Annotated in this window: 87 protein-coding genes and 2 pseudogenes (2 of these 89 cut by a window edge); 25 read left to right on the forward strand and 64 right to left on the reverse strand. The window is 56.2% G+C overall.

All coding sequences use genetic code 11. The annotated features are described in order from the left end of the window. The 5 genes in view from PAE68_RS21420 to PAE68_RS21440 are tightly spaced (at most 30 nt apart) and all read left to right on the forward strand, a layout consistent with a single transcriptional unit that may run on beyond the window. Window positions 1-1,449 carry the 3' portion of a spore germination protein gene (locus PAE68_RS21420; protein WP_281890331.1) on the forward strand. Its footprint begins 66 nt before the window's first position, so only the last 1,449 of its 1,515 coding nucleotides appear in the window; its start codon lies off the left edge, out of view; its stop codon occupies window positions 1,447-1,449. 30 nt (window positions 1,450-1,479) lie between these two features. Further along, on the forward strand, window positions 1,480-1,920 hold the full coding sequence (locus tag PAE68_RS21425; protein ID WP_281890333.1) for a Ger(x)C family spore germination protein: 441 nt from the start codon (window positions 1,480-1,482) through the stop codon (window positions 1,918-1,920). Then, window positions 1,921-2,673, forward strand: coding sequence for a Ger(x)C family spore germination protein (locus PAE68_RS21430; protein ID WP_281890335.1), 753 nt, complete (start codon window positions 1,921-1,923; stop codon window positions 2,671-2,673). It abuts the gene before it with no gap. Window positions 2,674-2,691: 18 nt separating this feature from the next. Continuing rightward, window positions 2,692-2,937 (forward strand): hypothetical protein, encoded by a 246-nt coding sequence (locus tag PAE68_RS21435; protein WP_281890337.1) that lies wholly within the window; start codon window positions 2,692-2,694, stop codon window positions 2,935-2,937. Then, window positions 2,937-4,070, forward strand: a complete 1,134-nt coding sequence (locus PAE68_RS21440) for a GerAB/ArcD/ProY family transporter (RefSeq protein WP_281890339.1) — start codon at window positions 2,937-2,939, stop codon at window positions 4,068-4,070. The genes PAE68_RS21435 and PAE68_RS21440 overlap by 1 nt, the downstream gene beginning before the upstream one ends. Window positions 4,071-4,414: 344 nt before the next feature. Here the strand turns inward: PAE68_RS21440 and PAE68_RS21445 are convergent, their stop codons facing one another. From PAE68_RS21445 to PAE68_RS21455, 3 genes are all read right to left on the reverse strand, one after another. Further along, complete coding sequence (locus tag PAE68_RS21445; protein WP_281890341.1) at window positions 4,415-5,581, reverse strand: S8 family peptidase; 1,167 nt, start codon at window positions 5,579-5,581, stop codon at window positions 4,415-4,417. A gap of 119 nt (window positions 5,582-5,700) precedes the next feature. After that, the gene (locus PAE68_RS21450; protein WP_281890343.1) at window positions 5,701-6,657 is read right to left on the reverse strand and encodes a TRM11 family SAM-dependent methyltransferase; all 957 of its coding nucleotides are present in this window, start codon (window positions 6,655-6,657) and stop codon (window positions 5,701-5,703) included. A 266-nt stretch (window positions 6,658-6,923) separates the two neighbouring features. Continuing rightward, entirely contained in the window at window positions 6,924-7,097 is a 174-nt protein-coding gene (locus PAE68_RS21455) for a hypothetical protein (protein WP_281890345.1), read from the reverse strand. Window positions 7,098-7,254: 157 nt separating this feature from the next. Here PAE68_RS21455 and PAE68_RS21460 point away from each other — a divergent pair, with 157 nt between their 5' ends. Next, window positions 7,255-8,208, forward strand: coding sequence for a phosphatase PAP2 family protein (locus PAE68_RS21460; RefSeq protein WP_281890347.1), 954 nt, complete (start codon window positions 7,255-7,257; stop codon window positions 8,206-8,208). Between the two features lie 11 nt (window positions 8,209-8,219). On the opposite strand, the pseudogene PAE68_RS21465 reads toward PAE68_RS21460, so the two are convergent. Next, window positions 8,220-9,779: pseudogene (locus tag PAE68_RS21465) on the reverse strand (catalase); the annotation flags it as partial. 153 nt (window positions 9,780-9,932) lie between these two features. Here PAE68_RS21465 and PAE68_RS21470 point away from each other — a divergent pair. Further along, complete coding sequence (locus PAE68_RS21470; protein WP_281890351.1) at window positions 9,933-10,367, forward strand: Dps family protein; 435 nt, start codon at window positions 9,933-9,935, stop codon at window positions 10,365-10,367. 207 nt (window positions 10,368-10,574) lie between these two features. Here the strand turns inward: PAE68_RS21470 and PAE68_RS21475 are convergent, their stop codons facing one another. Beyond that, window positions 10,575-11,888 carry an ATP-binding protein gene (locus PAE68_RS21475; protein ID WP_281890353.1) on the reverse strand — a complete coding sequence of 438 codons (1,314 nt, stop codon included), beginning with the start codon at window positions 11,886-11,888 and terminating at the stop codon, window positions 10,575-10,577. Window positions 11,889-12,100: 212 nt separating this feature from the next. Between PAE68_RS21475 and PAE68_RS21480 the strand changes: the two genes are divergently transcribed. Further along, window positions 12,101-13,555 carry a PAS domain S-box protein gene (locus PAE68_RS21480; protein ID WP_281890355.1) on the forward strand — a complete coding sequence of 485 codons (1,455 nt, stop codon included), beginning with the start codon at window positions 12,101-12,103 and terminating at the stop codon, window positions 13,553-13,555. 37 nt (window positions 13,556-13,592) lie between these two features. Here the strand turns inward: PAE68_RS21480 and PAE68_RS21485 are convergent, their stop codons facing one another. From PAE68_RS21485 to PAE68_RS21535, 11 genes are all read right to left on the reverse strand, one after another. Beyond that, complete coding sequence (locus PAE68_RS21485) at window positions 13,593-16,079, reverse strand: S1C family serine protease (protein WP_281890357.1); 2,487 nt, start codon at window positions 16,077-16,079, stop codon at window positions 13,593-13,595. 263 nt (window positions 16,080-16,342) lie between these two features. Further along, a complete protein-coding gene (locus PAE68_RS21490; protein ID WP_281890359.1) occupies window positions 16,343-16,873 on the reverse strand; it encodes a DUF2179 domain-containing protein in 531 nt (176 codons plus the stop codon). Window positions 16,874-16,882: 9 nt separating this feature from the next. Further along, entirely contained in the window at window positions 16,883-17,785 is a 903-nt protein-coding gene (gene thpD / locus PAE68_RS21495) for an ectoine hydroxylase (RefSeq protein WP_281890361.1), read from the reverse strand. Window positions 17,786-17,827: 42 nt separating this feature from the next. Next, the gene (locus PAE68_RS21500; RefSeq protein WP_281890363.1) at window positions 17,828-18,226 is read right to left on the reverse strand and encodes an ectoine synthase; all 399 of its coding nucleotides are present in this window, start codon (window positions 18,224-18,226) and stop codon (window positions 17,828-17,830) included. A 2-nt stretch (window positions 18,227-18,228) separates the two neighbouring features. Next, complete coding sequence (gene ectB, locus PAE68_RS21505; protein ID WP_281890365.1) at window positions 18,229-19,524, reverse strand: diaminobutyrate--2-oxoglutarate transaminase; 1,296 nt, start codon at window positions 19,522-19,524, stop codon at window positions 18,229-18,231. Between the two features lie 118 nt (window positions 19,525-19,642). Further along, window positions 19,643-20,173 carry a diaminobutyrate acetyltransferase gene (ectA, locus tag PAE68_RS21510; protein ID WP_281890366.1) on the reverse strand — a complete coding sequence of 177 codons (531 nt, stop codon included), beginning with the start codon at window positions 20,171-20,173 and terminating at the stop codon, window positions 19,643-19,645. 195 nt (window positions 20,174-20,368) lie between these two features. After that, window positions 20,369-21,136: an ectoine/hydroxyectoine ABC transporter ATP-binding protein EhuA gene (ehuA, locus tag PAE68_RS21515; protein WP_281890367.1), complete on the reverse strand. Its 768-nt coding sequence runs from the start codon at window positions 21,134-21,136 to the stop codon at window positions 20,369-20,371. Between the two features lie 22 nt (window positions 21,137-21,158). After that, entirely contained in the window at window positions 21,159-21,866 is a 708-nt protein-coding gene (ehuD, locus tag PAE68_RS21520; RefSeq protein WP_281890369.1) for an ectoine/hydroxyectoine ABC transporter permease subunit EhuD, read from the reverse strand. Window positions 21,867-21,869: 3 nt separating this feature from the next. Then, complete coding sequence (gene ehuC, locus PAE68_RS21525; protein ID WP_281890371.1) at window positions 21,870-22,523, reverse strand: ectoine/hydroxyectoine ABC transporter permease subunit EhuC; 654 nt, start codon at window positions 22,521-22,523, stop codon at window positions 21,870-21,872. After that, window positions 22,523-23,437, reverse strand: a complete 915-nt coding sequence (ehuB, locus tag PAE68_RS21530) for an ectoine/hydroxyectoine ABC transporter substrate-binding protein EhuB (protein ID WP_281890373.1) — start codon at window positions 23,435-23,437, stop codon at window positions 22,523-22,525. The genes ehuC and ehuB overlap by 1 nt, the downstream gene beginning before the upstream one ends. Before the next feature lie 302 nt (window positions 23,438-23,739). Next, window positions 23,740-24,705: a helix-turn-helix transcriptional regulator gene (locus PAE68_RS21535; protein WP_281890375.1), complete on the reverse strand. Its 966-nt coding sequence runs from the start codon at window positions 24,703-24,705 to the stop codon at window positions 23,740-23,742. 110 nt (window positions 24,706-24,815) lie between these two features. Here PAE68_RS21535 and PAE68_RS21540 point away from each other — a divergent pair, with 110 nt between their 5' ends. Then, on the forward strand, window positions 24,816-25,487 hold the full coding sequence (locus tag PAE68_RS21540; RefSeq protein ID WP_281890376.1) for a hypothetical protein: 672 nt from the start codon (window positions 24,816-24,818) through the stop codon (window positions 25,485-25,487). Between the two features lie 159 nt (window positions 25,488-25,646). On the opposite strand, the gene PAE68_RS21545 is transcribed toward PAE68_RS21540, so the two are convergent. After that, a complete protein-coding gene (locus PAE68_RS21545; RefSeq protein ID WP_281890378.1) occupies window positions 25,647-26,165 on the reverse strand; it encodes a ferritin in 519 nt (172 codons plus the stop codon). Window positions 26,166-26,464: 299 nt separating this feature from the next. On the opposite strand from PAE68_RS21545, the gene PAE68_RS21550 reads away from it, so the two are divergent. Further along, window positions 26,465-27,562, forward strand: a complete 1,098-nt coding sequence (locus PAE68_RS21550; protein WP_281890379.1) for a GGDEF domain-containing protein — start codon at window positions 26,465-26,467, stop codon at window positions 27,560-27,562. Window positions 27,563-27,669: 107 nt separating this feature from the next. On the opposite strand, the gene PAE68_RS21555 is transcribed toward PAE68_RS21550, so the two are convergent. Next, a complete protein-coding gene (locus tag PAE68_RS21555; RefSeq protein WP_281890381.1) occupies window positions 27,670-28,758 on the reverse strand; it encodes an inorganic phosphate transporter in 1,089 nt (362 codons plus the stop codon). A 257-nt stretch (window positions 28,759-29,015) separates the two neighbouring features. On the opposite strand from PAE68_RS21555, the gene PAE68_RS21560 reads away from it, so the two are divergent. Next, entirely contained in the window at window positions 29,016-29,105 is a 90-nt protein-coding gene (locus PAE68_RS21560; protein ID WP_281890382.1) for a YjcZ family sporulation protein, read from the forward strand. Window positions 29,106-29,199: 94 nt separating this feature from the next. On the opposite strand, the gene PAE68_RS21565 is transcribed toward PAE68_RS21560, so the two are convergent. From PAE68_RS21565 to PAE68_RS21595, 7 genes are all read right to left on the reverse strand, one after another. Continuing rightward, window positions 29,200-30,786, reverse strand: a complete 1,587-nt coding sequence (locus tag PAE68_RS21565) for a methyl-accepting chemotaxis protein (protein WP_281890384.1) — start codon at window positions 30,784-30,786, stop codon at window positions 29,200-29,202. Between the two features lie 545 nt (window positions 30,787-31,331). Then, the gene (locus PAE68_RS21570) at window positions 31,332-32,192 is read right to left on the reverse strand and encodes an urease accessory protein UreD (protein ID WP_281891183.1); all 861 of its coding nucleotides are present in this window, start codon (window positions 32,190-32,192) and stop codon (window positions 31,332-31,334) included. Next, window positions 32,173-32,835: an urease accessory protein UreG gene (ureG, locus tag PAE68_RS21575; protein WP_281890386.1), complete on the reverse strand. Its 663-nt coding sequence runs from the start codon at window positions 32,833-32,835 to the stop codon at window positions 32,173-32,175. The genes PAE68_RS21570 and ureG overlap by 20 nt, the downstream gene beginning before the upstream one ends. A 73-nt stretch (window positions 32,836-32,908) precedes the next feature. Continuing rightward, window positions 32,909-33,700, reverse strand: coding sequence for an urease accessory protein UreF (locus tag PAE68_RS21580; RefSeq protein ID WP_281890387.1), 792 nt, complete (start codon window positions 33,698-33,700; stop codon window positions 32,909-32,911). A 79-nt stretch (window positions 33,701-33,779) separates the two neighbouring features. Beyond that, window positions 33,780-35,519: an urease subunit alpha gene (gene ureC / locus PAE68_RS21585; RefSeq protein WP_281890389.1), complete on the reverse strand. Its 1,740-nt coding sequence runs from the start codon at window positions 35,517-35,519 to the stop codon at window positions 33,780-33,782. Window positions 35,520-35,523: 4 nt separating this feature from the next. Then, entirely contained in the window at window positions 35,524-35,892 is a 369-nt protein-coding gene (locus tag PAE68_RS21590) for an urease subunit beta (protein ID WP_281890391.1), read from the reverse strand. A gap of 18 nt (window positions 35,893-35,910) precedes the next feature. Then, entirely contained in the window at window positions 35,911-36,219 is a 309-nt protein-coding gene (locus PAE68_RS21595) for an urease subunit gamma (protein ID WP_281890393.1), read from the reverse strand. A gap of 440 nt (window positions 36,220-36,659) precedes the next feature. On the opposite strand from PAE68_RS21595, the gene urtA reads away from it, so the two are divergent. The 5 genes from urtA to urtE all read left to right on the forward strand — a co-directional run bounded on the left by urtA (window position 36,660) and on the right by urtE (window position 41,581). After that, window positions 36,660-37,868, forward strand: a complete 1,209-nt coding sequence (gene urtA / locus PAE68_RS21600; RefSeq protein WP_397379545.1) for an urea ABC transporter substrate-binding protein — start codon at window positions 36,660-36,662, stop codon at window positions 37,866-37,868. A 103-nt stretch (window positions 37,869-37,971) separates the two neighbouring features. Continuing rightward, window positions 37,972-38,877, forward strand: a complete 906-nt coding sequence (gene urtB / locus PAE68_RS21605; protein WP_281890398.1) for an urea ABC transporter permease subunit UrtB — start codon at window positions 37,972-37,974, stop codon at window positions 38,875-38,877. Window positions 38,878-38,904: 27 nt separating this feature from the next. After that, window positions 38,905-40,035: an urea ABC transporter permease subunit UrtC gene (gene urtC, locus PAE68_RS21610; RefSeq protein WP_281890400.1), complete on the forward strand. Its 1,131-nt coding sequence runs from the start codon at window positions 38,905-38,907 to the stop codon at window positions 40,033-40,035. A 24-nt stretch (window positions 40,036-40,059) separates the two neighbouring features. Continuing rightward, a complete protein-coding gene (gene urtD / locus PAE68_RS21615; protein ID WP_397379220.1) occupies window positions 40,060-40,860 on the forward strand; it encodes an urea ABC transporter ATP-binding protein UrtD in 801 nt (266 codons plus the stop codon). Further along, window positions 40,853-41,581 carry an urea ABC transporter ATP-binding subunit UrtE gene (gene urtE / locus PAE68_RS21620; RefSeq protein WP_281890402.1) on the forward strand — a complete coding sequence of 243 codons (729 nt, stop codon included), beginning with the start codon at window positions 40,853-40,855 and terminating at the stop codon, window positions 41,579-41,581. The genes urtD and urtE overlap by 8 nt, the downstream gene beginning before the upstream one ends. Before the next feature lie 93 nt (window positions 41,582-41,674). Here the strand turns inward: urtE and PAE68_RS21625 are convergent, their stop codons facing one another. From PAE68_RS21625 to PAE68_RS21655, 7 genes are all read right to left on the reverse strand, one after another. After that, entirely contained in the window at window positions 41,675-41,944 is a 270-nt protein-coding gene (locus PAE68_RS21625; RefSeq protein ID WP_281890404.1) for a hypothetical protein, read from the reverse strand. 248 nt (window positions 41,945-42,192) lie between these two features. Continuing rightward, the gene (locus PAE68_RS21630; protein WP_281890406.1) at window positions 42,193-43,704 is read right to left on the reverse strand and encodes a methyl-accepting chemotaxis protein; all 1,512 of its coding nucleotides are present in this window, start codon (window positions 43,702-43,704) and stop codon (window positions 42,193-42,195) included. Between the two features lie 102 nt (window positions 43,705-43,806). After that, the gene (gene hprK, locus PAE68_RS21635) at window positions 43,807-44,718 is read right to left on the reverse strand and encodes an HPr(Ser) kinase/phosphatase (protein ID WP_281890410.1); all 912 of its coding nucleotides are present in this window, start codon (window positions 44,716-44,718) and stop codon (window positions 43,807-43,809) included. 72 nt (window positions 44,719-44,790) lie between these two features. Continuing rightward, window positions 44,791-46,113 carry an MEDS domain-containing protein gene (locus tag PAE68_RS21640; protein WP_281890411.1) on the reverse strand — a complete coding sequence of 441 codons (1,323 nt, stop codon included), beginning with the start codon at window positions 46,111-46,113 and terminating at the stop codon, window positions 44,791-44,793. Window positions 46,114-46,284: 171 nt separating this feature from the next. Next, window positions 46,285-46,917 (reverse strand): phosphatase PAP2 family protein, encoded by a 633-nt coding sequence (locus PAE68_RS21645; RefSeq protein WP_281890412.1) that lies wholly within the window; start codon window positions 46,915-46,917, stop codon window positions 46,285-46,287. A gap of 78 nt (window positions 46,918-46,995) precedes the next feature. Further along, a complete protein-coding gene (locus tag PAE68_RS21650) occupies window positions 46,996-47,610 on the reverse strand; it encodes a PH domain-containing protein (RefSeq protein ID WP_281890415.1) in 615 nt (204 codons plus the stop codon). Window positions 47,611-47,782: 172 nt separating this feature from the next. Further along, on the reverse strand, window positions 47,783-55,414 hold the full coding sequence (locus PAE68_RS21655; RefSeq protein WP_281890417.1) for an S-layer homology domain-containing protein: 7,632 nt from the start codon (window positions 55,412-55,414) through the stop codon (window positions 47,783-47,785). 224 nt (window positions 55,415-55,638) lie between these two features. Here PAE68_RS21655 and PAE68_RS21660 point away from each other — a divergent pair, with 224 nt between their 5' ends. The 4 genes from PAE68_RS21660 to PAE68_RS21675 all read left to right on the forward strand — a co-directional run bounded on the left by PAE68_RS21660 (window position 55,639) and on the right by PAE68_RS21675 (window position 58,585). Continuing rightward, the gene (locus tag PAE68_RS21660; RefSeq protein ID WP_281890418.1) at window positions 55,639-56,022 is read left to right on the forward strand and encodes a hypothetical protein; all 384 of its coding nucleotides are present in this window, start codon (window positions 55,639-55,641) and stop codon (window positions 56,020-56,022) included. Between the two features lie 157 nt (window positions 56,023-56,179). Next, entirely contained in the window at window positions 56,180-57,184 is a 1,005-nt protein-coding gene (locus PAE68_RS21665; RefSeq protein ID WP_281890420.1) for a peptidoglycan-binding protein, read from the forward strand. Between the two features lie 171 nt (window positions 57,185-57,355). After that, window positions 57,356-58,051, forward strand: coding sequence for a DUF421 domain-containing protein (locus tag PAE68_RS21670; RefSeq protein WP_281890424.1), 696 nt, complete (start codon window positions 57,356-57,358; stop codon window positions 58,049-58,051). Window positions 58,052-58,153: 102 nt separating this feature from the next. Next, on the forward strand, window positions 58,154-58,585 hold the full coding sequence (locus tag PAE68_RS21675; protein WP_281890429.1) for a YkvA family protein: 432 nt from the start codon (window positions 58,154-58,156) through the stop codon (window positions 58,583-58,585). 80 nt (window positions 58,586-58,665) lie between these two features. Here the strand turns inward: PAE68_RS21675 and PAE68_RS21680 are convergent, their stop codons facing one another. The 4 genes from PAE68_RS21680 to PAE68_RS21695 form a co-directional block, all read right to left on the reverse strand. Then, window positions 58,666-59,004 (reverse strand): hypothetical protein, encoded by a 339-nt coding sequence (locus PAE68_RS21680; protein ID WP_281890431.1) that lies wholly within the window; start codon window positions 59,002-59,004, stop codon window positions 58,666-58,668. Continuing rightward, window positions 59,001-59,474 carry a hypothetical protein gene (locus PAE68_RS21685; RefSeq protein WP_281890433.1) on the reverse strand — a complete coding sequence of 158 codons (474 nt, stop codon included), beginning with the start codon at window positions 59,472-59,474 and terminating at the stop codon, window positions 59,001-59,003. The genes PAE68_RS21680 and PAE68_RS21685 overlap by 4 nt, the downstream gene beginning before the upstream one ends. A gap of 111 nt (window positions 59,475-59,585) precedes the next feature. Then, window positions 59,586-60,704, reverse strand: coding sequence for an HD-GYP domain-containing protein (locus PAE68_RS21690; protein ID WP_281890435.1), 1,119 nt, complete (start codon window positions 60,702-60,704; stop codon window positions 59,586-59,588). A 389-nt stretch (window positions 60,705-61,093) separates the two neighbouring features. Further along, entirely contained in the window at window positions 61,094-62,821 is a 1,728-nt protein-coding gene (locus PAE68_RS21695) for a methyl-accepting chemotaxis protein (RefSeq protein WP_281890440.1), read from the reverse strand. A gap of 236 nt (window positions 62,822-63,057) precedes the next feature. Between PAE68_RS21695 and PAE68_RS21700 the strand changes: the two genes are divergently transcribed. The 3 genes from PAE68_RS21700 (at window position 63,058) to PAE68_RS21710 (ending at window position 68,396) form a co-directional block, all read left to right on the forward strand. Further along, entirely contained in the window at window positions 63,058-64,134 is a 1,077-nt protein-coding gene (locus tag PAE68_RS21700; protein ID WP_281890446.1) for a lamin tail domain-containing protein, read from the forward strand. A 108-nt stretch (window positions 64,135-64,242) separates the two neighbouring features. After that, a complete protein-coding gene (locus PAE68_RS21705) occupies window positions 64,243-64,638 on the forward strand; it encodes a VOC family protein (protein WP_281890448.1) in 396 nt (131 codons plus the stop codon). Window positions 64,639-64,796: 158 nt separating this feature from the next. Beyond that, window positions 64,797-68,396: an S-layer homology domain-containing protein gene (locus tag PAE68_RS21710; RefSeq protein WP_281890452.1), complete on the forward strand. Its 3,600-nt coding sequence runs from the start codon at window positions 64,797-64,799 to the stop codon at window positions 68,394-68,396. 198 nt (window positions 68,397-68,594) lie between these two features. Here PAE68_RS21710 and PAE68_RS21715 read toward each other — a convergent pair whose 3' ends face one another. The 11 genes and pseudogenes from PAE68_RS21715 to PAE68_RS21765 all read right to left on the reverse strand — a co-directional run bounded on the left by PAE68_RS21715 (window position 68,595) and on the right by PAE68_RS21765 (window position 91,025). Then, window positions 68,595-77,324, reverse strand: coding sequence for an InlB B-repeat-containing protein (locus PAE68_RS21715; RefSeq protein ID WP_281890457.1), 8,730 nt, complete (start codon window positions 77,322-77,324; stop codon window positions 68,595-68,597). 125 nt (window positions 77,325-77,449) lie between these two features. After that, a complete protein-coding gene (locus PAE68_RS21720; RefSeq protein WP_281891198.1) occupies window positions 77,450-77,827 on the reverse strand; it encodes a phage tail protein in 378 nt (125 codons plus the stop codon). Window positions 77,828-77,914: 87 nt separating this feature from the next. Continuing rightward, window positions 77,915-78,112: pseudogene (locus PAE68_RS21725) on the reverse strand (phage tail protein); the annotation flags it as partial. A gap of 25 nt (window positions 78,113-78,137) precedes the next feature. Continuing rightward, window positions 78,138-78,770 (reverse strand): phage tail protein, encoded by a 633-nt coding sequence (locus tag PAE68_RS21730; RefSeq protein WP_281890460.1) that lies wholly within the window; start codon window positions 78,768-78,770, stop codon window positions 78,138-78,140. 60 nt (window positions 78,771-78,830) lie between these two features. Then, window positions 78,831-79,322, reverse strand: a complete 492-nt coding sequence (locus PAE68_RS21735) for a GNAT family N-acetyltransferase (protein WP_281890464.1) — start codon at window positions 79,320-79,322, stop codon at window positions 78,831-78,833. Window positions 79,323-79,547: 225 nt separating this feature from the next. Next, the gene (locus PAE68_RS21740) at window positions 79,548-81,074 is read right to left on the reverse strand and encodes a TIGR02679 domain-containing protein (RefSeq protein ID WP_281890467.1); all 1,527 of its coding nucleotides are present in this window, start codon (window positions 81,072-81,074) and stop codon (window positions 79,548-79,550) included. Beyond that, window positions 81,071-85,255 (reverse strand): TIGR02680 family protein, encoded by a 4,185-nt coding sequence (locus PAE68_RS21745; protein ID WP_281890469.1) that lies wholly within the window; start codon window positions 85,253-85,255, stop codon window positions 81,071-81,073. The genes PAE68_RS21740 and PAE68_RS21745 overlap by 4 nt, the downstream gene beginning before the upstream one ends. Further along, on the reverse strand, window positions 85,255-86,508 hold the full coding sequence (locus PAE68_RS21750; protein WP_281890472.1) for a TIGR02678 family protein: 1,254 nt from the start codon (window positions 86,506-86,508) through the stop codon (window positions 85,255-85,257). Before PAE68_RS21750 ends, PAE68_RS21745 begins: the two co-directional genes overlap by 1 nt. Further along, window positions 86,501-88,009, reverse strand: a complete 1,509-nt coding sequence (locus tag PAE68_RS21755) for a TIGR02677 family protein (RefSeq protein ID WP_281890473.1) — start codon at window positions 88,007-88,009, stop codon at window positions 86,501-86,503. Before PAE68_RS21755 ends, PAE68_RS21750 begins: the two co-directional genes overlap by 8 nt. A gap of 153 nt (window positions 88,010-88,162) precedes the next feature. Then, window positions 88,163-88,804, reverse strand: a complete 642-nt coding sequence (locus PAE68_RS21760; RefSeq protein ID WP_281890477.1) for a response regulator transcription factor — start codon at window positions 88,802-88,804, stop codon at window positions 88,163-88,165. A gap of 82 nt (window positions 88,805-88,886) precedes the next feature. Further along, complete coding sequence (locus PAE68_RS21765; protein ID WP_281890480.1) at window positions 88,887-91,025, reverse strand: histidine kinase; 2,139 nt, start codon at window positions 91,023-91,025, stop codon at window positions 88,887-88,889. A gap of 244 nt (window positions 91,026-91,269) precedes the next feature. Here PAE68_RS21765 and PAE68_RS21770 point away from each other — a divergent pair, with 244 nt between their 5' ends. Next, window positions 91,270-91,842: a hypothetical protein gene (locus PAE68_RS21770; RefSeq protein WP_281890482.1), complete on the forward strand. Its 573-nt coding sequence runs from the start codon at window positions 91,270-91,272 to the stop codon at window positions 91,840-91,842. A gap of 130 nt (window positions 91,843-91,972) precedes the next feature. Here the strand turns inward: PAE68_RS21770 and PAE68_RS21775 are convergent, their stop codons facing one another. From PAE68_RS21775 to PAE68_RS21815, 9 genes are all read right to left on the reverse strand, one after another. Next, window positions 91,973-92,479, reverse strand: a complete 507-nt coding sequence (locus PAE68_RS21775) for a GNAT family N-acetyltransferase (protein ID WP_281890484.1) — start codon at window positions 92,477-92,479, stop codon at window positions 91,973-91,975. A gap of 95 nt (window positions 92,480-92,574) precedes the next feature. Beyond that, on the reverse strand, window positions 92,575-93,720 hold the full coding sequence (locus PAE68_RS21780; RefSeq protein WP_281890486.1) for a cysteine synthase family protein: 1,146 nt from the start codon (window positions 93,718-93,720) through the stop codon (window positions 92,575-92,577). A gap of 73 nt (window positions 93,721-93,793) precedes the next feature. Further along, a complete protein-coding gene (locus PAE68_RS21785; protein WP_281890487.1) occupies window positions 93,794-95,401 on the reverse strand; it encodes an ABC transporter ATP-binding protein in 1,608 nt (535 codons plus the stop codon). An 11-nt stretch (window positions 95,402-95,412) separates the two neighbouring features. After that, entirely contained in the window at window positions 95,413-96,240 is an 828-nt protein-coding gene (locus PAE68_RS21790; protein ID WP_281890489.1) for an ABC transporter permease, read from the reverse strand. Further along, window positions 96,233-97,204, reverse strand: a complete 972-nt coding sequence (locus tag PAE68_RS21795; protein WP_281890490.1) for an ABC transporter permease — start codon at window positions 97,202-97,204, stop codon at window positions 96,233-96,235. The genes PAE68_RS21790 and PAE68_RS21795 overlap by 8 nt, the downstream gene beginning before the upstream one ends. A 12-nt stretch (window positions 97,205-97,216) precedes the next feature. Continuing rightward, entirely contained in the window at window positions 97,217-98,827 is a 1,611-nt protein-coding gene (locus PAE68_RS21800; protein ID WP_281890491.1) for an ABC transporter substrate-binding protein, read from the reverse strand. Between the two features lie 45 nt (window positions 98,828-98,872). Then, entirely contained in the window at window positions 98,873-99,676 is an 804-nt protein-coding gene (locus tag PAE68_RS21805) for a class I SAM-dependent methyltransferase (RefSeq protein ID WP_281890494.1), read from the reverse strand. 4 nt (window positions 99,677-99,680) lie between these two features. Continuing rightward, window positions 99,681-100,502: a Rossmann-like domain-containing protein gene (locus PAE68_RS21810; protein WP_281890495.1), complete on the reverse strand. Its 822-nt coding sequence runs from the start codon at window positions 100,500-100,502 to the stop codon at window positions 99,681-99,683. Then, complete coding sequence (locus PAE68_RS21815; protein ID WP_281890497.1) at window positions 100,499-101,758, reverse strand: ATP-grasp domain-containing protein; 1,260 nt, start codon at window positions 101,756-101,758, stop codon at window positions 100,499-100,501. The genes PAE68_RS21810 and PAE68_RS21815 overlap by 4 nt, the downstream gene beginning before the upstream one ends. 232 nt (window positions 101,759-101,990) lie before the next feature. On the opposite strand from PAE68_RS21815, the gene PAE68_RS21820 reads away from it, so the two are divergent. After that, window positions 101,991-102,251, forward strand: a complete 261-nt coding sequence (locus PAE68_RS21820) for a hypothetical protein (protein WP_281890499.1) — start codon at window positions 101,991-101,993, stop codon at window positions 102,249-102,251. 179 nt (window positions 102,252-102,430) lie between these two features. Here the strand turns inward: PAE68_RS21820 and PAE68_RS21825 are convergent, their stop codons facing one another. From PAE68_RS21825 to PAE68_RS21860, 8 genes are all read right to left on the reverse strand, one after another. Next, window positions 102,431-103,303 (reverse strand): restriction endonuclease, encoded by an 873-nt coding sequence (locus tag PAE68_RS21825; RefSeq protein WP_281890501.1) that lies wholly within the window; start codon window positions 103,301-103,303, stop codon window positions 102,431-102,433. Between the two features lie 171 nt (window positions 103,304-103,474). Beyond that, the gene (locus PAE68_RS21830; protein WP_281890502.1) at window positions 103,475-105,580 is read right to left on the reverse strand and encodes a pectate lyase family protein; all 2,106 of its coding nucleotides are present in this window, start codon (window positions 105,578-105,580) and stop codon (window positions 103,475-103,477) included. Between the two features lie 341 nt (window positions 105,581-105,921). Then, complete coding sequence (locus PAE68_RS21835; RefSeq protein WP_281890503.1) at window positions 105,922-106,305, reverse strand: DUF6463 family protein; 384 nt, start codon at window positions 106,303-106,305, stop codon at window positions 105,922-105,924. A 58-nt stretch (window positions 106,306-106,363) separates the two neighbouring features. Next, the gene (locus PAE68_RS21840; protein WP_281890505.1) at window positions 106,364-107,197 is read right to left on the reverse strand and encodes a DUF6597 domain-containing transcriptional factor; all 834 of its coding nucleotides are present in this window, start codon (window positions 107,195-107,197) and stop codon (window positions 106,364-106,366) included. Window positions 107,198-107,471: 274 nt separating this feature from the next. Then, window positions 107,472-108,482, reverse strand: a complete 1,011-nt coding sequence (locus PAE68_RS21845; RefSeq protein ID WP_281890507.1) for a glycoside hydrolase family 130 protein — start codon at window positions 108,480-108,482, stop codon at window positions 107,472-107,474. Window positions 108,483-108,583: 101 nt separating this feature from the next. Then, window positions 108,584-112,486 (reverse strand): endo-1,4-beta-xylanase, encoded by a 3,903-nt coding sequence (locus tag PAE68_RS21850; RefSeq protein ID WP_281890509.1) that lies wholly within the window; start codon window positions 112,484-112,486, stop codon window positions 108,584-108,586. Between the two features lie 151 nt (window positions 112,487-112,637). Beyond that, window positions 112,638-114,761 (reverse strand): beta-galactosidase, encoded by a 2,124-nt coding sequence (locus PAE68_RS21855; protein WP_281890511.1) that lies wholly within the window; start codon window positions 114,759-114,761, stop codon window positions 112,638-112,640. 26 nt (window positions 114,762-114,787) lie between these two features. Further along, window positions 114,788-115,343: the final stretch of an extracellular solute-binding protein gene (locus PAE68_RS21860; RefSeq protein ID WP_281890514.1), read on the reverse strand. It continues 962 nt past the right edge of the window; 556 of the gene's 1,518 nt are visible here — the last part of the coding sequence; the start codon falls outside the window, past its right edge; it ends in the stop codon at window positions 114,788-114,790.

Here is a 115,343-nt window from a genome sequence, read left to right on the forward strand (position 1 = left end):
AGCAGCGATATCGTCATTAGAGAGTTCGAGCAGGGCGGCTACTTCGGAGGTGCCCTGGCGGTGCTCTACACCGATGGGCTGGTGGACACACAGCTCGTGCATGACCATATTCTTCAGGCGCTGATGCTTAGTGCTAGACCTGGGCTGTCGCCAGCTGAGCCTTCGGGAACGCCTGCCGAACGTTACCTTGCGATCCGCCAGCGACTGCTCCATATCGGAGATCTGAAGGAGCTGACGACGTTCGCCGAGCTGTACAAGGCCGTGCTGTCGGGCAACACGGTCATTCTAACGGATGGGATCGAGAAGGCACTTGTGGCCGGCACGCCCGGCTGGAGGGATCGCGGCGTAACGGAGACGACGGTCGAGAACGTCATACGTGGACCGAAGGAGAGCTTCACGGAGACGCTGCGAACTAATACAGCGCTCATCCGACGACGCATTCGCGACGAGCGGCTGCGTTGCGAGGAGCAATCGATCGGCAAGGTAACGATGACCGACGTTGCGGTAATGTATATAGAAGGAATCGCTCAACCGAGCATTGTCGAGGAGGTGCGGCGCAGGCTGTCGCGCATTGAGGCGGACTCCATCCTCGAGAGCGGCTACATCGAGGAGTACATTCAGGACAAGACGTACACCGTCTTCCCGACTATGTTTAACTCGGAGCGACCGGACGTAATTGCCGCAGGACTACTGGAAGGGCGTATCGCCATCCTCGTGGACGGAACGCCGGTCGTGCTGCTGGCCCCGTCGCTGTTCGGGGAGTTTTTCCAATCGGCGGAGGATTATTACCAGCGAAGCGATATTTCGAGTCTACTCCGCGTACTTCGGTACTTATGCTTCTTCATCTCTCTGCTCGCCCCGTCGCTATATATCGCCATCACGACGTTCCATCAGGAGATGCTCCCGACGCAGCTGCTGATCAGCCTAGCCTCGCAGCGGGAGGGCATTCCGTTCCCGGCGTTCGTCGAGGCGCTCATGATGGAGCTTGCCTTCGAAATCTTGCGCGAGGCCGGTATTCGCATGCCACGCTCCATCGGACAAGCAATCTCAGTCGTCGGGGCGCTCGTCATCGGACAAGCTGCGGTGGAAGCAGGCATTATATCAGCGGCGATGGTCATCGTCGTGTCGATGACCGCGATCTCGAACTTCGTCTTCCCGTCGTTCAGCATGGCCATATCGGTGCGAATCCTGCGCTTCAGCATGATGACACTGGCTGCTACGTTCGGACTGTTCGGCATTACGATCGGCCTGCTGGCGCTCGTCATTCATCTATGCTCGCTGCGTTCGTTCGGTGTTCCGTACATGACACCGTTCGCTCCATTTAACTCGGAGGGACAGAAGGATATGGTCATTCGGCTACCTCATTGGCTGCTCAATCAACGACCGACTTCCATCAGCCCGAGCAACCCGCATCGTGATCAGACACCACCGCCCAAGCCGAATGCGTGATAATCGATGCTGAAATTACAGGTGATAATGATGCTCAAACCGGTGATTACATGTGTCTTATGTCTGCTGCTCGCTATCCCGCTAACCGGCTGCTGGAACCGTAAGGAGCTGAACGACCTCGCCATCGCTGGAGGCCTTGCCATTGATCAGGCCGATGCGTCGCAATACAAGGTGACCGTACAGGTTGTCGATCCGAGCGAGGTCGCTTCGCGCAAGGGAGGCGGCGGTCGCAGTCCAGTCCTTACCTTTGAGGCGACCGCGCCGTCCGTGTTCGAGGCAATTCGCAAGCTGACGACCTCTTCTCCGCGCAAAATTTACTTGTCTCACCTACGCATCGTCGTGCTCGGTCAGCAGCTGGCTGAGCGTGGTATTGCGAAGCCGCTGGAGTTTTTATCCCGCGATCACGAGGTGCGCAGCGACTTCTTCGTCATTCTGGCGAAGGACGCGAAGGCGTCAGACATTCTCAAGTAGGTGTCTCCGCTGGAGAAGATTCCGTCGCAGCAGCTGTTCAAGTCACTCGATACGAGTGAAAAAGTATGGGCACCCACCTACACCACTGAGCTGGACCAGCTCATCACCGATATGTCGAGCCCGAGCACGTCTCCCGTTCTTACAGGTGTACAAATTATAGGCGACACACAGAAGGGTCAGAGCAAGGAGAACGTCACGGCCATTGACCCGCCCTCCAAGCTGAAATATGCATACTTAGCCGTCCTGAAGAAGGACAAGCTGGCGGGCTGGCTAACCGAGGAGGAAAGCAAAGGATTTAACTATATCCAAGGAACAGTCCAAAATACAGTCGGCCATATTACGTGCGGGAAGCAGGGGACAGCTGCCGTCGAGGTTATTCGTCCCGATGTGAAGGTGGAGGCAGTTCGACAGGATGGCGTTGTGCGCATTCGGATACGCGCCTTCGTCGAAGCGAATGTCGGAGAGCTGCAATGCGGACTCGACCTGAGGCAGACGGAATCCATTCAAGTGCTGGAGGGAGCCATAGCTGAACGAGTGGCGAGCATCATCAACAGCTCCGTCGTGAAGGCGAAGAAGCTGCGCGCCGATATATTCGGCTTCGGCCAGACGATCCGTCGCTCGATGCCGAAGGAATGGCGAACGATGAAGCAGCACTGGGACGATCGGTTCGCCGAGCTGCCCGTCGACATATCCGTTCAAGCCAAAATTCGTCGGACCGGAACGACGAACAATTCATTCATCCATGAGCTGTAATACGAAGGAGCACGACTTATGCTGACGATAGGCATTATCGCCATGTTTTCCATATTCGCGGCCGCTGCCGAGCTACCTGGCTTATGGCGCAACCGCTACCTGCGTGACGCTGTATTCTTCTCCGCGCTGCTCCTCGGTGCAGCGGGTATGGGCATTGTGTATGCGATGCGCCTTCCTTTGCCCAATCCGATGGACGGGCTGGTCACATTGTACGAGCCGCTTAGTCAGCTGGTTAATCGACTTCTCGGACAGGAGGACCTGTAATGGAGCGTGGACGCATCTCAACGCTCCAGCTGACGACGCTGCTGGTCATGTTCATCATCAGCAGCTCCACCCTGCTTATTCCTTCCCTGCTTACGATACATGCCAAGCAGGATGCATGGCTGTCCGTGCTGCTCGGACTCACTGCATCCACACCGCTTGTCTATATGTATGTCACACTTGGAAGCAAGCAAGCGGGGCTGTCGATCGTAGAGTACAGCGAGCGTGTTCTCGGCAGAACGGCAGGCTTCGTTGTGAATCTGCTGCTACTGATGTACTTCATTCTTCTCACCTCTGCGCTGCTGCGGCAGCTGGGCGATATGATCACGACGCTGGTGCTGCCGGAGACGCCGATTCAAGCCATTATTTTTCTGATGATGGTTGTCATTATATTTGCCGTAAGGACAGGGCTCGAGAGCTTTGCGCGGGCTTCGCAAATTTTTTTCCCTTGGGTGATGCTGTTCATCGTGCTGCTGCTCGTCTCGCTAGTGCCTGAAATCGAGCTCAAGCACATATTTCCTGTTCTGGAGGAAGGTCTGCCCCGTGTCATTAAGGGTGCCTGGAACCTCGTCGGCATTCCATTCCTCGATATGGTCATCTTCCTGATGGTCTGTCCCTATGTGAAGGAGCAGGCGCGAGTCGGGCAAGCGTTCCTGCAAGCATTCGTGGTCGGCGGCTTGATCGTCTTCCTCGTGACGACCTATGCCATTGTTGTCATCGGTCCGGAGAGCGCAGCACACGCCGTATATCCGGTGTTCAGTCTCGCACAGAAGGTGAGCATCGGCAACTTCATTCAGCGCATCGAGGTGCTGGTCGGCGGAGTCTGGTTCATCTCGCTGTTCTTCAAGATTACGGTATGCTTCTACGCCGCCACACTGGCGATGGCGCAAATGTTCAGGCTGCAAAGCCTGAACACGCCGGTCTATCCGCTTGCTCTGCTCGTCTGCGTGAACTCGCTCGTGCTGCTGCCTAGCTCCATCTACTTCTTGCATGTCGCTGCTGAGATCTGGACGCCGAGCGTGCTACTGTACGGCTTATTCATCCCGCTCGTGCTGCTGACCGTACAGAAGCTGCGGAGATTGCGGTCAGGCCGACGCAGCGGAGCGGCAGAAGGCACGGAGGGTGGAGCTGGATGAGGTCTTGTATAGGCTCAGCGCGAAAAGCCGGGGGCCGAAGCGAATGGCTTCGAGCCTAGCCGGCTTATTGCGGTGCATCTTGTGTCGTCGGCGTTAGGGCTGAGCGCGTTCATTGGTCGGCGTTAGAGCGCAGGGCGTATAGTCCTCGGCGTTACTGCACGGGCGTGCGGTGCTCGGCGTTACTGCACGGGCGTGCGGTGCTCGGCGTTACGACACGGGCGTGCGGTGCTCAGCGCTACTACACGGGCGTGCGGTGCTTGTGTTCGCCAACAGGCGTCTACACCGCGCACCGCACGCTGCCCGTTAGCTGCTTGGCGGCTGCAACGCTCGGGTGACGCTCCCTGTTAGCTATAAGGCGACTGTACCGCTCGAAGCGCAGAGACGCGCCCGTACTTCCAGTAGGTGCCAGTGCCGCGAATCGGCTCAGCCGTTCCGATGATCGCCGCGCGAATTTGATCGCGACTGCGTCCTTGTGATGCCAGCAGTGCGGCTACGCCTGCCACATGCGGCGCAGCCATCGACGTACCGCTCAAGTAGGCATAATAGCTCCCCGTGTAGGTGGACAGTATGTCCTCACCCGGTGCAGCCACCTCAACCCATGTGCCGTAGTTCGAGAAGGACGACTTGACGTCTGTCTCGTTCGTGGAAGCGACGGCGAGCACATTCGCATCGTTAGCCGGATAGCTCGGCACGCTGGAGCCGTCATTGCCAGCGGCCGCAACGATGACCGAGCCGCGGCTCCACGCATATTGAACCGCATTCTGCAGCGTCAAGGACGAATACGGAGAGCCGAGACTGAGGTTGACGACCTGCGCCCCTTGATTCGCCGCGTAGACGATGCCATCGGCTACAGCACTCAGCGAGCCGTTGCCGTCGTCACCGAGCACACGCACCGGGATGATCGACACGAGCGGCGCGACGCCTGCGATACCTCCACCGTTATTCGTCACAGCCGCCGCAATACCGGCGACATGGGTGCCGTGCCCGTTGCGGTCCTCAGGCTGGCTGTCTCCGTCCACGAAGTCATATCCATTCGTCAGCTTGCCCGCGAGGTCCGGGTGGTTCAGCTGCACGCCCGTATCGATGACGGCGATTCGCACCTCAGCAGCTCCAGCCGTGATGTCCCATGCTTCAGGCGCTTGAATGCGCTGCGGACCGTATTGATAATTAGAGAAATACGGGTCGTTCGGCATGGCGAACGACTTGAACGTATAGTTCGGCTCCGCATACTCGATCTCTGCGAGCTTCACGTAGGCTCGCAGCATATGGCGCATCTTCCGCTTGGAACGGACAATATGGGTCCCCAGCTCCTCGCAGCCTCCGACTCTCCGGCACTTGGCTAAGCCATGGAGCTCATCCATTCGGACCTCATTCGTCCCTTCGACAAACTTGACGATCAGCTCATTAGGCGCATGAGGACCATATTGCGCATCCGCACGACGCTCGGCGTACAGCCACAGAGCGAGGGCCACGCCCGCAAGCGCCACAAGCGCGACCATCCATAACCACATGGACGTTCCTCCTCATTATCTTGAAGTGAAATTGAAATCACTTTTCACTGTATGATGAAGGGAGGTCGCCCGCATGGACGCTCGCCTATATTGCAACGCTTGTACAGCGTGTCCGCGGCTCAGACACAGACCGCAACGTGCCGAACGAAGCTGCCCTTGCGGATGAGGCAGCGATCGATCGTCGTGAAGTCGGCTTGCTGCAGGACGTGCTCCAGCGGCTCCATGGAGACGAAGACCGCGCGGCTGGCCAGACGCCGCGCGCCCTGCACCAGCTCCAGCTGCTCGGCCTCCGGCAGCTTGGAGCATAGATTATACGGCATATCGACGATTGCCGTATCGTAGTGACCCGCTGCAGTGCGCATGTCCTGCAGCTGCACCAGCTTCGGCGACGTGTAGCCGAAGTGGACAAGATTGACCCGCGCTCCCCGCACCGCGAGCGGGTTCACGTCCATGCCAGCGATTTCGATCCCCATCGACATCGCTTCAATCAGCACCGTGCCGATGCCGCAGCACGGGTCCACGACGCGGGTGCCCTCGGGCTCGGGCACCGCAATGTTCACCAGCGCTCGCGCGGTGCGCGTCCCGAGCGCGGTCGAATACGGCTGCGGCTTGTCCTTGTGCCGCAGCCACAGCGCCTTGTTGTCCGCGGCTTCGCCCAGCGCCCAGCGCGCGCCGAGCCGCACGAGCCCGAGCGTGCGGTCCGGCGTGCGCATGTCCGCCTTGCCGCGGACCCGGCTGCCGACGAGCCGCTCGAGCTGGCGGCGCTCGTCGAATGTGTACGGATCGTCTGTCGGCACGAAGACGATCTTGAACGTGCAGCCAGCGAGCTCCAGCCGGCTCGCCTCCTCGGCCAGCGCCTCCGGGCTTGCGGCCGTAAGGCTCACCTCGACTCGCTGCTTCACGAACGGGCTGCGGCTCGCATCGACGCGCCGCGCGCTCACAAGCCAGCGCAGCGGCTCCTCGCTCGCCGCCGTCCCGAACAGCGCGCGCTGCTCCAGCGCGCACAGCTGCGCCTCATCCTCATGGCACGCGAACGTATAGACGTAGGTGGGAATTAGGTCACTTTGGGACTCCATGATGTACAGCTAACCTCCAGTTCGAACGATACATGTTCCTCCTATCGTAACGGAATGATGCGCGAGGCGCCAGTCGATGACCAACACAAGCCATAGCCCTATGCCAGCTGCCCGAAGCCTCAGCCTCATACGTGCTCACCTGCTGCATGGAGGTATCACCCACGCACTCGCCCAGCACGTGACACAGCACGCCCAGCTCATACCCACCTACGCCAAACAGACCTCCGCATGATCACGCAGAGGTCTGTCTCTTCATCGCCTATAGACTAGCTGTCCATAATCTCATCCAGCTGTGAATCGCGGCGGTTCGCCTCCGCCTGCACGCGGCGATCCGTCTCGCTCTGGCCCTGAATCTGTGCGGCTGCCTCTGCCTGACGGTTCAGCTGCTCCTCCGCTTGGCCGATGCCGTGTGCGCCTTGATGGTTTCTGCTTGAGGACATTCGTCTCACCTCCTGCCATATATACCGGGAACGCCCGCTTACTATGCGCCGTTTCCACAATCCGTATGCAGGTCAGGGGTTCCAGCCCGAATGCCGCTCGCTTATAATGAAAGCATATATGCACACTTCCACCATATCGAAATGAGGACTGCCTCTGATGAACAAGCCGTTCCCGCTTCGCCTCGCCATCCTGTTCACCGCAGTATGGGCCGGGCTCGCCGCCGTGTTCGCTGTAATCGACCTTCCGCTCGCCATCGCCGTCTACAATCCAGCCTCCGAATGGGGACTGTTCCTCCAGACGTACGGGGAGCATCCGACCGTATTCCTTGTGTGGCTGGCTGCACAGGTGCCGCTTAGCCTGTCGCGCTTCCTGACACCGCCGCTTCGACTCGCGAGCCGACTGCTACTGTACACCGTCTCCCTCGCAGCGGGCTATGCACTCGTGCTGATGACCGTCCAGCGCGCGATGCATGCTCATCTGTCCATCATAGGGGTGATACTTGTCCTGCTAGCCGTACTGACGCTCACTCTGCTCGTGCAAGCCGCCTTGACGCGTGTGCAGCCCGATCGCCTGAAGCAGCTTCACCGGGCCGCTTGGCTGACGCTGCTCCTCTTCGGCGCTGAGCTGGCGCTCGTTCACCTGCTGAAGCTCGGCTGGGGACGCATCCGCTTCCGCGATCTGCTGCCCGATCACTCGAACTTCACGAGCTGGTACGTGCCGATGGGACCGACAGGCGGCCGTTCATTCCCGTCCGCACATTCCTCGAACAGCTGGGCGCTGCTGACGCTGCCCGCAATGGTAGCTGCGCTCCACGCAAGCCTATCCTTCCGCTGGGCCGCTTGGATCTTCGCCATCGGCTGGGCGTCGCTCACCAGCCTCAGCCGCGTCGTCATCGGTGCTCACTTCGCCTCCGACGTCCTGTTCGGCGCCTGTATCACGATCACGCTGCTCGTCCTGCTGCAGCGCTGCCTGCCCCTGCATCGCGACCTTACGCCGACCAGCAAGCAGCGTTCCTCAGACGGACCACAGTCTGCGCACACCGCCGTATACGCAACAAGGCTAGAGACAACGGGGGGGAATCCCTCCGCTCCTCTAGCCTTCCGGCCTTAGTCCCTTCCCGATTAATACCCGTCCGTCTGTTGCCCGGACTTGCCCGCGATGTCTGCACCGTCACGGTTCGCCGACGAGCCGAGATGTCCCATGTCGGCCTTCGCCTCGACGAGCCCCTCAGACACACGGCGACCGTAGTCTGCATCGGCATTCGTCAAGTATTCAATCATCTTCTGTTGAATGTGCGGCTGGCATACCTTCAGCGCATCGACCAGATTCATAATGAGCTCGTCGCGCTCCCAAGCCTCGAGCTTGCGGTACGTATCACCCGCCTGTCCGAAGTCGTTCGTGCGGCTGAGCTTCTCCCGTACTAGCTTCGCGTTGTACATCGGCTCATGCGGCTTGCCGCCCGGAGCTGCCTCCTGCAAGCCTCCTAGCGAGGACGGCTCGTAGTTGACATGCGGGTTCTGACCTGGAGCGCGGTCCACCGTGAACTCCATCTGACCGCCGCGCTGATTCGTCGCGATGTGCGTCTTCGGCGCATTGATCGGCAGCTGCAGATAGTTCGTGCCGACGCGATAGCGCTGTGTATCCGAGTAGGAGAACGTCCGCCCCTGCAGCAGCTTGTCGTCGGAGAAGTCAAGGCCGTCCACCAACACGCCTGTACCGAATGCCACCTGCTCCACCTCGTTGAAGTAATCGGCCGGGTTGCGGTCGAGCACCATTTTACCGACGGGTAGGAACGGGAACTTCTCATGATCCCACAGCTTCGTCGGGTCGAGCGGGTCGAAGTCGAGCTCCGGATGCTCGTCATCGCTCATGATCTGTACACAGAGCTCCCACTCCGGATAGTCGCCGCGCTCGATCGACTCGTACAGATCCTGCGTTGCATGACTCGTGTTCTTCGCCTGAATCGCTTCAGCCTCCTGCTGCGTCAAGTTCTTAATGCCTTGCTTGATCGGCTCCCAGTGATACTTGACCAGCACCGCCTGACCGTCTGCATTGACCCACTTGTATGTATTGACGCCCGAGCCCTGCATCTGACGATAGTTGGCAGGAATGCCCCAGGGCGAGAACAGGAACGTCACCATATGCGTCGCCTCCGGCGTGTTCGACAGGAAGTCGAACATACGCTCTGGATTTTGCAGATTCGTCACCGGATCTGGCTTGAACGCATGCACCATGTCCGGGAACTTCAGCGGATCGCGGATGAAGAAGATCTTCAGATTGTTGCCGACCAGATCCCAGTTGCCGTCCTCGGTGTAGAACTTCGTCGCGAACCCGCGCGGGTCGCGGAACGTCTCGGGCGAATGACCGCCGTGTACGACCGTGGAGAAGCGAACGAATACCGGCGTGCGCTTGCCCGTCTCCTGGAACAGCTTCGCGCGCGTATACTTCGACACCGGCTCGCTGCCGACCTTGCCGTACGCCTCGAAGTAGCCGTGCGCCCCTGCGCCGCGTGCATGGACGACGCGCTCGGGAATGCGCTCACGGTCGAAGTGTGAAATTTTCTCAATATAATGATAATTCTCCAGCACAGACGGGCCCCGGTTGCCTACCGTGCGAATGTGCTGATTGTCCGAGATCGGGTGACCTTGCCGATTCGTTAAGGTCATCTCCTTCGTATCCTTCTCCATAGCTCGCTTCATCCCCCTTTAGCTTATCCTTAGTACGATTTACCAGTTGAGGAAAAAGTATTCGCATATGCACCCCTAATTTGTAATCCTCACACGAAACTATTAAAATGAAAGAGGGTTGCAAATTTTTTCCGTGAGGTGGTAACGATGAGTCCATTGCTGTCTGCACTTAACCAACAAATTGCAAACTGGTCCGTTCTGTACATCAAGCTGCACAATTACCACTGGTACGTGAAGGGCAATCAATTCTTTACTCTGCATGTCAAGTTCGAAGAGCTATATAATGAAGCCGCGCTTCATATCGACGAGCTAGCCGAGCGTATGCTGGCGCTTCGCGGTGAGCCTGTGGCAACGATGAAGGGCTGTCTGGAGCTTGCCTCCGTACAAGAGGCTGCTGGCGGCGAGGACGCGAACGGTATGGTCGCGAGCATCGTGAAGGACTTCGAGGTGCTTCTTGGCGAGCTGAAGGCCGGCATGGAGCTTGCAGACCAAGAGGGAGACGAGACGACTGGAGACATGTTCCTAGCGATCTACTCGTCCCTGGAGAAGCATACGTGGATGCTGTCCGCTTACCTCGGATAGCTTCATACGCGGTACAACGCCGAACAAGCTGATAAGTCGCCCGAACAGGTCGTCATAGCGATATAAGTTGAACAAGCCGCCGTCATCCCGAATCGGGAGACGGCGGCTTGCTCGTGTTGTATAGCTTGCGGAGTGCTTAGCTGCCTCGGCACGCCCCAGAGTAACAAGAAGCTCGTGAGCTGTCACGATCCCCTCGCCTTACGTATTCTAATGTAACGGCAACCGAACCGTGACCCGCGTCCCCGCTCCAAGCTCGCTCTGTACCTCGATGTCACCTTGATGATGCTCAACAAGCTGCTTGACCATGAACAGACCAATGCCTTGACCTCCACGCTGGTCGTTCGTCTTCTCATACTTCTGGAACAGTCTGACGAGTTGATCGTCCGACATGCCGCAGCCTTGGTCGATCGTCTCGAGTACAAGCTCCCCTCCTGCGCAATATGCCTTGAACTGAACCGTCCGGCCCTCGTCGCTATACTTGATCGCGTTGCTCAATATGTTCGAGATAATGAGCTTGAAGCCGGTCGCGTTGCTCATCAGCTTCTCCCAGCCTTGAAGCTGCACCTCGTGCAGCAGCTGAATATTTTGCGTACGCGCCTTAATCGACATGACCTCGATCACCTGCAGCACGAGCTCCTTCGGAAGCGTCAGCTTGCGCCTCCATAGCGCCTCTGTCGAGAGCATCTGCTCTGTGCTGATAATATGTGAAATCTCATTGTCGATCAGCTCCACATAGTCGCCGATCTGCTTCAGCCTCTCCTGGTCCTGCGGCTCGCTCACCTTGTTCATCAGCAGGCGGGAATACGCCTTAATGACAGTCAGCGGATTGCGCACCTCGTGAGAGACGACATGCACGAAGTCGAGCTTCTGCTTATAGAGGTCCATCTGCGATTCCAGCTCCGCTTGGGCCGACAGCTCCGGGAACAGGACGGAATGACTCAACGAGTGCTTATGCCGATACAGCGTAGAGAGCACCAGCGCATCGTCTGTCATTAAGTACGGATGCGTCTCCATACATGCCAGCTGGATCGAGGCTGACACATGGTTCGCATTGTAGCAGCATACGGTGATGAAGCCGAGCTCGCTGAGCGTAATATCGCACTTATCCTCATAGTGAGAGATCTTCTCAGCCATTCCCTCCTGATCCTGCCAGCCGACCTGTCCCCACATTCTCACTTCAATGCGCTTCTCCAGATACGGTGCAATGATGTCACCCAGATTGTTCAACACCCGTTCATATCGGAAGTCCTCGTATGTCTCATAAAATTCCACTTGATTAATATACCGAACATAGTGCGTGATCAGCTCAGGCTCTACCATCAATTCGAGCTTCTGTAGCATAATGGTGTACATGTCTATCGTCTCAATCACGATGATATAATGCTCTAATTCAATGCCCTTCACTATAAAATCAACCGCATGCTGAATATATTTGTCCACCTGCTTGAAAAAATACAAGACGTGTGAGCCATTCTGTACGTGCAGCTTGTTCGTCAAGGGGATGCTGGCCTGCAGAGCCATCGTTCGTCCTCCTCTGTCTTCATCTCATGATCCTCTAAATTATAGAGTAAATAAAGGAAAATTCAATTATTTTGTTCAGTTCTCCTTCCATACAACGTATCAACTCTGTGATCTCTCTCCAATTCTTCTATTATCTCGCAGTTATTTACTTGCTCATCCTGCTATTTATCAGCGATAATAGAAGGTAAAAAGAACTAGAGCAGGAGAACGGTATGGCTCCCATCGTCTACAACGAACTCGAATTGTACAGGAATGCATTCTTATATGACTCCGTAGGCAAGGCTATCGTCAATTACAACGGCGATTGGGTCAAGGTGAACGCTTCCTTCTGCCGTTTACTTGGATATTCGGAGAGGGAGCTTCAGGACACCAACTTCTACGAACTCTTCTTTAAGGAGCCGTCGGTAGGGCTCTTGAATGAAATATTCGAGAACGATAATGAATATATCGAGCTGGAGCTTCACTTTGAGCCAGTTACTGACAAGCCCATCTGGCTCATGATGGTCATTACACTGATCGGACTTGCCCATAAGCCGCATCACTTTATTGTGCAAATTATGGACATTACCGCGCGCAAAAGCTATGAACGTAAAATTCACCGCATGAATACCGAAATCAATCTTATCCTCGATTCGGTGAATGAAGGCATCTTCGGCTTCGATACGAATACAAGCTCGATATACTGGAACCAAGCAGCAGAGCGGATGACAGGCTTTCGCAAGGAGGAGATCTCATTCGATAGACTGCACGATCTCATTCACCATACGAATTGGGAAGGCGAGCACCTGGAGATGAAGGACTGTCCAATCTTCACGGCCATTCAGCAGGGCGATCGCCTCTACTTGCCTAACGAGCTATTCTGGCATAAGGACGGCTCCAGCTTCCCGGTAGAGGTTGCGGTCAATCCGATTATAGACAACGACGTGCACGTCGGGTCCGTCATTACGTTCACCGACATCTCCGAGCGTATGAAGTCGAAGGAGCTGCTCATTCGCTCTGAGAAGCTCTCCATTGCTGGTCAGCTCGCCGCAGGCATCGCACACGAAATCCGCAATCCGCTTACTTCCCTTAAAGGCTTCATCCGCTTAATCCAAAGCTCGGATTCGCCCTCCAAGCAACGCTTCTACTTAAATATTATGGACGAGGAGCTTCACCGCATCGAGCATATATTAAGTGAGCTGCTCATGCTGGCGAAGCCGCAATCTACCTGCTTCAGCTTCTCTGATCTGTCAGAGACGATTCAACAGGTCGTCTCCTTGCTTCAGCCGCAGGCGCTGCTCAAAAATATGGAGCTGATCTATTGCCCCCAGGCAGCTCGAAGCGAAATTTATTGCGACCCGAACCAGATCAAGCAAGTCATCATTAACTTGATCAAAAATGCGATGGAAGCATCGGCAGAGGATACAACGATTCGCATCACGCTATGCTCGGACGATACAAGCGTGTACGTCTCTGTTCAGGACGAAGGTCCTGGGATGACCCAAGAGCTGATGGACAAGCTGGGCGAGCCGTTCGTGACGACGAAGGAACGGGGTACTGGTCTTGGTCTCATGGTTAGCTACTCCATTATCCGCAACCACCAAGGCACCATAGACGTGTCCAGCACTGTCGGCGAAGGAACGACCTTCACCATATCGCTTCCGTTCGAGCAAGTAACCCAAGATTAAGAAGCCTCCGACCCGCAGGTCAGAGGCATGCTCATGATCATGATTTGTCTGTAAACGTCATCGATGCCAACGCGTCCTGAAGCTGCTTCCACCGCTCCTCCGTCCGGACCGCATCGTTAATCTCGATCGTTACACTATACACGACACCGTTCTTCTCGAACACATAATCGTTCTGGGTATATGGAACATTGCGGCTCTTGTAGTGGGTGACGAGCTTCGTCACCTTCGTACCGAACAGCTGCTCCTCGGTCTTCGTATATTTGTATTCCGCATCTGCTTCCGCGTTCTTCTTGTAGCTCTTCTCTACGCTGTTGATCTCCTCTTGCAGTCCGATCTGATCATCAGCCGCAATCGTCAGACTGCCGCCCTCGAAGCTGAACAGCTTCATGTACGTGTCGGTGTCATCATCCTCGTAATCGAACCACGCCTCCGGCGTCTTGATCGCGTATCGATACTTCGTATTGGTATAGGTCAGCGTACGGTTGGCATCGAGCAGATCGTCCTCGTCTTGAATATAACCAAGCGATCGGTTGTACGCCTCCTTCGGGAATCGGATCGAATCCCGAAGCTCGCCCAGCGCCTGATCCACCTCTTGCTCATCGGCATCCTCGGAGTAAGTAAGCGCGAGCTCATACTTGTACTTATCCTTCAAGATGTATAGCGTATGTACGTGCTGCCACTTGTCGCCCATCGAGTACGAATACCGGTTCTCAAGCGCGCTGCTATCCGCAATCTCACTCTTGACGATCCCCTTCACCTTGCGGTAAGCAGGAGCATACGTATCGGTGAACTGCTTCTGCTCACGCTCCGCCCACGCCTGCAGCGTGTCGCCGGACGCAGCGGACGTAATGCGAACAGTCAGCGACTGCTCGCCATCCTCGCTCTCGTAGGACAGCTCCTCGCCCCACTTATCCTCCGTCCACTGGTCGGGAGCGTCGAAGACTAGACCGTACTCCGTCTCCACCGTCTTACGGCTCTGATAGACCGAGATGTCCTTCAGCTGCTTGTTGTCTGCATCGTGCTCCATCACGAAGGAATCGAGCAGGTCGTTATAGCTGTTCAGCTTGAAGCTGTTCTGGTACAGATCCTCGCTCAGCACTGCAAGCGTGACGAAGTACAGCTTATCCCCCTTCTGATACAAGCGGGTCTGGTAATATTCCTCCCCATGGCCGCCCTGACCGACGAGCTTGGCATACGTGGCAGGCTGCCCGTTCACGACCTGCTTCTCCAGCACCGTACTCACATAGCTCGAATCCGTCAATCGACGCAGCAGTCCTAGAGGCGACATGTTCGGCGTCTGCTTCTCCTGCACCTCAATCTTAATCGCGAATTCACCCTTGGCATCGGCGAACGCGACCTTGTTGCCCTGCTCATCCTGAGCGACCTTAATGAGACCCGCAGGATACTTCATCGACCAGCCGTAATAGCTGTCCCCAATCTGGGTCTTGCCTTGATCGTCATCGATATAGGAGCCGTCCTCGGCCTGTGCCAGCGACGTCACGCCGGACTCATCCTCGCCGAGCACGAGCTCGACCGTCTTCTGCGCGCCGCCGGATTGCAGCGTCAGCTTCACCCGCTGCTCAGGCAAAAACTTCTTCAGCGCCTCGTTATACTGCACCAGCGTCGTCGTCGGCTGGGAGTCGATCGACAGCAGCACATCCCCTTGCTTCACGCCCGCAAGCGCAGCCGGTGATTCCGGTTCTACGTACGTCACCTCGAGACCCTTCGCGCTCGGAATGCCGACGACCGCCTCCCAGCTCTCTCCGAGCTCGGTGCCGATGTACGGACGCTTCACCTTGCCATACTTGAAGAAGTGGTCCAACACATGCTGCACCGTATCGACCGGAATCGCGAAGCCGAGACTGTCGACGCCGAACTCGACGAACTTCAGCGTATTGATACCGATCACTTCCCCGCTCATATTGACGAGCGCACCGCCGCTGTTGCCGGGATTAATCGCTGCATCGGTCTGAATGAGCTGATACTTGGACTGGACCGAGCGCTCCATACCGCTGACAATGCCGTACGTGACCGAGTTGCGGAGCGTGAACGACAGCGGTGTGCCGATCGCCATAACCGGCTCCCCTACCTTGATGTCCGACGCCTTCGCGAACGTCGCCGCGGCAAGCCCCGTCGCTTCAATCTTCACCAGAGCAAGGTCGCTCTCCTCATCGTAGTGCGTCGTCTTGCCGGAGTACGACTTCCCGTCCGACGTCACGACCGTAATATTATTCATATCCTTCACGACATGCGCATTGGTCAAAATGTACCCCTCACTCCGCACGATAACACCCGTGCCATGAGCAAGATTATATCGACTCGCCTCCCACAGCTTCACGTTGCCCGACGGCTTGCCGATAATCGCGACGACCGACGACGTCGTCTTGGCGACAACGTCAGGTATGACCCGGCGCTGCTCCTCCGCGCTCGCCGCATATACAGCCGGTACCGATAAGGTGGACGCGAGCAGTACGATTGCTGTTGCCTGAGCCGCCTTCTTGCTGATCCTGTTTAACATCTTCATCTGGTATTCTCCTGTCTCCTGTCACGAATCTTGTGGTCCATTGATTTCCATGTCCACTAGAATCTATCACACGGAGAGCGATTCTAGCAATATGTAATATACACTCAACGAAAAATAAATAAACCCTTAACACGGGCAGCCGACGCACTTGAAGGCGTAGACTGCCAGTTAAGGGGTGTTTCTTCATTATATATATGTGATCATACGCAGCTGCAGGCTGCCAGTTACAGCTAATGCCTACTGCCTACAGGCAAATACTGCTGCTATCGCCTCGACCCTCCGGTCAGCTTCACCCAGAAGCCGCCCTTGAAGTACTTCGGCTCATGCGAAAGGACGAACGCCTTCGGAGACAGCTGCTTCAGCTCCTCGAGAAGCCGTTTCTCGTTGCTCCGCTTCACGAGCACCTGCATCACGAGCCGCTTGCCGTCCCGGCCATCAGCAGGCCACGACGTCACGCCGTATCCTTGCTTGCGCAGCTGAATCGGCAGCTCCAGCTCGAGCGAGTCGACGATGACCTGGACGACCGAGTAGCCGAGCGCGAGATATTCCTCGATGCGGCTGCCGAGATAGACACCGAGGCCGAAGCCGAGGCAATAAGCCGCCATATTGAGCGGCTCGCTCATGTTCTGCAGGACGAGATTGAGGCCCATCAGGTAGATGAATACCTCGACCATCGCGAGCATGGAGGCAAGCGCCGTACGTCCCTTGATCATCAAGATGAGCCTCAGTGTGAAGGTAGAGACGTAGGCCATATTAATCGCGATAATCGAGCCGATCAATGTCCAGGCAGTCATCTGCCGGTCCTAGCTGCGGGTCGCAATATATTCCGGTCTTGGCTTCTGACCCGAATACGGCGCCTGGAGCTTGTTCGCCATACTATTGAACACCATGAATACATTGCTGCGCGGCATCGGTGTAATGTTGCTGTTCGAGCCATGCATAATGTTGCAGTCGAACAGGACGATCGAGCCGGCGCGGCCGACCGGCGTATCGATGCCGCCTTGGCGCACAAGCTCCGTCAGGCTGTCCGGGTCCGGCACGCCATACTCCTGCTTGCGCAGCGAGCTCTTGTAATGGTCGTCCGGCGTCTGGCCGACGCATGTGACGAATGTACGGTGCGAGCCTGGCACGACCATGAGTGGACCGTTGAACGCATAGTTGTCCTCGAGCGCGATCGAGCAGCTGAGCGCGCGCATCCGAGGCATACCATCCTCGACGTGCCACGTCTCGAAGTCGGAGTGCCAGTAGAACTCCTTCCCCTTGAAGCCGGGCTTGAAGTTAATGCGGGACTGATGAATGTACGTCTGTCCGCCGAGCAAGTAGTTGACAATGCTCGTCAGCTCGGGATGCTGCGACAGCTTCTCGAAGATCGGACTCAGCTTGTGCACCGCGAAGATCGAACGAACGTCCGTGCCACCCGGCTCGCGAACAATCTCCTCGTCCTCCGCATCACGAGCCGAAGCCCACATCCGCTTCAGCTCGCCCTTCAGCACCTCGACCTCAGCTTCGTTGAAGAAGTCTTCGAGGAACAAGTACCCGTTCTTCTCATAGAAGTCCGAATGCTCCTTCGTCAGCGGGCTGTCCGGCGTCCAGGTTGAATAGACGACCGGGTCCTTGCGCTCGATAAATTCCGGCTGCGCTGCTACCCGGGACGGGTATACGTCTTGCACCCCTTGCACCTCGGATGTTACTTTCACATTGCTCATGAATCATCTCTCCCTTCCATTATATAAAGCCGTAGAGCTTACTTACTTCTGGGCCGCTTCCGTCTCCAGCAGCGGGTACGTGCCTTCCTCGTCATGAACCTCCCGCCCAACGAGGGGCGGGTTGAAGACACAGATCATGCGCATCTGCTTCGTGGCGCGCAAGTAATGCTTCTCATGGCCATCGAGCGCATACAGCGTACCCGCCTGAATCGGGTACGTCTTGCCGCCGATGACCTCGATTTCGCCTTCGCCTTCGATGCAGTACACCGCTTCGAGATGGTTTTTGTACCAGATCATCGTCTCGGTGCCTTCCTTAATAATCGTATCGTGCATAGAGAAGCCCATGCCGTCCTTATGCAGCAGCAGTCTGCGGGAATTCCATGTCTGCGTATCAATATCGTCCTGTGAGCCTACAAGCTCATGCAATTGCTTCACAATCATGCTTATTGCTCCTTTCCTGCTGTAAGTGCCAGCTCCTTCATGCTCTCAGTCAGAATGCTGAGCCCCTTCTCCAGTACATCGAATTCAATCGTCAGCGGTGGCATCAGCTTCGCCACCTCACTGCGCGGGCCGCTCGTCTCCATAATGAGCCCCTTCGCGAACGCAAGACTGCACAGCTTGTCAGCCAGCTCCGGCTTGTCGAAGGCGATGCCCTGAATGAAGCCCTTGCCCTTCAGTCGACCCTTCAGCTCGGGATGCTGCTTCACCAGACGCTCCAGCGTGACGCGGATGAGCTCTGCCTTGCGCTTAATCTCCTGCTCAAGCTGTTCGTTCTCCCAGTAGTGAAGCGCCTCTGCTGCCGCGATGAACGCGAGGTTGTTGCCGCGGAACGTACCGTTGTGCTCGCCCGGCGCCCATGTGTCGAACTCCGGCTTAATGAGCGTTATCGCCATCGGCAGTCCGAGGCCACCGATCGACTTGGACAGGCAGACGATATCCGGCGCGAGGCCCGCCTCGTCGAAGCTGAAGAATGTGCCCGTACGGCCGCAGCCCATCTGAATATCGTCGACGATGAGCAGAATGCCACGCTTGCGACACAGACTCTCGACCTTGCGCAGCCATTCCTTGCTCGCTACGTTCAGACCGCCCTCGCCCTGCACCGTCTCGAGAATGATCGCCGCCGGCAGATCGACACCGCTGCCCGGATCGTCGAGCAGCTTCTCGATGTAGGCGGTCGTATCGACGCCTTCACCGAAGTAGCCGTCATACGGCATGAAGACCGACTGGCTCAGCGGCACGCCTGCCCCCATCCGCTTGAACGAGTTACCCGTTATCGACAGACTGCCGAGCGTCATGCCGTGGAACGCATTCGTGAAGCAGAGAATACCTGTTCGTCCGGTTACCTTGCGTGCGATCTTCATCGCGCTCTCCACCGCATTCGTCCCGGTCGGTCCGGGGAACATGACTTTATAAGACAAGCCTCTCGGCTTGAGTATGGTCTCCTGGAAGCGCAGCAGGAAGCTCTCCTTCGCCGCTGTCGCCATATCGAGACTGTGCGTCACGCCGTCGGCCAGCATATAGTCGACGACCTTGCCGCGCAAGCGGTCATTGTTATGTCCATAGTTCAGCGCACCGGCGCCAGCGAAGAAGTCAATGAACTCCCGACCGCTGACGTCCCAGATCTTCGCATTTTTCGCCTTGGCAAATACGGTCTCAAAGCTGCGGCAATAGCTGCGCACCTCGGATTCCAGCTTCTCAAACACCTGCAACGACGGTTTATCTTGCACGAGCGTTTTCAATATACTTCTCCTCCTTGGTGTTGACGGCTCTCACCGCCTGTAATCGTTGTTCTACTTCATTCGTCAAGTCATGCTATATCTCGAGCTCGCTCACACGCGAGCCTTCCTGCACCCAAATCTATACGTGTGCCGCTCTAGCCGGGAACGGCCCGACACGCAGCAATAGCTCATCCTCATGCGCCTTGCCTCCCGGAGCTGCCGGGAAGATCGACGCGCTGTAGCCCTGCGTCAGGCGGCAATCCGCCTCACGCGCTCTGCCGAACTTCGAGAACAGGCTTCGGGACGCGACATTGTCAGGTCCAACCGTCGCCTCGATATATTTCACCTTGCGGCACGCCTCGCGCTGCCACACCTCCTGCAGCAGTCGTTGGCCGAGGCCCTTGCGCCGCTGCGAGCTGTCTACCGCGATCTGCCAGACGAACAGCGTATCGGGCTTACTCGGATGAATGAATGCGGAGACGAAGCCGACGATGCGGCCGCCTGCCTCCGCCACTGCACACGTTTGACGGAATACGTCACAGAGCATGATGTAAGCATACGACGAGTTCAAGTCGAGCGTACCCGACCGACGTACCAGCTCCCACACGTCCGCTCCGTCTTCCTTCACGGGCGGCCTGAGTCTTACGAGGATCTCTTCCTTCGTCTTCATGCTGCTCCTCCTTTATCTCAAACCAGCGTTAGCTGATGCACAGTTGTATTTGTTCTTACGGTTACGTTCTATGATGCTGAACCTCTGTGCCTTGGCATTACTGTACCCCTCAGCTTCGCACCACTGTGCGTCTGTACCTCTATACCTCAGCACCTATACCTCCGTACCGCTCTCCGCGCCACTGGACCTTGGGCGCTACGAGCGGAACCGCTTCAGGAACGACTGCAGCCGCTCGCTCTGCGGATTGCCGAAGATGTCCTCTGGCGGTCCCTGCTCCACGATGCTGCCTTCTGCGCTGAAGATGACGCGATCCGCGACATCCCGCGCGAAGTCCATCTCATGCGTAATGAGCAGCATCGCCATGTCGCCCTGCTCGGCGATCTCCTTAATGACGGCGAGCACCTCGCCGACAAGCTCCGGATCAAGCGCCGACGTCACCTCGTCGAACACCATCACCTGCGGACGCATGACGAGCGCTCTCGCTATAGCCACACGCTGCTTCTGTCCACCAGATAGCTGGGACGGATACGCGTCGAGCTTCTCGCCGAGGCCGACCTTCTCAAGCATCGCCACCGCCTGCTCACGGGCCTCGTCCTTGGACAAGCCCAGCACAAGCCGGGGCGCCTCGGTCACGTTGCGCAGCACGCTCATGTGCGGGAACAGGTTGAAGTGCTGGAACACCATGCCGATGCTCCCGCGCATCCGGTGCAGATGCTTCTCATCGGCAGGGACGAGCTTGCCGTTCCTCGGCATGTGCCACAGATGCTCGCCGTTCACCTCAATCGTACCGCTGGTCGGCTGCTCGAGCGTCATCAGAAGACGACCAATCGTCGTCTTGCCTGAGCCGCTCGGCCCGATCAGCGCCACCTTTTCCCCCGGGGCAATCGTCAGATCCAGCTCGGACAGCACCTCTAGCTCCCCGAACCGCTTCGTCACCTTGCTGTACTTCACAATCGGCTCCATGCTTCCTCCTCCTTACGATCTATCAGCCGCTAATCGTCCCGCGCATGCGGCGTGCTGGCTTCTCCTTGCGCACCTTCGGCGTGAAGCTCATACGCTTCTCCAATGAGCGCACGAGCAGGGAGGCCGGATAGCTGATCAAGAGGAACAGCACCCCGACGATCGTATAAGGCTCGAATACCCGGTACGATTCGGACACGATATTTTTGGCTGTTAGCAGCATCTCCACGAGTGTAATCGCGGATAGAATCGGCGTCTCCTTGAACATCGTGATCAAGTAATTACCCATGACCGGAATGATCGGCGGCACCGCCTGAGGCAATATAACACGTGTCCATGTCTGAATTTTCGAAAAATTAAGCGCCGACGACGCCTCCCACTGCCCCTTCGGCACCGCCTCAATACCTGAACGGTACACCTCGGACAAGTACGTGCCGTAATGCAGCCCAAGGCCGAACACGCCAATCGCGAACGCCGAGAATGTGAGGCCGGTCAGCACCGGCAGCGTGTAATACAAGAAGAACACTTGAATCAGCAGCGGCGTATTGCGTATGAACTCCACGACCGCCCGGGTCGTCCAGGCGATCGGCCGCCAGCTCGATCGGCCCAGCAGCGCCAGCACCAGCCCGATGACACACGCCGCCGCGAAGCCGGCGAGCGTCGCCGCGACCGTCATCTGGAGTGCCTCCAGCAGCTGCGGCATAATTTCCCATACGTAGCTCCAGCTCCACATGAATTAAGCCCTCCCCGCTGTCATCTTACGCTCGAGCGCACGCATCCCGAAGGAGATCGCCGTCGCAAGGACAAAGTACATGACGAGGAGCATCAGTAAGATTTCCGGTGTGAATGAAACGTAGTTATTACGCAGCACCATCGCCTGGTACGTTAAGTCAGTCAATGTGATGAAATAAACGAGCGACGTCGACTTCAGCAGCTCGATCATCAGGTTGCCAAGAGGCGGAATCATCCGTGTGAACGCCTGCGGCAAAATGATTCGCACCATCCGCTGCATCGGTGATAGGTTCAGCGCCACCGACGCCTCCCATTGCCCCTTCGGTATCGCCTGAATCGTGCTGCGCACAATCTCGGAGCCGTACGCGCCGTAGTTCAGTCCGACGGCCAGCACAGCCGCCGCCAGCTTCGGCAGCTCAACACCGAGGAACGGCAGCGCATAATAGAGCCAGAACAGCTGGACGAGCAGCGAGCTGCCCCGGAACACCTCGACATACACCCCGGTCGCTCCCCGTACCAGCCGGTACGGGGACAGTCTGGCGAGACCCGCCAGCAGTGACACGACGAGCGTGACGACCGAGGCGAGCGCGGCGACGAGCACCGTCACCTGAAGGCCTTCACCGAAGAGCGGTATGAAGTCAAGCCACGATGTCGGCATTAGCCCTTACACAGAGCTTCGGCTGTCGCATCGCCCGGAAGCTCCTGCTCCGTAAATCCGAATTGCTGAAGAATCTTCAGCAGCTCGCCCGATTCCTTCAGCTTCTTCAGCTCAGCGTTGAACGCCTGCTGGAACGCTTCGTCCTCGAGGCGGAACGCCGTCGCGCCGTAGCCGCGCACACTCTTGCCATCGATGACCGGCTGGGTGAAGTCCATGACCCGCTCGATCTTATCATCCTTGGCCGATTCCAGCATTGCCTGCAGCGACGGACCGGTCATCGTCATCGCAGCCGCCCGTCCGGCCTGCAGCGCGCTCAGTGCGGACGCCTGATCCGGCACTAGCAGTATGCGATCCTTCGGAACGCCCGACTTCTCCAGATAGCCGATCTCGACCGCGCCGGTCATAACAGCAACCTTGGCATCCTTGTTCTTGGCGATATCCTCGTAGCTGTGCAGGTTAAGCGGATTGCCCTTCTGCACCGCGATCCCCTCACCGATGCTGTATTCCGGGTCTGCGAAGCGTACCGCCGCGCAGCGCTTCGGATTAATGAACATGCCCGCGGTAATGAGATCGAAGCGCTTCGCCTGCAAGCCGCCGATCAGGGAGCCGAACTCGGTCAACTCGCCCTTCATCTCGTTAATGCCGAGATTTTTCAAGACGACCCGTGCAATTTCCACCGCTTCTCCCGTCAATTGACCGTCGGACGTTTTGTAAGCGTACGGCTTCTCGTTGGCAAAGCCTACTGTGACGTAGCCTTGCTCCTTGGCCTTCGCCAGCGTCCCTTCCGCAGATGCCGATGCAGACTTCTGTCCGCCGTTCTCTGCCCCGCTGCCGCTTGTGACCTCCTCAACTTGACCGCAACCGACGACTGATGTGAATAGCGATAGAAACAGCACCATCGCGAATTTTCTCACGTGCTCCCACAACCTTTCCACTTTTTAGCTAATATGACTCGAACACTAATAATGCTAACACGAAAAAGGCCGAACCGTCATTGCGGCTCAGCTCGGTTAATCCCAGTTAATCCCACCTCTCTTGGGCTGAGGGGAGATTACCCGAGGCATTCTCCTTATTCCTCCCGTATCGTGCCAGATCCTTACCGATTCGTAGGTTTACCCTCAAGTGATATTATGGTATTGGCTTCTGGGTAGATAATATTAAATTACGTTTGTCTTTTCTCCATACCATTACTGTAATTCGTCAGTTATCTGAATAATCATTCATATTGTCGCAGCAGCTGATGAAGCTCCGAGCGCAGCTGCTCGCGAACGGAAGCAGGGGCAAGCACGTGCGCATCCGTCCCGAGCGAGAGCATGTACCGGACGACCCATGGACGGTATGAGGCTGGCATAGAGGCGCGAATCGTGCCGCGACCGTCCTTATGTACGTGCATGGCACGGGCGAGCCATAGGTCGGTCTCGCAGCGCTTCACGCCTGCAGACGTCAGCTCCACGACCAGCTCCTCAGCTTGAGACTCCCCTGCAGCATCAGCTGCTGTCTCCTCCGGCAAGATCCAGCTGTCGATCCTCGTATCGCTGAGGTCCATGCTGGCGCTCTGATCCGACTCAACGGTCAGCGCACCTACCCGATCCGCGCGGAATACCCGATAATCGCGGGCGGTCCAGCAGTACGCATGGAAGTACCACAGCCCGTTCATCGTATACAGCCCGATCGGCTGAACGGTGCGCTCCTTGCGGCTAGAGCTCGAAGCATAGTCGATCCGAATGAGCTGCTGTGCAAGCGCGGCCTCCAGCAGCTGCTCTAGGTACGGCACCTCAAGCTGGTGCGGCGGCACCCAGAACACGAGCCGCTGCTTCATGCGGCTTATTCGCTGTCTCATCTCACTGGACACGTACTGCATGAACTTCGTCAGCGCCATATCGACCTCGTTGCGGAACGGCAGCCAGCGGTAATTGCGTAACGACTGACACGCGAAGAAGAGCGCGAGCGCCTCGTTCTCCGTGAAGCTGATCGGTGGGAGCACCTTCTCACGGAGCACCCGGTAGCCGCCGCCTGCTCCGACCTCGGAGTAGAGCGGTACGCCCAGCTCGCCGAGCTCCATCAGGTCGCGGATCATCGTTCGTCGCGATACGCCGCATTCGTCTGCGAGCTCCTGGATCGTGAATCGCTGCCGTTCATTGACCAGCATGATGAGCTGGATGAGCCTTTGCGCCTTATGCATAACGACTCGACCTCCTGTTTACTGAACAGTGTATCGGATAAATGTGCCAGTAGTTGTCACTATTCGTATCGTATGCTAGATCTGTAAGCCAACACAAGGAGGAATATTCTATGAATCAACAGCAAGCGATTGAATTCGTCACGTTCCAGCTGCAACCATCCACGGAGCGCGAGTCGTTCCTGCAGGCTGCCCACCGCTCCCAGCAAGCAGTCCAGCACTACGCAGGCTACGAGAGCCGTACCTTGCTGCATGTCGAAGAAAGCGGAGAATGGCTCGATCTAGTCGGGTGGTCCAGCCTAGAAGCCGCCCAGCAGGCTGCCGCCGCATTCGGCAATGACCCTGCCGCCAGCGATCTCATCGCCGCGCTCGACGGACCTACCGTCAACATGAACCACTATATGCGACTGACGGAGCTGGAGGCGCTCGGGCTCGGAACGAGCAGCCAGGGAGAAGGAAGAGTAGAGGGAGCCTGCGTCGAGGTCGTGCGCTTCAAGCTGAAGGATGGGGCGAATCGAGCCGATTACGAGCAGGTCATTGTCGACATGACAGCCGAACTCCAGACGTCGCCGGGCTTCATCGCCCGCGAGGTCGGGTACAACGACACGACCGGTGAGTGGCTGGAGGTCATTCATTATACGAGCCGAGAAGCGGCCAATGCGTTGTTCGAGAAGCTGCAGCATAGCTCCTGCATGGCTCGTGGGATGGCGCTCATTGACGAGGCGACGCTCACGATGCAATTCGCCGCGCCGGTATCGCTAGAGCAAGCTGGGCAGCTCAGCTAAGCGGTCTATGAACTAGCATATTCAAGCATACAGCTCGATCTCCGGAACTAAATAAAGAGGACGGCTCCCCTTGACGCATTCTGTGCGTCTTGGGGAAGCCGTCCTCTTATCGTGTTCGAGCCTGCCATGCTCAGCTTCCGTCGATGCGCGATTGCCTGCTTACGCCTCGCCGCCAGCCGGCTCCGGCGTGAACGTGCGCTTCGCGAGCTCCGCATCGAGCATGTAGAACGCATTGCTATCCTTGTCAATGCGGCGCAGCTTCTGGATGATGCTGTCGAAGGTTGCTTCCTCCTCGACCTGCTCGTCGATGAACCACTTCAAGAAGTTCATCGTCGCATGCTCGCGCTCATCCCAAGCGAGGTCCGACAGCTCGTAGATCCGCTTCGTGACGGACTGCTCATGCTGGTACGCATGCTCGAACGCATCCAGCATCGACTCGTAGTTATTTTGCGGATCGCCCATACCCGTTACATGCGCCCGCTTACCTAGCGTGTTAATGAAGTGGAAGATCTTCATCGCGTGGAACTTCTCCTCTTCCGCCTGAACGATGAAGAAGTTAGCGAAGCCGTCGAAGCTCTCTGAGGAGCAATAACCAGCCATCGCCAAGTACACCTGGGAGGAGAAAAACTCATAGTTCATCTGTTCATTCAGCTTAGCAAGCAATTGTTCGCTCAGCATGCACTCACGCCCCTTGTATCGATTAGTCGCATATAATGAATATCCTCGAACGAGCCGTTAGCCAGCATCATTCGACGACATGTGCGCCAGTTATGGTGCTGCAGCTGCAAGCTGCGGCACTCAATCTTTGCTTCATTTTACCATGCGCTATCGTGAACCTCAACCGCTCGATATTCGCCAGATGACGATTCCCCTTACTCGATTGTCCAGTTATTTACCAAAGGATTGTGGGATGGAGCTGTCGAATATATACACTTCACGAAGTTGTGCGCAGCTGCATCAGGAAGGGGCACTTCTCCATGAAATACGCAAGCTCATCACTCTCAAATTCGGAGACATGGTCCAGAAAAATTGTAGCCTTACTATGGATCGCCCTGCTCATACTGTTAATCTGCCAATGGACGCTCTATTTCATACTTAACTACAGCTATGCCGACTTCGATGGACCGAGGTTTCTCATTTGGTATACCGCCGCTCCCGACGTCTTTCTCGTGCTCGCTATGGGTGTAATCGAGTTCATTCGACGCAAGTTCCCTGCAAGAACGGAGCTCGCCATTATTGTCATCGCTCACGTCGTGCTGATGGCGCTTGTCGCCCTGATCAGCGAGCGGCTCATCGTTCGATCCGTGCTGCTCATCCTGCCTATACTTGTAACGATGCTGTTCATGAAGCGGCAATATTTAGTCCTATCAGCTAGCATCTGCTTCCTATATATGATGGGACTTTACATGCTGACACCGCGGGTCGAGTTCTTCTCTATTACGACACAGGTCATCATCATGGGAACGTTCGCGGCCGTCGTGCTGACAGGCTTCGGCATGTATATGCGCGGCCGTGAGCTCGTCGAATCGCTGGAGAAGGCGATGAAGTCGGAGCAGGAGCTGCTCATTCGAAATATTATGATGGACCGTATGTCCAAGATTGATCCATTGACAGAGCTATACAATCACAAGACGTTTCATGAATATATCGAAAAATTCGTCGACCAACAAGCATCCTCTCCCTTCACCTTTCAGCTTGCTGTTCTGGACATCGACAATTTCAAGAAGGTCAACGATACGTACGGACACTCGGTTGGCGATATCGCACTGAAGCAGGTCGCCAGCTGCATCAGGCAGCATATCGGGAACGACGACTTCGCAGCGCGCTACGGCGGAGAGGAGTTCGTCATCCTGCTTACGGCTACCCATGCCGAGCACGCGCTCGAGAAGCTGGAGCTGATCCGCGAGAGCGTCGCCACCTCACCCGTTGCCGAGATGGATCACTTGCCGGTCACCGTCAGCGTCGGACTGCACCAGTTCGAGCCGGGCGATACGAAGAATTCGATATTCCACATTGCCGACAGTGCGCTCTACGAGGCGAAGCGGACAGGCAAGAACAAGACCATCGTGAGATAACGACACGAGATAAGCACCACGCCATCAAGTACGCTCGCTCGTGCAAAAAGAAGGATGCAGCCCCGTTGGGCGTGCATCCTTCTCTATTTTCAACCCTATTAACCGTATTAGATACCGCCACCATCCTCAATGGTCGTCCGCTTCTCCTCTTGAATCATCTGGTACAGGCTGCGCACGCCGAGCGTGGCAATCAGCAAAGCGGCCAGCACGACGATGGTATAGGGCGACGGCTCGAAGAACAGCTTAACGAGTGTGTAAGAAACGACGAGCGACAGCACAGGGGATACGATCCACACCTTCATAATCTTAGAGATGATCCCCTTCTGCCATAGTCGGAAGCCATGCTCGGCCGTGCCGATCCCCAGAATCGCGGTCGTAGTCACCTGAGTGAGCGGAACCGGAAGACCGAATATGGAGGCGACGATGACGAGCGCTCCGCCCGTGAACGATATAGTCGCTCCTTGCAGCAACGACATATTCGTAATCTTCTTCCCATTCGTCTCCAGCACTCGTCCGCCTAGAAATATGGCGCCCAGCGCCACGAACAGTCCGCCCCACAGCACGCCGCTGTCCGTCGACATAATGCCAGCACCTACGAGCGGCCCTACCGCATTGGCTACATTGTTCATCCCCGCCGAGAACGCTTCGATGAAGCCGGCAATAATTACAAGCGCAGTCAGCACGATGTGCAGCCTCCCGCTCCCTGTTCCCTTCCAGCGCGCATCGCGGCGCTCCAGCCAGCGGATGAAATATCCGGCTGACCAGGAGATCGCGAAGGCAACGAGTGGAACGATGACCCAGAACGAGACGATGACCGCCACGTTCTTCACGAACAGCTTCTCGTACGCCACCCCGACGCCGACGACGGCCCCGACTGTCACCTCGCTCGTCGATAGTGGGATGCCGAGCAGATTCGCACCGAACAGCGTCAGCGTCGCCGACAGCAAGATGATGATGACCAGATGTACGGTAAGTAAATTAGAAGGAATGATGCCCGAGCCGAGCGTCTTCACGACCTCGCCTCCGCCAAGATAAGCGCCAAGGAACACCCCGATCGCGACGAGCACGAGCGCAGTCCGCTTCTGCTTCACCGCTCCGCTCCCGTACGCAACACCCATCGCTGCAGCCGCGCCGCTCGCTCCGATATTCATGGCAAAAAACAATCCGATGGCCACAGCCACATAGGTGATCCACATTGCTTACCACACCTCTTTCTTCCTCCTGAATGGGCTTTAAGTCTTTATCCGACTAAATCCGTATGATTAATTATAATTCAACATTGTATAGGCGGTCTGCGATTCCGTCAATAGTCATTCTAGCGCAAGCTGCATGCCTATTTTGCACCAGCAACGGTCAGCTACCCAATCCGATCTGCTCTTCATCTAATATGTTGAATAAGGAAGCCGTAATCTTATCCCGCTTCCGAAAATTAAACGACGGAGGTTGATTGTACATGTCTTGTGCAGGCGCATGGACTTCGACAGCTACCATTCTCGTTTTGTTCATCCTTCTGGTCATTATCACACGTACGATCTGCTTGTAGTCGCAAGCGGAGCCTAACAAACAAACGAGCTCCTGCTTCACTTGTGGAAGCAGGAGCTCCTTGTATGGACATACGTAGACTCGTTCAGCTTGAGCTACAGCTTAAAGACAGCAATGGAATGATTAAGCTCATCCGCCAGCTGTGCCAGCGATTGACTCGTTGCCGCCGTCTCCTCGGATGCAGCCGCAGACTCCTCACTCGATGCTGCGATCATTTCCACGGAGCCCATCACCTCGGCGGCCTGAGCAGCCTCCTCCTCACAGGCAGCCGCGATATCAATCACGCGCTTGGAGGAATCATTCACCATCTGAATAATGTTCTGCAGCGCCTCACCGGTCTGACCGGACTTGTTGACGCTCTCCAGCACGGCCGTCACGCTGCCTTGCGTATTGTGCTGCATCACTTTAATAATGGAGCTAATCTGCTTGGTCGCTTCGCTGCTGCGCTCAGCCAGCTTGCGCACCTCATCCGCCACGACTGCGAAGCCTCTCCCTTGATCACCAGCCCGCGCCGCTTCGATCGCTGCGTTCAAGGCTAGCAAGTTCGTCTGGTCGGCAATGCCATCGATCACCTTAATAATATCTCCAATCTTCAGCGAGTCCTCCTGAAGCTTCGACATCGAGGCATTCACTTCCCTCATGCTCAGCATCGACGATTGAACGACCTTGTCTCCCTCCGTTGCCGTCTTGACCGTCTGACCTGAGAGCTCTGCCGCCTGCTCGGCACTTCGAGCGACCGATTGGATGACGATATTCAGCTCCTTGAACAGTTGGGTGATCGCCTGAGCCGATTGCGACTGAGTCGTGCTGCTCGAGGCGATTTCCTGCGTGCTGGCTGAGATTTGCTCGGAGGCGGCCGCGACACTTTGTGAAGAATGCTGAACGCCACCAATCAGCTGACGCAAATTATCGATCATCACATTAAGCGAGCAGGCCACTTGACCCACCTCGTCCTTCGTTGCAATATCCGACTTCTCCCGCAGGTCGCCCTGTGAGATCTTCGTCACCAGCGTCACGATCGACCCGAGCGGACGAGAGATGGTTCGAGATATCACCAAGCCCAGCACGATACAGATGAGGAATGTAACAACAATAACTGCAATCGTCCATTGACGTGCGCTTTCGTAATCTTCTGCAGCCTGCTTGTTCATCTCTTGAGCCAGCTTCACGTTCAATTCGATCAATCGATTCAAGCTATCTACTACCTTGCCGCCTGTCACATATAATTCAGTATCTTTAAACGTATTAAACTCGGTCTCGCTCTCCATCGAGGCTAGCGTGACCGCTTTATCGAGCGACTTCAAGTATGCAGCGAACACATCATCGAATACTTTAATCTCATCCTTCTCCGCCTGCGTCAGCGGAGTATTGCGGTACGAATTCAGCTCTTCCGTTATTTTCTTGGTTAGCGCTTCAAGCTCGGATTCACGCTTACGGTTACCATCCTTCGAGTCCGTCATGCTCAGGTCCCGGATGTTCACTCTCATTTCCTGATAATAGATGAGAGCCTGAGACAGATTTTGTACCGAGATCAAGTTGTTGCTGTACAGATGATTGATGTTCCGGTTCATCATTCCGAGATTTGACATGCCTTGCATACCGACACAAGCGAGGATCACAGCAACCATAATAAAAGAGGAAATCAGCTTAATTGCTACCTTTACATTCATGAACCATCTCATTGTTCGTCACCCTTATCCTCGTAGTGTACTCACTTGACCGCAATGCTCTTAACCTGCATAGTAGCGCGGGCGACTAATTACCCAGCTTCATATATGAACCTCCCATGGTTGATATGACCACAACTAACATTATTCGATTGTTTTCGATTATTTACGACAAATTGTACCACGTTATTCCTAGTATTAAAACGATTAATTCACTAAATTTTTCTTGATTTATATGTAAAGTCATTTTAGATGAATGATCTGTCAACCGAACTGCATAAATATTCACGAAGAAGGGCAGATCTTCAAACCCGAACGGAGCTGCACGCGGAGATACGCTGGCGAGTGGAGGAACGATTCACAGCGGCTTTCCATTATGCGGCGGTCGGCATGGCGCTCGTGAGTGTGAATGGCACGATCCAGCGGATGAGTGAGGGACGACGAAGGTTGTCCAATGTATTTTATTATTCAAATGCAGGATGTGAAGCACAATGAAGCGGCCTCCGTCCCATGTAGGGAAAGACGGAGGCCGCTTCTTCCTGTTCCTTCATTATAATAGCCTACTTCGCCAGCTTGAGCGGCGCCTTGCCGAACAGCTCCTGACGAAGCCAGTGCCACGCCGACGTCAGCACAGGCTCCACATCGAGCACGCGCATGCCAAGCACGCTAACAATAACTCCGTGCTTATAAGTATGGCTGACGCCCCAATATACACCGGACGTATCGCCGTACTGCTCAGCGAGCCACTCACGCAGCAGGGTGGACAGCTGACCGTCCGCCTTATCGGAGAACAATAACAGCGTACCCTGATGCGTATAACGGTCCCAGCTACCGATTCGCTGCGGCGCTCTAAGACCCGGTCTGACCAGCTGCCGGGCGCTGTAGATCAGCTCCCCGTCGTACGTCACATCCATCGCATTGCGATACGTGTCATACTGGAACAGCTCTCCCCGCTGATGCCTTCCCGGGCAGACGATCTCGCTCCAGAACAGATGCGACCCCGCAGCCATCGTCACCTCTGTCTCGCCCAGCAATACTGCATCCTTATAGAGCATAAGCGGCTCCGGCATATACTCGACGTACGCGCCCGTCTCCAGCACGAGCGAGACGCATTGCGCACTCGGATAGAGCGGGGCCTCCGGCGACGTGCGGGCCGGATGCACCTTCGTATACGACTGGTTCGTCACGAGCACGCTCGTCTGCTCGCCGAACGACCAGCTCAGCTCGTATCGATCTCCCGCCAAGACACCTGGCGAAGCATCCATCATGTATACGGCAAGCTGCTCGTCTTGACCAAGACGGAACGGCTTCGCCAGCTTGAGCGGGTACGACTGGTGATGCGTGCGCAGCTGTGTAACGCCGTCCTTCGCTGTGAATTGCGCAGCCAGATGACCGGTCAGCTTAAGAGCGGGCGCTCTCATGCTCAATCCAATCGATGATCGTATCTAGCCCTTGACCGCTGAACAGGTTGGTGAAAATATATGGTCGATCGCCGCGCATCCGCTTCGTATCGTCCTCCATCACCTGAAGGCTTGCGCCGACGTGCGGTGCAAGGTCGATTTTGTTAATGACGAGCATGTCAGAGCGCATAATGCCCGGTCCGCCCTTGCGCGGAATCTTCTCCCCTTGGGCCACGTCGATAATGTAGATGAACCGATCAACCAGCTCCGGACTGAACGCCGCTGCCAGGTTGTCGCCGCCACTCTCAATGAAGATGATGTCGAGGTTGGTGAACCTCCGCTCCAGCTCCTCGATCGCCTCGAAGTTCATCGAGGCATCCTCGCGAATCGCCGTATGCGGACAGCCGCCCGTCTCGACCCCAATAATGCGCTCTGCGGGAAGCGCCTCCGAGCGGATCAAGATGTTCGCATCTTCCTTCGTATAAATATCGTTCGTAATGACCGCCACGCTGTACCGTCCGTTCAACCTTCGCGCCAGCCGCTCAACGAGAGCCGTCTTGCCGGAGCCGACCGGACCTCCGATTCCGAACCGGATCGGCCGCTTCAAGCTCGCCACCTCGGTCTGTTCCCATTCATGATGATGATGCGCGCCACCTTGACACATATCTATTCCTCCTCTGTAATATATAGCCGCCGACCTCGGCGTGAAAATGACCCCCTGACGCTGCTCTGCAGCGTCAGGACATAAATAATCGTGAATAGAGTGCCTCATGACGCATCATAGCGATGTCCGTATACGGTGTGTTGCCAAAGCCAGCCTCCTGCGGGTCGAGCGCCGCTACCTCCCGCCAAGCGTCTCGGATGACCGGGAACAGCGCCGCGAACAGCCGCTGCCCCTCGGTCTGTCCCATCGACATGAGGCGCAGCCCACTGTTAATGCAAGTCATCGTGCAGGTGTACAGATAGCCCTCGGCCGCAGCCTCGAGCGGTGCACCGAGGCTGCGGCTCACCCAGCCGTGCAGCAGCGGATGCGTGCCGAGGCAACGGCCGCTCCGAAGCGCAGATGCTAGCGGCTCCCACTCGAAGCCGGGGTACACCGAGCTCGCCAGCTGATACAGCCTGCGGCCCATCTTGGCGACACCCTCCCTCGTCTCGAACGCCGCCCGCTGGACGTGTTGCCGCCGCTCAAGCTGCCACAGCTCCTCCCACGCCCCCTGCTGCGCGTACGTATACACAGCCTTCACGAGCAGCGCGTCAGACGGCGCCCAGCTGCTATGAAGCATCGTCACGATGTAGTCACGCAGCTGCTCCGGCTTGACGATCACCTCCTCCTGCACGAGCGTCTCCAGCCCGAAGGAATGGGAGAAGCCACCGATTGGAAGTGCCGAGTCGAGCCACTGGACATAGGATAGCCAAGAGAAATCCGCCTGCACATTCGATTCGGTCGGTCCGGTCGATTCATTACCGATATGTCGGCGTCCGACCTCCTCCAGTGGGCTTGCCGGACGGTTGTCCGTTCGCTGCTTCATGATCAGCCCCCTCCTTAGCTCGCGCATGCGAAGACTTGGCGGCAGCGAGCCGCCGCTTGAACCTTGGATACAGCCACCGCTAGAATAAGAAATACCGCTGCGCCATCGGCAGCTCCTTCGCTGGCTCACACGTGATCGGAACGCCGTCCACCTTCACCTCATACGTCTCCGGATTCACCTCGAGCTTCGGCGTCTCCCCGTTCAGAATCATACTCTTCTTCGTCACGCTGCGGCAGCCGCGAATCGGCTCGATACGCTTCTCGAGGCTCAGCTCCTGATGCACACCCAGATCGTATGCCGCCTGTGAGATGAAGGTGATGCTGCTCGTGAGCACCGCCTTGCCGAAGGCGCCGAACATCGGACGCCCGAATACCGGCTGCGGCGTCGGGATCGAAGCATTCGGATCGCCCATCTGGGCGAAGGCGATCATGCCGCTCTTGAGCACCATATCCGGCTTCACCCCGAAGAACGCTGGACTCCAGACGACCAGATCAGCCACCTTGCCGACCTCGACCGAGCCGACCAGATGAGAGACGCCGTGCGTAATCGCCGGATTAATCGTATATTTGGCAATGTAGCGCTTAATTCTGAAGTTATCTGTACCGGGAAGGTGCGCAGCAACTTCGTCTGCATTCACAGGCTCCAGCACGCCGCGCTGCTGCTTCATCTTATCTGCCGTCTGCCACGTGCGGATGATGACCTCGCCAACTCGTCCCATCGCCTGTGAATCCGAGCTGATCATGCTGAACACGCCCAGATCGTGCAGAATGTCTTCTGCCGCGATCGTCTCCGGACGAATACGCGAATCCGCGAAGGCAACATCCTCCGGAATGCGACTGTCCAAGTGGTGACATACCATCAGCATATCGAGATGCTCTTCCGCTGTATTAATGGTAAAAGGACGTGTCGGATTCGTCGATGACGGCAGCACGTTCAACTCCGACGCAATGCGAATAATGTCGGGCGCATGGCCGCCGCCCGCCCCTTCGGTATGATACGTATGGATCGTACGCCCGCCGATAGCACGGATCGTATCCTCTACGAAGCCCGCCTCATTCAGCGTATCCGTATGGATCGCCACCTGAACGTCATATTGGTCCGCGATCGCAAGACACGTATCGATCGACGCGGGGGTCGTCCCCCAGTCCTCATGCAGCTTCAGCCCGATCGCCCCGGCCTCGACCTGCTCGACCAGCGGCTCGGGGAACGAAGCGTTGCCCTTGCCCGTGAAGCCGAGGTTCATCGGGAACGCCTCGGCCGCCTCCAGCATCCGGCTCATGTGCCACTTGCCGGGCGTACACGTCGTTGCATTCGTGCCTGCAGCCGGACCCGTACCGCCGCCGATCATCGTCGTCACGCCGGACGACAGCGCCGTCTCGATCTGCTGCGGACATATATAATGAATGTGAGCGTCGATGCCGCCAGCGGTAATGATTTTACCTTCACCTGCAATAATCTCAGTTGAGGCCCCGACGATCATATTCGGATGAACGCCGTCCATAATGTCCGGGTTGCCCGCCTTGCCGATGCCGACGATGATTCCGTCCCGCAGACCGATATCGGCCTTCACAATACCGGTATAATCAATAATGAGCGCATTCGTAATGAGCGTATCGAGCACGCCATCCGCACGCGTGTGGTGGCTCGACTGCCCCATCCCGTCGCGGATAACCTTGCCGCCACCGAACTTGCATTCGTCGCCGTACACCGTATAATCGCGCTCGACGACCGCCCACAGGTCAGTATCCGCCAGACGCACCGCGTCCCCGACCGTCGGGCCGAACATCATCGCATATGCGCTTCGTTCCATCTCCGCCATCGCTCTAGCCCCCTTCCTCTTCCCAAGCCTCGAGCCTGCGACGCAGTTCGTCTGTCTGCTGCCCAGGCAGCGCTTCGCCCTTCGTCAAGCTGTTCAGTCCGTAGGAGACTCTGCTGCCGCCTAGCTCAGTTAGCGTAACCGCCTTCTCCTCGCCCGGCTCGAAGCGCACAGCCGTCCCGGCCGGAATATCGAGCCGTCTGCCGAACGCCAGCGCACGGTCGAACCGCAAGCCCCGATTCGTCTCATAGAAATGGTAGTGGGAACCGACCTGCACGGGACGGTCTCCCATGTTCGTCACGATCAGCTGTACCGTCGACTTGCCTGCATTTATTGAAATCGTCCCGGAGGCCGCTCTAATTTCGCCTGGTATCATCGTTATTCACCCCTTCAATTAGGCATGCCGAATCGGCTGATGCACCGTCACGAGCTTCGTCCCATCCGGGAACGTCGCCTCGACCTGCACCTCATGGATCATCTCCGGTATGCCCGTCATCACCTGATCCGCGGTCAATATCGTCGTCCCGTATTGCATCAGCTGGGCAACGGTCATCCCATCACGGGCGCCCTCCATAATCTCGGATGTAATCAGAGCAACGCTCTCCGGATAATTGAGCTTCACGCCCCGGTTCAGACGTCTTCTGGCGAGGTCGGCCGCCACCGTAATGAGCAGCTTCTCCTTCTCCCTTTCTGTCAGGTTCATGTCACACCCCCCAAACACGAATAATTAAGTTTCTTGACACTGATTATATTCGTCTTTAGACCAAAAGTAAATGTTTAATGTCAATATTTCTGACAGATAATCCATCGTTTTATGTATGTTTCACGCATCACACTACTTGAATATGTCTACTCAGTCCTTCCCCAACGTTCAACATCTCAAAAACCTAACACGAATTCAGGTGTGCTTAAAATTTATATGTTAAGTATATTGACACAACAGTGACATTTGAATATGATGAGTCATGTGAAGCTCAGTTCAACACCTGCAAGCCACAAGGCAACATGCCAGAAGCGTAAGCTTCCTTACCGCACATACCCTAGCGGCAGCAGGCACCCTTAGACAAAATTCGAGAGACAGGGAGTGGTCGTATGAACAGCACCAACAAGAAGAAGGGTCTCACCGCATTACTCGCCGTAAGCATGTCATTCACTGCACTATTGGCAGGCTGCGCTACAGAGAAGCCAGCATCAACAGGTGAAGCCACCTCCTCGCAAGCCGCACCGGAAGGCGACACCGTACCTGTAGGCGTCCTCCACTCGCTGACCGGCACGATGTCCATCAGTGAAGTATCTGTCCGCGACGCTTCGCTCATGGCGATTGAGGAGATCAACAAGGCAGGCGGCCTGCTCGGCAAGCAGCTGAAGCCAATCGTCGAGGATGGCGCATCCGACTGGCCGACGTTCGCTGAGAAGACGAAGAAGCTGCTGCAGAAGGATAAGGCTGTCGTCATCTTCGGTGGATGGACATCCGCAAGCCGTAAGGCGGTGCTGCCGGTCGTCGAGCAGAACAAGGGATTGTTCGTCTACCCGGTACAATATGAGGGTTTGGAATCATCTCCTAACATCTTCTACACGGGCGCAACAACGAACCAGCAGATCGTCCCTGCCGTAACATGGCTGCTCGAGAACAAGGGTAAGAAGTTCTTCCTGCTCGGCTCGGACTACGTCTTCCCTAGAACGGCGAACAAGATCATCAAGGAGCAGCTGAAGGCTGAAGGCGGTACCTTGATTGCTGAAGAATATACACCACTTGGACATACGGACTACAATACTATTATTAGCAAAATCAAGAAAGAAAAACCTGACGTCGTCTTCAACACACTGAACGGAGACAGCAACGTCGCCTTCTTCAAGCAGCTGAAGGACGCAGGGATTACGACGAAGGATCTGACGACACTGTCTGTCAGCATCGCCGAGGAAGAAATTCGCGGCATCGGTGCCTCCGTCCTCGAAGGCCACTACGCAGCGTGGAACTATTTCCAGACGACCGACACGCCGGAGAACAAGAAGTTCGTCGAGGCGTACAAGGCGAAGTATGGCGCAGACCGCGTGACTGACGACCCGATCGAGGCTGGATATTTCGGCGTCTACGTATGGGCGGAAGCAGTGAAGAAGGCGGGCTCCTTCGACGTCGAGAAGGTGAAGGCTGCTGCCAAGGACATCGAGATTAACGCGCCAGGCGGCAAAATCAAGTTCGACGGCGAAAGCCAGCACGTCTACAAGACAGTACGCATTGGTGAAATTATGGCCAACGGCCAGTTCAAGGAAGTATGGAACTCCGGCAGCCCTGTGAAGCCGGACCCGTTCCTCAAGACGTACCCTTGGGGCGCCGAAGTGACCAAGAAATAATCGCACTCCTTACATCTTAAGAACGTAGCAATCATGTCGGCTGGGCTGCCTGATGGGAATACGGGCAGCCCTGCTTATTTTGTGAACAAAGGAGGTCAGCCTCATGAGCCTATTGCTCTTACAGCTATTCAATGGCATCTCGCTTAGCTCTATTCTGCTCCTGATCGCGCTCGGACTCGCCATTACGTTCGGACTCATGAACGTCATCAATATGGCACACGGCGAGTTCATTATGATCGGCGCTTATATGACGTATATGATTCAGCAGCTGTTTCAGAAGCTGCTTCCGGAATCCGCCTTCGGCTATTATTTCATTCTATCGCTCGGTGTCGCCTTCGCCGTCGCGTTCACAATCGGCTGGCTGCTCGAGACGACGCTCATCCGCTACTTGTACGGTCGCCCGCTCGACAGCTTGCTCGCGACCTGGGGCGTCTCCCTCGTGCTGCAGCAGGTGGCGCGCTCGATCTTCGGCGCACCGAACGTCGCGGTCACCGCACCAGCTTGGCTCGATGGCGGTCTTGCGATCAACGACGAGCTCATGCTCCCGTACAAGAGACTATTCATCATCGCACTCGTCGCGATCAGCATTCTCGTCATCTACCTGTACATGTACCGTACGCGGGGCGGCCGCAACATGCAGGCCGTCATGCAGAACCGCGGCATGGCTGCCTGCCTCGGCATCTCGACACGCCGCGTCGACGCACAGGCGTTCGCCTTCGGCTCTGGCATGGCCGGCATCGCAGGCTGCGCGCTGACACTGCTCGGTCCGATTGGACCGTCGATCGGCACCTACTACATCGTCGACGCCTTCATGGTCGTCGTACTCGGCGGCATCGGCAAGCTGATCGGCACCGTCGTCGGCGCACTCGGCATCGGCGTGCTGAACACCGCATTCGAGTACAGCACGAGCGCCACGCTCGGCAAGGTCATCGTATTCACCTTAATTATCGCCTTCCTCCAATGGAAGCCATCCGGTCTTGTGACGATCAAGTCGCGAGCGCTGGATTAGAATTTTACAAGGAAAGGAGTCACTACTATGATGCTTGCACCTTCTAATGTGAAGATCAAAATTGTACTAAGCGTCGTGCTCATCGGCCTGCTGCTGCTGGCGCCGACGGTACTGTCGGAGTTCCGACTATCGCTACTGGGCAAATTCCTCGCCTACGCCGTGCTCGCGATGGGGCTAGACCTCATCTGGGGCTATACCGGCATCCTAAGCCTCGGTCACGGCGTCTACTTCGGCCTCGGCGCGTACTGCATGGCGATGCACCTGAAGCTGACCGCCTCGGGCGGCGAGCTCCCCGATTTCATGTCCTGGAGCGGCGTCGAGAAGCTGCCTTGGTTCTGGGCACCGTTCGAATCAGCCACCCTCGCACTGCTGCTTGCCATACTCGTACCGATGGCGGTCGCCTTCGTGCTCGGCTACTTGACGTTCCGCAACCGGATCAAGGGAACGTTCTTCTCGATCCTGTCTCAGGCACTCGTCATCATTACCGTCACACTGTTCATCGGGCAGCAGGGCTACACCGGCGGTACGAACGGACTGACGAATTTCGATACGTTCCTTGGCATTCCGCTGGGCGATCCCGCAACGAAGCTGGGACTGTACTACGCAACCGTCGGCATTGCCGCTATCTCTCTTGTGCTGTGTCTGTGGCTCGCCTCTAGCCGTCTCGGTAAAATATTGGTCGCGATCCGCGACGCTGAGAACCGCGTCCGCTTCATCGGCTACAATCCGGTGACGTTCAAGGTGTTCATCTACTGCTTATCCGCAGCGTTCGCCGGACTCGCTGGCATACTGTTCGTACTGCAGGAGGGCATCATATCGCCGGCGCAGATGGGCATCGTACCATCCATCGAGATGGTGCTGTGGGTGGCGATTGGCGGTCGGGCAACTGTGTTCGGCGCTCTGATCGGCGCAGTCGTGACGAATTCAGCGAAGACGATGTTCAGTGAGGCGTACCCGGAATGGTGGCCGATTATGCTCGGCGGCTTGTTCATCATCGTTGTTCTGTTCTTCCCCAAAGGCATTGTCGGCACGATCACCGACCTGTTCCAGCGCTGGAAGCCGCGCAAGCTGCAAGCTCCTGCCGCAGTCAGTCTGACAGGCGCACGAGCCTCAGCTTCCACCGCTGCATACGGAACGACCGACTCGCGTAAATCATAGGTTCTCGGAAGGGGGAATAACGAAATGGCAATGGTATATACGTCTACACCGTCCGCACAAGCTCGTGCCGAAGCGCCGCTCATTCGAGTCGAGGAGCTCGAGGTCGACTTCGACGGGTTCAAGGCGATACGGAACCTGAACTTCTCTGTCCGTTCAGGGGAGCTCCGCTTCCTGATCGGACCGAACGGAGCAGGCAAGACGACGCTTCTTGACGTGCTGTGCGGCAAGGTGAAGCCCTCGAAGGGGCACGTCCTCTTCAAGGGACATATCGATCTGACGAAGTATCAGGAGCATCAGATTGCTCAGCAAGGGGTGGGCAGGAAATTCCAGGCTCCATCCATCTTCGGCACGTTGTCGGTCCAAGAGAATATGCTGCTGTCTATGCGGCAGAAGCGCGGATTGCTCAGCTCCCTCATTACGAAGACCCGTCCAGAGCAGAAGGAAAAGCTGCATTATTATCTCGACATGATCGGACTGACCGGCCAGGCTCAGGAGCGCGCAGGCGCACTCTCCCACGGCCAGAAGCAGTGGCTCGAGATCGGGATGCTGCTCATCCAGGAGCCGGAGCTGCTGCTGCTCGACGAGCCAGCGGCCGGCATGACCGATAGCGAGACCGAGAAGACAGGTGAGCTGCTCGTACGTATCGCCAGCAAGCAGACGGTCATCGTCGTCGAGCACGACATGGACTTCGTGCGCCAGTTCGCCGAGACGGTGACGGTCATGCATGAGGGCTCTGTTCTTCGCGAAGGGTCGATGGAGGACATTCAGAACGATGAGAAGGTAGCAGAGGTGTACTTGGGACGGCGAGGTGAGCGGCATGAGTAACGCAACAGGAACAGGACAAACATTGACGTTATCTGGAATTGAGGCTGGCTATGGAGAGAGTATGGTGCTGCGCAGCGTACAGCTGAAGGTGGAGCCCGGTCAAGTCGTCTGCCTGATGGGCCGCAACGGCGTCGGCAAGACGACGCTGATGAAGACGATTATGGGTCTCATCAAGCCGCGCAGCGGCAAGGTTGTCTACGGGGACGCAGACATTACCACAGCTCCGCCCGACCGGCGGGCGAAGCGCGGCATTAGCTATGTGCCGCAGGGGCGGGACATTTTTCAGCAGCTAACGGTAGAGGAGAACATCCGGCTCGGTCTCGAGGCCGCCTCCGCCGAGAAGCGCAAGGCTGGCATACCACCTCACGTCTACGAGATGTTCCCGGTGCTGAAGGAGATGCTGCATCGCAAGGGCGGCGACCTGAGCGGCGGCCAGCAGCAGCAGCTGTCCATCGCCCGCGCCATCGTCTCCGATCCCGAGCTGCTGCTGCTCGACGAGCCGATGGAGGGCATTCAGCCATCGATCGTGATGGACATCGAGAATGCGATCGCCTCCATTAAGGCGGCTGGTCGAACGTCCGTTCTACTCATCGAGCAGAGCCTCGCCTTCGCCACGTCGATCGCAGACTATTACTACGTCATCGACAAGGGCACGGTCGTTGCTGAGGGCAAGGGCGCGGAGCTGAGTGAGGAGCAGATGCGCAAGCATTTGGCCGTATGATCAAGATGCAGCGTGACGCAGTACGTGACCGCCTAGCCATGACGAAGCGAAAAGGATGAACTCCGCACCCACATGCGAGGTTCATCCTTCTTTTTAGCAGCAGCTATCCGCCCCCACCATTACCAATTGGTCATTGTCCACGTCAAGCGTGAGCTTCTTGCTTTCTTCCATAATCTTCCGTTCAATTGCAACAGGTATACCATTAATCACTGTCGTTATATCACTTTGCTCCAGCTGCTCCAGAACAAGTCCCATCTTAGGTCCGCTGCAACCCATACCGTCAAAAACTACCCGCATTCCATTCACTTGATGCTCGTCCAGTAACGCCTGGATTGCATCTCTTGCTGCCGAAGTAATGATCATGCTCTATCTTCACCTCCCTTCAGTCTATTCAAATACTCCGTCTACATATCAGTACCTATTAATATGTTCATCATATTAGTACCTTCTAATGTATTTGTCAAATAGTTCTCTGGGAGATGGTCGAGGCGACCATCTAAGAACCGCAAAGAAGCTCCCCATGTACCTACAGCAGGGGAGCTTACACGTGACTTCGATGCAGCATGTTAAACCAAGACCCTCCGAGACGTGACGTTAATCCAGACACCACTCTACTCCACTGACAGATCTAATCCAACAACCCCGATCCGACGACCCGATGCATCTGTGATCGCAGCGGCAATCGTCATACACGGGCGCTTCGTAATCGCCGAAATGTAGATGCGGGAGACGTACGTCCCTTCGCGCATCGCGCCCTGCCACCAATCACGGTGCTTCGCATTGAGTAAGCCCGCCTTCGGCTCAGAGAAGATGAATGTCCCGTCCTCGCGGTTCGACCAGATCGCTTGAATACCAGCGTTGCCCATCATGTATGCCTTGAGCAGCCGCTCATGCAGATGCAACTCCAAGGACTGAATGCCAGGCTCCGCTGCAATGCTCTTCACGAGCGCGACGAGCGCCTCGACCTGCTGCGAGGAATGTCCACTGCCTTCGCCGAGTTCTCCGCTCTCCTGCAGCGCGCTGCTCAGCTCCTCCGCATCCTTCAGCAAATTGTCGCTGACTGCTCCCAGCTCCTCGATCTGCTCTCTCTGCTTCGACACATATTCGAGCGTATGATCGAGGTCGCCGATCGTCTCGCCGATCGTCCCAACCGCCTGCTGCAGCCCGTCCGCTGTCACATGGATCAGCTCGGCCTGCCGGTGGGCGAAGTCCACTGCTTGCCCGACGATCGAATGAACGTCGATCACCTTGTCGTAGATGAGCTCTAGCCTCTGCTTCACTTCCATAATCTCATCCAAGCCCTGCGCCACCGACTCCTTCTCCTTCTCGACCGAGGCGACGACCTGGTTGACGCCTTGCGTGACATTGTCGAGCAACTGCGAGGAACGGGCTACCGCCCCCTTGCTCTGATCGGCAAGCTGACGAATGCGCCCTGCGACGACGGCGAAGCCTCTCCCCGCTTCACCCGCACGCGCCGATTCAATCGAGGCGTTCAAGGCGAGCAGCGACGTCTCCTCGACGATGCCGACGAGATCCGCGTTCATCGCTTCAATATGGCTAATGTAACGGAGCAGATCCTGAATGTTGTCCCACATCATCTCGTTGGACAGCTTCATCTCACCCATTACACGATCCGTGCTCTGCAAGTCCTGCACAATCTCCATCACCACATCCTTCGTCCCCGCAACCTGCTGCTGCATGCCATCAGACAGACGCTGAATGTGCGCGGTGAGCTCGGTGACATCGTTCATCATAACGAACGCTGACTCAATATGGTGCATCGCCGACGTACTCCGTGCGCGCAATCGCCCCTCCTGCCGCTGCGTATCGTCCGCCGTTCGCTGCAACCCTTGGCTATGCCGGTTCACTTCCTCCATCGCCGCGCCGAGACGATCTGCGGCAACCTGCATATCGTAGCTCATCGCGCGCAGCCTCTGCTTCGACTGCTCGAGCTCGCCCGAGAGCTGTCGCCACTTGCCAGCCAGCTTCAGCAGCAAGAGTCCGAGCAGCAGCATTCCTGCCGCCAGCAGCGCCTTGTACCACCAGATCATTGGTACGAGCATCACTGCGACGAGCACAATTCCCCATATTCCAGCCATTCGGATCGACATCGTTGTCCCCATAGCGTCACCTCTTGTGTATGTCATGTTTCCTAACATTATATCAGCACAGGGGGCAGAAAGAAATCAATACAACAAAAAAAACACGAGCTCATCGCCCGTGCCTCAGTCGTCGCTCTGTAGTCGCTTCATAAAATCTTCAGCCGCGCTGTAGCCCTGTTGCCGCAGGTACCAATTGTTCGCCGCCGCCTCGACCAAGCCGGCCACGTCCCTTCCGGGCTGCAGCTGAATCTCGATATGTGGAATCTTAATATCCATATACTCGGTAAATTTGGGCTCCAGCTCAAGATCGTTGTTCAACGCATCGTCCTGCCACTTCGACAGCTCGATATCGAGCACGATGCGCGTCTCGTCCTGGAACGCCTTACGCCCGTACAGCCGCGAGACGTTAACGAGCCCGATGCTGCGCAGTGCGAGGAACTCCTTCGTCTTGCCGTTGTGCGTGCCGAGAATCGTCTCCGGCCCAATCTTCTTCAGCACGACGATATCGTCGGCTACGAGCCGGTGTCCGCGCCGAATGAGCGTGTGGGCCGTCTCGCTCTTGCCTACACCTGACTTGCCCCGCAGCAGAATGCCGATTCCCGACACGTTCACGCACACGCCATGAATCGCGATCTCCGGAGCGAGCGCCTTAGCAAGGAACGAATCGACCAGCTCGAGAAAGCGGTACGTCGGATGGGAGGTCCGCAGCAGCGGGATGCCCTCCTCCTCGCAATACTTCGTCAAATATTTAAGCCCCTCCTGATTGCGAGTCACGACGAAGCAAGGCGGGTGATACTTCACCATATTGCCAATGCGCAGGTTGCGGTCCTCCTCGCTCATCTTGTGCAAATACGTGATCTCCTTGCGGCCGAGCACCTGAACGTGGGCGTGTGGGAAGTAGTCGAAATAACCAACGAACTCCAGGCCCGGACGGTTCGCACGCGAATGCGGTATTTCCCGATGAAGCTGAGTATTTCCTGCCAATATTTCCAGATTAAAGCGCTTTACTAAATCTTGCACCGTTACTGATTTCATATCGGAATCCTCCTGATCGTGGCATCTTGACATCAGCTACATTCTTAACGAAGGGCGGCAGAAGATACGTCACTAGACTGCCTCTTCGCCGTCAGCCGCTAGCTCCAGCGGCAGGTCTGCGTACACGATGGTCCCCCGATGAAGCTCGCTCTCTATTCGAATCGTACCCCCAATATGATCGAGCAGCTTCTTGACCATGTACAGACCAATGCCCTGTCCACTCTTATCCGTATTCGTCTTCTCATACTTGAGGAACAGCTTGTCCAGCTGCTCCCGCGACATTCCCGCCCCTGAGTCTTCGATGACAAGACGTATGCGCCCCCCCTCGTGGAACGCGCTCAAGCGAACAGCACCGCCCTCCTCGCTGTACTTGATCGCATTGCTGAGCAGGTTCGATATGATGAGCTTCAAGCCGATCCGATTGCCCTGAAGACGCTCTGAAACAAGCTGTACCTCCGACTGCAGCTGGATGCTTTGCGTACGTGCCTTCGTCTCCATCACAGCTACTACCTGCTCGACAATCGGACGAATCTCGATCATCGACTTCGTCCACAGCGCCTCCGAGGATAGCATCTGCTCAGTATTAATGATATGCGTCACTTCGTTATCGATGACTTCGACATAATCCATGATCGCCCGCAGCTTGTCTCCCTTCGCTGGGTCCAACTCCTGAGGCAGCAGCATCGAAGCATAAGCCTTAATGACCGTAAGCGGATTACGCACCTCGTGCGACACCACATGCACAAAGTCCAGCTTCTGCTTGTAGAAGTCAACCTCCGACTGCATCCGAGTATGGACGGACAGCGAAGGAAATACGATTTGGCGTTCCTTATTCGCGTATAGAGGAGAACGGACGAGCGCCTCATCCGTCATGAAATATTCGTGGCTTCGCAGCATCCGATTTTGTACGAAAGCGGAGAGCGAGTCGCTGTTATAGGCGCATACAGCAAGCATCCGCATCTCTTTCACAGATTGTCTGCACGCGCATTCATACACTTCCAGCTGTCGAAAAATATCATCTTGGTCCTCCCAGATGACATGCCCCCATGACCGGACCTTCTTCTTATTTAGCACCAACGGCTCGAACAGCTCCTCCAGATTAGCCAGTACCTTGTCGGAGTCAAACCGGCCATACTTGCAGTAGAAATCACGGCTATCTACGAAATAAATAAGTGATAGCTGCTCTTCATCCAGCTTCGCCGACAACCGTTGCAGAATCATGTCACGATGCTCCTCACTATCTACAAGCACGACATGCTGCCCAAGCTGAATACCTGTAAGCAGGAAGGCTGCTGCGTTGTCCGCATAGCCCTCCTTCGACTCGTATGTGTACAGGATGTGCGCACCGGAGGATACATCTATATGTTCGGTTAAAGAAATCGTTCGTTGCTTCAAGGCTGCACTCTCCTGATCTATGAAAGCCATAAATGACTACATGTTGTCGTATCTTATCGAGTTCGACACACAGGAGACCATTCCTTTTTTTCATACAAAGGATTGTCAGCAGCACGGAAAAAGAAAATCAGCCGAACATCATTCGGCTGACGACCCTCCCTCAGCCCAGCTCTATGCTCCGCAGTCACCAGACTCGGGCACACGCTTGCCGAGCCGACCACGCGCATACGCAGCCAAGGCAATACAGAGCAGTCCAGCCGCATAGCCGGCGGCGATATCGGTGACGTAATGAACACCGTAGTACAAACGAGCGTAGCCGATCATCCCGATGAGGACAGCTCCCGCAAGCAGAGCCAGCGCTCTGGCCCACACAGGCGCATATTGCCAAATGATATAGATAAGGAAGCCGTATAAAGCGATGCCGACCGTCGCGTTGCCGCTCGGGAAGCTGTAGCCGTCCGCCTCAATCAGCTTGTCATGCACGGGACGCACCCTGGCGAACATTGATTTCAGCACCTGGTTCAAGAGCAGCGAGGTGACGACTGTACTGACTAGCAGCACTGCATCCTTGCGCTTGCCGAGCAGCCACACCGCCGCCGTCATCAGCAAGGTCACCGCGGCGAAGCCAGTCGTGGAGCCGAGCTCATTGATGCTCTTCCACAGCATATGCTGCTCAGGCTCTCCCCCTTGCCGCACAAGCTGCTGCACCGCCGCATCGAGGCCGTTCGCTCCTTCCTCCGGCACGGTAATAGCCAGTATGATGAATAACAGCGCGCAGATCGCCGCCACAGTTAATGCTTTCATTCGTCTCCAACCTTCCACTAAGATAAGCGCATAAGAAGGCCCGGATCGCCGTAGGCAAGCCGGACCTTCTGTAATGCTCTACTGATTGATATATCTCTCGAATACGAAGCCGAAGTCTTTCACCGCATATTGCTTGCGGGCATCGACGAGCCACTGGAACGCCGCTTCGTTGATCGACTTGAACTGGTGCGCGGCATCGCCTTCCTTCACGGATGCACGGCCGAGCGCTGCAGAAGCGAGGTCCAGACTGAGACGGGCATAATCAAGCGTCTGCTCGTTCTCATGAGTCAGCTCGGAGATCTTGATCAGCGACTTGTAGAGGTCCTTCAGCTCCTCCAGATGCTTCTTATGTACGTCGATGGAGAATGCAGAGGAGCCAATCGTGAACTTAATCTCAACATCAAGGTCCACCGTACCGGCCGTCTCCAGCAGCACGTTCGAGATCGTGCTCGAGCTGTAGCTGTAGCGGCGCAGCATCCGCTTCTTGCTGACCGCGCTCGTGCCGTCCAGGTGGATGAGCGCCTTGTTCGTGAAGCAGTATTCGTCCGTCTTCGATTTGATGAGGAAATAGATCTTCTCCCCGTCCTCATGCATCACATAATCGTCCGCATCGACCTTATCGTAGTCCTGCCTCTTGATCACTGAACCTACATCGCTAAGCCCCAACAGATCTGACGCTACCTTACCGAACATTGACAATCGACCTCCCCATAAGTACAACGTTATGAATAGTTTAACATTAATTGGTTACGGGAAGGAAGAGCATTCGTTTCATCAATCTTTCCCCACCGCCCCTCTCCGTGAAAAAAAAGAAGACTCTCCCCAAGAGCCCCTGCGCTCTTGAGAAGAGTCCTGCCTACTGGCTTCAGCTCTTGCGCCGCAGCAAGCGACTGAGCACCGCCGCCGACTCCGCGCGAGTCGCGCTGCCGTCCGGCACGAACGCCTCGGCCGACTTGCCCTGCACGAGGCCGAGCTTCACCGCGAGCGCGACGTGCTCCGCGGCCCAGCTGTCGATGTGCTCGCGGTCCGCGAACACCTCAAGCACGGACAGGTCGCTCTTGCCGACGACTGGTGCAGTCTGACCGCTCTTTGCCTGCTGGTATGCATACGCCCTGCCGATCATGACCGTCATCTGCTCTCGGGTAATCGTCGCATCCGGTGCGAAGAGACCGCCCTCGAGACCATTCACGAGGCCAAGAGCGACACCGCTCATCACCTCGCTGTAATACCAAGCATCCGGTAATACATCAGCGAAGGTTGACTCCGGCCTCGCAGCAGAGCCTACGCCCGCTGCCGCAGCGCTGCCGAGTGCGCGTACGAGCATGGCGGTGAACTCCGCACGCGTGACCGATGCATCCGGCTTGAAGGCGTCTGGCGCAGCGCCCTTGACGAGCAGCCTTCGCGCCATCCACTCGATGTCCGCACGCCCCCAATGACCGAGCGTATCAGCGAATCGATTCGTATAGCTCATCACTGCGTAGACAGCAGACTCCAGCTGCTGCGCTCGACCAGCTCCAGCGATCCCGGACAGCTGGGACGATGGTGACAGCTCCGTCAGCTGAACGGTGAAGCTGCCGCTGTTGTCCGATGCGTACGGGGCCTCGCTGTAGCCCCAAGCGTCTGCAGCTTCGGCATAGCGATACAGCGCGTGCGAGCTTGCGACCCACTCGGTACCATGAGCGGCTACCGAAGCCGCCTTGACCGTGCCAGGCGCTGCATTCGCCTGCTGCTTGCGGAAGACAGCCGTTAGCGGCTTGCCAGAGGCCAGCTTCACTGGCACAGCTTCAGCTCCGGTCTCCGCCGCATAGCCGTTCAGACGAATTCGCAGCATCGAAGATTCCAACTTCAGCGCGTCTGTCTGCTTCCGCAGCGACGCCACGTACGCCTTCTCCTGCTCTCCTGCAGCCTTCACAACCGTAAGCTGCACACGCGCCTTGTCCGTGAGCGTCGTCAGATCGACAGCACCAGCGGGAAGCAGCAGCTCCAGCTCAGACGTCAGCAGCTTGAGCTCCGCCTTCGCCTCCGTCAGTAGGCGAAGCGCCTGTACCGGCAGCTCCACGGACACTTCCTCGGCCTGCTCGGTCACTTGCACGTAGAGCGGCTTCGTGCGCCCCTCCGTCTTCAGCGCCTTCTCGACTGCAGCTGCACTGATCGTCAGCACGAGCGCCGTACCGCCGGAGGCTGTCTTGCGCTGCTCTGGCTTCACACCGCCGCCAACATCCAGCGGGTCGACAGGAGCATTCGGCACCCCACCTCCCGAGCCAGAGGATGACTCGTCATCCGGCTGCTGCGGCACTGGCTTCGGCTCCTGTTGCCCTGGCCAGCTCGCGGTAAGCACCGCTTCGACTGAAGCATTGCCCAGCCGGTCCGTCACAGCACCAGACAGCAGCTTCACAGCCGCCGTCTGTCCAGCGGGCACCGTCTCGTTCAGCGTCAGCACGATGGAGCTCGCCTCCGCAGGCGTCTGCCCCTGCTGTGCCAGTACGACCGCTGACGCCACCGCATTCGCCTCGCCGTTCACGAGCATATGAGACGTATCGCCCGAGCCTATCACCGGCTCATTGAACGTAATGCGAATGAGACTGCCCGCTCCCTCCACTGTCGCCTTCAACGGCTTGGGACCAGCAGTATCCAGCTCGGTAACCGTGAAGCTCTGCTTCGCCTCCGCCGTCATCGTCCGATTCGCATAGCTCTTGAACGACGGCTTCACGATCATCTCATAGCTCGCACCTGCAGCCAGAGGCGTTACCGGGGTGAATCGGATGACGCGGGTCAGCATCACGCCCGCATGATCCGGGTCTGGCTCCGGCAGCAGGAAGCTCGCCGTACCTTCCACGAACGTCGTGCCGTCCCCAGACAACGTCCGCAGCTTCACTGCGCCTTCTGGCATTACGCCGGCCTGCACATACGTCGACAGCTTCAGATCGACATAGCTGCCGCCTGCATAGGTGACGCCTGTCACCGACTCCAGCTGCGGCGGCGACAGCCGCATCAGATTCGCATCGACCTCGGTATGCGGCGGCGGCACATCGAGCTCGGCGCTCTCCTTCGGCTCGTAGCCCTCCTTGCTCCACTGCACCTTCCAGCGGCCCGGCGGTACGTCCCAGCCGTAACGCCCGGCCTCATCGGTTGCTTGCGGGTTCACCTGATCGTATTCAGCAGCGTTCCACGTCTCCCACTGATTCGTCTGTGGATTCAGGAATAGCACGACCGCCTTGACGCCCTCGACCCTGTTGCTTCTTACGCCTTCATACACATAGCCGCTCGGATCGTAGATCCAGCGCGGGTCTGCGACCTTGCGCCCCTTGTCCCGCAGCTTCCGCTTCTTCTCGAGCTCCTCCTCGTTACACTCGTTGTAGCCGGAGCCGACCTTATCGATCTGCTCATCGACGTACTTATCGATCTTCCCGGTCACGACACCGGCTGCCGCACCGACAGCCGCACCGGCCGGACCGGCCAGCGACATCGCCGCCGTGCCCGCACCAATGGCCGTCTTCGCCACCTCGCCGAGAACTAATGCGGCCAGTGCCTTACCTGCTTCTCTCGCTGTCGTCGGCATTTCGGCCAAGCAATCGAGTCCGTTCTCGACGTTGTACATGAGCTTGTTGACTTTTTTGGAATAGCCCATATAACTCTCGTACTGACCCTTAATATCCTTGATCTTCCCGTGCGGCTCCATCACGTCGACCTTCACGTCCATGGCGAACTCCGACATCGCGCCCCAGCCCTCACTGCTCTGCCAGGACAGCGCACGCACCTTCGACGACGACTTCTCCGTCAGGCCCGCGAGCGACGGGTTGTCGCCGAACAGCAGCTTCGCTGGAATATAGCCGGTAATGCGGCTTGCGATCGACTGCTCGGTCTCCTCCGTCGTGTAGCTGCTGCCGAATACGGGCAGACCGCTTACCTCGACCGCCGCCACATCATCGGTCGTAGGCACGTAAGACGATTGCGGCTTCACCGTCATCGTGAACGTCATCCGAGCCTGCTGCTGCGGGAACGCTAGCACCGTTCTGCCTGTATACACCCCGTCCTTCAGCGCATACGGCTCGACCTCCTCTACGACGAAGTCGCGCATCCCAAGCGGCAGCGATTGACGCACCTCGTCGAGGCTCGGCATCGTACCGTCATATGCATAAGGCTTCGTCTTCACATCATAATCGACATAGATACCGCCCAGCGCAGCGTGAGAGGTAGGCAATATAGCGCGGAACAGCGCTCCCTCTCGCACCGCTGTCACCGGCTCTCCGAGCTGGCCGTCCACATACACCCGCACCGACTTCACATCGTCCGGCTTCGTGAATTCAAGATCGAACTGGAACGGGTTACCAGGCACCACCGTATACGGCTGCCGAGATATCGTCTTGCCCGCCTCGATGGTCATCCATCTGCCGTTCGGCGCTTGCGCCATCGCCATACGCAGCAGCTGTGGACCGTCCGCATCATATTCAACATAAGCGGTCTGCGACTGCAGCTGGATGCCTCCCAGCTCTGTGCTCGCGCTCAGCGCATGCACGCTCGGACTGCCGAGCTCGGTCAGCTCGATGACGGCCTGCCAATAGCCGTTCGCAGCTGCGGTCGCACTGCCGACGAGCACCTTCGAGTCGTGGATCATCACCTTGCTGCCAGCTGGTGCGAAGCCGCTCACGACAGTGCTTGGCGCTGACAGACGCTCCGGCGCCTGGATCGTCACGCCCGGCACGTCGAGATTGACCGTACCGATCGTCTCCTCGATCTGAACACCGTCAAGCTTCGCCTGGATGCGCGCAGCCGCAGACAGCGTGCTGCTCTGGAACGTAGACGACACTTGCAGCTTATAGGTGACAACGCCCGACTGATCCTTCTTCAGATCGCCCAGCGGCACGAGGACGCGCCCCGCTTCGATGACCGCGGGTCCACTGCCGCCCGTCACCGCTGCCTCTCCGCCCATGCCTGTCACAAGAGACATCCCTTCCGGCACCTCAAGCTGCAGCCTTGTATCTTGCGCCGTGGCCGCATGACTGTTGCGGTAGCCGACCCGGAAGACGACCGTAGCGCCCGGTACGACCTCATTGGGCAGCGCCGTCACATAGTTGCCGCTTCGGTTCGTGAAGTACAGCGACGGGCTGAACGTCAGCTCGCCTAGCTGCTTGAGCTCGCGATCTGCAACCGAGAATTCGACAGCCGCATATTCGTACTTATTCCCCCGGCTATCGAGGATCGTCTTCGTGACCTCCATCCGGAACGTTCCGGCCCGCGGAATATTCAGGTTGAACGCATTGCCCGTGAAGCTATCGTCCCACGCGTTCGTTACCCATGTCTTGGCGCCGTTCGGCTTAATCTCGTAGATCGACGCAGCGAAGCGCGTAGGACCGGACGTATCGAACTGCCCCTGAATGCGCGCCCCCTTCTCCTCCAGCCGCAGCTCTGCGGTCGCATTCGACTGCGCATCGAGCGTCGCCTCCTGACATACCGTGTAGGTCGCATAGATGAAGCCGGTGACGCACACCTCGACCGGATGACCGGGAAGCCCATGGAATGCCATCGCATTGGAAAAATAACTGCGCATCCACCCGCCGGTCCGTGTGTGAACGGTCGTCAAATAGTTCCGTTGCTCGAGATTGACAGGTCCCTCCCACTCCGTATCCAGCGCCTTCTCGTACACTTTAAGGTTAATGATGCCCGTCTCTGGCTGGCGTACCGGAATGTCCAGATACGTCGTCTTGCCCTGCTGCACATGAGCGATCACCGGAACGGAGGAATAATGATTCGAATATTCCGCCGCCTCCAGTGTAACCTCTCCTTCGAACAAGGTAAGCCGGTACGTACCGTCCAGACTCGTCTTAGCCTTCGTCACGACCTGCTTGCCACGGAAGGACTGCACAGCTGTCACATGAGCATTGAATACCGGCTGTCCGGCCGGATTGACGACCTTGAACACGAGATCGCCCTTCGCAGGCTCCACGAGCGTGATCACATGCTCATTCACACCCTTACCCAGCCTCACCTTCACAGGAGGCACAAGCTCATACTCCAGCCCCTCGAGATTAACCTTCAAGGTGAGCTCCTGATCCATCCGCAAATCATCGATCAGCATCGTCCTGCCGTCCTCTTGCGTCGACACCGTCGTCAAGTAACGCTGCTCTCCATCCCACAGCTCGACCGACACATACTTGATCGGCAGTCCCATCGAGTCCACGAGCTTCACGCGGAGCGACGCCGTCATGACGATCGGCATCACCGCATCCGTCGTTAATCCGGGATGTATGCGAAGCTGGTCGAGCCGACCGAGCTCGAAGCGATAATCGGATGTGCGCAGGACTGCCGTATAGCCTTCACCATCACGCAGGCCGTCCAGCACAACCTCCCCTGTATGATCGAGCGCTCTTGTCTCCTGACCGTAGCTCGGATGACTGATGGTCAGCATAGACCCTGCCAGCTCACTTCCTGTGGCGCCAGTGAAGCTCAGCTTCAGCGAGCCGCTCACATTAACGGGCAAGCCGAGCGCTGCAGCTGACTGCGAGCTGCCGCTGCCATCGGTCAGCTTCACCTGTATGCTAGTCAGCTGGGCCGTGCCGTCAGGCAGCCGGTAACGCCCCTGGTAGCGACCGACTGTGCCTGCGACTTCCGTCATGCCTACCGTATCGTTCTTGATCGTCTGCTGCCCGTTCTCCCAGCCGAGCGTTCTAACCTCCGCCTGCGCGGTACGCCCGGAAGCGCCGACTGCCTGCAGCACAACGTCCGTACCGGCTAAGATGACAGCATTGCGCCTCTCTGCCTCCCAGCTCACGAGCAGCTGCGGCTCGACCGGACCGCCTCCTCCCTGCGGCTTCCACGTATGCGTTAAGCCCATGTCGTTCACATGGTACTTGTGATCGACGGCATCGACCGCAAGCACGACGTCGATGCCCGGCTTACCCTCCAGTCCCGTGTACGTATACGTACGGGGAGCTCCGGCTGATACGAAGGCTTCATAGACGCCATCGCGGTACAGCTGGTAGCCTGCGATTCCTTCCGTGTCAGACGCCTCCGGCCAGGAGACCGTCACACTGCCCGCTCCTGCCGCCGTTGCCGTAATCGACGCACCGCCCGGCCACTGCGGAGCGGTACCGGCTGAAGCAACGAAATAATCATAATAGTCGAACTCAACACCCGCGAAGCTCTCCCTATATTTCGAGAAGAACGACACGCTCTGGCCGCCGTCCCCGATGTCTGGTCGCAGCGTCGGCGTCAGCAGCGGCTTCGACGCATTCGGCACGTGCACCTTGGCGACAGAGCCGTTCAGCAGGTCGGCAACGAATGCCTCCGACAGGTCCAACTCCCCTTGCTCCTCATCCGTCTCGTAAGCGACATAGCGACCATTCGGACTGATCGAAGCATGTCGGCTGTCCACCTGATGCTCCTGACCGTTCGGCTCCATCGAGATGCGACGGTACTCCTTCGTGGCAGCATCGTACACATAAATATCCGTGCTATCGTTCGTATCAACTGTATTCGGGTCCAACTCTGTCACATGCGTCGTGAACACCACCCGCTGACCGGCTGCATCCATCGCGGGATGCGTCCCCTCTGCCAGCACCTTCAGCTTCGCGCCCGCGCTCACCTGACGATCGTACCAATAAATATGCTCGATCGAGGAAGGATCATATTCCTCCAGCAGCTGCGCATCCGACACGAAGGCAAGCTTGCTCCCGTCGGCGCTTATCGTCGGCCCCCAGCTGGATTGGCTATAGCCAAGGCTGCCTGAGATCGGAACGCTGATGCGCTCCACACGCAAGCCGGCATTGCCCGCCTGCCGGTCGTATACGAATACGTCCCGGCTGTCATTCTGGTCGTCAGCCGTCACGCCCTTCGCCTCGGTATCGAAGGCGACATAACGGCCGTCCGCGCTGATCGATACATAATCACCTTCACGAAGACTGTACGACGACGTCGATACCTTCTCATTGATCGGCTCCAGCACATCGTCCTGTCGATCGTACACATAGACCTTCACCTTGCCGCTAGCGAGGCTCTCCGCATACGAATACACGACATAGCGCGCATCCGGCGTCATGTCGTAACGAACGATAGAGCCTTGCGTATCCGGCGTGCGCACAACGGCGCCTGAGCCGGTTAGTCGATCATAGACGGTGACGATCTTCCTTGAGGCGGGCTGCGTCTCCGTGCCAATCTGGAACTGCAGCAGCGCCACATACCGCTCATCCGCGCTCATACGCGTCACCGGATCATCCAGCGAAGCGAAGCCTGAGGTGGCAAGCCCCTTGTTCACCTTGCTCAACAGTCCCCAAGATAATGCAGCTGTGCTCAATGCCCCCTGTAGTCGTGCTGCGGCCGGGCTGCCTATCCCATAGACCGCCTGCTGAACCGCAGGTTCACCTCCACTTCCTACTACTTGACTTCCATTGCCCATTGCGCGGACATCTGCCCCTGCTTGCGGCAGCAGACCGCTAAGCAGCGCGGCAGACAGCATGCCTGCAATTGCGCTGCGGCCCTTCCGCTTCCAGCTATGTAGCATTGTAACATCTACTCCTTTTCCTTCTGATACGCTATGTATCAGTATAACGGCGATGTTCTTATTCGTTCTAGTGGGTTTTCACACACTTTGTAAAAATATTAATTGCACGTCTAGCAGACTTGTCATTACGCAGCATTTTTGCAGAAAAGGTATTGCTTTTATGCCGCCATGGGTGTATAACTATTGTATAAGGTTTGTATAAACTTTCTAAGGAGCTGTTGAACATGTCCGTCAACATCATCAACAAGGAGAAACGCATCATTGAGCTCGTATGGAGTGGTCTGGTCAAGCCCGAGAAGGTAGAGGAAGTCAACCGTATTCTGTATCAATACGCCGCGCAGCTCGGCTTCGACTTCGATCTTCTCGTCGATATGCGCGAGGTGAAGGCGTTCCCGCAGGATACGAAGATGAAGATCGTTGAGCACCAACGTCTATTGAAATCTTGGGGCATGAAGCGCGCAAGCGTAGCCGTCGGCGGCGCGGTTGCCAAGATGCAGCTGAACCGGGTCGCGAAGGAGTCCGAGCATTCGACGGAAACGCAATGGGCGACCTACGAAGAAGCGTACCAGTTTTTATTGCAGCCCCCTCAGCAATCCGCCACCGCTTAAAGCTTATAACCGGACAAGCGAGCCCTCAACGGCAGCTTGTCCTTTTTTACTCTTTCTTCCTATATATCTATCTTTTAATCATATCGAATAGAAACTTCCGAATGTATAATGGCTACTATCTAGAGCTATATACTTCGAAGGAGGCTTGTCACCTGTTATGAAGCGCCCGATGTCCTATGGTATGGTTGCGACGCTGCTTGCTGCCTGCACCTTGCTCAGTGTGCCCTCTCCTGCCGCTCATGCGGCTACGTGTGAAACCTATTTGACACCGCTTACAGATCCACTCGCCCTTCGAATGGATCAAGGGCAGACTGTCATCTGGGAAGGGGTCAAGCCGGAGCTGCTCCAAGCAAGGGATCGATATGCGTCACTGCTGAAGCAGCACGGCTGGAGCATCACCTACACCTCTGCGTACCGTCCATATGCGTACCAGCAGCACTTGTACGAGGTGGTACAGAACCGGTCCGTCTGTGCGTATGAAATGTCCAAGCACGGGCTGGGCACACTCGTTGCCAAGCCTTCCCATACGGCGCCGCATACCGCAGGCACCGCGTTCGATGCCGTCGTTCGAGATGAGCGAGGCGTTGCCCTGAACGGCATGACCTTCGTCAGCCCGAAGCTGGTCGAGCTGGCGAAGCAGGCCGGACTCCGCTTCCCGCATACGGCCACTGACGGCGTCCATCACGAGCTGGACCCTGCGTTCAGCGGACAAGTTACCGCGGGACCCGCCGCCTCGGCCGCTCATGTGAGCCCCAGCGTGCTGCGCATCGGCCAGCGCGGCTCTGCCGTAGCCGAGCTGCAGAGCAAGCTCCAGCGCGTCGGCTACCACTTGAGCGCGGACGGCGTGTTCGGTCCGGGTACAGAGCTCGCTGTGAAGCAGTTCCAGCTCGCGCATGGCCTCACCGCCGATGGCATCGCTGGACCTGCGACGAACGCGAGGCTCAGCTCGCTTGCCGCGAGCACGGTCGTGCTGCGCGTCGGCCACACCGGAGACGAGGTGAAGATGCTGCAGCGTCTCCTGACGAAGTACGGCATCCCACTTACCGCTGACGGTGTCTTCGGTCCCGGCACAGAGCGTGCCGTCCGCACCTACCAGCAGCAGGCCGGATTAGCGTCCGACGGTGTCGTCGGAGCCGCGACTTGGGGGAAGCTGCGGGGGTAGGCTCGCGTGATGCTGCTATGCTTGAATCCCTTTTGGCCCTGTTGGGGCTGAAAGGGATTTTTTCAATCTATAGATAGAGCAGTATACGAGACACAAGCTCCGTATATGGATGGAAATAACTAATCATGCACATCATATCCATATTCAAGCTTTCTGTGGAGGCTGTCTGTCATGGAGTCTGTTCTCGAGCTGTTCAAAGATTTCGCAGTCGTATTCGGCAGAATCATTACGATCTTCCCGCTCATGCTCCTCATCACGCTGTTCATGGGACGAAGATCCATTGGAGAGCTGCCTGTGTTCGATTTCCTTGTCGTGCTGGCGCTTGGGGCTGTCGTTGGAGCCGATATTGCCGACCCGAACATTGAGCATCTCCCTACGGCGTTCGCCATTGCCGTCATTGCCGTTATTCAGAAAATATTCTCGATCTGGGTGATCAAAAGCCGCTGGTTCGGCAAGCTCGTCACCTTCGAGCCGATCATCGTCGTCTACCAAGGAAAGCTGCTGAAACGAAACTTAAAGAAGAGCAAGTACTCCATTGACAATATCGTAGGTATGCTGCGTGAGGCTCAGGCTTTCGACATCCGCGACGTCCAGCTCGCCGTCATCGAGGCGAACGGCTCGATTAGCGTCATGAAGAAGAGCTTCACATCGGATTCAGTAAGTGTGTCGTATCCGATCATTAAGGAAGGACGCATTGACCGTCACATCATGACGAATCTGCATCTGAAGGAGCCTTGGCTGCTGGAGCAGCTGTCGCAGCGACAGATCAGACTGGAGGATGTGTTCATCGCCACCATCAACCATAAGCGGGAGCTGGAGATTACGATGGATAACGAGGGGCTGCCGCTACCTCCGCTGCATCATTAATTCCGTTGGTCGATGGAACAATTAGATTCGCAGCTGCTTTTACATGCGGAGAGTGTACGATATAATGGACAAGAGGTAACTATCTGGAATCGAGGTGCCGCTATGGATAAATATGATCAACATTACTCCGCCCCATCGTTCTGGGACAAGCTGAAGAAGCACGCTGGTCAAGCAGGCAAAAAGGTCGTATACACCGCACTTCTCGCCTACTATGCACTTGAAAATCCGAAGACGCCGACAAAGGCGAAGCTAACGATCTACTCAGCGCTTGGCTACTTGATTCTACCGATCGATCTGGTGCCGGACTTCATTCCGGTGGTCGGCTTCGGTGATGATCTGGCTGCGCTGCTGCTCGCAGTCGGGCAAGTCGCCACTTATATTAACGATGAGGTGCGAACGAATGCTCGCAACAAAATGCAGGATTGGTTCGGCACCGTCTCTGTCGATGACCGAGACATTATCGAGGTCGAAGCCGAGGTCGTGGAGTCCGCGCGCAAGAGCGGCGATGAAGCAGCCGCAGGCAAGTCGAACTAACCGCACCCCTGTGCTCCATGATGAAAAGGACCGGCTACTAGAGCCGGTCCTTGCTTTTGGCAAATACACATGACAATCACTCACCTACGTGACTTCCTCGAATCGATCCGCACGAGCAGCTCCTTAGCCCCGCTGTCGTACAATCGATGCTTCTTCACATACATATACCACAATGCCGTAATCGACTGTACGATCAAAAACACAATGAGGTTGTACTCCAGCCTGTAGCCATGCTGATAATGTGTCATTCCGATCCACTCCGCCACGCCCTGTACAAAGAGACCTGCCGCACTCCAAACGGTTATGTACAGGACGACCGTACGCTTCGAGATGCGCAGCAGCCCTATCGCTCCATAGCCTACTGCAAGCATGAGAAGCACGAACCACTCGTTGAGGTCAAATCGTTCCCATAGCATCATACCCGCTCAGCCCCCGATACCATCCACTTGGCAGCTAGCCTGTAGATGCCGTACAGCACAGCCTGCAGCAGCACCACCGCCACCAGATCATACAGCACATTCCAGCCGGCATACGTGAAGATACCCTCATACAACGCCAGACCGTTGCAGAGAAGCACCGTGCCTGTAAGTCCGGCTGTGACGAGTACGGCCTGAACAATGCTCTGCTGGAGCTTGAGCACGTTCAACCACAGGACGAAGAGCAACGGAACGAGCAGACTGCGATACAGCAGGTACGCCGTATACTGAAGCGGTTCACGAGTAAGCTCTATGAGCTTCAGCTCCTCAATGATGATCCAAGACACATTAATACTGATGACGAGCGCCACGAGGAACAGCAGACAATTCTCCATGAAGGTCAGCCTTCGTGGGATGACATACAACAGAGCTGCTGCAAGCCACGAGGCGAAAAAAAACGTAACGAGCGCCATCGGCGATCACCCTTCTCCTAGTTTGTCCCTAGGATGCGTGATTGCACGACAGCTTATTCATGTATTTCCCAGCCTATACGTCACATGCCTAACTGCCCATTACAATGCTCATTACGATCTCTCCTCAGCGGCGTGAAGCTTCTCCTCCTGCTCATAGAACGAGACGACCTGCTGCCACCGCCGCTGCACGAGCTGTACGATCGCAGGGTCGAACTGCTCCCCCTTGCATCTGGCCAGCTCCTGTGCGACGAAATCAAGTCCGAGCGCGGTGCGATACGAGCGATTGGAGCACATGGCATCGATCGAATCGGCCACGCACAGGACGCGGGCAATAAGCGGAATGTCCTCTCCCTTCAGTCCGTGCGGATAGCCCTTGCCGTCATACCGCTCGTGATGGTGCAGTACACCGTCGATCAGATCCTTGGATACGTCGAGATTCGCGCACATCCTCGCTCCTGACGTCGTATGTGATTTCATCATCTCGAACTCCTCATGAGTCAGACGGCTTGTCTTCTGCAGGATCGCGTCCGAGATCGACAGCTTGCCTACATCATGGATGAGTCCGCAATTGTAGACGACGTCAGGGTGAAGGGCTGGCACGTCTAGAGCGATCAGCTTGGCCAGCTGCGCGACACGTCTGGAATGGCCTTGTGTGTACGGGTCCTTCGCCTCCACACTTTGCGACAGCGTCAAGATCGTCTGCAGATGCTTCGTCTCCATACGGTTGCGCCCTAGAACGTCACGTACGACGAAATAGATAATAAAGACAGAGATTAGGAATACCGTGAGCACATCCAGCACGATGACAAGCTGCTCCTGTGGCTCACCCACGTCGAACATAAACAGCACAGCCAGCATAATATGTAATAGCAGGGAGCTGATGACGGATACGAAATAGATGACGCGATTCTGAAACAGCAGGGAAAACACCGGCACTAAGATGAAAACGCCCGCAAGAGCCCATTCCTGCATGAATGAAAAAATGAAGGAAACGAGCCCTAACGCGTTCACCATTAAGATGTACGGTCGCGTCGATTCCGGAGCATACCGGTATACGAGCGAAGGCAAAAAACCGATCAGCATAATGGCAGCGACAAGCTCGAAGTGCTGGGCAGGAAATACAAAATAGTGTCGAAGTGCCAAAATAAGTAACCCGAAATAGACCGAAATTTGACCGATCACGATCAGGCTTCGGATGCGGTCCGTTTTTGCAAGATGTTTTGGGAGCATAGTTACCTCACGTCATTCACAGTTCTTATCTAAATTATAGGTAATTCGGCACAGTTTGGACATTGTTTTTTTTGTAACGATCTTGTAAATGCTTCACTGGGCTGCCGTAGAGCGTTCGAGCTCCTATTCATATTAGGTATTGAGGTGATCGAGTATGTCCGATTCTAAAAAATCAACAGATGCTGTATGCATCCGCACCGGTGTCGTATTCGGCATGATTCGCAACTGCTACTTCTTCTTCAAAAATCGCAAGCGCCCGAAATGATCGTCTCGCGCACAGAACGGCACACGCTCGCCTTCTCGAGCTGTAGCAAATAAGAGCAGACGGGAAGTCCCGATCTGCTCTTGTGTATGTTGACGCTTGGCATTCGCCACGTATGCTAGAGAGCCTATAGCTTGAACTGGGTAATGAGCTGCTCAAGCCGCTCCGACATCTCTCTCAGCCGCTCTGTCGAGCCGGCCATTCGCTCCATCGCGTCCAGCTGCTCTCCGGAGGCGCGCGATATGCTTACGACTTGCTCGGACGTATAGCGGGACAAGCGGTCCGTCTCGTCGGCTGCGGCCATCACCTGTTCAGCACCGGCTGCGATCTGCTCGGAGACCGCAGATACCTCCTGCACCTGTGCGGACACTCTCTGTACTTCCGCTACGATGCTCTCGAATGCAAGCCCGGCCTTCGCCACCGTCATACGACCTGACTCAATCTGCTGCGTCTTCGCATCGAAGCCTTGGACGACCTTATCCGTGCTGGCCAGCATTGCCTCGATCAGCTCGCTGATAGCAGCGGCTGACTCCTCCGACTGGATGGCCAGCTTCCGTACCTGGTCCGCAACGACCGCGAACCCGCGGCCGTGCTCCCCCGCCCTCGCCGCTTCGATGGCGGCATTCAGCGCCAGCAGGCTCGTTTGCGTCGAGATCGCTTTGATGACATCGATAATTTGACTGACATGCTCGGACTGCTCGGCCAATCGTGCGACATCCTGCCCCATACCGCGGGAGGAAGTCTCAATATTCTCCATCTGCTTGACGGCCTCCTGTACGTATTCATAGCCGCCCTGTGCCGTCGCCGATGCCTCCTGTGAGGCGTCCGCCGCAATTGACAGCGACGTAGCCACACGCTGCACCCCGGCACCGACCTCGCCCATAGATCGAACGGTCTCCTCACTGTACTTGACCTGCTTCTCTACCGCCTCCGTCACCTGACGGACGTTGTCGGTAATGTATCGGCTAGCGGTCATCGTAGCTGTTGTGCTCTCCGCATGAACGTGAGTGGACTGACGCATGTCCAGCACGCTTCGCTGCAGCTCGACAATCATACCGCGCAGCACCTCAACCATCAGCTGGAACGACTGAGCCAGCCTGCCGATCTCATCGTTGCTGCGAGAGACTGCTTGCTCATGGAGCTGCAGCTCACCGCCCTGCACTCGCTCGATCTGCTCGGTGAGACGCCGTACCGGCGCAACGATCAATCGAGAGAACAGGTACGTCAATACAATGGCCGCGATGAAGATGACCCCGGTGGTCACAAGCGTCGTCTGCCGGTTGTGCTCCAGCAGCTCATGCACCTTCGTCGCGTCGAAATCCGCTCCAATGATTCCAAGCATCTCCCCAGATGAGCTTACAAGGGGTATATAGGCCGATACGAGCGCCCCGTAGGACTCATCCTCGTCCAGATCACCGACCTGAACCTTCCGTTCTGTGAAGGCCGCTGTCTGCTCCTCACCGAGCTCCTCCTCGACCTTCCCAAGTGGTGAGAAGTCGTCTCCCTTCGCGTCCAGCGGCATCCCGTCGACGATATACACATATTGCGTGCTGCCTCCTTGCTTCCGCTCTGCCATCGTATACAAATATTTCAGGCTGTTCGCCTCGCGTATTTCGTTCAGCCGAAGACGGAGCTCTGTGTAGTAGGTGGTCTCCCCCTTCTCAGGCGTAATCTCCTTATACTTCTCCAGATCGATCTGCTTCGCGGCGTGCTCAGCAACGCTGCGCGCCTGCTCGCCAAGCGACTGCGTAATGAGCTCCACCGATGACGTATAGATCTGATAGCTTAATAGGGAACCGGATAACAAAATTAATAATGAAAATATGACTGTAATCCGAAAGTGAAGACTACTCAACCAACCCAGCTCCTTAACGATATAAAGTAATAACTGAGACTATATTACTACAATATTCCAACTATTGATAGAATTATTGTAAATGGAAGATGTACAGTAGTACTAGATAATGGTATGATTCCATTTGATTTTACACTATGACAGAGAGAGGTTGAACGGAATTGAACACTAGACGCGCGAGCTTGCGAGGATTCATATGGGGGGTATGTACCACCCTGCTACTCACAGGAGCATCCGTGGCCTATGCTGCAGGAAGCACGAAAATAGATGTTTATTTCAAAAACTTACGCTACATGTTCGATGGTGTCGAGAAGCAGCAGACCGGGTCAAAAGGCTTCATCTACGAAGGTACTACCTATGTACCGCTACGCTTTATTGCAGAATCGCTCGGTAAAGAAGTCTCGTGGCAAGGTGACACCGAGACCATCTGGATCGGACAGCAGCCGGTCCAGCCAACGAACTCCACCTCAGCAGCCGACCGTAAGGAAATCCCCTTAACTTCGCTGAAGGCAACCAAGCAAGACGAAGCCAGTCTGCTGGCTATTGATAGCTGGAGCACCAGAGGTCATAATACCGCTGTTACAAAGGATTTTCAAATAAATAAAACGTCTTACAGCACAGGTCTCGGACTCTATCTACACGATCGCCCTTATCCCCCGAATGTGCGCACAGGCGGCAGTGCACAATACACGCTATCCGGTAAATATTCACGTCTCACTGGACTTGTAGGCGCCGCAGACAGTTCACTGAAGAGCACCGCAACAGGCAATATGACCATCATCGGAGACGGCAAGGAGTTAGCTGTCGTTACCGGTATTCGTACAGGTGAGTCCCCGAAGCCTGTAGAAGTTGATGTAACTGGCATTCAGTCGCTTCGCATTCAATTCAACTCAGATCGACAAGGTCTCATCAATATGCTGTTCATTAATCCCGAGCTGACCGCTGCAGCTTCAACTGCGGTGGCCGCCTCTCCAGTTACTGCTGCATCGGACGTGCAGCTCGTAAGCCGCAACCGTACTGCCGAATTCGTAGCGATCGTCAATCGTGGCGCATCGCCCGTTGATCTGAAGGGATGGCGCGTTGAGAGCACGGACGGTCAAGAATCGTTCACCTTCCAACAAAGCTTCCTGCTCGGAGCCGGTAGCTACGTATTCTTAACCAGCGGAAGCGATGGGGCCCTGGGTCGACGCTCCGATTTCCAAGACTATGCGCGTACCATTGTCTGGTCTGCAGAGCCCATCTGGTCTGACAGCGCAGAGGATGAAGCCCAGCTCTATAACGCAGAAGGTGCGCTTGTTAGTGTTTACAAATAGTTCATCGTTTATCTACCCTAGATATTGATATACTAGACAAGAGTGTGCCATTTACAGAACTTTCCTGTAGACTGTGTACGTACTTTACCTTAAGAAGGAGCGAATCTAATGGGTCGAGTGTTGCATTTCGAAATTCATGTCGACGATATGGAGCGTGCAAAGAAGTTTTACGGAGAAGTGTTCGGATGGACCTATGAGGATTGGAGCGAGTTCGCCGGTATGCCTTACTTCGGGGCCATTACAGGCGATTCCAAGGAAATGGGTATCAACGGTGCTCTAATGCAGCGGCAGGGGGCTTCCCCACAGCCCGGCCAACCGATGAACGGGTATACGTGTACGATGGGAATAGCGGATTACGATGCGACCGAGGCTACAATCTTGAGCTTGGGTGGAACGGTAGCATTGCCAAAGCACGCGCTTCCTGGCATGGCTTGGCAAGGCTACTATGTAGACACGGAAGGCAACATCTTCGGCATTCATCAGCCAGATCCAGACGCGAAGTAAACATATGGCTAGTACAAGCTGCTTTATTCAGCAAGAAGCTCGGGTGGTGGCACCCGGGCTTCTTTTATTATTTTTTTACTAGCCCCACTTACTAGCTTTACTCTATAATGGTAATGGCTTGTTATTAATCCAGTTATGAACACGGAGGTCACTACCAAATGAGGCTCGCATTACCACAACGACTACTTCCATTAGTTGTATCCGGCACGATGCTATTCAGCAGCCTGCTGCCGGCAAGCGCGGCTTATGGAGCACCAGCTGCACTGCAGGACATCGCAGACTCTTACGCTCACAAGGAGATTCAAGCGCTCGTAGAGGCCGGTATCGTCGGCGGATACGAGGACGGCTCCTTCCGGCCAGAGGCTGACATGACGCGTGCCGAGCTGTCCAAGATCATCGCCCTAACGGCTGGCTTGACCGAGCAGCCCGACCAAGCTTCGTCGTATACAGACGTCGCCACCGACAGCTGGTACCGCGGATTCGTAGGAGCGCTCGTGGCCGCTGGCATTACGCAGGGCACTTCCTCGAACCAATTTTCACCGAATGATCAAGTAACGCGCGAGGAGCTGGTCGTCTTCTTTATCCGGGCGATGGGACTTGCGGAGAAGGCGCAGGCAGCTGCGCTTCAATCGACGGCATTCGCTGATTGGGAGGAAGTGGCGGAATGGGCGAAGCCTGCTGTAGCACTCGCGTCTCAGATCGGCTTCATTCAAGGCTCGAAGAGCAGTGAAGACGGCTCTGTTCGGTTCATGCCTCGTGCATATGCCCAGCGGCAAGCGCTGGCTCGACTCGCGTACGAGTTCAGAACGAACCGTGCGGCGTATGAAGCGAAGGCGAAGCTGCTGCTCGATGCGAAGCCGACCGAATCGCAGCAAGTCGGTAGCTCCGTCGAATCTATGACAGCCCCAAGCTCCACTACGGTTGAGGTCACCTTCAAGCAAGATGTGGACAAGGTGAAGGCCGAAGATTTTACCTTTGATCATAATCTGAAGGTGACGAACGCTGTGTTGAAATCAGGCAGCAAGCGCATCGTCGTCTTGACTACGAGCACTCAAACAGGAGGCACCTCCTATACGCTGACGTATCTGGGGCGTTCGACCGACATTCGCGTTACCGGTGCAGCCAGCTTCTTTGGCGGTGGTGGTGGTGGCAGTAGCAGTGGCAATGGCGGCGGCAGCAGCAATGACGGTGGCGGCAGCAATGGCGGTGGCGGTGGCGGCGGCGGCAGCTCACCTACTGTAGCGCAGCAGCTCGCGAGCGGAACACCGCAGACGGAGCTTACCGTCAGCAGCTCCGGGACGTATGGCCCAGAGAGCGGCACACGAACGACCGTGCAGCGGCTCATTATCGATCCAGGCCCGACAGGCGAGGTGACCCTGCTCAATATTAATCCGGAAGTGCTGGAGATTCGCTCCGGAAGTGCGCAATCTGTCAAGCTGCAGTCCGCTACGGTGGGTAAGCTTACTGTCGCCGAAAACAACCAGCAGCACCAGGTGCGCGTAGCGCTTCAAGCCGGAGCTAACGTTAATGCTACCGAAGTGCGTTCGAAAGCAATCCTGGAAGGTGCGGCCTCGGATTCATCGTTCGGTCCGATTACGGTAACAGCCGATGCGGCTGGTAAGCCAATCACTCTTCGCGGCGGAATTGATTCGGAGATCACTGTCGAAGCAGCCGGAGCGACCGTCACGATGGAGCCGCCAAGCGTAGGCAACAGCGTTCAGACGAATATTAAGAAGCTGAAGTTAAATGCTACAGCTGACCTGAAGCTGCAATCCGGAACAGTTCTCGAGTCAGTGTACGTGAATGCCGCAGGAATAGCCTTCAAGGTGGATGGACCGGGAGCTGTTCAAGCGCTTCAGGTGTCTGACGCAGCTGCAGGGGCATCGATCGAGCTGGGCTCTGGCTCCAATGTGTCGAAGATCCACACCAGCATTCCTGTCGCTCTGACAGGCGATACCGAAGCAGCAGCCAAGGTCATCCTCGAAGGAAGCGGCTCGCTTGCGATGGACGAAGCGTTCGAGCTTGAGGTGAAGAACAAGACGATCCTGCTTGCTGTAGAAGCCATGTCTGCTGCGCTCCAGAGCAATGCCGGCTACTCCGAGCTGTTACAGAAATACATTGCTGCAGACTCCTTAATTGCGAAAGCGTTAAGCCTTGGAGCATCCGAATCCACATTCGGCTCTCTCATATCCTACAAGCTGTCTAGAGGCTACGTGTACGGGATCCGAGATACGCTAGCAGCAGTAAAGCTCAAGTTCGCGGAAGGAGACTCTGCCTCATCCGTTACTCAAAAGCCTACTTTTATTGCTCCAACAACAACAACTGCTGTCGTCGCATGGTCCTCTTCACACCCTGCGTTATCGTACTGGAGTCCATTACACCGTCCTGCTCGTGGTGAAGGAGATGCCGAAGTCACGTTAACTGCTCAAGTATACAACGGACCATACGTAGGCTCTAAGTCATTCACCGTAACGGTGAAAGAGTTGGAGAGTCAGCCACATGAATTAATTAGCTTGCGTAGTGACCTTGTGCTGGTCGTATTCGACGACGCTGTGGCGAATCCGACTGCTGCCGAGTATTCGTTCGATGGAGGATTACAAGTACTGCAGGCTACGCATTATCCGCAATACCCGAACCTCGTGGTGCTGAACGTGTCAGAACAGACGAATGACAAGTCGTACGCGCTGACATGGAATGGAGCGGCAACAGGGAAGCTGCTCACAGGGAGCACATCCAGCGTATGCTCGGCTTCATTGTGTGTAATCCCGAACTCAAACATCGGTATCCCTGTGCCGGGAGTGATGGTACCAGGAATCATCTATGGCCAAGTGAAAGACATTAACTCCAAACCAGTACAAGGAGCGACAGTCACGCTGTCTGGTACGAATCTGACCACGACAACTGGCTATGACGGCTACTTCAGATTCGAGGAAGTCCCTTCCGGCGTAACGTACACGGTCAAGGTAAACAAGTCGGGATATGCGGAAGCAAGCTCGGAGAGCCTCTATCTCGCTTCGGGTCAACCGTTGTGGGCGCCGCCTTTGTGGCTCATTTCGCCACCAGAAGCGGTCAGCTCCTATATCAATATCTACTACTACTCGGCCCAGCGTAGCGTGAGCTTGTTCTGGTCACCTCCCTCAGGCTACGGCTTGACACCGACTACGTTCAAGGTTTATAAAAACGGGGAGCTAGCGATTGAAACGTCCCAGTTCTATATCGCCGTTGAAGGCATGGAGCCCATGACGACCTATACATTCGCGGTCGAGGCGTGCAATGTGGCTGGCTGCTCAGCTAAGACGACAGTTACTTACACGACGCCTACCAAATTGAAAATAATCAATGTTAGACCCTATGATTCCGTGAGTCAGACCGTGTACGCTCCGTTACAGCCCGACACACAAGCAGAGTCGCTTAAATATAATTTCCCTGCTCATTTAGAATCGCCGGATGCTCTGCTTGTACAGGTCGCGGATGCTACCTACAGCTCGGGTCAGACTCTCACGAAGGGAGCACTTGTGCCTGGGACATTTGAAGTGTCCAGCCTCAGTTGGACAGAGGGTGTTAACGAGCCTTTACATCATAAGATGGAAGGATCTTTCATCACGATTGAAGGAGCGACTTACTTACTATTTAAGCCTCTTAAGGAGCATCTTACTGCCAACAGGTTCACTCTTTATACCTTATTCGATTTGAAGTATAACTGGATGGGGCAACAGTATGAAGTTGACTACATGTCCTTCAATGTCGAGTTAAAGTAAGCAGAGACGCATTGCAAGCTTAATGTTGGACACATGAAAGAGGCATGATTCCGGTTGTTATCGGTCTCATGCCTTTTTTCTTATCCATCGTCGGTACTGATGGGAGCGTCAGGGTCTGGATTCAGCACATGGAGAAACAACACGGCCTCGGATCGATTGACATCGACCCAACAAGACCGTGTTGGTGGAACATGAAGCTTATTCAGGTAGTAACCGTTCTTCTCCAGTGGAGTTGAGCTCGTAGCGGTGCTCTCTGGACGCTTCCTCTATATCAGCGAATGCCCAGTGACTCGCACTGACGTCCTGCCATGTCGCTGCTTGCACGCCAGTCAACGGACCTCGCTTCAGGAGACGATTCAGCATCTTCACCATCTCTGCCCGCGTTACGCCAGCATCCGGCTGGAACACTCCTCCGTCGTAACCATTGACTACTCCAGCCGCGTACAGAATGCGGATCGACTCCTCCGCCCAATGTCCGGCTAAATCCGAGAAGACCGCGGCAGGCTCCGTTCCGCGGAGCTGCTTCCAGCGCACAGCCAGCACAGCAAATTCAGCACGCGTGATCGCTCGATCCGGCTGGAAGCTTCCTTCGCCAACTCCAAGCATGATGCCCTTAGCTCGCAGACCTTCGATCGCTTCAACAGCCCAATGACTGGAAGGTACGTCGAGGTATGAGCTTGGGACTGCCTGCTTTGCCTGTTCGCCTTCCATCAGCAATATGCGCCACAGCATGGAGGCAAGCTCGGCACGCGTTGTTGTTTTCTCAGGCTGGAAGAAGCCTCCTGCATAGCCTTGAACATAAGGGTAGTGCTTCAGCTTATTCGCATCTGAAGGCTTCTCCTCTGGCTCCTGCTTCGGATCAACATTCTTAGCTGGCGTCTCCGTTGTTCCATCACCTGAGCCTGAGCCATCGTTGCTCGGATTGACCGTGTCCATCTTCAGAATGGTGAACGTACTGAACTTGTTAATCAGGATAGACAGACCGATAATTCCTCCTGTCGAATCACGCTCAATTGCAGCTTTCTTCAGATCGATGTCACCATCGCTATGCTCGATGTACACGTACAGCTTAGCGAGATAGCTTTCTTGAGCAGCTGTCCCGGAAGGAGCATTCAGCTTGCTTAATGGGAACAGCAGCTTCGTTGCGTGAGCACGGTAGTTCGTCTCGATGCTCATCGGAGTACCGACATAGCTCACCGATCGTTGACCAGCCTCTTGCTTGACCCGCTGATCGTTCAGCGCTTCACGTGTAACCTGTGCAACCTCTGCTTGCTTACGGATTGGGATGAAGCGGAAGAATAGATCCTGCCCTTCAACGCTCAGCTCGGTCAGAGAGCTCTTCGGAATAATGACGCTAGCTCCATCTGTCTCCAAGGACAAGTCCGTTTTACCAGCTAACGGCTTATAAGCCGCGGCTGGAGCCTCGATGGCTACTTCATCTGCCGGAGCCTCCGGAAGGTCGGTAACAACGACACGTACAGAAGTCTTGTTGCTGTTAAGCGCCTCATTGAGGGCTGACTGAATTTTGCCAGGGTCCAGCTTCGCCTTATCTACATGGGTACCATCCGACCATGACTTACGCACAATCGTGGTCTGCTCCACATCAACACTGCCTTCACCTGTCCGTATAGGGACTGTACGTGATGATTCACCTAGGACGAACAGATTGGCTTGCTTGACTACTAATAAAAAGGTTCGCTTCGCTTCAACGCCATCCTGCATAGCTGTAGCCGTCAACAGGATCACCGTATCCCCACTCAAGCTACGTGTCACTTGACCTGTGGAGCTTACGATTCCAGGTTGACTGGAACTCCAGCTGATACTCACATCATGAAGCCCCGATGTTGGAAGGGTGACATTCTGCGTAACACTCTCCCATGAATCGCTCGATGCGTAACCAACTGTAAGAGCCTTCAGCGCATCCTCCAGCTCCTGTGAAGCGGACTTGGTTACTTGAATCTGCAGCTGAGTTGATAGATTGCCGTATGTTGCTTGCAGTACAGTTGCGCCGGTCATACGTCCCTTGACCTTGCCACTGGACTCCAGCTCGGCCACTTGGTCAGGCGAGAATTGATACTGCGCAGCAGCGGTAACATCCGCTGTGCTTCCATCTGAGTATGTTCCCTCGAGCGCAATGGAGGCCGTACTTCCCTCCTTAATCGTCAGCTCGGTTGGACTGAACTCCAGCTTCGACAGTACCGCGTTGACGACAATGGTCGCACTCGCTGGTTGCTGACCATATACAGCATTCACAACAGCTGTGCCTGGTAATTGTCCTGTGATCGTGCCAGGGGCAACAATTCCCGCAACCCCGGCTACATTGAAGGTGTACTGACTCTTCGCTGTTACATCCACCTCGTTATGATCCGAGAGCCTCAGCTTCAGTGAGAACGGTACAGTGCTCCCATGCGAGACGGAGTAAGATGTGGAATCAAAGTACAGGCCGATCGGCTTAGGCATGACGTGAACCGTTCTTGTCATCTCCTCAGCAGCGTTCCCTGCTGCATCAACAGCGTTATAGCGAAGCGTGTAGCTTCCAACATTGGCCGTATCTACTGAACCTGTGATGGTCGCTTGCAGCTGCGAGGTTATGTTATCCGTCACGACAGCACCCGGTTCTACATATGCACTGTCCACGTACAAGTTCATGGACGAATCGCCGTTTAACTGGATCATCGGCTTCGTCTTGTCGATCTGTACTCGACTGAAAATCTCCGCACTCACGTTGCCGCTCAAGTCACGCTGTCTTGCATACAGCAGATAATTACCTTCCTCCGTCAGCGTAACAGGTCCCGAATAGGACAGCCAGACTATGCTGGGCTCAATTCGATATTCGATCGTTGCATCAGGCTCGCCAGTCAGCGTAGCTGTCACGTCAGCTGACGTCCATGTTGTATGGCTCAGTTGAAGCTGAACCGTGCCTGGAGGTGTTAGGTCTGCAAAGCTCGCTGTCACTTGGAGGTTCGACGCAACCTGAGCATCCGTCCGTGTTGCTGTCTGCAATCCGTCACTCCATCCCGTGAACGTGTAGCCTGTATCGGGAACGGCGGTCACCGCTGTTCCACTCCCTCCGAAGCTCACCGACTGAACAGCTGCCCCTACAAGTTGTCCGTTGGCTCCAGCTGTGTATGTCAGCGTGTACGTGTTTATCGTCCACTTCGCATACAGCGTTACATTGCCAGACAACGTGAATGTCGCGTCTGCCGCGTAGTCCGTTCCAGTGCCGTCCGCCGCTGTGTTCCAGCCTGCGAACGTGTAGCCCGTACGAACCAACGCGCCTGTATTTCCACTCACCGTCACCGTGCTGTTATAGCTCTGCGTCACCACAGCTGGTACAGTGCCGCCTGTCGAGCCGTTGCCGTCATACGTCACCGTGTGGCTATCTGCCGTCCACTTCGCGTACAGCGTTACATTGCCAGTCAACGTGAATGTCACGTTTGCCGCGTAGTCCGTTCCGCTTCCATCCGATGCTGTATTCCAGCCTGCGAACGTGTAGCCCGTACGTACCAACGCGCCTGTGTTCCCACTCACCGTCACCGTGCTGTTGTAGCTCTGCGTCACCACAGCTGGCGCTGTGCCGCCTGTCGAGCCGTTGCCAGCATACGTCACCGTGTAGCTGTCCGCCGTCCACTTTGCATACAGCGTTACATTGCCAGTCAACGTGAATGTCGCGTCTGCCGCGTAGTCCGTTCCAGTGCCGTCCGCCGCTGTGTTCCAGCCTGCGAACGTGTAGCCCGTACGAACCAACACGCCTGTATTCCCACTCACCGTCACCGTGCTGTTGTAGCTCTGCGTCACCATAGCTGGTGCTGTGCCGCCGGTCGAGCCGTTGCCGTCATACGTCACCGTGTAGCTGTCCGCCGTCCACTTCGCATACAGCGTCACGTTGCCAACTAGCGTGAAGGTCGCGCCGCCTGCATAGTCCGTACCTGTACCGTCCGCCGCTGTGTTCCAGCCTGCGAACGAGTAGCCTGTGCGTACCAGTGTGCCCGTGTTTCCACTCACCGTCACCGTGCTGTTGTAGCTCTGCGTCACCACAGCTGGTACAGTGCCGCCCGTCGAGCCGTTGCCGTCATACGTCACCGTATAGCTGTCCGCCGTCCACTTCGCGTACAGCGTTACATTGCCAACTAGCGTGAAGGTCGCGCCGCCTGCGTAGTCCGTACCTGTACCGTCCGCCGCTGTGTTCCAGCCTGCGAACGTGTAGCCTGTGCGTACCAGTGTGCCCGTGTTTCCACTCACCGTCACCGTGCTGTTGTAGCTCTGCGTCACCACAGCTGGCGCTGTGCCGCCTGTCGAGCCGTTGCCGTCATACGTCACCGTGTAGCTGTCCGCCGTCCACTTCGCATACAGCGTTACATTGCCAACTAGCGTGAATGTCGCCCCGCCTGCGTAGTCCGTACCTGTACCGTCCGCCGCTGTGTTCCAGCCTGCGAACGAGTATCCTGTACGTGAGAGCGTTCCTGTATTCCCACTCACCGTCACCGTACTGTTATAGCTCTGCGTCACCACAGCTGGCGCTGTGCCGCCTGTCGAGCCGTTGCCAGCATACGTCACCGTGTAGCTGTCCGCCGTCCACTTCGCGTACAGCGTTACATTGCCAGTCAAGGCGAATGTCGCACCACCCGCGTAGTCCGTTCCGCTTCCGTCCGCCGCTGTGTTCCAGCCTGCGAACGAGTAGCCCGTACGTACCAACACGCCTGTATTCCCACTCACCGTCACCGTGCTGTTGTAGCTCTGCGTCACCACAGCTGGCGCTGTGCCGCCTGTCGAGCCGTTGCCAGCATACGTCACCGTGTAGCTGTCCGCCGTCCACTTCGCGTACAGCGTTACATTGCCAGTCAAGGCGAATGTCGCACCACCCGCGTAGTCCGTTCCGCTTCCATCCGACGCTGTATTCCAGCCTGCGAACGTGTAGCCTGTGCGCACCAGTGTGCCCGTGTTTCCACTCACCGTCACCGTGCTGTTGTAGCTCTGCGTCACCACAGCTGGTGCTGTGCCGCCTGTCGAGCCGTTGCCATCATACGTCACCGTGTAGCTGTCCGCTGTCCACTTCGCATACAGCGTCACGTTGCCAGTCAACGTGAATGTCGCGCCGCCTTCGTAGTCCGTTCCGCTTACGTCCGACGCTGTGTTCCAGCCTGCGAACGTGTAGCCTGTGCGTACCAGTGTGCCCGTGTTTCCACTCACCGTCACCGTGCTGTTGTAGCTCTGCGTCACCACAGCTGGCGCTGTGCCGCCTGTCGAGCCGTTGCCGTCATACGTCACCGTGTAGCTGTCCGCCGTCCACTTCGCGTACAGCGTTACATTGCCAACTAGCGTGAAGGTCGCGCCGCCTACGTAGTCTGTTCCGCTGCCGTCCGCTGCTGTGTTCCAGCCTGCGAACGTGTAGCCTGTACGTACCAACGCGCCTGTATTCCCACTCACCGTCACCGTGCTGTTGTAGCTCTGCGTCACCACAGCTGGCGCTGTGCCGCCTGTCGAGCCGTTGCCAGCATACGTCACCGTGTAGCTGTCCGCCGTCCACTTCGCGTACAGCGTTACATTGCCAGTCAAGGCGAATGTCGCACCACCCGCGTAGTCCGTTCCGCTTCCATCCGACGCTGTATTCCAGCCTGCGAACGTGTAGCCTGTGCGCACCAGTGTGCCCGTGTTTCCACTCACCGTCACCGTGCTGTTGTAGCTCTGCGTCACCACAGCTGGTGCTGTGCCGCCTGTCGAGCCGTTGCCATCATACGTCACCGTGTAGCTGTCCGCTGTCCACTTCGCATACAGCGTCACGTTGCCAGTCAACGTGAATGTCGCGCCGCCTGCGTAGTCCGTTCCGCTTCCGTCCGACGCTGTGTTCCAGCCTGCGAACGTGTAGCCTGTGCGCACCAGTGTGCCCGTGTTTCCACTCACCGTCACCGTGCTGTTGTAGCTCTGCGTCACCACAGCTGGTGCTGTGCCGCCTGTCGAGCCGTTGCCATCATACGTCACCGTGTAGCTGTCCGCTGTCCACTTCGCATACAGCGTCACGTTGCCAGTCAACGTGAATGTCGCGCCGCCTGCGTAGTCCGTTCCGCTTCCGTCCGACGCTGTGTTCCAGCCTGCGAACGAGTAGCCCGTACGTACCAACGAGCCTATATTTCCACTCACCGTCACCGTGCTGTTGTAGCTCTGCGTCACCACAGCTGGCGCTGTGCCGCCGGTCGAGCCGTTGCCAGCATACGTCACCGTGTAGCTGTCCGCTGTCCACTTCGCATACAGCGTTACATTGCCAACTAGCGTGAATGTCGCCCCGCCTGCGTAGTCCGTTCCGCTTCCATCCGACGCTGTATTCCAGCCTGCGAACGTGTAGCCTGTGCGCACCAGTGTGCCCGTGTTTCCACTCACCGTCACCGTGCTGTTGTAGCTCTGCGTCACCACAGCTGGTGCTGTGCCGCCTGTCGAGCCGTTGCCATCATACGTCACCGTGTAGCTGTCCGCTGTCCACTTCGCATACAGCGTTACATTGCCAGTCAAGGCGAATGTCGCGCCGCCTGCGTAGTCCGTTCCGCTTCCGTCCGACGCTGTGTTCCAGCCTGCGAACGTGTAGCCTGTGCGTATCAACGCGCCTGTATTTCCACTCACCGTCACCGTGCTGTTGTAGCTCTGCGTCACCACAGCTGGCGCTGTGCCGCCGGTCGAGCCGTTGCCGTCATACGTCACCGTGTAGCTGTCCGCAGTCCACTTCGCGTACAGTGTCACATTGCCAGTCAACGTGAAGGTCGCGCCGCCTGCATAGTCCGTACCTGTACCGTCCGCCGCTGTGTTCCAGCCTCCGAACGTGTAGCCTGTGCGCACCAGTGTGCCCGTGTTTCCACTCACCGTCACCGTGCTGTTGTAGCTCTGCGTCACCACAGCTGGCGCTGTGCCGCCTGTCGAGCCGTTACCAGCATACGTCACCGTGTAGCTATCTGCGGTCCACTTCGCGTACAGCGTTACATTGCCAGTCAGCGCGAACGTCGCACCACCCGCATAGTCCGTACCTGTGCCATCCGACGCTGTGTTCCAGCCTGCGAACGTGTAGCCTGTACGTGAGAGCGTTCCTGTATTCCCACTTACCGTCACCGTGCTGTTGTAGCTCTGCGTCACCACAGCTGGCGCTGTGCCGCCTGTCGAGCCGTTGCCAGCATACGTCACCGTGTAGCTGTCCGCAGTCCACTTCGCGTACAGTGTCACATTACCGCTGACAGTCAGCGTCGCACCACCCGCATAGTCCGTGCCAGTGCCATCCGACGCTGTGTTCCAGCCTGCGAACGTGTAGCCTGTTCGTTCCAGCGTTCCTGTGTTGCCAAGCACGGTCGCTGTTGCCCCACTTGCATACGAGCCGCCATCAAGAGGAACGTTGCCGCCGGTATGTCCATTCCCGTTGTAAGTGACCGTGTATTGAACAGACGCCGCTGTTGTGAATCGCAGCAAGTACGGCTTATCATATCCCCTTCGCGCGAACTCGTCTAAATATCCGAAGCCTTGCAGATCAGAGTCTACGAACGCATTCAGGTCAAATGTAATATAATACGACGTATTCCCCTCTAACGTAGTATCTGGATTCACGGTTATGGTCGTCCCGCTCACGGTCACCTTACCCGAACTCACCGCAATAGTCTCCACGATGCTGTGATCAGAGGACTTACGAACATACAAGTTCCCCGAGCCAGCGGTCACCACCTCACTCAGCTCCATCACAATATTCGAACCGACAGCGATATTGGTCGCACCATTAGCCGGTGTCGAGCTTACAAGCGAAGGAGGTGAGCCTGCTGACCGCAATACAAAGTTCGTACCGCTTCGATTGATAATATCCAAATCCCCATCGCTGTCGTAATCAATCGTATACATCGCACTTCCACTTAGACCAGACAAATCCACAGAACTGAACGGCGTTGATGGAATCGACACACCCACTTGATCGAAGCGAGTATACGACCCATTCGCCTCCCGTCTCATGAAGATATATCCTGCCCCAGCCGTATTCCCCTCCTGCTGCAGCGCGTCCACATCGCCGTCATTATCAAAATCACCGAAGGTCATCCGCAAGTCGAATAAAGTATCCACAAACGGATCGGCAATCCTCGTAAACGAAGCTCCGTTATCATTTCTCAAAATAAAGTTGCTACCACCATGGGAGCCCGAACGGCTCACAATATCCGCATCTCCATCATTGTCGTAATCAACAACAAAAAAAGATAATCCGTTCATCCCTGTTAAATCTACGGTTGCGAACGGCGTCCCTGGAATACTGGTACCGACCTGATTGAAGGTCGCGTAAGTCCCATCCGCATTACGTCGGGAATAGATGTACCCCTGTCCTACCACATTCCCATCCTGTGCGAGCGCATCGATATCCCCGTCGTTGTCGAAGTCACCGAACTCAATGCGGGAATCAAATTGTACATCCGGGAACGGGTCAGCCACTCGTGTAAATACGCCATTATCATTGCGAAGAAGAAAATTTGCTCCCCCGGTTTGATGGGCTGAGCGGCTGATGATATCGACGTCCCCGTCCTGGTCATAGTCGAGGACGATGGTGTTGGCACCATAGAAGCCGCCAGTGCCATTCAGTCCGCTTAAATCTACACTCGCGAACGGTGAATCTGGAATGGACGTACCCACTTGACTGAAGTTCGTGAACGTTCCGTCACTGTTCCTTCTCGTGAATACGTACCCTTGTCCCATCACATTATTGCTCTGGGACAGCGCATCAATATCTCCGTCATGATCGAAGTCACCGAACACGATTCTTAAATCAAACTGTACATCGGGAAACGGGTCTACCCCACGAGTAAAGCTCGCGCTCGTCGCGGAGGCTTGCTGAGGCATCACTAGCGTCGCGGCTAGCAGCAAGCTGAATGCAACTGTGATCAGCCAAGCAAGATAGCTACCTCGTATTCTTGATACCAACATGGATCACTTCTCCTTACACCACAGACATGCCCCAGACACGCCTATTTATTTGCTTGAAAATAAAGGAAGAGCTAATAGCCCTCAGGGGTCAACTAGCTCATCTACTTGTTCAACTACAGCATCTCTTAATTAGCGCGCGAAGGGAAGATCCCTTCCACACAAATAATATAGTTCACAGCTTGGAACGGCTGCCTAATATCAACCGGAATCGAACCGCCTGCAAGTCCAACTGTAGTGGTGAATGCTCCACTCAACGTGCCTCCTGTAACAACGGCCTCCTTCATATATGTATCCGTCGGACCTGTCGTATACGCATTCACAGGTGAGCCGTTCCCGTCATATACAGCGGCAGGACTTGCCAGTGGTCCTGGGACATTCGTATCACCGCCGCTTGGGTTCGAGCTGGCGGGCAATTTCACTTGCATGCCCGTAACTTGCAAGTTGTGGCCTGTTGTGACGGCTGCATGTGTATGAGCTGGAAGCTGACTATTTGTAAGTGTCACTTGCTCATTTCCACCCGTTTCCCCAAGCACATATTGTGAGGTTCCAGCGGAAGATCCCCCCATGTAGGCACCGACAGGAACGCGTCCATTCAAGTTCGGCAACGCGAACGTGGTTCGCCCATCCCCTCCATATCTAGTTCCAAGTAATGAGAATAACGCCGTATTCGTGCTGATATTAAGCAATCTTCCATTACAGAAGAGCCAGCCTCTAGGTTCAAAATTAGGCGCCCAGGCCACAATGCTTCCAAGGTAAGATTCAATCATCTCATCAGTTCCCTTCATCATTCATATTTTAATGTAGCGTTCTTTATTACCATCTTGAAGGATAATAGCCCTGCACACAGATAATGTAATTCACAGCCTGACAAGGATTGAGTAATGAAAACGGAATGCCCTGTCCTGCCACACCCAGTGTTGTGCTTAGCTCTCCTACAACGTCACCGCCAACAACCACCGCCTCCTTCAGGTAGGTGTCCACAGCTCCTGTTGCATACATATGGATCTCAGCGCCACTCGAATCAACCGCTTTAGCGAACATCTTGTCCGCACCAGGCGCTTCCGACATCCCGTCAAAGGAGGCAACAGCCGGAAACTGCACATGCATCCCTTGATAGTACGCCCCGCTGGATGATGTGCTCGCGGCATGAGTATGTTGCGGCATCTGAGATTGGATTAATGTCCTTGTTTCCGTACCAGCCATAACCCCCGGATTGAAATGAGTAGTACCTGTGGGTACTCCGCCTTGGTAAGCTCCTACTGCCACGCGCCCGTTCAGGTTAGGAAGACCGAATGTAGTCTGCCCGTTCCCCCCGTACTGGACACCTAGCAGCGAGAATAGCGCCTCATACTGATTAATCGGCAACAACGCACCATTACAGAAGTGCCAGCCTTTTGGCGCAAAGTCTGCTGTCCAAGGCATTATGGTTCCTAAATAAGCTTCCATCTCACTTGTCCCCCTTCTTCACATTGAATGAAATAACGATTCAATTCCGTTCATTCCTAGCTACACGGACATGCCTGTGCTCTCTCCCGCCTTCCACTTCATGACAGTAAATGGACTGGAGTGTTGCTCGGGAGCTGCTTCAAATCCATACCTCTCATACAAGGACCGTGCCGGATTCCCCACCCTGACGTGCAACTGAATCCCTAAGCCATGCTTACTGGCATCGGTCTGCAGCCGCTTCAGCAGCATCCCTCCAATCCCTCGACGACGGAACGCGGGCAACAAGGCAATGTCCACCAGCACTAGCCACTCTTCCTCCCGGCTCACCAGCATCCTGCCAATCGGCTCGCCCTCATGCGTAATGACTCGATGCTCGGCATCGGCGTAGTTCGAATCATAGAAGCTACGCTGCGCCTCATACTGCATCCGTAGCAGAGCCGCCAGCTCGCCCTTAGGCAAGCCTAATGGGGTGAAGTCATCTCCTCGAGTTGAGGCATAGAGCTCAAATAGGAAGGATGCGTGCTCCGAACCTGCTTCGATGAAGTCAACCATCGTCATCAACCCCTTTGCCCCATTCACAAGCAAGCATTCCAACCTATCCGTGGAACTAGAAAATTCGTCACCCTATGACACGAGCCCCACTCAAAACCAATACATTTACATAGTTCTACATTAGGGAATTAATCCCTTCTCAGTAATGTTAAATATATTTAATGAATAATTGACTATCATAAAAAAAAGAGCCTGCCGCAGCACATGCGTCATAGCTCTCTACATTTATACCAAATCGCCTATTAACGACTTCACCCACAGCTCCTGATGCAGCTTCACCCCCGTATCGGCCATCACCCGACTGAGCTCCTCTGCCCAGCTGCACATGGACTGCTGCACTCTAAGCCGTTCCGCCTCGGTCATCCGCATACCTCGATGCACGTACTTCTTGTATACCTCCATATCCATATGCCAGGGTAAAAAAGCTTCCGGATACCGCCGCTGCAAGCCTTGTGCGATCACGAGACCACTCGGGTCCAAATCACCGGCATAATGAAACCGTACGTCAGGATGGCCTGACGTCAGCCAATCGAGCAGCTTCAACACGGCTGTCGTCGGCTGACCGTTGCCGCAGATGATGACAATCGAAGCCTGCGAGCTCACATGACCTGAGGCTGCGGGGGCTCCTAACGAGGCGCGCAGCTCCCGAAGCGCAAGCGCATCGACGAGCTCGGCGAATACCGAAGGATTTTCGACCATGTACAGCTGCTGCAACCCCATCTCAACCCCTGTCCGCTCCGTCAGACGCTCTACCTGTCGCAATGTAAGAACGCGCTCCTCACATTCTCCGAACAGACCGGGCGCACATAGCATCACCTGTGAGGACACATCATCGTCTGCCACACCTCCGCGTCGGTACCCTTCCCGAATCCAGATCGCCTGCGAGTCTTGTAGCTCCGCCGCCAGCTCCACAGCCGCATCCTCCTCCTCCATCGCATGACCCGAAAGGAAGCCGCTTACCGACGTCAGCCCCCACCAGAACAACCGTCCGAGCGGCTGCTTCCAATCGAGCGCATGCGCATCACCGGTCACCTCCGCTGACAGAATCGGCAGCCGAACCGGACTGGAGCCATCGGGTTGACCGATCACCTCGATGAGCGCAGCCAGGCAGTGGCGAAGACAATGACGAGCCTCCTCCGGCGACCTCGCGAACACGCGCCGCAGCGTGCGGGCACCCGGCGATGTGCCGTCCAAGAGCCCCTGCACCCAGCGCAGCAAGGGGGCTTTACCTTTACGAGCTGCACCGATACTCATGTTCTGGCTCGTGTTCATACTCACACTGCCGCTTAAGCTGTCGCAGCGACATTTACCGGAGCTACTGCCATCGCTACCGACGCTGTCTCCGTCGCCGATCGAATCAGCCAGCAGCATCAGCCCCGACTCCTCTAGCGCCGATGTCACGACCTGCGCCCACTCGGCCTCCTCCAGCTGCTGCTGCTCCTGCCGCGTGCGCACCGACTCGCCGCCGTTCAGCACGGTCAGCAGCTCAGCAACGGTGAGCGCGAAGCGACTCGCAAGCAGCTGCTGCTCGAACTTACGAATCGAATACCGCTTCGTCTCATTCGGCACAGGAACGCTATACGTCGCATAAAACTCGTCCAGCACGCGGCGTTCCTCTTCGGATAGGCTCACCAGCGTTACATACCCGCGAGCGCCCGCAGTCGATGAGCGGTACTGCCGCTCCAGCTGCGCGAGGAACCGTCGGAACTCAGGTCGTCCGAAGTAGCGCTGTACCGCCTCCAGCTCGCTCACTGCGCGTCCGCCCCTTCAGCTGCCGCCGCAATCGACTCCAGCCGTCTTCCATTCCAGCGGTAGCGGAATACGGTCACATAGCTCGCATCCTTCGGACGGTAGATCTCGCAGATGCCGAGCTTCGGCACCGTATCGTAGCAGCCCCACAGCACCTGCGACGTCATCATGTAGTCGAAGTCCATCTCCGTCAGCAGACCGAACAGATCGCGGATATTCTCATCATCGACTCCGGCGAACGCCTCGTCGAGCGAGATGATCTTCGGCGCATCCGGGCTCGCATCCGCATAACGGGAATACGTAGCCGCGAACAGAGGAATATACATCGACATCGCCTTCTCGCCGCCGCTCAGCACGTTGAAGCGCGCATCGGTCAGCTCGCGGTACTGCGTCTCCTCGCCCTTCTTGTAGCGCAGAGAGAACTGGAACCACGACCGGTAATCCAGCATGTCGTAAATATGCTTGCGCAGCGCCTCGCGCTCCTCAGCTGCTCCCTGCTTCGCCCACTGTACCCGCGAGCGGAAGTGTCCGACGAGCCGCTCCACCTCATCGTCATGCAGCAGATGCGCATCCTTGCGCAGCAGCGCGACCAGCTCGTCGCTGTTCAGCTCCGACTCCGACTGAGCCGCCTTAGGCAGCCACTGCAGCTGCAGCTTCAGTCCGCTCGACGTATCGCGCTCAGCCATGAGCCGGTTCATCGTCTTCATCCACAGCTCCGCACGCTGAATGCGCTGACGGATCGACTTACCCACGCTTCGCAGTATAATCTCCTCGAACAACTCCCGATCCTTCTCACTTAACAGATTCTCCTGCTCGGTTAAAATATCGCTCATCTCGGCGAGCAGCGCCGCCGGCTTCTGCGGTCGCGTCCGGTCGCGCAGCGACATGAGCGTGATCCGACCATACTCGCTAATCTCCTGCTCGAGCACATATTCGCCGAGCAGATGCTTGGCTGCATTGTATTGATCCTGCAGTACGCCGCTGAGCCGCTCGCGGTTCTGGCGAGAAGCAGAGGGCTCCAGCTGCGCGACGATCGCCTTGCAGGCGGAGAGCCATTCGGCGCGTTCGTCTCCGAGCGTCTGCCCCATGACCTCGGGCACAAGCTGCAAGCGCCACTCCTCGCTGAACAGGCGCACGCGACGCGCAAGCTTGTCCGATGCCTCTTGCACCTGCGTCGAGAGTGCTGCCTTACGCTCCTGCAGCACACCGACCCGCTTCGCAAGCGCGACGAGATCGTCTGCCAGCTGCTTCTGCGCCGTCTGCAAGGCAACACGACGATCCTTCAGCCCGCTGATGCGGGCGTGCAGATCGCTGATCCCGAGCTCCTCCATCAGCTTGCGCAGCTGATCGACCTTGACGCGCAGCGAGAGCAGCTTCTCAAGCAGCGTATCGCGATTCTCCTCCTCCAGCTCCACGACCTCGGCATGAGACTTGGCCTCGTCCTCATACCGCTTCGCCTCCTCCGCCTTCTGGCGGTATTCTCGCCAGTCGGAGATGAGCGTCGAGACGCCGTCCATGTACGCGGCGAGCGACTGAACGGCCTCTTGCAGGTCGCGAAGCGTCTTCAGGCGCGACCAGTCCGCGCAGGCGGCGATGAGCGCCTGCTTCAGCTGCGACCAGTGCTGCTCCTTGCTGCGCAGCTGCTCGGCCATCCGATTCTCCTGCTCCAGCAGGAGCCGGAACCTCGCCGTCGCCTCATACTGCACGCCCCACGCCTTGCGAAGGGCTTCGTGGTAGCTATCCTTGATCGGGAACGCTGCCAGCTCGCTCTGCACAGCTGCGGCCTTCGCTTCCACTTCGCCGATACGCTCGCGCAAGCTAGCCAGCTCCGCCTCACACCGCTGCATCTCCTGCACGAGACGCGCAATCTCAGCCTGCTTGAACCGCTTCCGCGCTTCCTTGCCGATATATTGCGCCTGATGCGCTGTGCCGTCCACCTTCCCGACGACAGCGCCCAGCTGGTAATAATCCCGTCCGACGACCATCGCAGCCGCGTCCGTCGCAACGGTCTGCGGGCTGTAGCTCTCGCCCCATGCGAACGAGCGCAGCACTGCCTCAATCTGCTGCCCGGTCAGCCCACATTCCGGCGAAGGGAGCGGCTTCAGCATATCAGCCAGCGTGTAGCCCCAGTCGAGCGGCTGTGCGGTGATCCATACCTCTTCTGCGTCTCCCTGAAGCTGCACAGCCGCTTGCTGGCCGTCAGGCCGAATCCACGCATCGAGTATGCCGCTCTGCAGCAGCGCATACTCGATGCTCGCCTGCTGCTCCGACCCGATATGCGCATGGAACTCGCACACCTCATATAGCGGCGCACCGTAGCCCGGGGCGTACCGACTGCGCGTCCTTGCCCGCGCCTCTGTGCGCGCAGGCTCTGGCTCGCGCGACTGCTCCCAAGCGCGCTTCTCTGCAGCGAGCGCGGACAGCTCCGCCTCGAGCAGCTTCACCTGCTGCTGCAGCTCGAGTCTCGCAGTCGTCAGCTCCTGCCGCTGCTGCTCTGCCGCCTCGCGGGCAGGCTGCAGCACGGCATCGACCGCCTGCTGCTCGTACGACAGCCCACTGCTCGCGGCGAACATCGCCTGCACCGCCTGCTCGCTCAGCTGGAGCTGCCGCAGCGACTGCTTCCATTCGAGCATGCGTTCCTTCCACGCGTGCAGCGCCGACTCGGACGCCTCCTCTGAATCGCGCATGTGCCGCTCGGCCTGGTCGCGCTCGGCGCGCATCGCGCCGAGCTGCTTGTCATACTCCGCGACGAGCACGCCCGCTTCGCGCTCCTGCTCGGCAAGCCGAATCGCAGCCTGCAGCTCGCTGCGGTGCGTCTCGGCATCCTTGCGCCATGCGGCTGCAAAGGCGACGTCCTCTGGCGGATCCGGACTCCAGTACTTCGCATAGACGCCGTGGTACCCGAACTCGATATCGCCGGCCAAGCCTTCCAGCTCCTCGAGACCTTCCCTCTGCTGCTCCAGCAGCTCACCCTGCAGCTTACGCGCCTTCTCCGCTGCGAGCTCCGCATTCTCGCAGCTGCGCAGCGCCGCCGTCAGCCGCTTCTGCGCCTGATCGGCATACTGCTCCGTATCACGGTGCTGCTGCTCCGCCTGCTCCAGCTCCTTCTGCTTCTCCATCGCCTCGCTGCGGCCGAGCAGCTCGAGCTCCGTCTCGACCTCCAGCTGCTGCTCGCGCACGGCCTGCTGCTGCTGCTGGGCGTCTGTCTCCCCTTGCAGCGCACCATCCAGCTCCTTCGACAGAGACGACAGCTGCCGCTGCACCGTCTCCTGCTCTGCGCTCGCCGCCAGCAGCTGCTCGCCGCTCTGATACAACAGGAACCGATTATATTGCTCATAGCTGCGATTCAGCTTCTCCAGCTCGTTGCGGTGCAGCTTCAGCTCCTCGAGCCGATCCGACAGCTGGTCCATATCCTCCATCACCTCGGACAACGGACGCAGCTCCTCCTCCTGCAGAGGCGGCAGTGCCTGCACGAGAATGTCGTATATAGCAGTCGGCTTCACGTCCTTGGACAGCTTCGGGCTGCGCAGCTGTACGAGCAGCTGCAGCAGGTCCGTATATGCCTCCTTGTCGTAGTAGCCGAACAGCGACCGGTTCACAAGATCCCGATACGCACGCTGCTCCTGCACGACCTGTCCGCCCGCGCCGATCCGCTCCTCCAGCGTCTTGCGGTCGAGCGGATACTTCCCCTGTCCCTCCAGCTCGAGCACGCGGTCATACAGCCAGAAGTCATGATTGATACGCCGTCCGTCCTCCAGCACGAAGCCCCAGAAGCCGACCTGGGCCATGCCGCGCCGCGCCCGCAGACCAATACCGATCGTCTTGTAGATGCCCTTGCCGGGATGGTAGAACTCCAGCCATAGGTAGCCTGTACGGTCGCTATGCTCCTCCTTGTCGCCGAGCAAATAATACTCAATCTTCCGATCCTTCGAGCCGAACGGATCGAGCCGATGCGGTCGCTTGTCACCATCCAGCACGAGCGGCACGAAGCTCTGCATCGTCACGGACTTACCTGCGCCGTTCGTTCCCCGCAGCACGAGGCGGCCTTCCTCGAGGCCGAACTCCTCCTCCTCGTAGAACCAGAAGTTCAAGATACCCGCCCGGTTCATCTGCCAGCGGTTACGTTCCTTCTGCTCCTCCTGCACGGCTTGTGCAGCCGTTTCTTCATGTATATATGAGTCCATCACGACGTTGCTCCCTCCTCCTCATCGAGCGAATAATCCGCATTCCATCTCGACACGACCGCCGACACGACGAACCGCTGTCTCGCTTCGCCGTCTCCGTCTTGTCCGAGCCAGCTGCCAAGCTTCCACTCTGTCATGTGCTGGGTCAGCAGGTCCGCCAGCTCGCCAAGCCCCATGCTCCGATGCTCCTTGCTCCAATAGTCGCTGTGCCGCTGCTGCAGCTTGTACAGCAACGCCTCAACATCGGTGCGCGTCAACTCAACCGTCCCTTGATCGGTCACATAGCAATCGTTGCGACCGATTGCTCGGCGCAGCTCCCCGGCGAACAGCAGCACGAGGTCGGAGATGGCGGCAGCGGTCGGGAACAAGCTGCATTCTCCAGTCAGCTCCGGGTAGAAGAAGAACAGTCCTTCCCGATAGCGGCTCCCTTCAAGTCCGAGCATGAATTGAAGATTGTCCATAATCGCTCGACGCTGCGTCACGACATAATACAGATCATCGCTGTGCCATTCCCGGTCGGCCACAGCGGGCTCGATAAGGAGACGCCGGTAGACGCGATGCCGTCTTTTGCGAAGCTCACCCTCTACTGTCTCCGGGTATACGACCTGCTCGTTGAAGTCTTCGAGCTTGCCGTACTGCTTCAGCTCCTTCGGGTAATACCGCAGCACATACCTAGCCGATGGCGAGCACTCGTACAGCACGTTCTTGTCCGTATGATGCGCCCAGTCGGTCTCATCGCCGTCGACGTGCACGAGCACGCCAAGCTGACGCAGCTTCTTCAAGGCACGCACCATCGACAGCCGCTGCTGGTAATTCTCCCAATCCATCTCAACGCCCGTAGCCTTCAGCTGCTCGCTCACCTGCTCGACGATGTCGGTCAGCACGAATTGATCGAGCTCCGTCTTCGACTCGAGATACCAGAGCGCGTACGTGAACAGCGCATAGTCCCGCACATCGCGAAATTCCGGGAAGCCCATCCACGGCTCAGCTGCGAGCGGAGCCTTGTCCAGCTTCGCCATCGTGCGCGTCAGCAGCAGCACGAAGCCCGTGTACTCCGCGAACCAGTCGCGCAGCTCGGTGTACTGGTCCTTGATCCAGTAGAACAGCTCGGCATCGTCTTCCTTCGTAATCCAGGGACGGTTCAGCAGCGCATGTGCGCACGCTCGGCGCCGCTCGTTCCACTGCTCCGCGTCGGCCTTCTTGTTCGAGCGCATACGCCGGATCGCATAGGAGGTCGTTCCGCCTCTAGCCATGCAGCGTCCCTCCTTCCGTCACCTCGATGGAATAGTTGAGCATGACCAGATCGCCATCCTGGCTCTGCAGCACCGCCTCGTCCTCCGGATCGTCCGGCAGCTTCACTGCGATCCGGTAGCCGTCGGCTGTCACGAACGATCTCGACGCCGTCGCCGTGCATCGTCCGATCCACTGCAGCAGCCGCATCCGCTCCTTGCCCTTCAGCATCGGCAGATCGGCAATCGCGGTCAAGCCGTATCCGCGCATCTGCTCGACGAATGCCCGCTCCTCAGCCAGCTGCGCCTCGACCTGCTCGCGGTACGCCTCCCGCTTCGCCGCATGGCTACGCATCGGCTCCGACGCCGAGCGCACGGACCGCTTGCGGCTGCGGGTGCGGATGAGGCGCACATTGGGCGGCTCGTTCCACGTCGAGGCGTCCGCCCGCTCCGTCTCACGCGCATCGTGCCCTTGCAGGTGGCGCGTCGCGAACAGCCCGAACGCATAGGCGGCCAGCCGATGCGCCTCCAACACATCGTCGAGCTCGGCGAAGCGGCGGCCGAGCGTCTCCAGATCGTTGCGACGACTAACGCCGCCTCGTCTGCGCTCCTGCAGCCGCACGGCGCTGCGGACGACCTTGGCGATCGCTTCCTTCGTCGCTTTTTCCAATAACGTTAATTCGCTCAGCTCACTGTCGCTTCCGATGAACCAGCGTCTAAGGTTGCTCCAGCCTTGGGAGAACTCCAGCCATAGCTCCTGCTCGGACTTGCCCTCCTCGAGTCGCGGCTTCCGCAGCTCGTCCGCCAGCACCTTCTCCAGATACAGGTCCCTCAGCCCGTCTCCGATGCGCAGCAGCTGTCCCTCGATCTTGTATGCGCTCCGCTGGAGGCTCTTGACGAAGTGCTGGAGGTAGTTGACGAGATTGTCCTTCAACGCAAGGAAGCCCTCGGTCGCCATCATCTCATCGGCCTGAATCGAATGAATGCTCGCGATGAAGTCCGCCGCATTATCATGCATCGTCTTGAAGGCGACGTACAGCTTCTCCCAATTGTGCAGCGCTTCACCCAGCTCGAACAGATCGGCCCGCTCCCGAATCTCATGCACGCACGCGGCGATCGTATCGAAGTACGTCGTCTCGAGCGAGCCGCCGTATCCCTTCACCTTCTCCAGCGTCTCCAGCATCCGCTCAATCTCGATCGAGTACGGTGTGAGCAAGTACTGGCTCTTCTTGCGCATATATTCCTCAAGGGACAGCGCCCGACCGCCGTCATGGCGAGAAGCGAGGTTGCCCCAGTTCTTCAAGCTCTCCAGATCGGACATGCACTGCTCCAGCGTGTACCCGTCCAGCACACCGAACGCTAGTACACCCTCGTATATTTCCTCCGGTCGCAGCCAGTACTTCAACCGCTGGTACTCCAGATAGATGAATCGCATAATCGCTCGGTACCGCGCGACATTCGTCGCTGTCAAGTAGCTCAGCTCCGGCACAGCTCGCAGCCCGGCCGGCGTAACAATAGGTTCCACGACGCTCCGCCCTCCTTTTTATCCTATTATTGTATCAAGCCTGCTAGGGGAAAGCGATCCCTAATTCATGTCATATCATAGGAAAAAGACGCCGACCTGTCAGGTCAAGCGCCTCATGATTCATGGTGAAATCTTATTGCCGCACGCGACCAATCAAGGCTCCCGCGTCTCCTTCAGCAGACGGCTCGCCTCATGGCGGTCGGTGACCTGCAGCTTATTGAGAATTGTCGAGACGTAGTTCGCGACGGTCTTCGCGCTGATCATAAGACGAGCTGCAATCTGCGCGTTCGTCTCGCCCTCCGCGAGCCGCTCGAGAATGTCGAGCTCCCGTCGCGACAGCTCGGCGAGCGCCGGATGCTCCGTCGTGGCGGCAGCCTTCGGTGCGGAGAAATAGTACATCATCCGCGAGGCGATGTCTGAGCTGAACACAGCACCGCCGCTGCCAACGATCCGAATCGATTGCAGCAGCTCGGCCTCGTCGGCATCCTTGAGCACGTAGCCCTTCGCTCCTGCCCGCATCGCGGTGAATACAGACTGATCGTCCTCGAACATCGTCAGCACGAGCACCTCGATGTGCGGGTGCTTGTCCTTGATGAGCCTTGTCGCCTCGATTCCGTTCCTTCCCGGCATACGAATGTCCATCAGCAGCAGGTCTGGCTGCAACGCCGCCGCCAGCTCCAGCGCTTCATCACCGGATGACGCCTCTCCGACGATCTCCAGATCGTCAGTCGTGCTTAGCAGATTCCGCACCCCGCTGCGGAACAGCGGATGGTCGTCGGCGATTACGATTCTCATGCGCAGCAGCTCCCTTCTCTATGAAGTCTGATTCTGATCATACAGGTCGGACCCGTGCATTCCTCACAGGCCATGCCCACAGCTACCGCGGCAGCACCGCGAGCACTCGCGTACCTCCCCCGCTACTGCGCTCAATCGAGCACTGCCCGCCAAGCTCAGCGACCCGCTCCCGGATCGACTGATGGCCGATGCCTGTCTTGTCGGCTTTAGCAGCAGCGACAGCAGCTCCAATATCGCCGCTCCCGTTATCCGTAACCTCTACGATCAGCTGCTGCTCCATCGAGACGTCGAGCCTCACCGTACAGCTCGTCGCCTGCGCGTGCTTGATCACATTGACGACCGACTCGAGCACGATGCGATACGCCGCGACCTCTACAGCCGCAGGCAAGTCAGGCAATGGATGCGGCGCTTCTACTCGGACGCGCAGCGGCTCGCTCCCCTGCTCCTCAGCGAGCAGCTGTACAGGCTTCAGCAGCTGATGAATGCGTTCTTGTATTGCGCCGATGAGCCCCAGCTCATCAAGCGCCGGCGGACGCAGGTCATGCACCATGACTCGAATATCATTCACCGTCGCACGGATCATCTGCCGCAGGTCCGTCAGCAGCTCTAACGCCGTTGCAGGGTTCTTCTCGACATACTTCTGAGCGGTCGACACGTTGAGCGCAAGCGCAGCGAGCCTCGGCGCGAGATCATCGTGCAGGTTGTTACGAATCTGCCTGCGTTCCTCCTCCCTCGCGAGCACTAGCCTCTCACGGGATTGCTGCAGGTCCTCGGCCAGCAGCTTCATGCCGAGCGTCGTACTCACGTTGTGGACGATCGGCCCGGCTTGCCGCAGCAGCACATCGAGAAGCTTACCGTCCTCCGCCGTGAACGATTCACCCGGCGAACGGCTGGCGATGTACAGGGTACCGAGCTGCTCGCCTTGATGAATAATCGGGTGGGCATGCAGCTTTTCCATAGGTATAGACACTCCGGACGAGGCAACCACCTTCGAGTGACTGCCGACACCTATCGAGATGGAAGCATGCGGCAGACGCAGCGACTCGCGAACGGTTCGTACGACAGCATCCACCATCGCTTCCGGCAGGAGCGGCTGAATGAGCTGGTTGCCCAGCTCCAGCAGCACCGCATACGGATCATCGTGCCGTCCCTTCATCATCCGCTTAACCCTGCGCTGGAGCCATTCCTTGAGCGGCGCGAACGCCACCGCAACGAAGCCGGTAGCCAGCAGCTGCACGACAAGTGAATCTCTGGTACCGAACAGCTGCCCCAAGTATAGAACAGCGCTGACATACAGCAGCACGACGCAGACAGACAATGCCGCGTAGACAATCGTCCTCACGACTAAGGGATCGATGTTCCACAGCCGCTGTCGTAACAATGCAATCATCAGTGTGATCGGGATCGCTGCCAATGAGGCATTCAGCACGGCGTTGAGATACACGTACGTGAGCGCGGAGCCATCATGGAAGGCGGGATCGAACAAAATGCTCATGCTGACGAAGCCGACCACTCCGATCGATACACCGTACACGACCCACTTCGTCTGCTGACGCTCAACAGGACGGGACACGTACCGGAACCGATACACCTGCGAATAGATGAGGATTACGGTGGAGCCGACATACCAGACGAGCTGCACGTAAGCAGACATCTCAAGACTTGACCAGAGCTGACCACGATACACCAGCTGCAGCACTCCCACAGCGACGACCAGCAGGAAGACGAAGCGTGTCCAACCCGGAACGAAGCGCCCATCTGGAAAAAGAAAAATAAACAGCGACAGCAGCGCCCACCCGAGCGTCGAGATCAGCATGAACCATAGCTCCGCCAGCCCATTGCCCGCTGAAGCGGTCATGGCAAGCGACGGGAACGAGGTGCCGAACGCAACCATCGCCGCAGCAGCCAATAGACCCATCGGCTCGCGGTACGCCTTCCACAGCATGACGCCCGACGTCGCATAGAATACGAACGTGAAGCCGCTGTCGATCAGCACGAGCAGCAAGGCGTACCCCTCCAAGGCAAGCCCACCGTCAGGAATCGTCATCGGGGCGACCAGACTGCCGCAGCCTTGCAGGATGCACCGACTCACCATAGCCTCGTAGTAGCCCGGAATACTGCTCATATAGGTAAACATCGTCAAGATGCAGAACGTAATGACGATGAGCTGCAGACCGCCGCCGAGCAGCCTCTGTTTCAACCTGTGACTGTGAGCCTCCATAGCCTCCATCTCCATACACTGCACGCCTTTCCAGCACCCTTATCTTATTACCTTAGATTATAGCCGTCACCATGTCGGTTGAATACGGTTGTGCAGCAATTTCCCACCTTGCCTCCGAACGATTCCTGCGCATTCCCGAATACTTCCCGATGCCACTTGGGAATGATGCTCTATTCGCTGGGAATTGGCGTTCGGTATGATACGTTCATAAGAACACGCAAGCACAATGAGGAGGGTATTCACGATGAACGAAATGCAAGTTATCCGATGGCTCGGCATGGTCTGTATTGCAGCGGGTATTACCCGTATCGGTATGACACCTTCAGCCATTATCTGGGGAACAGACAGCCCGCAGGAGCTGACCTTCGGCTTAATCGCCTGTGTGCTGATGTCGGTCGGCACAATCGCCACCTATATGGTGCAGTCCCGTGAAACCGGAGTGACCGGCTTCATCACGACGCTCGCGATCATCGTTGCGAACATCTTGACGACGGCGATGGTATGGGGGCAGCTGACCGCAGAGCCGGGTGCGGCTCTGCCTGAAGGAACAGTCGTCAACATCTCGAGATTGATCATGATGATCGGTCTGATGGGAGGCTCGCTACTGTTCGCCATTCTCACCTTCCGTGCGAACGTATTCCCCCGCTGGGTCCCAGCGTTGCTCATTCTGATGCTGCTGAACACCTTCCTACCTGTGGCAGACAACCAGTTCTTCGCTGCCTTCTGGGGCATCGCGTATGTCGGTATGGGCTACTGCATCTGGACAGGGAAGCTGCGTCCGTCCGTTGAGCGGCAGAGCCAGTCGCTCGGCGCGTAGCCTGTCACTTGCGCCCGCACCGTGCAAACCAGCAAGGCACCGACCGCTGATGGTCCGTGCCTTAAGTCTGTATACAGTCACAATGAGATTCAACGGCTCCTATTCCAAGCCGCTGACTATCACCCTACGTCTACGTAAGCCTCTTACCCATATGCACGATCTGCTGCGTCTCCCAATACAGCTCCTCATAGCCTCTCGAGGTCCAGAACGGGAACCCGCCCGGCAAGTAGACCGACGTGTGCAGGTAGCTCTCCTGGTAGCCCGCCTGCCGGGCATAAGCCTCTGCGCCTGCATAGAGCTGCGCGCCAACCCCTCTCCTGCGCCAGCTGTCGTCCACGTAGAAGCGGCACATCTCGCAGACCGGCCCTGCCCCGAGCAGCCCCTGCATATATGGGAAGCGATCGTTATACGGTCGAACCGATGCCGCGCCGATGATCCGCCCTTCCACATCCTCAGCGATCAGAAAGGACGCATCGCCCGGCCTTATATACGTCTCCTCGAAATGCGCGAGGTCATCCGGATCGGGATTATACGCACCCGCCGGATACAGCTTATTCATCATTCCCATGACAAACGTACGGACAGGTTCAATGTGGTTGATATCCGCAGGCGCTACGCGATATACGAATTCCTTCATTATTTACACGTCTCCTGCTCCAATATATACTCCTCAGCTTCACGAGCCAACGAGCTATAGCCGCAATCGTTGTCCGCAGCTTGCATCCCTAACAGCTAATCGATATACAGCGAGCTGGCCTGCCCGCTATGCCCCCGTCCTACAGCCATCAGCTCGGCGTTCATGCGGAGCGTCGAGTCTGGCACCTCCAGACTGGAAGCCAGCTCCCCCTGATAATTCGCCTGACTGGCGGGACGCTCGCTCCAAGGCTCCAGCTGTGCGGCCATGCTGCGGATCGTCGTCATGTCGGCATAGGTGGCGAAGCCCTGCTGCTCCATCCACTCGTCGTTGAATAACGTATGAATATAACGCTCGCCCCCGTCGGCGATCATGCAGACGATCCGATCATCAGGACCGAGCGACTGTGCCGCCTTCAGAGCGACCAATGCGCAGGCTCCGCTCGACGGACCGATCAGAATGCCCTCGTGACGCGCGAACGCCCGCGCAGTGAGGAACGCTTGTTCGTCCGTTATTTTATACGCACAATCGACAAGCTCCATATTCACGTTCACGGGTGTCCAGCCAAGACCGACGCCGGGTATGCGATACGATTCGGAATGCCCTCCGAAGATGGCCGAACCGACGGCATCGACGCCGATCACCTGCACCTCAGGGGCGAATGCCTTCAAGTACCGCGAGATGCCGCCGAGCTGACCACCTGTGCTGACCGCCGTAATGAACACCTTCAGGCGGCCGGAGCAGGCGTCCACGATTTCCCGGGCGGTGCTCTTGTAATGCGCCTCGCTGTTCAACAGGTTGAAGCACTGGTCCGGACGGTACGCATTGTCAATCTCCCTGGCCAGCTTGTTCGCGAGCGAGATGCGTGTCTTATGGTAGCTGCCGCAGTCATCCTTCTCCGTGACGACGATGACCTCCGCGCCGAAGCTCTTTAAGAGCGCCAGATTGGAGCTGGTCGTCTTCGGATCGACGAGAATGATGACACGGTAGCCCTTGGCCGCACCGATCATCGCTAATGAGATGCCGAAGTTGCCGCTCGAGGACTCGATGATTGTGCCGCCAGGCTTCAGCAGTCCGCGCCTCTCCGCCTCCTCGATGATATACATCGCAGCGCGATCCTTGATGCTGCCGCCCGGATTGTAACGCTCGTACTTGAACAACACCTGCCCTTCATCCTTGCGGTTGCTGTTCGGAATCGTGATGAGCGGTGTATCGCCAATCGTTCCGAGTATGGTCGATATCATAGGTCCTCTTGCCTCCTCAGCGTATTGTAGCGTTCACCTTGCCTTATTCTGGGCTCGTTCTGCTCTTCTATCGTTACAGCCCTTCCTCCAGCTCGCCCGCACACCTCAGCAGCTGCTGTGTATACGTGCGCTCACTCTCGTGCAGCAGCTCCCCTGCTCTGATCTCGCTGATGCTTCCCTGCTCCATGACTGCGATCTGGTGACAGAACGAGCGAAGCACCCGAATATCGTGAGAGATCATGAGGATCGAGAAATCAAATTGCTTGTGCAGCCGCTGCAGCAGTCGTAAAATTTGCGCCTGCACGCTCATATCGAGCGCTGATACCGCCTCGTCGCAGATCAGCACGTCTGGCCCCGAGACGAGCGCTCTGGCAATCGCCACGCGCTGGCATTGTCCTGTGCTCAGCTCAGGCGGCCTTCTCCGCTGCGCCTCCACGCTGATGCCGACCTCATGAAGGTAGTAGGCAGCCATCATCTCCCGCTCCTTGCGCTGCCCGATCCGCATGTAGTCCAGCGGCTCCTGCACCAGCTGCAGCGCCGTACGACCGGGATGGAGACTCGCTCTCGCATCCTGGAACACGAGCTGAATATGTCGGGCCAGCTCGCGTCTTGCCCGGCCCTTCAGCCCGGCAATATTCGTCCCCCGGTACTTCAGGATGCCGCGGTCCGGCAGCTCTAGTCCAGTGATACAGCGAGCCAACGTCGACTTGCCGCTTCCGCTCTCCCCGAGAATACCGAGAATCTCACCCTGCCCCAGCGTAAATTGAACATCGTTCAACACACGTCCAGAAGGAAACGTCTTGCACAGCTCGAACGCCTCCAGCACCGGCTCGCCCCCCGACGTCGTTGACCTTCGAGCGCGTGTCGCCTTCGTAATCGGAGAGCGGGAAGCGAGCAGCTGCTTCGTATAGGCGGCGCGAGGAGCCAGGAACACCGCCCTCGTGTCGCCCTCCTCCTCGATGCTTCCCCGATTCAAGACGATCACCCGCTGACTAACCGCATGAGCGACGGCAATATCGTGGGTAATGAGCAGCACCGTCAGCCCGAGCTCCGCCTGCAGACGCTTGAGAACGTCGAGCACTTCCTTCTGACTCACCGTATCGAGAGCCGATGTCGGCTCGTCGGCAATCAGCACCTTCGGCTCCAGACATAGCGTAAGCGCCAGACAGATTCGCTGGCACATGCCTCCGCTGAGCTCGAACGGATATCGATTGAGCAAGCTTCGCCCATCCGTGAAGTTCAGCCGGTTCAAGAAACTCACAGCAATGGTCGCGACCTGATCGGCGGTGGCGATACGATGGTAGAGCAGACTCTCCTTGAAATGGTCACCGATCGTCAGCATCGGATTGAGCGCCTGCCGGGCATCCTGGAACAGCATCCCCAGCTTCCTCCCGCGCACGGCGGACCACGCAATATTCGAGCGGGACAAGTCCGCCTTGAATTCGGCACCGATGCGCAGGCTCCCACCCTCGACACGCGCCGAAGGGGGAAGCAGTCCCATCAATGCTCTGGCCATCGTCGACTTGCCTGACCCGCTCTCCCCGACCAGCGCCGTAATCTCGCCCTTGCGTAGACCGAACGATACGCCGTCCAGCACCTTCACGGCATGCTTCACACCTTGCCTGTACGTCACGTGCAGATCGTCGACCTGCATCAACGGTTCGCTTTGCTTGAGCTGCATGCACAGTTCTCCTATAGCCTTGTAATTTCGTAAGGATCGAGCCGGTCCCGCAGCCCTTCCCCGATCAAGTTGAACGCCAGCACGGTCAGTATGATGAATACGGCAGGACCGAGCAAGATGTGCGGCGCTTGTAAAAAGTGATCCCGTCCGTCCGCCAGCATAGCGCCCCACTCGGGGGTGGGCGGCTGTGCACCCAGTCCGAGGAACGAGAGTGCAGACACGGACAAGATCATACTGCCCAGCTCAAACGTCGCAAGCACCAGTACGGGTCCCAGCGCTCTGGGCAGCAGCTCACGCACCATAATGGCCCGCGTGCCAGCCCCGAGCACGACTGCCGCTGCAAACGACGTCTCCTGCTTCGCCTGCAGCACGATGCTGCGGGTTAAGCGGGCGAAGGACACCCACCAGACCGCCGTCACGGCCAGAAGCAGGTGAGTGAGGCTCGTGCCGAACAGCGCAGCGATGACCATCGCCAGCACCATGAAAGGGAACGCCAGCAGCACGTCAATGAGCCGCATCAGCAGCCGATCCAAGATCGAGCCTTGCAGCAGCCCCGCTGTGAAGCCAGCGAGAAGCCCGATGCCCACAGCCGCTCCGAGTGCGGCGAACGAGGACAACAGCGTCGTCTGCCCGCCGTACAAGGCTCGGGACAGAACGTCCCTTCCGAAGCGGTCCGTACCGAACAGATGCGTCCAGCTCGGCTCCTGCAGCCGCTCCGAGGCACGCTGCTCCAGCGGGTCATACGAGGTCAGGATCGGTGCGCCCAAGACGAGCACAACGATCAAGACGAGCAGCACGAGCCCTGCGATCAGACCGACCGAGCGTCGGGCGCTATGCATACGCTTCAGCCCCCTTCTTCCGCGTCCGTCTAAGTCGCGGATCGACCAGCATATACACGACGTCGACTAGCAGATGAATGAGCACGATGAAGGCGACCATGACGAACGCATAGCCTTGAATGACCGGGTAATCCTTCAGCAGTATACTATCGAGCGCATATTTACCAATCCCCGGCCACGAGAACACACTCTCGATAACGACCGCACCGCTGATCAGCGCCGTCAGTGACAGACCCGCCATCGTCACAACAGGGAGCAGCGCGTTGCGCAGAGCATGACCGACGACCTGACGACGACCTAGACCTCTAGCTAAGGCCGCTAAGATGTACGTCTGGCCGAGCTCGGCGAGCATATTCGCTCGCACGACCCGTATGAGCGGCGGCGCACCAATCAGCCCAAGCGTCACGGCAGGCAGCCACAGTCTCGCGATGTCATCCTCACTGCTGATCTCATACACGTTCCACGTCACAGCGAACAGCGATAAGAGGGCAAGCCCGATGACGAACGCCGGGGTGGACGCAAGCGCCACGCAGAGGAAGCGGATCAGCCCATCGCTCGCCTTGCCCGCCCATAGAGCGGACAAGGCACCGATCAGCAGCCCTAGCGCAATCTGAATCGCCAGAGCAGCGAAGGAGAGCTGAATCGTAGCCGGGAGTCGTTCCGCGAGCTCGGAGCCGACCGGTCTTCCCGTGTGAATCGACTGTCCGAGATCCAGGCCGACCAGTCGCTTAAGCCACTCGGCATATTGAACAGGCAGGCTCTGGTCCAAGCCCCATTGCACTCGCAGCTCCTCCGCCTTGCGCTCATAGACCGTGGTATCGCTTGCGGCTACTTCGGTTTGCTGGCTCAGCAGCAGCGCAATCGGATCACCGGGCGCAAGACGCGTCAGGACGAAGATGATCAGTGTCGCCAGGAGCAGGGTCAGCGCCGCCTCCATTCCTTTTTTTACGAGCAGCTTAAGCATGTCTGTTCCCGCCTACTTGCGTTCGCTCGCAGCAGCGCCGGGCTGCAGCGTCAGACCCGCATTCACCACGTTCTCGAACTGGCGGAAGTGCTCCTCGAACCCTTGCAGCTTCTTGCTCACAGCTGTCAGCTGTGGACGTGGGAACAACGCGATGACCGGGGCCTGGCGTGCGACCTGCTCATTGACCTGCAGTGCCAGCTTCCGACGACTCTGATCGTCAGTTGCCTCCTTCAGCTGCGCCAGCAATCGACTCGTCTCCTCATCCACATAGCCGCCGTAATTGGCGCTTCCCTTCGGACCGTACTGACCGGTCAGCAGCGTATGCATATCGCCGAACGTGCTCCACGCCTCGATGAAGGCGTCCCACTCGCCCTTGTCTCGTGCCGCTTGAATCAGGCTGTAATCGCCGTGCCGCACCTCGGCCTTGACGCCTAGCTTCGTCCATTGGCTCTGCAGCGCTTCGCCCAGCGCCTTATCGCCTCCCCACGTCATCAGAGTCAGCGTAAGCGGCTGACCGTCCTTCACACGGATGCCATCCGCACCCTTCTTCCAGCCTGCCTCGTCCAGCAGCTGACCTGCCTTCGTCAAGTCCGTCTTGTCGTACACCGCATTCCTTGCCTCAGGGAAGCCAGGATTCGAGCCGAGCCAAGTCGTTACCGGTACGCCGTGGCCTTCTGCAGCTACGGCCACGAGCTCTTGGCGATCCAGCGCCCACGACAGCGCCTGTCTGACACGAGCATCCGCAAGCTGCGGCTTGCTGAGGTTCAGATAGATCGTCTGCGTGTTGGCAGCAGGCTCAGCTGATATACGTACGTCCTTATGATTTTTGAACTGGGAGAGGCTTGCCGCCGGAACGTTCAACGTGACATGACTGCGTCCGCTTAAGGCGGTGAGCACTCTCGTCTGACCGTCGCTGATCTCCTCGAAGACGACTCGCTTCAGCGTCGGCTTCGTGCCCCAGTAGCTCTCATTTACAGACAGCACCAGCTTCTTCTTGGACTCGAACTCGATTACCTTGTACATGCCTGTCAAGTCCATCGTATCCACCGCATCGTACTTCGCTTCCGCGTTATGAATCAACGTCTGATAGTAGGACAGGTTCAACGGTACAGGCACATGCGGGCTAGTCGTCTTCACCTGAAGCGTATAATCGTCCACCTTGCTGAAGGCAAGCTCCTTCAGGAAGGGCTGTGCCTGCGGGTCCTGTGCCCGCGAGCGCTCCAGGGAAGCGATGACGGCACTCGCGTCAATCGGCTTCCCGCTCCAGAACTTCGCACCAGAGCGCAGCTTGATCTCCCACGTCGTCGGGTCTACCGCCTTCGCGCTTTCCGCAAGAGACGGCACCGTCTGCCCCTTAGCATCGATGCGGAACAACGCCTCACCTGCTCCAACATTACGCAAGTAGCTGGAAGTCAAGGGCTTCACGGGGTCCAGAGATGCCGCGATTTCTTGACCGACGACGACAAGCTCCTGTTGCTCCGCCCCATTCGATTGACCTGCGACTGCCGCTTCTGTCGAAGCGTCCTTCGGTGCTGCCGTCTGTGTCGCTCCTGTGTTACCACTGCACCCCACAAGTGTAATTATTACGATTAATATTGCCATAGAAACAAATATATTTTTCATCCTGCTGTTCCTCCATCATGTAAGTTCGTGAATTGGTCTAGTTCGCTAATTCGCTATCGCAATAAGCTGCATGCGTCGACCGGTCAGCTCCCCGCTGAAATGAAGCGGCTCTGCGAGGTCCACCTTGGACAAGTGCGGCTCCGGCTTATCGAAGATTCGCACGAGCTTGAAGCCAGCAGCCGTCACATAGTGAGCCAGCTCCTGCGGAAATAACAGCCGATGCTTCAGATGCTCAACGATCGGCTCGCAGCCCTCGACCGTCCAGCAGTAATCCCGCTTCAGCAGCTGCTCTGCGAGGTCGATGCTGAAGCGTGTTCGCAGCGATACGACCTGCCCCTCATACGTTCGCTGCTCGGCCAGCTCCTCTGTCAACCAGCGCTGCCCCTCCTTTGTCAAGAAGAAGGCGGCGTTCCGCATATCGAGATACAACAGTCCACCCGTTCGCAGGTGCTTGCGGAAGCAGCTCAGACTCGACATGACCGCTTCGCTGCTGAAGTTGTACAAGAAGGTGCTGCCGACGCAGTACAACGCGTCAAACTGCTCGCCCAGCGCAAAGTCCGCTTGATCGCCATAGACGAACGGAAGCGACGGATACTGCGCTCTCGCCCAAGCCAGCATCTCCTCCGAATTGTCCAGTCCTACCGCGTCATAGCCGACGCTATGAAGATACGCGACCTCGCGACCCGGTCCGGACCCGATGTCCAGTACACGTGGCCCCGTCTGATATTCCTTCAGCAGCTTATGTATAAAATACCCCATGCTCGGATCCTGCTCACCGTTAAAGGCGAGGTATAGCGACGGGTTCGTATGAAGAAAGTTATCTGTATCCAGCTTCAATGGCGTCTGCATGCGGCTACTCCCTCCCACTCGTGTACGCGTATAGCTGCGTCACTCCAGCGCTGAACTGCGTGAAGGGGAAAGGCTCCGCGACGAGCGCCGTGACGCCTTGCTTCACGAAGGCCGCAATGACGGCGCTTCCCGTCTGTGCATACACGGTGAGCGGAATTCGCTTCTCCCGAGCGACGGTCACAATACGATCGAACGACCCGTTACTTAATGTCATCCCTGTGCAAATGATGCTGTCCGCCCGCTCCAGCACCTTCTCCATATCCTTCTCCACCGCATCGCCCCACTGGGTCTGCTCCAGCTGCAGGTCGCAGGGCAGGCAAGTGCCTCCACGCTGCCTAATCGCCTCAACAAGCGGGTTAACGACACCGATCAGCGCGACGTTCTGCGACGGCTGAATATTCGCCAGCTCCGCAATAAGCGCATCCCGCTGCTTCGCCTTCTCAATCGGCGTTCCGCCAGCAATGTCCTTAACAGCTGTACACTGCTCCTGATGCGGGCGAACAGCGCCGAGGTAAGCGTCCATCGCCGCAATCTGAACAGGAAGCCTCGGGTCCTGGAGGACCGTATCCAAGGTGCGCCCCGAGAATGAAGCAGCCATGCCCGGCTCCAGCTGATCGGACGTATGCGAGCAAGCGCCGAAATACGATTCCACTCTCAGCAGCAGGTAATAGTTGTGGTACTTGGTCGTCGAGCCAGGGAATTGCGTCGTCTGGTAGATGAATGACGAGCCTGTAACGGGCAGCGTCTCAGGCTTCGGACCGAGTCGGCCAGCGAGAATCGCTTCTCTCAGCTGCTCTACAGAGCTCAGCGTGTCGATCATATTCATACGGACACCTCGCTCGTGTCGAAGGTCAGCACGATACGCTGAAGTGCCGCTTCGGCATACGCTCTGGCGTTAAGCCCTTCCCGGTCGACGGCCACGACATGACCCAGATAGCAAGCATTATCGATCGGCGTCGAGATGCTTCGGCCTGCCGCATTCTCAATCTTGTAGCGTACAAGGTTGTCATCTGTCTCAAGCGTGTCGACCCCTTGAATATGCGTAAGATTGCCGCCTCGCGGAGGTACGAGGAACATGACGGCCGCACTCTGAATTCCGCAGTCTCGCGCCTCAAGGGCAGGCTTCCTTCCGAGAGACAGGTCGACGAAGGCATGAAGCAGGTCGATGTCCGTCACTCGCTTGATCAGCTCGACGATATAATTGCCCGCCGTCCGGGGATTAATCTCGACGATTCGCGGGCCATCCGCCGTCAGCTTCACCTCTGTATGGGCGATGCCGTGGTCATAGCCGACCGCCTGCAGCGCCTTCTTGACGTATTGCTCCACCTCGCTCCGCAGTTCATCGCTCAGTCTTGCTGGGAACATATGGCCGTTCTCGATGAAGTATGGCGTTCCTGTCACCGATTTGTCCGTCACGCCGAGTATCGTCGTCTCGCCCTCGTAGGAGATGCTCTCCACGCTGATCTCCTCGCCCTCCATATACGCTTCGAGAAGATAGGTGCGATCACGCGCCTGATCACGGAAGTTAAGCGGGAACGCCTCTAGTGCAGCATAAGCGTCCTTCAGCTCCTCACGATTACGAATGATGCGGACGAATGCACTGGAGGCGAGATCGACCGGCTTCATGACGAACGGATAACCGAGCTCCGCTGCAGCCTCCTCCGTCTCGACCCAGCTGTTCGCAAGCCGATAGCTCGGATTCGGAACACCTGCCTCATCCAGCGCTCGGCGCATGAGATGCTTACTCCTCACGTTCCTTACGGCCTCTGGGAACGGGCAAGGGAGGCTGAACGCCTGCGCTACCTCTCGCACCGTATCGATGTAATAGTCGCACACCGTAATCACACCATCGAACTTGTAGGCTCGCAAGCATTCGATCAAGCCCGGTACGTCGTTCGTCTCTGTAACCAGCACATCATCGGCATGCAGAATCACCGGATGCTTCTCTGTGCTGTGCGCACTCTGGTAATGCTCCAGCTTGCGCGTGACGAAGGTGTAGGTATGACCGAGCGACTTCAGCAGCGGGGGCAGCAGGCTGCCGCTCGCGCCTACCCAGCTTTCAATCATTAATAAATGTGCCATTATGTACCTCCTTAATCGTAAAAAATACTATTAACCCCGATTATACGACGCACCCTTTTCTTCGTCAACCAAAAAGTGGAGATGTCCTAACCTTGACTTCCCAAGCCTATTATGTATTTCTATGCAGAAGGAGGATCGACTAGGTCTATCCAAACTCCTTAGGCACCAGTTTATGGTTAAAACATGGTTGGTCGTATATACTGAGACAATAGGGTATGAGAGGAGAGGTCCCATGCGTAAGCGATCGCTTCGAGAAATTCAGTCCAAGCTCATGACAAATCAACCCGAAGTGAATATGGCCGTTGCTAAATTTCGCGAAAAGACGAGGGAGCAAGGCTGGTCCTTATCCCGAAACCGTCCGCGGTCCTCGGATGAAATTAAAGCGTTAAACTACATCGCTCGTATCGCCCTCCGAGAAGGACTGGAATCCGGTAAGATTCAATATGATCGAGAGAAGAGGGTGCTCCGGATTGAGCGATATGCTAAAAGCTAAAGAAGCCCTTGATCAGTTCCAGCCTAGAAGCAACGAAAAGGCACCGACAACTAGTGTCTGATGCCTTCTACTCATTAAATTCGAATTCGGTTGGAGCAAGCCCAAGTTAGCTGTACTGTGATGCACATGATGTATCAAGCGGTTATGTTGCACGGCTGTCGGCCCCCGCTCCAATCGTCCTAGCCAATGGCTGTCGTATGTCGACAATTAGGGAACTTGCTGCATCCCAGAAACTCCGTCCCCTGCTTACTCTTCCTACGCACCATCGGAGCTCCGCACTTACATGTCGCACTGCTCGTTGAGGCTGCTTCCTTCCTCCCTCGAGCCATCTCGGACTTCGCTACGGTTACGTCCTTCTCGATCGGCCGCGGCTTCTTGCTTGGCTGCCACTTGCCCCATGCCCGTAACTTCTGCTCCACAAGTGCGCCATGCCAGTAGTCCACCTTGAACTGTTCCGCCTCCTTCTTGGCAGGCGGCGTAAGGTCAGATGTTGTCACCAGCAACGACAGTATACAATCATGGTTTCTCTTCGCCCCTACCAGCTCACGAACGGTCATGACTGGAACGAGGTTATGATCGGCGTAGCACTTGGCTTGAACCGCTGTCTTCTCACCACGCTTATCCACGATAACGAGGTCGACCCCGCCATCATTCCCGCCTACCCCCACTTCCTTGACATTGTAGCCTTGATCGCGGAAATAAAGGGCAAGCAGCCGTTCGAACTCGGCGCCCGACAGGTCATCCAGCCTGCTTGTAAGAATAATCTCGTCGGCTCTGCACACCTTGGACGCTCGTCTAGTTGCGCTGTGAGCAGACTTGGTAGCAGACCCCTTCTTCGGCTGCGGCTTCTTCGACTTTTTCTCCTGACGTCTACTGCGTATCCATATCGATCCGAGGATCTCAGCCACAAGAACGGATCCGAATAGAATACCTACGAAGAAGCCCCAGTGCAGTCCTGGGATGTTGAAGTATATCGCTAACCCGCCAAGAATGAAGATTCCTCTGAAGAAATATGCAATTTGCCTGCCCTCTGCATAATACGTTCTAGCCATATGATCCTCCCAGAAGCTTCTAAATATGTTTTCAAACACCTTTTGTTCTATTTTTATATTCATTATTCGTCATCCATCGACCTATTCCTTCCTCCATTAACAAAAAGTTGTGCGTCAAAAAGACCACCTCGCAAGGTGGCCTTTCCGACCCTTTCATCAGGGTACACTCAACTATTTCACTTCCATATAGAACAGGTTCGTTACGCCGTCCTTTGTAATCGTATGCGAGCCTGCTGCAAGAGATACGGTTACAATTCCGTTGGTCATTGGATAGCTTGTGCCATCCACTTTAATTTTCGTGCCGTCCGGCGAGTTGAACACTAGCGTTAAGGTCGAAGCCTTCGTCGTCGTGAAGGAAATGCTCGTCGAGCTCTCGATCTTCAGACATTGCGTCAGCGTTAATCCGTTGTACGTGACTGTACCTTTGGAGGACGACAGACTGCCTTGAATGTTGAAGAAGCTGCTCTGTGTTCCTGGTGCTGTGAAGTTATGAACGTACTCTCCAGTTCCAGGAGTCGGCTCCGGATTTGGTTCTGGTTCTGGTTCTGGCTCTGGGTTCGGATCTGGATTAGGATTCGGGTTCGGAGCAGGCGTGCTCGAATTACCTCCAACCGAGACAAGCTTCGACGTGTAGCTTCTGATCTTAGTCATCAGCCCTTGATTCACATCATACGACGTGTCGTCCACCGAATCGTTGAACTCCCATGTGAAGTCCCCGCCATTCATGCGTCCGGCCTTGGCAGTTACAATCGCTTCTACCGAGCTTACCTGATCAATCTTGGCTGCGCTCACGCCCGTGTCGACGGTCGTATCGAAGTTGTTGTAAGCCGTACCGCCTACCAACGCTTTGTAGGAGCTAGGAACCGTTTGCGTTCTTGAAGAAGCCAAGAAGGCATCGAACGAAGTAGCATTCGCCGGAGCCGTTCCAGCGTTGGAGTTCGCATAGATGATGCTCTGTGCGCCCACAATTGTATTGTTGAACGCTTTAATCATTCCGCCATTCTCACCTGAGAACGTGCCTTCACCTAGTGCGTCCGTTCCTTGCAGGGAGCTGAGCATCGGGTGCTTCGTATTTCTGAAATAGTTCGATTCAACGAAAGCCGATGCGCCAGTCGTCACACCAACACCATACTTGGACACACCGTCGAAGTAGTTATTGTAAATATGAACAGACGCAACTCGAATACGCGGATGACGCGAGTCCGAATGATCGAACCAGTTATGATGGAACGTTGCGTAGAACGGATTCGACTCCCCAAGGCCCACTAGAGAAGCTTTACCGGAATCCCAGTAATGGTTGTAGGAAAGAGTGATATACGTGGAGCCCTTCTTGAAGTCTGTCGAGCCATCGCCCTTCGCCTGGTCCGCATCTCCGCCGGCCGAGCCATAGAACAGATCATTGTGGTGCAGCCATACGTTGGCATTGCCTGTATCTAAGGAAATACCGTCGTCCGGGAATAGCATGAAGCCGAGGTTACGTACTTCTACATTACCGACATAGCGAATAAGAAGTCCCCAGCCATATGCATAAGCATCTTCGCCGATCCCTTCGAGCGTCATGTTCATTTCGGAGTAGTTGTCCTTACCCTTCACTTGAAGATAGCCGCTGCTGTTCAGCTGTCCGCTCATGTCGGCAGCCGTCACTTTACCGATGAAACGGATCGCAAGCGGAGTCGTATCGTACCCTTTTTGTCTCAGGTTCAATATTTCGCCGATACCTACGCCAGTCTGCTTCGCGCCAGAGCTGCTTACCTTCACGTCGAGCGTAACCGTCTTGGCTGTAGCCGAGGTCACATAGAGCACCTGAGCGCCGCTCTTCAGCGTTCCATTATCGTTGTAAGCGCCTGAGCCCGTACCGAACATCGAGTTAGAGGAAAAAGCAAACCCCGAGCGGTCATGAGCTGCTACAGCAATGCTGCCTGTAACGGCGGTAGCTGTGGAGCCTCCCGACAGTCTAGCTTCGACCTTGATCACATAATTACCCGCTGCAAGCCCTACGATATCGGCCCTCCAATTAGACGGGTACTTACGAATCAGCTCGTTATCGATTTGCTTGTACTGCGAATCCGCCGCTCCAGCAGGCTTCACATACACATTATAGCCTTGGGCATTACTGACAGGACTCCATTCGACGTAGGCAGCTTCATTCCAGCCACCGCTTTGGGTCAAGGTTACAGTGGCAGCGTGCGCAACAGTCGCGGCGAACCCGCTCAAGATTAACGATAGCGCAAGAGACAGCAACAGCATCATACGTGTTACGTTCATTGCTTGGGTCATGTAATAGATCCCTCCCGGAAATAGTGGATAAGAGCGACTGAAATCGCTTGCGATATTTCCCTAACAGCCTCCTTTCTTATCAACAATTTTCCAACCGCTCGAACACCCTCAGCTTACCAGCCATGTAAGCGATTCTGAAATAATCAATGGTTCATCTTCCCCCCGGGATCATCCGCATCCCTAGCCATTCCTGAGTTAATGATTATAGAATGGAACCGATGACACGAATTGGGTGCTTGTGGGCGCGCGAAAATGAAGAAGCACCATCGCGTCGGATGGTGCTTCGGGTGTAGCTCTATTCGTGGCGCAGCGGTTCTCAACGCCAACTCGTCGCCTAATGTCTATGGACTGCAATGACGGCTACGAAGTAAGTGTGGCTGCAGAATCATCCAAGCTAGTGGAAAGAAGAGCCAAATACCAGACGCTGGAGAGAACGCTACGCCAATCAAAGCAAATAGAAGCACTCCCCACCCAAGATAAGAAGGTAACGGTTTTTCGAATGTTCGCAGTATACTTTGCCAATGGACACCCGTTCCAATCCAAAAAAATCCTACTACTAAAAACCAAAACAGAAAGTTACGATCATACTCCGTGTTCACCGTGTTAATGACGCCATCCGCAAGCAGCTCAAGTACAATGTCTTGACCAAGCAGCAAGCCAACAGCATTATGGATCACACCAATTCCGATTAAGTACCAGCCACTGTACTTCCATATATGTTTCAAGCCTTCTCCCCACCTCTCCCCTGAGTAGAACCGATATTCCCCTCTACATAAGTGTACCCTAGCCTTCAGTTGGAGTATTGTAAAAAAGCGACATATATCGTTTATCGAGTAAGAAGTCCCTAGGCGTTGCTGAAATAAGCTCCTGAAATTCCTTGTAAAAGTGAGACTGGTCGTAGTAGCCATGCGCGAGAATAATTGACAAGTGGTAGGTATGATCATGCTGCATGAATTGCTTAATCGTAGATTCAAAACGCATAATACGCTGAAATTGCTTAGCGGGTATCCCCATGGTTTGTTTAAACGATCGCTGAAATTGCCTTTCGCTAACATGTAAGGAGTGCATGATATCTCTAATCTTCATATTTCCTGAATGATTCAAAAGAGCTGTAACTGCAAAATGAACGATATCGTTATTTTTCACATGTAATGCGATCTTTCCAAGAAGAAACGACTCAATCAACTGAATTCGTTCCTCAAAATTGACTACCGCCATCACACGCTCAGTCAATTCAATCCCGGAAGCCCCCCACACTTCGGATATAGGAAGGAAGGTTTCGGTTAACTCATCCATTGCTCCCCTAAAAAAATGTGCGAAGCAGCCCGGACGAAACCTGACAGCCACAAACCCCATCTCTTTCTCCTTGGGAAGAGATAATGAATATGCTTCACTCATCCAAAACACAAAGTGGCTTTGTGGCAGCCGATGACCGTCTCCCTTATGATCCGAAATGGAAAACGGCTCTTTATAATAAAGAATCATTTCCATATTCGTACTTGGAATGACTCTTGGAAGATGGTACGGTTCATACTCAGAGTTATCACTTTCCCAAGACCAATAGCATTCGATAAACGGCTGCAAAAGTGCACAAGGATATTTAAACTTAATATTCACCCATCCTCACCTCCCGAACGAGGTATGTTTAACGACATCTTTTCAGTCGCCTTCCCCGTTCATTCCCAACCCTCGTCAAGTATTTATTTGTGTTGATTATATCATTCATATCGATATGATGTTACACATTAAGAAGATGGGTGCCGATCCTACCGTCTTGGTTTCTTATTTGTTATGGATAAGCAAAAAAACACCATCATATGATATGGTGTTTTTCACTATTATGGAGAGGCGGGAGTCGAACGCCCGGTTATATACGTTCTTTGCTTGGTGCCTACTTCAACGTAGAATGCTCTAAGCACAGTTTAACCAAATCATCGACATGGGCTGTTGCCACGCACTCTACGGTATCGGAAGCGCCATAGTAAATTTTCACTTCCCCATCATCCTCCAGAATCATGCCTCCCGGGAAAATCACGTTCGTTCTGAAGCCTTCCAGCTCGTACTCGGCTTCAGGTGCGATTAATGGATCTTTATACAGCCCTACTACTTGATGCGGATTGTCCAGATCGAGCAAGCAGATGCCAGCCGTATACCTTTTCTTCCAAGTATCCTCCCAGCCGTTCTTCCCTCTGGTCGGATCAAGATCGACAGCATGAATCGTCGTTAGCCAGCCGTATTTCGTCTTGATAGGCGGAGCTCCAGGTCCGATCTTGTCATTGGCATACGGAACATCCTCTACCCCAAGAACGAGATGTGAGTTCCCCCAATACTTCAAGTCAGGAGAATCCGACATCCACATATCGAACCGGTCGATTCCTCCGCGGCTGTACACAGGGAAAGGTCGCTCCAGTCTCACGTATTTGCCATTTATCTTCTCCGGGAACAAGACCATGTTCCGGTTATCCGGGACCGTCAAGCTTAACACTTCGAAATGCTCGAAGTCGTCGGTGACGGCAATTCCTCCGCGCAGTCCATGACGTGTATCCACCGCAAAACACATATAGACGCGTCCATCAATGACCGTTAATCGCGGGTCATATGCGCGCATAAACTCCTCATCCTTCAGGTGAAAGATGGGCTCCGGCTTCACATCCCAGTGTATACCGTCTTTGCTGAAGGCAATGCCTATATTTGTCGTATGAGAAGGTGCTAAACTTTGCTTCACCGGATCCCCATAGTCATTACGGAATACCATCACATATTGATTTTGATATTTCGTTACACCCGCGTTAAATACCAATGCTGGTTGATAAGGGACATGCTCTCTGGTCAGAATCGGGTTCTGTGGGTGACGCTTGACAACAGGGCTAGACTGCAGCTTTCCAATAATAGGCCTACTCATTCCATTACTCCCCCTCGTGATTAGTGTTTCTTTCAGATACAAGAATCGGAGAGTACCTTGGAAGAACAGTACTCCCCGTGTTCAGAACTATGAGATGTTGATCATGGCTTCAATGAATCGACCACACGATTGAGAATTTCCGCCTGCTCCTCGGACAAAGCTTTCCCTTTTTGGGCGGACAATTGATTTTTGAATGCATTCAACTTATTCATCCGATCCTTGCCGTTCGACTTTGTCGCATTCTCCAGCTTGACGATCAAGGAATTGGCTATTCCTTGGTCTTGCTTCAACCATTGATTAATCAGACGAACCAAGCTTTCAAGCGACACCTTCACTTCAAAATGAGCTGTGCTGCTGCTCATATTCCCAGCCCCATCCACCGCTTGCGCAGTCACCTCATGGACGCCGACCCCAAGTGTATAAGCGGGCGCAGCGATGTCCTTGCAGGTTGAGGCTGCGATTCCAGATTGTGCATCTGCAGCTGCACAAGTTATCGACACCATTTCATCTATCCAATACGTGTGTCCCGTATATACGGAGAACGTAACAGAAGGCGCTGTACGATCGATATGCAATGTAGTCGACTGGGCTGCCTCCCTATTGTCGGCATGATCGATACTGCGATACGCCAACGTATATGTTCCATCCTGGGCAAAGGCAACAGGTTGCGAATAATTGATCCAATTCAAGCCGTTATCAGCGCTATATTGCATCACGGCAACACCAGACTGATCGTCGGAAGCCGTCAACGCAAGTGTCACCCCCTCGCTGTACCAGCTCGTGCCGTTCGGTTGCGTAGGCTGGAGAGCTGCAGTCGTTACCGGTGGTGTCATGTCGCCAAGCAGTCGAATCACACCGAAGCCGGAGCTATCCTGATACGATTGACCGGACGAGTCATTCCATGCGGCTACACTGTTTCGCTTGCCGTCGCCATTCTCGTCATTGTTCACCTGAACATCGAAGCCGATCAGCATATCCGCTTGTTCGTCGATCGCATCCAGATCAATGGCCGCCTCAACATAATAGCCGCCCGCAACTGTTGCAGTCGCTGATGCGATTTTTACCGAAGAGGCAGAACCGCCATAGCTGTGTACATTATTGAAGTTGACGCGATACTGGGCGTCGTCCGACTCGTAGTAAGGCGTTTTCCCCAAGTTCTGGTCGACGAACAGTTCAATCGAATCTTCTTCCCATGGATTCGCGCTGACATCGCTTAACAGCGTATCGTTTACTTTGGCGAAAATGTACAAGTATTGTCCGTCCCACATCGTTTTCACCTTCGCAGTGGAACCACTCGTCCCCTGAACCCAGTTATCCGTTGTTATTTCGACTGCATTCGCCCAAGCGCTGTCTTCCACCGCATCGATCGTTGGCGTGCCATATACGGCATCGGTAATGTTCAATGCTTTGGTAAAGGTCAATACGCCGAATTTCGAAGTATCGCTGTTCTGGCTATGCGACGTGTCGTTCCAAGAAACGAGCTTCCCCGTAGCTGCGTCGGTCAATCGGATATCGAAGCCGATCTTCTTACCGATAACGCCCGCGGTCTGAAGCGGAATCTCCGCTTCAATGCGGAAGCCTGCTTCCGTTTCCACCACGCTGAACGCCACGTTGCCTGAAGAAGTGCCGTTCCTGTAGAACGTGTAATGCGAGTCATCCGAACCGTATGTCGTCGTCTTGTCATTGTTGCGGTCCATGTACAGCTCGATTGCATCAGTTGCATTCACGGTCGTATCATGAGATTCTGCAATTACGTACAAGTAGTTCGCATCCCATGAAGTCTGCACCGTCCCCGCGAGCTCTTCGTCATCTCTTAATGAAGTCACGCTGAGAGCACGCCACAATAGATCCTTCTGTCCGTCGATTACAGGCGTACCTTGCGACGAGCTTACCGTTTGGATTAACGGCGGTAACGTTGAAGGATCGACGATGCCCCAATACGCATATTTCGCCTGAAGGTCATAGTCGAACAGCAACGGCGCGTCCAACCGGGATTTGCTTAACCACGAATAATCGTCCGCAAGTCCCCAAGTTGTAACCGAGCTAATGTAATTGCTGAACTTCTTGTATTCGTCAAAAAGACGCTTCATGCGGTGACCATGTTCAACGAGAACAGATTGCGGCACAGTATCTCTGCTGCTCCCTTGAACGTTCTCCGGCCATGGATCAGAATTGTTGACGTATATGCTTACATCAAGCTCGGTAATATGATTGTCCAGACCGAGACCGGCAAACAGCATAACGGTTTCCCCAATGCCGGAAGGATCGGGATTCGTAAGATCGACATGCATCTGATGGCCGACCCCGTCGATCGGAACACCCTCATTCTTCAACTGCTGGACCAGATTGTAGAGGAACTGACGTTTCTTCGGATCTTTGACCGTACTGAACTCATTGATATACAGCATGGCGTTTGGTGCGACCTCGCGGGTAACACGGAACGCCGTGCGAATGAAGTCCAGTCCCGTTATTTCAAACCATTTGGTTCTGCGCATTCCGTCTGGTTGACTTGCATCGATCACTTCATTGACAACGTCCCATGCGTAGACGGAGTCTTTATACCGGCCTACCACGGTGCGGATATGGTTCTCCATCCGTTGAAGCAGCAGCGCTTTGTTCTCTGCTGTAGGCGTCATGTCATTTCCATTCACGTCCTTGAAGAACCAGTCTCCTGTTCCATAATGCCACACGAGCGCATGGCCGCGAACCTTCATCTGATTGGCTACCGCATAGTTGACGAATTTGTCGGCATTCTCGAAGGTGAACGTGCCTTCTTGCGGTTGAAGCCGGATCGGCTTCATTTCGTTCTCAGCCGTGATGCTGTTGAAATGTCTTCTGAGCAGCTCACTATGTTTGCCGTCCAGCTGCAGCAGTTCGATTGCGGCTCCCATATCAAAATAAGGCGCCACAGTCTGATGTAGGGAAGGAATATTCGTTTGAACCGGCGGGGATTGCTTCCATACCATCTTGAAATCATCCATATAGAAGGAAGGATGTCCGGTTCTGGATTCCGGATAGATCGTCAGAGACTCGGCATCATGAAGAAGCTTGTAGTTCACTTTCAGATTCACCCATGCGGCATCTGTAACCGGCGTGTTCGGAACGATCGATTCATAGTATGTTTTGCCGCCTGTTACGCGCTGTATAGTAATCCGCAGATCGTTCGCCGGCTCCCCTGGATACAGCTTTACCCACACGGACAGCTCATATTTTTCTTTCTTTACAATTTTGTCGGTAATATTCAATCGCGCCCCGCTCCAGGTTTGGGTACGGTTCGTAATGAGCAAGCTGCGTGTGCTTACCGCGCTGTTATGAGTGTCCGCATTCGTAACTGTCAACTGGTCGCTGGCTCGAGCTGGCGCCCACCCTTTCAATGTGCCATCCTCAAAGTCGGTTACGATACCTGATGCTGCTGGATTCGACGCAGATGCAGGCACGATCGTCACGTCATCCAGGTAATAAACGTCGCTGGCAATCGAGCTCTCCACATACAATTTCAGTGAATCCATGTCTGTAGAATAGGTGTACGAGCCTCGAAGCCTGACCCAGTTCGAATCCGATATGCTAGCGCTCGCGACAGTACTCCAGCTTGTGGAGCCGCCGACCGGCTTACTCTCCATCGTCATGCGGATTGTACTGGCCGGACTCGAAGGCTGTTTGCCCGCCAATTTCACATAAGCGGTTATTTCGTACACCGTTCCTTTAGTCAGAACGTCCTTGGCGTTGAGGCTTGGACTGTTCCAAGTGTTTGTGCGGCCGCTCGTCTTTAAGCTGTACGAGCCTGCATAAGCCTCTTCAGTTACAGCTGCCACCTGAACCCCGCTGCCTCTTGCTACCCAGCCTTGAGCCGTACCATCCTCGAAGCCGTACCTAAGCTCAGCCGCAGGCGGCGCTTGCTCGGCATATGCAGAGCCTGTCCATAAGTCGGAAGTCAACATACCGTTCGGAATGCACAATGTGAACAAGAGAAGCAACGTTACCATTTTACCGAATATACGTTTCATCAATTGAAACCTCCTTGTTTTTTTAAACGTTCATTGTGACCGCTTACAATTCAAGCTGCTGGATGGATCGGATCACATCACCCCTCCCCTAATTTAGGAATGGACACAGATCACTGCATCCATTCCTTTTAAGACCATGCATTTTTTTACATTATCGAACCAAATAAACCTGTACTTGCAGTGGTGACAGCGTTACGTGTAACGTATTGCCCTCCATGCTCGTTTCCTGTTCATTTACAATGTCGTATGCCAGCTGATACGGTCCGGTGTTAATCTGAATTACTGCATCCTGATGCCATTCGCTGTTATTAATCAGAATAAGAATATCTTCCTTGTCCGCGTTTAATAGCAGGCTGCCTTGAATGTACAAGCTGCCGCTGACGACAGGAGCCGCAATGCCCAATTGGTGGACCACATCCAGGACGATCGTTTTGGCCCCGCTCTCCGATTGCCCCGTGTCCTGGCGCCTCAGATCGTCACCGATGCTTTCCTTGGGAGCATAAGTGAGGCCAAGGTGAACCCCGCTCATATACGCATACCCGTCGCCCACTTGATGTCTCATCAAAGCCGGACCGGTTCCGTCGGCATACTCCGCCACAACTTCAGCAACGACTTGCTTGTACGTCTCTTTCAGCTTGCAGTTCGTCAGCTTCAGCTTATGGTTCCCGTAGACGACTTCGACCGTCTGTTGATTTCGAAGATCGTCCCCCTCGCAGCCGAATATGGACGCGTACCCGCTACCTGGAACGGTGCTATCAAGCATCAGCGAATCGTTGAAGGCGGCAAAATAAGGATCGGATAAGATGCATCCTCCGGAACGTACATACTCCTGCAGAATCTCCTTCGTTTGCGCATGCAATGCGGCAGGCTGCGGAAGGATGACGAGCTTGTAGTGCTTCAGCTTCTCGAGACTATTAAATTCTTCATGCACGATATCGACAGGAATGTTATGCTCCCACAGCATTCTGTAGTATCCGCTCGTACAATCGATGGAGAAGTTGGAATTCCGATGATCGCACCAATCTACCATATACGATTGCAGGCTGAACAAGATAGCAACTTCAGCATCAGCAGGCTTCGAATGATGAAAATGATGCTCATACCGATTCAAGATATGGCCTATTCTCGCAACGGCAAGCAAATGATCGGTCTCATTACCCGTGTAATCGGTCAATCCGAACCCGCCCATTTCATACCCATGCGCTTCTTTGCGATACTGCCAGTAAAGAACGCCCTTGGCACCATGACGGATCGATTCCCAAGTCCAGATCGCCAGTTCCTCCTGGCGGAGCTTTCCTTTGCGGCCGAATCCGCCGCCGTGGTCGCCAACGCCGAGTTCAGCCTGCCAGAATGTTTTCCCGTCTGCCGCTGACCGCGCGGCATCCGTCGAAAACCCCAGCATACAGCTGCTCTGAGCGCTGGACGGAAACGCACTGAACCCCCACAGCTCGAAGTGCTGTGCATTGCGCCAATCATCGAATGCCATACCCCCGAGCTGCGGACAAGTAATGCTGCCGCCCCCCCAGGAGTGAGCGATTACCGGACGGTCATCATACCTGCGGATAATGTCGGAGCGCCAGCGGATTTCATCCACCACATTCTCCGTCATGAACATGCGGAAATCAACCTGGTCCTTATAACCGAACCTCCATGTCGGTGGACGTACTTCGTCCCAATCGTTATGATGCCTTCCCCAGGCTTCATTCAGCTTCTGAATATCGCTGTACTTGCGCTTCAGCCATTCCCGGAATTTCTCCCGCGTCGCATTGCAGAAGCAATAGTGGTCATGCGTGGCGCTTCCGATGTCGACCCAGTTGTGCGGCTCGTTCATCGGCTCCCAGAAGGATATTTCCGGTCGTTCGGCCAGATGACGCACAACGGCCGTAATGAACCTTTCCTCCAGGCGCCTTACCTCCGGGTTGTCGTAGCAAAGGCCGGGCCAGCCGCCAGAGGGCGTATTGCTCCGGGCGGCCGGCTCGAACGCCCGGCCGCGGGCATCCACATAATAATACTGCGGATATTTACGGATCAGCCATTCCGGCGCACCGTGCAAATGAAACAAGTAGCCCACTCGCAGCCCATGCTTGGCGACGAGTTCAGAGAAGGCGTCAAGGTACTCCCAGTTATACTGCCCCTCCTCCAATTCCAGTGCGTTCCATACAAGCCATGCCCGAATCGTGTTGAAGCCGTGCGCCTTCATGTTGGCCAAGTCGCGATCCCAGTCTTCCAGCTTGGGCGTCCACGAGCGCAAATATTGACTGCCGAATACGAACATGCGTGTCCGCTCCATTCTTCACCTTATTATTTAGCCGCCTGTTTAATTTTGTACTGCTCCCCAAACTCCTGCATCATCGTCTGAACGGTCGGATTCTTCAGCAGCTGATCCACATACGCATCCCAATCTTCCATCGTGTTCCGTCCGACAATGACCTTCGTAATATTCGTATCCAAATCCTTGAACACATCGGCACTGCGCTTGGCATACGTATCGGAGATCAAGCCGACTCCCGGATCCACTTTGGAATGCTCGTAATACATATCTGTCTTCTTCTTCAGATCTGCCTTAAATTCATCCGGCATATCCCCGAATTGGTCGATTTCGAAATATTTATTGTACGCATTCACGATCACATATACGCTGCCGCCTACATCCTTGGCCAAAGCCTCGGCGTCAGTCACCACTTTTTTGCCGTTTTCTACTTTATGATGAACCCCTTCAATCCCGAATTGACGCAGATCGTTGATTTCCTTGCTAGCGGACTGCTCGAGATAGGCAAGAATTTTCTCTACTTTATTTTTGTCGACCGAAGCAGGAATCATAAAGGCACCGAAGAAAGAATCTCTGGCGTATTGAGCG

The organism is Paenibacillus sp. YYML68, assembly GCF_027923405.1.
Lineage (GTDB): Bacteria > Bacillota > Bacilli > Paenibacillales > NBRC-103111 > Paenibacillus_G.

Coding starts and splice junctions, on each gene's coding strand:
- PAE68_RS21800 (WP_281890491.1), bottom strand. CDS start 98,827: ATGAAAAATATATTTGTTTCTATGGCAATATTAATCGTAATAATTACA.
- PAE68_RS21570 (WP_281891183.1), bottom strand. CDS start 32,192: ATGAGAGCGCCCGCTCTTAAGCTGACCGGTCATCTGGCTGCGCAATTC.
- PAE68_RS21565 (WP_281890384.1), bottom strand. CDS start 30,786: ATGAGATGGTTCATGAATGTAAAGGTAGCAATTAAGCTGATTTCCTCT.
- PAE68_RS21460 (WP_281890347.1), top strand. CDS start 7,255: ATGAACAAGCCGTTCCCGCTTCGCCTCGCCATCCTGTTCACCGCAGTA.
- PAE68_RS21660 (WP_281890418.1), top strand. CDS start 55,639: ATGTCCGTCAACATCATCAACAAGGAGAAACGCATCATTGAGCTCGTA.
- PAE68_RS21760 (WP_281890477.1), bottom strand. CDS start 88,804: ATGAGAATCGTAATCGCCGACGACCATCCGCTGTTCCGCAGCGGGGTG.
- PAE68_RS21425 (WP_281890333.1), top strand. CDS start 1,480: ATGCTCAAACCGGTGATTACATGTGTCTTATGTCTGCTGCTCGCTATC.
- PAE68_RS21770 (WP_281890482.1), top strand. CDS start 91,270: ATGAACGAAATGCAAGTTATCCGATGGCTCGGCATGGTCTGTATTGCA.
- ehuA (WP_281890367.1), bottom strand. CDS start 21,136: ATGGAGCCGATTGTGAAGTACAGCAAGGTGACGAAGCGGTTCGGGGAG.
- PAE68_RS21795 (WP_281890490.1), bottom strand. CDS start 97,204: ATGCTTAAGCTGCTCGTAAAAAAAGGAATGGAGGCGGCGCTGACCCTG.
- PAE68_RS21820 (WP_281890499.1), top strand. CDS start 101,991: ATGCGTAAGCGATCGCTTCGAGAAATTCAGTCCAAGCTCATGACAAAT.
- PAE68_RS21730 (WP_281890460.1), bottom strand. CDS start 78,770: ATGGAAGCTTATTTAGGAACCATAATGCCTTGGACAGCAGACTTTGCG.
- PAE68_RS21475 (WP_281890353.1), bottom strand. CDS start 11,888: ATGGCTCTGCAGGCCAGCATCCCCTTGACGAACAAGCTGCACGTACAG.
- ureG (WP_281890386.1), bottom strand. CDS start 32,835: ATGTGTCAAGGTGGCGCGCATCATCATCATGAATGGGAACAGACCGAG.
- PAE68_RS21550 (WP_281890379.1), top strand. CDS start 26,465: ATGAAATACGCAAGCTCATCACTCTCAAATTCGGAGACATGGTCCAGA.
- PAE68_RS21775 (WP_281890484.1), bottom strand. CDS start 92,479: ATGAAGGAATTCGTATATCGCGTAGCGCCTGCGGATATCAACCACATT.
- PAE68_RS21455 (WP_281890345.1), bottom strand. CDS start 7,097: ATGTCCTCAAGCAGAAACCATCAAGGCGCACACGGCATCGGCCAAGCG.
- PAE68_RS21715 (WP_281890457.1), bottom strand. CDS start 77,324: ATGTTGGTATCAAGAATACGAGGTAGCTATCTTGCTTGGCTGATCACA.
- PAE68_RS21815 (WP_281890497.1), bottom strand. CDS start 101,758: ATGGCACATTTATTAATGATTGAAAGCTGGGTAGGCGCGAGCGGCAGC.
- PAE68_RS21445 (WP_281890341.1), bottom strand. CDS start 5,581: ATGTGGTTATGGATGGTCGCGCTTGTGGCGCTTGCGGGCGTGGCCCTC.
- PAE68_RS21685 (WP_281890433.1), bottom strand. CDS start 59,474: ATGGCGCTCGTTACGTTTTTTTTCGCCTCGTGGCTTGCAGCAGCTCTG.
- PAE68_RS21680 (WP_281890431.1), bottom strand. CDS start 59,004: ATGATGCTATGGGAACGATTTGACCTCAACGAGTGGTTCGTGCTTCTC.
- PAE68_RS21780 (WP_281890486.1), bottom strand. CDS start 93,720: ATGATATCGACCATACTCGGAACGATTGGCGATACACCGCTCATCACG.
- PAE68_RS21705 (WP_281890448.1), top strand. CDS start 64,243: ATGGGTCGAGTGTTGCATTTCGAAATTCATGTCGACGATATGGAGCGT.
- PAE68_RS21555 (WP_281890381.1), bottom strand. CDS start 28,758: ATGTGGATCACCTATGTGGCTGTGGCCATCGGATTGTTTTTTGCCATG.
- PAE68_RS21855 (WP_281890511.1), bottom strand. CDS start 114,761: ATGTTCGTATTCGGCAGTCAATATTTGCGCTCGTGGACGCCCAAGCTG.
- urtD (WP_397379220.1), top strand. CDS start 40,060: ATGGCAATGGTATATACGTCTACACCGTCCGCACAAGCTCGTGCCGAA.
- PAE68_RS21470 (WP_281890351.1), top strand. CDS start 9,933: ATGAGTCCATTGCTGTCTGCACTTAACCAACAAATTGCAAACTGGTCC.
- ureC (WP_281890389.1), bottom strand. CDS start 35,519: ATGGCGGAGATGGAACGAAGCGCATATGCGATGATGTTCGGCCCGACG.
- urtE (WP_281890402.1), top strand. CDS start 40,853: ATGAGTAACGCAACAGGAACAGGACAAACATTGACGTTATCTGGAATT.
- PAE68_RS21830 (WP_281890502.1), bottom strand. CDS start 105,580: ATGACCCAAGCAATGAACGTAACACGTATGATGCTGTTGCTGTCTCTT.
- PAE68_RS21665 (WP_281890420.1), top strand. CDS start 56,180: ATGAAGCGCCCGATGTCCTATGGTATGGTTGCGACGCTGCTTGCTGCC.
- PAE68_RS21450 (WP_281890343.1), bottom strand. CDS start 6,657: ATGGAGTCCCAAAGTGACCTAATTCCCACCTACGTCTATACGTTCGCG.
- PAE68_RS21750 (WP_281890472.1), bottom strand. CDS start 86,508: ATGGCTAGAGGCGGAACGACCTCCTATGCGATCCGGCGTATGCGCTCG.
- urtA (WP_397379545.1), top strand. CDS start 36,660: ATGTCATTCACTGCACTATTGGCAGGCTGCGCTACAGAGAAGCCAGCA.
- PAE68_RS21595 (WP_281890393.1), bottom strand. CDS start 36,219: ATGAACCTGACAGAAAGGGAGAAGGAGAAGCTGCTCATTACGGTGGCG.
- PAE68_RS21735 (WP_281890464.1), bottom strand. CDS start 79,322: ATGGTTGACTTCATCGAAGCAGGTTCGGAGCACGCATCCTTCCTATTT.
- PAE68_RS21590 (WP_281890391.1), bottom strand. CDS start 35,892: ATGATACCAGGCGAAATTAGAGCGGCCTCCGGGACGATTTCAATAAAT.
- PAE68_RS21490 (WP_281890359.1), bottom strand. CDS start 16,873: ATGACTGCCTGGACATTGATCGGCTCGATTATCGCGATTAATATGGCC.
- PAE68_RS21710 (WP_281890452.1), top strand. CDS start 64,797: ATGAGGCTCGCATTACCACAACGACTACTTCCATTAGTTGTATCCGGC.
- ectA (WP_281890366.1), bottom strand. CDS start 20,173: ATGAAGACGAAGGAAGAGATCCTCGTAAGACTCAGGCCGCCCGTGAAG.
- PAE68_RS21435 (WP_281890337.1), top strand. CDS start 2,692: ATGCTGACGATAGGCATTATCGCCATGTTTTCCATATTCGCGGCCGCT.
- urtC (WP_281890400.1), top strand. CDS start 38,905: ATGATGCTTGCACCTTCTAATGTGAAGATCAAAATTGTACTAAGCGTC.
- PAE68_RS21790 (WP_281890489.1), bottom strand. CDS start 96,240: ATGCATAGCGCCCGACGCTCGGTCGGTCTGATCGCAGGGCTCGTGCTG.
- PAE68_RS21440 (WP_281890339.1), top strand. CDS start 2,937: ATGGAGCGTGGACGCATCTCAACGCTCCAGCTGACGACGCTGCTGGTC.
- PAE68_RS21645 (WP_281890412.1), bottom strand. CDS start 46,917: ATGAAAGCATTAACTGTGGCGGCGATCTGCGCGCTGTTATTCATCATA.
- PAE68_RS21535 (WP_281890375.1), bottom strand. CDS start 24,705: ATGCATAAGGCGCAAAGGCTCATCCAGCTCATCATGCTGGTCAATGAA.
- hprK (WP_281890410.1), bottom strand. CDS start 44,718: ATGAAATCAGTAACGGTGCAAGATTTAGTAAAGCGCTTTAATCTGGAA.
- PAE68_RS21560 (WP_281890382.1), top strand. CDS start 29,016: ATGTCTTGTGCAGGCGCATGGACTTCGACAGCTACCATTCTCGTTTTG.
- PAE68_RS21630 (WP_281890406.1), bottom strand. CDS start 43,704: ATGGGGACAACGATGTCGATCCGAATGGCTGGAATATGGGGAATTGTG.
- PAE68_RS21745 (WP_281890469.1), bottom strand. CDS start 85,255: ATGGACTCATATATACATGAAGAAACGGCTGCACAAGCCGTGCAGGAG.
- ehuC (WP_281890371.1), bottom strand. CDS start 22,523: ATGCCGACATCGTGGCTTGACTTCATACCGCTCTTCGGTGAAGGCCTT.
- PAE68_RS21540 (WP_281890376.1), top strand. CDS start 24,816: ATGAATCAACAGCAAGCGATTGAATTCGTCACGTTCCAGCTGCAACCA.
- PAE68_RS21765 (WP_281890480.1), bottom strand. CDS start 91,025: ATGGAGGCTCACAGTCACAGGTTGAAACAGAGGCTGCTCGGCGGCGGT.
- PAE68_RS21850 (WP_281890509.1), bottom strand. CDS start 112,486: ATGAAACGTATATTCGGTAAAATGGTAACGTTGCTTCTCTTGTTCACA.
- ehuD (WP_281890369.1), bottom strand. CDS start 21,866: ATGTGGAGCTGGAGCTACGTATGGGAAATTATGCCGCAGCTGCTGGAG.
- PAE68_RS21805 (WP_281890494.1), bottom strand. CDS start 99,676: ATGCAGACGCCATTGAAGCTGGATACAGATAACTTTCTTCATACGAAC.
- PAE68_RS21785 (WP_281890487.1), bottom strand. CDS start 95,401: ATGCAGCTCAAGCAAAGCGAACCGTTGATGCAGGTCGACGATCTGCAC.
- urtB (WP_281890398.1), top strand. CDS start 37,972: ATGAGCCTATTGCTCTTACAGCTATTCAATGGCATCTCGCTTAGCTCT.
- PAE68_RS21500 (WP_281890363.1), bottom strand. CDS start 18,226: ATGATTGTGAAGCAATTGCATGAGCTTGTAGGCTCACAGGACGATATT.
- PAE68_RS21675 (WP_281890429.1), top strand. CDS start 58,154: ATGGATAAATATGATCAACATTACTCCGCCCCATCGTTCTGGGACAAG.
- PAE68_RS21690 (WP_281890435.1), bottom strand. CDS start 60,704: ATGCTCCCAAAACATCTTGCAAAAACGGACCGCATCCGAAGCCTGATC.
- PAE68_RS21580 (WP_281890387.1), bottom strand. CDS start 33,700: ATGAAGCAGCGAACGGACAACCGTCCGGCAAGCCCACTGGAGGAGGTC.
- PAE68_RS21670 (WP_281890424.1), top strand. CDS start 57,356: ATGGAGTCTGTTCTCGAGCTGTTCAAAGATTTCGCAGTCGTATTCGGC.
- PAE68_RS21655 (WP_281890417.1), bottom strand. CDS start 55,414: ATGCTACATAGCTGGAAGCGGAAGGGCCGCAGCGCAATTGCAGGCATG.
- PAE68_RS21845 (WP_281890507.1), bottom strand. CDS start 108,482: ATGAGTAGGCCTATTATTGGAAAGCTGCAGTCTAGCCCTGTTGTCAAG.
- thpD (WP_281890361.1), bottom strand. CDS start 17,785: ATGAGCAATGTGAAAGTAACATCCGAGGTGCAAGGGGTGCAAGACGTA.
- PAE68_RS21810 (WP_281890495.1), bottom strand. CDS start 100,502: ATGAATATGATCGACACGCTGAGCTCTGTAGAGCAGCTGAGAGAAGCG.
- PAE68_RS21485 (WP_281890357.1), bottom strand. CDS start 16,079: ATGAAGATGTTAAACAGGATCAGCAAGAAGGCGGCTCAGGCAACAGCA.
- PAE68_RS21625 (WP_281890404.1), bottom strand. CDS start 41,944: ATGATCATTACTTCGGCAGCAAGAGATGCAATCCAGGCGTTACTGGAC.
- PAE68_RS21480 (WP_281890355.1), top strand. CDS start 12,101: ATGGCTCCCATCGTCTACAACGAACTCGAATTGTACAGGAATGCATTC.
- PAE68_RS21650 (WP_281890415.1), bottom strand. CDS start 47,610: ATGTTCGGTAAGGTAGCGTCAGATCTGTTGGGGCTTAGCGATGTAGGT.
- PAE68_RS21545 (WP_281890378.1), bottom strand. CDS start 26,165: ATGCTGAGCGAACAATTGCTTGCTAAGCTGAATGAACAGATGAACTAT.
- PAE68_RS21825 (WP_281890501.1), bottom strand. CDS start 103,303: ATGGCTAGAACGTATTATGCAGAGGGCAGGCAAATTGCATATTTCTTC.